This is a genomic window from Rhodococcus daqingensis (assembly GCF_042665615.1).
Taxonomy (GTDB): Bacteria; Actinomycetota; Actinomycetes; order Mycobacteriales; family Mycobacteriaceae; genus Rhodococcus_G; species Rhodococcus_G daqingensis.
This window is the reverse complement of sequence record NZ_JBHTCS010000011.1, coordinates 57672-171300: the sequence shown is the minus strand read 5'-3', so window position 1 is coordinate 171300 and position 113629 is coordinate 57672. Positions and strand designations below refer to the sequence as shown.

111 protein-coding genes, 1 pseudogene and 1 riboswitch (2 of these 113 only partly in view) are annotated in these 113629 nt (G+C 69.6%); of the genes and pseudogenes, 43 read left to right on the top strand and 69 right to left on the bottom strand.

What is annotated here, in order from left to right; genetic code table 11:
• From ACFQS9_RS09825 to ACFQS9_RS09745, 17 genes are all read right to left on the bottom strand, one after another.
• Positions 1–500, bottom strand: the 5' end (the start) of a protein-coding gene (locus tag ACFQS9_RS09825; protein ID WP_378403988.1) for an RNA-guided endonuclease TnpB family protein. The gene continues 949 nt to the left of window position 1, outside the view; 500 of the gene's 1449 nt are visible here — the first part of the coding sequence; it begins with the start codon at positions 498–500; its stop codon lies off the left edge, out of view.
• 116 nt (positions 501–616) lie between these two features.
• The gene (locus tag ACFQS9_RS09820) at positions 617–1048 is read right to left on the bottom strand and encodes a type II toxin-antitoxin system Rv0910 family toxin (RefSeq protein ID WP_378403986.1); all 432 of its coding nucleotides are present in this window, start codon (positions 1046–1048) and stop codon (positions 617–619) included.
• A gap of 82 nt (positions 1049–1130) precedes the next feature.
• Positions 1131–2765: a solute symporter family protein gene (locus ACFQS9_RS09815; RefSeq protein ID WP_378403984.1), complete on the bottom strand. Its 1635-nt coding sequence runs from the start codon at positions 2763–2765 to the stop codon at positions 1131–1133.
• A complete protein-coding gene (locus tag ACFQS9_RS09810; RefSeq protein ID WP_378403982.1) occupies positions 2762–3124 on the bottom strand; it encodes a DUF485 domain-containing protein in 363 nt (120 codons plus the stop codon). Before ACFQS9_RS09810 ends, ACFQS9_RS09815 begins: the two co-directional genes overlap by 4 nt.
• A gap of 209 nt (positions 3125–3333) precedes the next feature.
• Positions 3334–5076 (bottom strand): sodium/solute symporter, encoded by a 1743-nt coding sequence (locus tag ACFQS9_RS09805; protein WP_378403981.1) that lies wholly within the window; start codon positions 5074–5076, stop codon positions 3334–3336.
• Between the two features lie 18 nt (positions 5077–5094).
• Positions 5095–5469, bottom strand: a complete 375-nt coding sequence (locus ACFQS9_RS09800; protein WP_378403979.1) for a hypothetical protein — start codon at positions 5467–5469, stop codon at positions 5095–5097.
• Complete coding sequence (locus ACFQS9_RS09795; RefSeq protein ID WP_378403977.1) at positions 5466–6284, bottom strand: LytR/AlgR family response regulator transcription factor; 819 nt, start codon at positions 6282–6284, stop codon at positions 5466–5468. Before ACFQS9_RS09795 ends, ACFQS9_RS09800 begins: the two co-directional genes overlap by 4 nt.
• 43 nt (positions 6285–6327) lie before the next feature.
• Positions 6328–7530, bottom strand: coding sequence for a sensor histidine kinase (locus tag ACFQS9_RS09790; RefSeq protein WP_378403975.1), 1203 nt, complete (start codon positions 7528–7530; stop codon positions 6328–6330).
• A complete protein-coding gene (locus ACFQS9_RS09785) occupies positions 7527–7901 on the bottom strand; it encodes an MmcQ/YjbR family DNA-binding protein (RefSeq protein WP_378403973.1) in 375 nt (124 codons plus the stop codon). The genes ACFQS9_RS09790 and ACFQS9_RS09785 overlap by 4 nt, the downstream gene beginning before the upstream one ends.
• Positions 7902–7945: 44 nt before the next feature.
• Positions 7946–9172, bottom strand: a complete 1227-nt coding sequence (locus tag ACFQS9_RS09780; RefSeq protein WP_378403971.1) for a lipase family protein — start codon at positions 9170–9172, stop codon at positions 7946–7948.
• 32 nt (positions 9173–9204) lie between these two features.
• Entirely contained in the window at positions 9205–10794 is a 1590-nt protein-coding gene (locus ACFQS9_RS09775) for a Na+/H+ antiporter (RefSeq protein ID WP_378403969.1), read from the bottom strand.
• A 7-nt stretch (positions 10795–10801) separates the two neighbouring features.
• Positions 10802–14275: a protein kinase domain-containing protein gene (locus tag ACFQS9_RS09770; RefSeq protein ID WP_378403967.1), complete on the bottom strand. Its 3474-nt coding sequence runs from the start codon at positions 14273–14275 to the stop codon at positions 10802–10804.
• Positions 14276–14359: 84 nt separating this feature from the next.
• Positions 14360–14743, bottom strand: coding sequence for a thiol-disulfide oxidoreductase DCC family protein (locus tag ACFQS9_RS09765; protein ID WP_378403965.1), 384 nt, complete (start codon positions 14741–14743; stop codon positions 14360–14362).
• A gap of 23 nt (positions 14744–14766) precedes the next feature.
• The gene (locus tag ACFQS9_RS09760; protein WP_378403963.1) at positions 14767–14955 is read right to left on the bottom strand and encodes an antitoxin; all 189 of its coding nucleotides are present in this window, start codon (positions 14953–14955) and stop codon (positions 14767–14769) included.
• Between the two features lie 88 nt (positions 14956–15043).
• On the bottom strand, positions 15044–17536 hold the full coding sequence (locus ACFQS9_RS09755; RefSeq protein WP_378403961.1) for an HAD-IC family P-type ATPase: 2493 nt from the start codon (positions 17534–17536) through the stop codon (positions 15044–15046).
• A gap of 43 nt (positions 17537–17579) precedes the next feature.
• The gene (locus ACFQS9_RS09750) at positions 17580–18698 is read right to left on the bottom strand and encodes an MBL fold metallo-hydrolase (protein ID WP_378403959.1); all 1119 of its coding nucleotides are present in this window, start codon (positions 18696–18698) and stop codon (positions 17580–17582) included.
• Positions 18695–19426: an enoyl-CoA hydratase gene (locus ACFQS9_RS09745; protein WP_378403957.1), complete on the bottom strand. Its 732-nt coding sequence runs from the start codon at positions 19424–19426 to the stop codon at positions 18695–18697. The genes ACFQS9_RS09750 and ACFQS9_RS09745 overlap by 4 nt, the downstream gene beginning before the upstream one ends.
• A gap of 39 nt (positions 19427–19465) precedes the next feature.
• On the opposite strand from ACFQS9_RS09745, the gene ACFQS9_RS09740 reads away from it, so the two are divergent.
• Positions 19466–20548, top strand: a complete 1083-nt coding sequence (locus tag ACFQS9_RS09740; protein ID WP_378403955.1) for an NAD(P)-binding domain-containing protein — start codon at positions 19466–19468, stop codon at positions 20546–20548.
• 22 nt (positions 20549–20570) lie between these two features.
• Here the strand turns inward: ACFQS9_RS09740 and ACFQS9_RS09735 are convergent, their stop codons facing one another.
• The 3 genes from ACFQS9_RS09735 to ACFQS9_RS09725 form a co-directional block, all read right to left on the bottom strand.
• On the bottom strand, positions 20571–21479 hold the full coding sequence (locus tag ACFQS9_RS09735) for an AraC-like ligand-binding domain-containing protein (RefSeq protein WP_378403953.1): 909 nt from the start codon (positions 21477–21479) through the stop codon (positions 20571–20573).
• A 151-nt stretch (positions 21480–21630) separates the two neighbouring features.
• Positions 21631–22266, bottom strand: coding sequence for a relaxase domain-containing protein (locus ACFQS9_RS09730; protein WP_378403951.1), 636 nt, complete (start codon positions 22264–22266; stop codon positions 21631–21633).
• Positions 22267–22371: 105 nt separating this feature from the next.
• Complete coding sequence (locus ACFQS9_RS09725) at positions 22372–24225, bottom strand: hypothetical protein (RefSeq protein ID WP_378403949.1); 1854 nt, start codon at positions 24223–24225, stop codon at positions 22372–22374.
• Positions 24226–24325: 100 nt separating this feature from the next.
• On the opposite strand from ACFQS9_RS09725, the gene ACFQS9_RS09720 reads away from it, so the two are divergent.
• Positions 24326–24688 carry a hypothetical protein gene (locus tag ACFQS9_RS09720; protein WP_378403947.1) on the top strand — a complete coding sequence of 121 codons (363 nt, stop codon included), beginning with the start codon at positions 24326–24328 and terminating at the stop codon, positions 24686–24688.
• A gap of 37 nt (positions 24689–24725) precedes the next feature.
• On the opposite strand, the gene ACFQS9_RS09715 is transcribed toward ACFQS9_RS09720, so the two are convergent.
• Positions 24726–25577: an aldo/keto reductase gene (locus ACFQS9_RS09715; protein WP_378403946.1), complete on the bottom strand. Its 852-nt coding sequence runs from the start codon at positions 25575–25577 to the stop codon at positions 24726–24728.
• Between the two features lie 60 nt (positions 25578–25637).
• Between ACFQS9_RS09715 and ACFQS9_RS09710 the strand changes: the two genes are divergently transcribed.
• Positions 25638–27278, top strand: a complete 1641-nt coding sequence (locus ACFQS9_RS09710) for an ABC-F family ATP-binding cassette domain-containing protein (protein WP_378403944.1) — start codon at positions 25638–25640, stop codon at positions 27276–27278.
• Here ACFQS9_RS09710 and ACFQS9_RS09705 read toward each other — a convergent pair whose 3' ends face one another.
• The 4 genes from ACFQS9_RS09705 to ACFQS9_RS09690 all read right to left on the bottom strand — a co-directional run bounded on the left by ACFQS9_RS09705 (position 27279) and on the right by ACFQS9_RS09690 (position 31106).
• Positions 27279–28469, bottom strand: coding sequence for a Dyp-type peroxidase (locus ACFQS9_RS09705; protein WP_378403942.1), 1191 nt, complete (start codon positions 28467–28469; stop codon positions 27279–27281).
• Positions 28462–28980 carry a copper chaperone PCu(A)C gene (locus tag ACFQS9_RS09700; RefSeq protein WP_378403940.1) on the bottom strand — a complete coding sequence of 173 codons (519 nt, stop codon included), beginning with the start codon at positions 28978–28980 and terminating at the stop codon, positions 28462–28464. Before ACFQS9_RS09700 ends, ACFQS9_RS09705 begins: the two co-directional genes overlap by 8 nt.
• On the bottom strand, positions 28977–30431 hold the full coding sequence (locus tag ACFQS9_RS09695; RefSeq protein WP_378403938.1) for a PepSY-associated TM helix domain-containing protein: 1455 nt from the start codon (positions 30429–30431) through the stop codon (positions 28977–28979). Before ACFQS9_RS09695 ends, ACFQS9_RS09700 begins: the two co-directional genes overlap by 4 nt.
• Positions 30432–30554: 123 nt before the next feature.
• Positions 30555–31106 (bottom strand): hypothetical protein, encoded by a 552-nt coding sequence (locus ACFQS9_RS09690; protein ID WP_378403936.1) that lies wholly within the window; start codon positions 31104–31106, stop codon positions 30555–30557.
• Positions 31107–31194: 88 nt separating this feature from the next.
• Here ACFQS9_RS09690 and ACFQS9_RS09685 point away from each other — a divergent pair, with 88 nt between their 5' ends.
• From ACFQS9_RS09685 to ACFQS9_RS09665, 5 genes are read left to right on the top strand one after another with little or no spacing between them, the layout of a single operon-like run.
• Positions 31195–31482: a helix-turn-helix transcriptional regulator gene (locus ACFQS9_RS09685; RefSeq protein WP_378403935.1), complete on the top strand. Its 288-nt coding sequence runs from the start codon at positions 31195–31197 to the stop codon at positions 31480–31482.
• On the top strand, positions 31475–32035 hold the full coding sequence (locus ACFQS9_RS09680; RefSeq protein ID WP_378403933.1) for a hypothetical protein: 561 nt from the start codon (positions 31475–31477) through the stop codon (positions 32033–32035). The genes ACFQS9_RS09685 and ACFQS9_RS09680 overlap by 8 nt, the downstream gene beginning before the upstream one ends.
• Positions 32032–32934: an ABC transporter ATP-binding protein gene (locus tag ACFQS9_RS09675; RefSeq protein ID WP_378403931.1), complete on the top strand. Its 903-nt coding sequence runs from the start codon at positions 32032–32034 to the stop codon at positions 32932–32934. Before ACFQS9_RS09680 ends, ACFQS9_RS09675 begins: the two co-directional genes overlap by 4 nt.
• The gene (locus tag ACFQS9_RS09670; protein ID WP_378403929.1) at positions 32931–34115 is read left to right on the top strand and encodes an ABC transporter permease; all 1185 of its coding nucleotides are present in this window, start codon (positions 32931–32933) and stop codon (positions 34113–34115) included. Before ACFQS9_RS09675 ends, ACFQS9_RS09670 begins: the two co-directional genes overlap by 4 nt.
• Positions 34116–34124: 9 nt before the next feature.
• Complete coding sequence (locus ACFQS9_RS09665) at positions 34125–35618, top strand: carboxyl transferase domain-containing protein (RefSeq protein ID WP_378403927.1); 1494 nt, start codon at positions 34125–34127, stop codon at positions 35616–35618.
• Positions 35619–35637: 19 nt separating this feature from the next.
• On the opposite strand, the gene ACFQS9_RS09660 is transcribed toward ACFQS9_RS09665, so the two are convergent.
• Entirely contained in the window at positions 35638–36315 is a 678-nt protein-coding gene (locus tag ACFQS9_RS09660) for a GOLPH3/VPS74 family protein (RefSeq protein ID WP_378403925.1), read from the bottom strand.
• A gap of 36 nt (positions 36316–36351) precedes the next feature.
• On the opposite strand from ACFQS9_RS09660, the gene ACFQS9_RS09655 reads away from it, so the two are divergent.
• Together ACFQS9_RS09655 and ACFQS9_RS09650 are read left to right on the top strand one after the other, a co-directional pair.
• Positions 36352–38250 carry a propionyl-CoA synthetase gene (locus ACFQS9_RS09655; RefSeq protein WP_378403923.1) on the top strand — a complete coding sequence of 633 codons (1899 nt, stop codon included), beginning with the start codon at positions 36352–36354 and terminating at the stop codon, positions 38248–38250.
• 57 nt (positions 38251–38307) lie between these two features.
• Entirely contained in the window at positions 38308–38898 is a 591-nt protein-coding gene (locus ACFQS9_RS09650) for a lipocalin family protein (protein ID WP_378404165.1), read from the top strand.
• Positions 38899–38900: 2 nt separating this feature from the next.
• Here the strand turns inward: ACFQS9_RS09650 and ACFQS9_RS09645 are convergent, their stop codons facing one another.
• From ACFQS9_RS09645 to ACFQS9_RS09635, 3 genes are read right to left on the bottom strand one after another with little or no spacing between them, the layout of a single operon-like run.
• The gene (locus tag ACFQS9_RS09645) at positions 38901–40259 is read right to left on the bottom strand and encodes a TIGR01777 family oxidoreductase (RefSeq protein ID WP_378403921.1); all 1359 of its coding nucleotides are present in this window, start codon (positions 40257–40259) and stop codon (positions 38901–38903) included.
• 9 nt (positions 40260–40268) lie between these two features.
• Positions 40269–41606 carry a cryptochrome/photolyase family protein gene (locus ACFQS9_RS09640; RefSeq protein ID WP_378403919.1) on the bottom strand — a complete coding sequence of 446 codons (1338 nt, stop codon included), beginning with the start codon at positions 41604–41606 and terminating at the stop codon, positions 40269–40271.
• Positions 41607–41655: 49 nt separating this feature from the next.
• Positions 41656–43545 carry an HNH endonuclease signature motif containing protein gene (locus tag ACFQS9_RS09635; protein WP_378403917.1) on the bottom strand — a complete coding sequence of 630 codons (1890 nt, stop codon included), beginning with the start codon at positions 43543–43545 and terminating at the stop codon, positions 41656–41658.
• Positions 43546–43736: 191 nt separating this feature from the next.
• Between ACFQS9_RS09635 and ACFQS9_RS09630 the strand changes: the two genes are divergently transcribed.
• The 3 genes from ACFQS9_RS09630 to ACFQS9_RS09620 all read left to right on the top strand — a co-directional run bounded on the left by ACFQS9_RS09630 (position 43737) and on the right by ACFQS9_RS09620 (position 46291).
• The gene (locus ACFQS9_RS09630) at positions 43737–44444 is read left to right on the top strand and encodes a response regulator transcription factor (RefSeq protein WP_378403916.1); all 708 of its coding nucleotides are present in this window, start codon (positions 43737–43739) and stop codon (positions 44442–44444) included.
• Entirely contained in the window at positions 44441–45763 is a 1323-nt protein-coding gene (locus ACFQS9_RS09625) for a sensor histidine kinase (RefSeq protein WP_378403915.1), read from the top strand. Before ACFQS9_RS09630 ends, ACFQS9_RS09625 begins: the two co-directional genes overlap by 4 nt.
• Positions 45764–45868: 105 nt before the next feature.
• Positions 45869–46291, top strand: coding sequence for a hypothetical protein (locus ACFQS9_RS09620; protein ID WP_378403913.1), 423 nt, complete (start codon positions 45869–45871; stop codon positions 46289–46291).
• A gap of 52 nt (positions 46292–46343) precedes the next feature.
• On the opposite strand, the gene ACFQS9_RS09615 is transcribed toward ACFQS9_RS09620, so the two are convergent.
• From ACFQS9_RS09615 to pdxH, 6 genes and pseudogenes are all read right to left on the bottom strand, one after another.
• Positions 46344–46712 (bottom strand): FKBP-type peptidyl-prolyl cis-trans isomerase, encoded by a 369-nt coding sequence (locus ACFQS9_RS09615; protein ID WP_378404163.1) that lies wholly within the window; start codon positions 46710–46712, stop codon positions 46344–46346.
• A gap of 6 nt (positions 46713–46718) precedes the next feature.
• Positions 46719–47069, bottom strand: a pseudogene (locus tag ACFQS9_RS09610) (FKBP-type peptidyl-prolyl cis-trans isomerase); the annotation flags it as partial.
• Positions 47070–47074: 5 nt separating this feature from the next.
• Complete coding sequence (locus tag ACFQS9_RS09605; protein ID WP_378403911.1) at positions 47075–48373, bottom strand: citrate synthase; 1299 nt, start codon at positions 48371–48373, stop codon at positions 47075–47077.
• Between the two features lie 112 nt (positions 48374–48485).
• Complete coding sequence (locus ACFQS9_RS09600) at positions 48486–49433, bottom strand: aldose 1-epimerase family protein (RefSeq protein ID WP_378403909.1); 948 nt, start codon at positions 49431–49433, stop codon at positions 48486–48488.
• A gap of 82 nt (positions 49434–49515) precedes the next feature.
• Positions 49516–50793 (bottom strand): MFS transporter, encoded by a 1278-nt coding sequence (locus ACFQS9_RS09595; protein WP_378403907.1) that lies wholly within the window; start codon positions 50791–50793, stop codon positions 49516–49518.
• Positions 50790–51440 (bottom strand): pyridoxamine 5'-phosphate oxidase, encoded by a 651-nt coding sequence (pdxH, locus tag ACFQS9_RS09590; protein WP_378404161.1) that lies wholly within the window; start codon positions 51438–51440, stop codon positions 50790–50792. The genes ACFQS9_RS09595 and pdxH overlap by 4 nt, the downstream gene beginning before the upstream one ends.
• A gap of 289 nt (positions 51441–51729) precedes the next feature.
• Here pdxH and ACFQS9_RS09585 point away from each other — a divergent pair, with 289 nt between their 5' ends.
• From ACFQS9_RS09585 to ACFQS9_RS09575, 3 genes are all read left to right on the top strand, one after another.
• Positions 51730–52854, top strand: coding sequence for a citrate synthase 2 (locus tag ACFQS9_RS09585; RefSeq protein WP_378403905.1), 1125 nt, complete (start codon positions 51730–51732; stop codon positions 52852–52854).
• Positions 52855–52903: 49 nt separating this feature from the next.
• Positions 52904–54019, top strand: coding sequence for a phosphoserine transaminase (gene serC, locus ACFQS9_RS09580; RefSeq protein WP_378403903.1), 1116 nt, complete (start codon positions 52904–52906; stop codon positions 54017–54019).
• 151 nt (positions 54020–54170) lie between these two features.
• The gene (locus ACFQS9_RS09575) at positions 54171–54704 is read left to right on the top strand and encodes a hypothetical protein (RefSeq protein ID WP_378403901.1); all 534 of its coding nucleotides are present in this window, start codon (positions 54171–54173) and stop codon (positions 54702–54704) included.
• 6 nt (positions 54705–54710) lie between these two features.
• Here the strand turns inward: ACFQS9_RS09575 and ACFQS9_RS09570 are convergent, their stop codons facing one another.
• Positions 54711–54899, bottom strand: coding sequence for a hypothetical protein (locus ACFQS9_RS09570; RefSeq protein ID WP_378403899.1), 189 nt, complete (start codon positions 54897–54899; stop codon positions 54711–54713).
• 86 nt (positions 54900–54985) lie between these two features.
• Positions 54986–55492, bottom strand: a complete 507-nt coding sequence (locus ACFQS9_RS09565) for a hypothetical protein (RefSeq protein WP_378403897.1) — start codon at positions 55490–55492, stop codon at positions 54986–54988.
• 219 nt (positions 55493–55711) lie between these two features.
• Here ACFQS9_RS09565 and ACFQS9_RS09560 point away from each other — a divergent pair, with 219 nt between their 5' ends.
• Positions 55712–57184, top strand: coding sequence for a flavin-containing monooxygenase (locus ACFQS9_RS09560; protein ID WP_378403895.1), 1473 nt, complete (start codon positions 55712–55714; stop codon positions 57182–57184).
• Here ACFQS9_RS09560 and ACFQS9_RS09555 read toward each other — a convergent pair.
• The 5 genes from ACFQS9_RS09555 to ACFQS9_RS09535 form a co-directional block, all read right to left on the bottom strand.
• The gene (locus ACFQS9_RS09555) at positions 57174–58070 is read right to left on the bottom strand and encodes an RNA polymerase sigma-70 factor (protein ID WP_378403893.1); all 897 of its coding nucleotides are present in this window, start codon (positions 58068–58070) and stop codon (positions 57174–57176) included. The genes ACFQS9_RS09560 and ACFQS9_RS09555 overlap by 11 nt on opposite strands.
• A 92-nt stretch (positions 58071–58162) precedes the next feature.
• Complete coding sequence (locus ACFQS9_RS09550) at positions 58163–59350, bottom strand: NAD(P)/FAD-dependent oxidoreductase (protein ID WP_378403891.1); 1188 nt, start codon at positions 59348–59350, stop codon at positions 58163–58165.
• Between the two features lie 170 nt (positions 59351–59520).
• Positions 59521–59910, bottom strand: a complete 390-nt coding sequence (locus ACFQS9_RS09545) for a RidA family protein (protein ID WP_378403889.1) — start codon at positions 59908–59910, stop codon at positions 59521–59523.
• A gap of 40 nt (positions 59911–59950) precedes the next feature.
• The gene (locus tag ACFQS9_RS09540; RefSeq protein WP_378403887.1) at positions 59951–60436 is read right to left on the bottom strand and encodes a nucleoside deaminase; all 486 of its coding nucleotides are present in this window, start codon (positions 60434–60436) and stop codon (positions 59951–59953) included.
• Entirely contained in the window at positions 60433–61212 is a 780-nt protein-coding gene (locus tag ACFQS9_RS09535) for a hypothetical protein (protein ID WP_378403885.1), read from the bottom strand. Before ACFQS9_RS09535 ends, ACFQS9_RS09540 begins: the two co-directional genes overlap by 4 nt.
• Before the next feature lie 207 nt (positions 61213–61419).
• Between ACFQS9_RS09535 and sepH the strand changes: the two genes are divergently transcribed.
• Entirely contained in the window at positions 61420–62292 is an 873-nt protein-coding gene (gene sepH, locus ACFQS9_RS09530) for a septation protein SepH (protein ID WP_378403882.1), read from the top strand.
• A gap of 88 nt (positions 62293–62380) precedes the next feature.
• Complete coding sequence (locus ACFQS9_RS09525; RefSeq protein ID WP_378404160.1) at positions 62381–63442, top strand: alpha/beta hydrolase; 1062 nt, start codon at positions 62381–62383, stop codon at positions 63440–63442.
• 3 nt (positions 63443–63445) lie between these two features.
• Here ACFQS9_RS09525 and ACFQS9_RS09520 read toward each other — a convergent pair whose 3' ends face one another.
• Entirely contained in the window at positions 63446–64015 is a 570-nt protein-coding gene (locus tag ACFQS9_RS09520) for a TetR/AcrR family transcriptional regulator (RefSeq protein WP_378403880.1), read from the bottom strand.
• A 92-nt stretch (positions 64016–64107) separates the two neighbouring features.
• On the opposite strand from ACFQS9_RS09520, the gene ACFQS9_RS09515 reads away from it, so the two are divergent.
• Entirely contained in the window at positions 64108–64821 is a 714-nt protein-coding gene (locus tag ACFQS9_RS09515) for a lysophospholipid acyltransferase family protein (protein ID WP_378403878.1), read from the top strand.
• Positions 64822–64844: 23 nt separating this feature from the next.
• Positions 64845–65579 carry a DUF6928 family protein gene (locus tag ACFQS9_RS09510; protein WP_378403876.1) on the top strand — a complete coding sequence of 245 codons (735 nt, stop codon included), beginning with the start codon at positions 64845–64847 and terminating at the stop codon, positions 65577–65579.
• Between the two features lie 7 nt (positions 65580–65586).
• On the opposite strand, the gene ACFQS9_RS09505 is transcribed toward ACFQS9_RS09510, so the two are convergent.
• Together ACFQS9_RS09505 and ACFQS9_RS09500 are read right to left on the bottom strand one after the other, a co-directional pair.
• On the bottom strand, positions 65587–65865 hold the full coding sequence (locus ACFQS9_RS09505) for a DUF2537 domain-containing protein (RefSeq protein WP_378403874.1): 279 nt from the start codon (positions 65863–65865) through the stop codon (positions 65587–65589).
• Positions 65862–66668: a TrmH family RNA methyltransferase gene (locus ACFQS9_RS09500; protein ID WP_378403872.1), complete on the bottom strand. Its 807-nt coding sequence runs from the start codon at positions 66666–66668 to the stop codon at positions 65862–65864. The genes ACFQS9_RS09505 and ACFQS9_RS09500 overlap by 4 nt, the downstream gene beginning before the upstream one ends.
• A 79-nt stretch (positions 66669–66747) precedes the next feature.
• On the opposite strand from ACFQS9_RS09500, the gene ACFQS9_RS09495 reads away from it, so the two are divergent.
• Complete coding sequence (locus ACFQS9_RS09495) at positions 66748–67950, top strand: GNAT family N-acetyltransferase (RefSeq protein ID WP_378403870.1); 1203 nt, start codon at positions 66748–66750, stop codon at positions 67948–67950.
• Between the two features lie 66 nt (positions 67951–68016).
• Here ACFQS9_RS09495 and ACFQS9_RS09490 read toward each other — a convergent pair whose 3' ends face one another.
• On the bottom strand, positions 68017–68448 hold the full coding sequence (locus tag ACFQS9_RS09490) for an Rv0880 family HTH-type transcriptional regulator (protein ID WP_378403868.1): 432 nt from the start codon (positions 68446–68448) through the stop codon (positions 68017–68019).
• A gap of 34 nt (positions 68449–68482) precedes the next feature.
• Positions 68483–69937, bottom strand: a complete 1455-nt coding sequence (locus ACFQS9_RS09485; protein ID WP_378403866.1) for an NCS2 family permease — start codon at positions 69935–69937, stop codon at positions 68483–68485.
• 80 nt (positions 69938–70017) lie between these two features.
• Between ACFQS9_RS09485 and ACFQS9_RS09480 the strand changes: the two genes are divergently transcribed.
• Positions 70018–70266: a DUF2530 domain-containing protein gene (locus tag ACFQS9_RS09480; RefSeq protein ID WP_378403864.1), complete on the top strand. Its 249-nt coding sequence runs from the start codon at positions 70018–70020 to the stop codon at positions 70264–70266.
• Between the two features lie 22 nt (positions 70267–70288).
• Here the strand turns inward: ACFQS9_RS09480 and ACFQS9_RS09475 are convergent, their stop codons facing one another.
• From ACFQS9_RS09475 to ACFQS9_RS09460, 4 genes are read right to left on the bottom strand one after another with little or no spacing between them, the layout of a single operon-like run.
• Positions 70289–72211, bottom strand: a complete 1923-nt coding sequence (locus ACFQS9_RS09475) for a YhgE/Pip family protein (protein ID WP_378403862.1) — start codon at positions 72209–72211, stop codon at positions 70289–70291.
• Positions 72212–72265: 54 nt separating this feature from the next.
• The gene (locus ACFQS9_RS09470; protein ID WP_378403860.1) at positions 72266–72853 is read right to left on the bottom strand and encodes a phosphatase PAP2 family protein; all 588 of its coding nucleotides are present in this window, start codon (positions 72851–72853) and stop codon (positions 72266–72268) included.
• Complete coding sequence (locus tag ACFQS9_RS09465; RefSeq protein WP_378404158.1) at positions 72843–75635, bottom strand: sacsin N-terminal ATP-binding-like domain-containing protein; 2793 nt, start codon at positions 75633–75635, stop codon at positions 72843–72845. The genes ACFQS9_RS09470 and ACFQS9_RS09465 overlap by 11 nt, the downstream gene beginning before the upstream one ends.
• On the bottom strand, positions 75632–76636 hold the full coding sequence (locus ACFQS9_RS09460; protein ID WP_378404156.1) for a DUF3027 domain-containing protein: 1005 nt from the start codon (positions 76634–76636) through the stop codon (positions 75632–75634). The genes ACFQS9_RS09465 and ACFQS9_RS09460 overlap by 4 nt, the downstream gene beginning before the upstream one ends.
• A gap of 41 nt (positions 76637–76677) precedes the next feature.
• Between ACFQS9_RS09460 and ACFQS9_RS09455 the strand changes: the two genes are divergently transcribed.
• The 3 genes from ACFQS9_RS09455 to ACFQS9_RS09445 are packed head-to-tail and all read left to right on the top strand — an operon-like array spanning position 76678 to position 79680.
• A complete protein-coding gene (locus ACFQS9_RS09455; RefSeq protein WP_378403858.1) occupies positions 76678–77472 on the top strand; it encodes a glutaminyl-peptide cyclotransferase in 795 nt (264 codons plus the stop codon).
• A gap of 58 nt (positions 77473–77530) precedes the next feature.
• On the top strand, positions 77531–79201 hold the full coding sequence (locus tag ACFQS9_RS09450) for an MFS transporter (RefSeq protein WP_378403856.1): 1671 nt from the start codon (positions 77531–77533) through the stop codon (positions 79199–79201).
• Positions 79198–79680: a DUF2771 domain-containing protein gene (locus tag ACFQS9_RS09445; protein WP_378403854.1), complete on the top strand. Its 483-nt coding sequence runs from the start codon at positions 79198–79200 to the stop codon at positions 79678–79680. Before ACFQS9_RS09450 ends, ACFQS9_RS09445 begins: the two co-directional genes overlap by 4 nt.
• A gap of 68 nt (positions 79681–79748) precedes the next feature.
• On the opposite strand, the gene ACFQS9_RS09440 is transcribed toward ACFQS9_RS09445, so the two are convergent.
• Positions 79749–80162, bottom strand: coding sequence for a cold-shock protein (locus ACFQS9_RS09440; RefSeq protein WP_378404154.1), 414 nt, complete (start codon positions 80160–80162; stop codon positions 79749–79751).
• Positions 80163–80284: 122 nt separating this feature from the next.
• On the opposite strand from ACFQS9_RS09440, the gene ACFQS9_RS09435 reads away from it, so the two are divergent.
• The 4 genes from ACFQS9_RS09435 (at position 80285) to ACFQS9_RS09420 (ending at position 83201) form a co-directional block, all read left to right on the top strand.
• Positions 80285–80512, top strand: coding sequence for a hypothetical protein (locus ACFQS9_RS09435; RefSeq protein WP_378403852.1), 228 nt, complete (start codon positions 80285–80287; stop codon positions 80510–80512).
• Positions 80509–80916, top strand: a complete 408-nt coding sequence (locus ACFQS9_RS09430) for a YccF domain-containing protein (protein ID WP_378403850.1) — start codon at positions 80509–80511, stop codon at positions 80914–80916. The genes ACFQS9_RS09435 and ACFQS9_RS09430 overlap by 4 nt, the downstream gene beginning before the upstream one ends.
• A complete protein-coding gene (locus tag ACFQS9_RS09425) occupies positions 80913–82205 on the top strand; it encodes a glycosyltransferase 87 family protein (RefSeq protein WP_378403848.1) in 1293 nt (430 codons plus the stop codon). Before ACFQS9_RS09430 ends, ACFQS9_RS09425 begins: the two co-directional genes overlap by 4 nt.
• A 168-nt stretch (positions 82206–82373) precedes the next feature.
• Positions 82374–82578, top strand: a riboswitch (cyclic di-AMP (ydaO/yuaA leader).
• A gap of 5 nt (positions 82579–82583) precedes the next feature.
• Positions 82584–83201, top strand: coding sequence for a transglycosylase family protein (locus ACFQS9_RS09420; RefSeq protein ID WP_378403846.1), 618 nt, complete (start codon positions 82584–82586; stop codon positions 83199–83201).
• Between the two features lie 68 nt (positions 83202–83269).
• On the opposite strand, the gene ACFQS9_RS09415 is transcribed toward ACFQS9_RS09420, so the two are convergent.
• Positions 83270–83464, bottom strand: coding sequence for a hypothetical protein (locus ACFQS9_RS09415; RefSeq protein ID WP_378403844.1), 195 nt, complete (start codon positions 83462–83464; stop codon positions 83270–83272).
• A 60-nt stretch (positions 83465–83524) separates the two neighbouring features.
• Here ACFQS9_RS09415 and ACFQS9_RS09410 point away from each other — a divergent pair, with 60 nt between their 5' ends.
• The 3 genes from ACFQS9_RS09410 to ACFQS9_RS09400 all read left to right on the top strand — a co-directional run bounded on the left by ACFQS9_RS09410 (position 83525) and on the right by ACFQS9_RS09400 (position 88944).
• Positions 83525–85840 (top strand): helicase-associated domain-containing protein, encoded by a 2316-nt coding sequence (locus ACFQS9_RS09410; protein WP_378403842.1) that lies wholly within the window; start codon positions 83525–83527, stop codon positions 85838–85840.
• Positions 85841–86598: 758 nt separating this feature from the next.
• Complete coding sequence (locus ACFQS9_RS09405; RefSeq protein WP_378403840.1) at positions 86599–88257, top strand: DNA repair helicase XPB; 1659 nt, start codon at positions 86599–86601, stop codon at positions 88255–88257.
• Positions 88258–88284: 27 nt separating this feature from the next.
• Positions 88285–88944: a DUF3239 domain-containing protein gene (locus ACFQS9_RS09400; protein ID WP_378403838.1), complete on the top strand. Its 660-nt coding sequence runs from the start codon at positions 88285–88287 to the stop codon at positions 88942–88944.
• Here the strand turns inward: ACFQS9_RS09400 and ACFQS9_RS09395 are convergent.
• Both ACFQS9_RS09395 and ACFQS9_RS09390 read right to left on the bottom strand, forming a co-directional pair.
• Complete coding sequence (locus ACFQS9_RS09395) at positions 88941–89510, bottom strand: GNAT family N-acetyltransferase (RefSeq protein WP_378403836.1); 570 nt, start codon at positions 89508–89510, stop codon at positions 88941–88943. The genes ACFQS9_RS09400 and ACFQS9_RS09395 overlap by 4 nt on opposite strands.
• Position 89511: 1 nt before the next feature.
• The gene (locus ACFQS9_RS09390; protein ID WP_378403834.1) at positions 89512–90519 is read right to left on the bottom strand and encodes an LLM class F420-dependent oxidoreductase; all 1008 of its coding nucleotides are present in this window, start codon (positions 90517–90519) and stop codon (positions 89512–89514) included.
• Positions 90520–90574: 55 nt separating this feature from the next.
• On the opposite strand from ACFQS9_RS09390, the gene ACFQS9_RS09385 reads away from it, so the two are divergent.
• Positions 90575–91498, top strand: a complete 924-nt coding sequence (locus tag ACFQS9_RS09385; RefSeq protein ID WP_378403832.1) for a sigma-70 family RNA polymerase sigma factor — start codon at positions 90575–90577, stop codon at positions 91496–91498.
• On the opposite strand, the gene ACFQS9_RS09380 is transcribed toward ACFQS9_RS09385, so the two are convergent.
• From ACFQS9_RS09380 to ACFQS9_RS09370, 3 genes are all read right to left on the bottom strand, one after another.
• A complete protein-coding gene (locus ACFQS9_RS09380; protein WP_378403830.1) occupies positions 91470–92072 on the bottom strand; it encodes a carboxymuconolactone decarboxylase family protein in 603 nt (200 codons plus the stop codon). The genes ACFQS9_RS09385 and ACFQS9_RS09380 overlap by 29 nt on opposite strands.
• Before the next feature lie 102 nt (positions 92073–92174).
• The gene (locus tag ACFQS9_RS09375; protein ID WP_378403828.1) at positions 92175–93758 is read right to left on the bottom strand and encodes an ABC transporter permease; all 1584 of its coding nucleotides are present in this window, start codon (positions 93756–93758) and stop codon (positions 92175–92177) included.
• Positions 93755–94666: an ABC transporter ATP-binding protein gene (locus tag ACFQS9_RS09370; protein ID WP_378403826.1), complete on the bottom strand. Its 912-nt coding sequence runs from the start codon at positions 94664–94666 to the stop codon at positions 93755–93757. Before ACFQS9_RS09370 ends, ACFQS9_RS09375 begins: the two co-directional genes overlap by 4 nt.
• A gap of 114 nt (positions 94667–94780) precedes the next feature.
• Between ACFQS9_RS09370 and ACFQS9_RS09365 the strand changes: the two genes are divergently transcribed.
• Entirely contained in the window at positions 94781–95965 is a 1185-nt protein-coding gene (locus ACFQS9_RS09365; protein ID WP_378403824.1) for a pyridoxal phosphate-dependent aminotransferase, read from the top strand.
• A gap of 7 nt (positions 95966–95972) precedes the next feature.
• On the top strand, positions 95973–96992 hold the full coding sequence (locus ACFQS9_RS09360; RefSeq protein ID WP_378403822.1) for an AraC family transcriptional regulator: 1020 nt from the start codon (positions 95973–95975) through the stop codon (positions 96990–96992).
• Positions 96993–96996: 4 nt separating this feature from the next.
• On the opposite strand, the gene ACFQS9_RS09355 is transcribed toward ACFQS9_RS09360, so the two are convergent.
• The 3 genes from ACFQS9_RS09355 to ACFQS9_RS09345 all read right to left on the bottom strand — a co-directional run bounded on the left by ACFQS9_RS09355 (position 96997) and on the right by ACFQS9_RS09345 (position 98660).
• Positions 96997–97422 carry a VOC family protein gene (locus tag ACFQS9_RS09355; protein WP_378403820.1) on the bottom strand — a complete coding sequence of 142 codons (426 nt, stop codon included), beginning with the start codon at positions 97420–97422 and terminating at the stop codon, positions 96997–96999.
• Positions 97423–97477: 55 nt separating this feature from the next.
• A complete protein-coding gene (locus tag ACFQS9_RS09350) occupies positions 97478–97906 on the bottom strand; it encodes a CBS domain-containing protein (RefSeq protein WP_378403818.1) in 429 nt (142 codons plus the stop codon).
• A 109-nt stretch (positions 97907–98015) separates the two neighbouring features.
• Entirely contained in the window at positions 98016–98660 is a 645-nt protein-coding gene (locus ACFQS9_RS09345; protein WP_378403816.1) for a LysE family translocator, read from the bottom strand.
• Positions 98661–98778: 118 nt separating this feature from the next.
• Between ACFQS9_RS09345 and ACFQS9_RS09340 the strand changes: the two genes are divergently transcribed.
• Genes ACFQS9_RS09340 through ACFQS9_RS09330 form a run of 3 tightly spaced genes read left to right on the top strand, consistent with a single transcriptional unit; the run spans position 98779 to position 100339 of the window.
• Positions 98779–99276 carry a GbsR/MarR family transcriptional regulator gene (locus ACFQS9_RS09340; protein ID WP_378403814.1) on the top strand — a complete coding sequence of 166 codons (498 nt, stop codon included), beginning with the start codon at positions 98779–98781 and terminating at the stop codon, positions 99274–99276.
• Between the two features lie 13 nt (positions 99277–99289).
• Positions 99290–99634 carry a hypothetical protein gene (locus ACFQS9_RS09335; RefSeq protein WP_378403812.1) on the top strand — a complete coding sequence of 115 codons (345 nt, stop codon included), beginning with the start codon at positions 99290–99292 and terminating at the stop codon, positions 99632–99634.
• Positions 99635–99682: 48 nt separating this feature from the next.
• Positions 99683–100339, top strand: coding sequence for an alpha-ketoglutarate-dependent dioxygenase AlkB (locus tag ACFQS9_RS09330; RefSeq protein ID WP_378403810.1), 657 nt, complete (start codon positions 99683–99685; stop codon positions 100337–100339).
• On the opposite strand, the gene ACFQS9_RS09325 is transcribed toward ACFQS9_RS09330, so the two are convergent.
• The 3 genes from ACFQS9_RS09325 to ACFQS9_RS09315 all read right to left on the bottom strand — a co-directional run bounded on the left by ACFQS9_RS09325 (position 100305) and on the right by ACFQS9_RS09315 (position 102625).
• Complete coding sequence (locus ACFQS9_RS09325; protein ID WP_378403808.1) at positions 100305–101402, bottom strand: 3-deoxy-7-phosphoheptulonate synthase; 1098 nt, start codon at positions 101400–101402, stop codon at positions 100305–100307. The genes ACFQS9_RS09330 and ACFQS9_RS09325 overlap by 35 nt on opposite strands.
• Positions 101403–101900: 498 nt before the next feature.
• Positions 101901–102035, bottom strand: a complete 135-nt coding sequence (locus ACFQS9_RS09320; RefSeq protein ID WP_378403806.1) for a hypothetical protein — start codon at positions 102033–102035, stop codon at positions 101901–101903.
• A 185-nt stretch (positions 102036–102220) separates the two neighbouring features.
• Positions 102221–102625, bottom strand: a complete 405-nt coding sequence (locus ACFQS9_RS09315) for a carboxymuconolactone decarboxylase family protein (protein ID WP_378403804.1) — start codon at positions 102623–102625, stop codon at positions 102221–102223.
• A 546-nt stretch (positions 102626–103171) separates the two neighbouring features.
• On the opposite strand from ACFQS9_RS09315, the gene ACFQS9_RS09310 reads away from it, so the two are divergent.
• Positions 103172–103882 carry a histidine phosphatase family protein gene (locus ACFQS9_RS09310; RefSeq protein ID WP_378403802.1) on the top strand — a complete coding sequence of 237 codons (711 nt, stop codon included), beginning with the start codon at positions 103172–103174 and terminating at the stop codon, positions 103880–103882.
• 251 nt (positions 103883–104133) lie between these two features.
• On the opposite strand, the gene ACFQS9_RS09305 is transcribed toward ACFQS9_RS09310, so the two are convergent.
• Complete coding sequence (locus tag ACFQS9_RS09305) at positions 104134–104493, bottom strand: cupin domain-containing protein (RefSeq protein ID WP_378403800.1); 360 nt, start codon at positions 104491–104493, stop codon at positions 104134–104136.
• On the opposite strand from ACFQS9_RS09305, the gene ACFQS9_RS09300 reads away from it, so the two are divergent.
• Positions 104483–104752: a helix-turn-helix domain-containing protein gene (locus ACFQS9_RS09300; protein WP_378404152.1), complete on the top strand. Its 270-nt coding sequence runs from the start codon at positions 104483–104485 to the stop codon at positions 104750–104752. The two genes, ACFQS9_RS09305 and ACFQS9_RS09300, sit on opposite strands and share 11 nt — an antisense overlap.
• A 134-nt stretch (positions 104753–104886) precedes the next feature.
• On the opposite strand, the gene ACFQS9_RS09295 is transcribed toward ACFQS9_RS09300, so the two are convergent.
• Positions 104887–105465: a dihydrofolate reductase family protein gene (locus ACFQS9_RS09295; RefSeq protein WP_378403798.1), complete on the bottom strand. Its 579-nt coding sequence runs from the start codon at positions 105463–105465 to the stop codon at positions 104887–104889.
• A gap of 501 nt (positions 105466–105966) precedes the next feature.
• Between ACFQS9_RS09295 and ACFQS9_RS09290 the strand changes: the two genes are divergently transcribed.
• Complete coding sequence (locus ACFQS9_RS09290) at positions 105967–107469, top strand: endoglycoceramidase I (RefSeq protein WP_378403796.1); 1503 nt, start codon at positions 105967–105969, stop codon at positions 107467–107469.
• Between the two features lie 167 nt (positions 107470–107636).
• On the opposite strand, the gene ACFQS9_RS09285 is transcribed toward ACFQS9_RS09290, so the two are convergent.
• Both ACFQS9_RS09285 and ACFQS9_RS09280 read right to left on the bottom strand, forming a co-directional pair.
• Positions 107637–108515, bottom strand: a complete 879-nt coding sequence (locus tag ACFQS9_RS09285) for a trypsin-like serine peptidase (RefSeq protein ID WP_378403794.1) — start codon at positions 108513–108515, stop codon at positions 107637–107639.
• Positions 108516–108863: 348 nt separating this feature from the next.
• Positions 108864–109226 (bottom strand): CAP domain-containing protein, encoded by a 363-nt coding sequence (locus ACFQS9_RS09280; RefSeq protein WP_378403792.1) that lies wholly within the window; start codon positions 109224–109226, stop codon positions 108864–108866.
• A gap of 1321 nt (positions 109227–110547) precedes the next feature.
• Here ACFQS9_RS09280 and ACFQS9_RS09275 point away from each other — a divergent pair.
• Entirely contained in the window at positions 110548–111027 is a 480-nt protein-coding gene (locus ACFQS9_RS09275; protein ID WP_378403790.1) for a hypothetical protein, read from the top strand.
• A 151-nt stretch (positions 111028–111178) separates the two neighbouring features.
• Here ACFQS9_RS09275 and ACFQS9_RS09270 read toward each other — a convergent pair whose 3' ends face one another.
• Positions 111179–113629, bottom strand: the 3' portion of a protein-coding gene (locus ACFQS9_RS09270) for a protein kinase domain-containing protein (protein ID WP_378403788.1). 840 nt of this gene lie beyond the right edge of the window; 2451 of the gene's 3291 nt are visible here — the last part of the coding sequence; its start codon lies off the right edge, out of view; it ends in the stop codon at positions 111179–111181.

The window sequence follows — 113629 nt, the reverse complement described above, 5'->3', positions numbered from 1 at the left end:
GGCCGTGCGTCGCCAACCCGGATCGCGGGCCTGCCTCCCGTCCGGTGCTTGTTGCGCAGCCGGAACGACGGCGGTCCACCATTCTTCTTCTTGAATCGGGGGAATCCGACCTTCCGGCCCTTCCGTGCCCCGGTCCGGGAGGTCGACCAGGCGGCGAGGGCGCGGCCGCAGTCGACGGCGGCTTCCTCGAACACCTGCTGACATACCTCGGTCCGCCACGCCAGCCCGGTCACCGCGACCTCCGCGACCCCGTCGGCATCGACGACGAATACGCGGCCCGCGTCCGCGGTCTTCTTCCAGGTGTTGAACGCGTTGATCAGGTCGAACCCCGACCACGGCACCGCCACATCGGGATCGGTGCGGCGGCGGGTGAGCGCGGTCTTGACCGCGCGTAGGGATTGGTTGAACGCGAACCGCGCCGCTCCCGCGTGCCGAGCCAGCATCGTCTGCTGCTCGGCCGTCGGGTCGAGGCAGTATCGGAACGTCGTGTGCCGCACCACACCCCGCAGTGTGCCAACGACCACCGACACGATGACGCCACCAAGGCTTGGACAACTACAACTCGATGCCCGAAACCATCACGAGCATGATCCGTGCCGCGAGGGGACGCCGGCGCTCAGGCGTACAGCGTGACGAACGTGCGCAGCGAGCCCTCGATGTCGCCCTTGAGGGCGCGGGCCACGCCCGACCCGATCGGACCGAACAGCGGCGCTCCACCGAGGTCGATGCTCAGGCCGACCTCGGAGCCGTCGCCCTTGGGCGCCACCGAGAGCGTGAGGTTCACCTTGACGCCGCCCTTGCCGTCCCCCTTGAGGAGCAGGGAGGTGGGCGGGTTGTACTCCTTGATGACCCACTTGATCCGGTTCCGCATCCCCTTGACGGAGACGACCGACTCGGCGGTGGTCCCGGCCGTCAGCTGGGCCGGGATCTCGGAACGCCAGCCGTCGTGGATCGAGAGCCACTTCTCGAATTCATCCAGAGCGCTTGCCTTCTCCCACGCGTCCTGCGGGGACAGCGGCACATCGATCGACACCTTCAGCTTCGCCATTGACGAATCGTAGCGAACAGTCAACGCGAGGCGTCCCGCACCTGGGTCGGACACCAGGTGCGGGACGCGTCGTGAGCACGACTCAGTGCGCGACGGCCTTCTCGACACCGACACCGGTCAGGGAACGAACCTCCATCTCGGCCTGCTTCGCGGCGTTCTCCGTCGTGGCCCGGCCGACATGGGTGCCGATGATGCCGAGCAGGAAGGCGAGCGGGATGGAGACGATGCCGGGGTTCGCCAGCGGGAAGTAGTCGAAGTCGGCGTTCGGGAACATCGACGACGCCTTGCCGGAGACCGCGGGCGAGAACACGATCAGCACGAGGCAACTGATCAGGCCGCCGTAGATGCTCCACAGCGCACCGGTGGTGTTGAACTTCTTCCAGAACAGCGAGTAGAGCAGCGTGGGCAGGTTCGCCGAGGCCGCGACGGCGAAGGCGAGCGCGACCAGGAAGGCGATGTTCTGCCCCATGGCGAGGATGCCCAGGACGATCGAGACCAGTCCGATCACCACCACGGTGATCCTCGAGACGCGGACCTGCTGCTCCTCGGATGCCGTGCCGCGCTTGATGACGCTGGCGTAGATGTCGTGGGCGAAGGAGGCCGAGGCGGTGATCGCGAGGCCCGCCACGACGGCAAGGATGGTCGCGAACGCCACCGCGGAGATGACGGCGAGGAAGATCGTGCCACCGAGCTCGAACGCGAGCAGCGGTGCCGCCGAGTTCTCCTTGCCCGGCGCGGCGAGGATCTTGTCCGGCCCGACCATGCGGGCGGCGCCGTAGCCGAGCACCAGGGTGAACAGGTAGAACGCCCCGATCAGTCCGATCGCCCAGGTCACCGACCGACGCGCCTCCTTGGAGGTGGGCACCGTGTAGAAGCGCATCAGGACGTGCGGCAGACCCGCCGTACCGAGCACCAGGGCGACACCGAGGGAGATGAAGTCCAGCCGCGACATGGAGCTGATGCCGTACTTGGCACCGGGCGCGAGGATGTCACGTCCCGCGACCGCCTCGTTGGCCGAGCCGTTGACCATCGCCTGGGCGTCGGCGAGCAGCTGCGAGAAGTTGCCCTTCACCGCAAAGAGCACCAGCACGAACATGATTCCGGCACCGAGGATGAGCAGCACGGCCTTGACCATCTGCACGTAGGTGGTGCCCTTCATGCCGCCGATCAGCACGTAGACGATCATCAGCACACCCACCACGGCGACGACGATGCCCTGACCCACCTTGCCGTTGATGTTCAACAGCAGCGCGACGAGTCCACCCGCGCCCGCCATCTGGGCGAGCAGATAGAACAGCGAGACCACCAGCGTGGACAGCGCGGCGGCCATCCGGACCGGACGCTCGCGCAGCCGGAAGCTGAGCACGTCCGCCATGGTGAACCTGCCGGTGTTGCGCAGCAGTTCGGCGACCAGCAGCAGAGCGACCAGCCAGGCGACCAGGAAGCCGACCGAGTAGAGGAACCCGTCGTAGCCGTAGACCGCGATGGCGCCTGCGATGCCGAGGAACGACGCGGCGGACAGGTAGTCGCCGGCGATGGCGAAGCCGTTCTGCGGGCCGGAGAACTGGGCGCCGCCGGTGTAGAAGTCGGATGCCTTCTTGGTGGTGCGGCTCGCACGGATCACGATGGTCATGGTGATCACGACGAATGCCACGAAGATGGCGATGTTGAGAGCCGGGTTGCCGACCGAGGCCGCACCCGCTGCGAGGACGTTCACTTGGCCGGCCCTTCCAGCTCTTCGCGGATCGCGGCGGCGCGGGGATCGAGCTCACGGTTCGCGAACTTCACGTAGAGCGCGGTGATGACGAAGGTCGAGACGAACTGACCGAGCCCGAGGACGACACCGAGGTTGACGTTGCCGATCACCTTGGTCGCCATGAAGTCGGTGGCGTACGTGGCCAACAGCACGTAGGCGGCGTACCAGGCCAGGAAGAACGCCGTCATCGGGAACACGAAGCGCCGCAGCCGGCTGCGCAGCTCCTGGAATTCGGGACTGGCCTGCATGTCGATGAAGGCCTGCGCATCCGGGGTCGGCCGCTCGGGCGACCTCTCCGGGATCAGGTCGGCTGTGGTCACTGCGGACTCCTCGGTCGGTGGGGGCCGGGTTCCGTGAGGACCGGCAGGCCACCGACGCTAATGAGACGCAGGTCACAGCGACAGGCTGTGTCGGTGGTCACACGCCGAACCGTCGAATTCCGCGCCGGACGGTCGACGCGACGCGACGAGCGGCGTAGGCGGCTGCGCCGCCTGTGAGTACTTATGGGGTCCACAGGGGCCAGAAGTACTCACAGGGACCGCAGGTCCCCTTCCCGGTCCCGGCCGACATCGAGCCGCTCCGGCGCGTGCATGCGGGTGAAGGTCCGCGCGATGTCCTTGGGCACCCGACCTCGGGTGGCGCGGCTGACGAGAACCATGACCAGGAACGCCAGCGGCACGCTCACCGCTGCCGGATAGCCGACCACCGCACCGGGCCAACCGGTCAGCATGCCGCCGGCCGCGGTGAGCAGCGCCGCCGCACCGGACACGACGCCTCCGGTCACCATCCCGGCCGCCGCCCCGACCGCGGTCAACCCACGCCACCAGATACCCAGGACCAGCAACGGGCACAGCGTGGACGCCGCGACGGCGAACACCAGCCCGACGGTCCGGGACAGATCGACCGACACCACGCCGAGCGCGAGCACCAGCGGCACCACGCCCGCCGCGACCGACGCCACCCGGAAGTCGCGGACCCGGCCACGCAGGACGTCGGTGCTCAGCACGCCCGCGACACTGACCAGCAGCCCCGAGGAGGTGGACAGGAACGCGGCGATGGCCCCGGCCGCGACCAGCGCGGCGAGCAGCTGGCCGCCGAGGCCGGACAGCACCGAACCCGGCAGCAACAGCACCGCCGCATCCGAGGCGCCGGTGATGAGCAGCTGCGGCACCCACATCCGGGCGAAGGCGCCGAGCAGGGTCGGGAACAGGTAGAAGACCCCGAGCAACCCGATCACCGCCAGCGACGTCATCCGGGCCGTCCGGCCGTCCGGATTGGTGTAGAAGCGGACCAGCACGTGCGGCAGACCCATCGTGCCGAGGAAGATCCCGACCATCAGCGAATAGACCTGGTAGGTCGGGTGGTCGCCGCCGAACCCCCAACCGGGCTCGAGCCACTCGGCATCCGTGGCGGGCGCACCCGCGACCACCGGCACCGGCGAGCCCGCCTCGAGCACCAGCGCCGTGCCCGAGCCGAGCAGGTGCTCGCCCGGCCCCAGCGTGACCGGGCCGTTCACCTCCGCACCGTCGAGGGTTCCGGCGAGGCCCACACCGACCGGCTCGGACACCTGGACGACGACGTCGGTGGTCACGTCCACCGTGGTGCGCTCCCCCACGACCGGCGGAGCGGGTGAACCGAGGTCGCGCTCCTCGCCGAGGAAATGCACCCCGAGCACCAGTGCGGGCACCGCGACCGCGGTCAGCTTGAGCCAGTACTGGAAGGCCTGCACGAAGGTGATCGAGCGCATGCCACCGCCGACCACGTTCACGATGACGATCACGGCCACCGCGACCGCGCCGACCCAGACGGGTACGCCGAGCAGGATACCGAGCGTCAGGCCCGCGCCCTGGAACTGCGGAACCATGTACAGGACGCAGATCACCGCCACGACCACCATGGCGAGTTTGCGCAATCGCCGCGAGCCCAAACGGAATTCGGCGAAGTCCGGGACGGTGTACGCGCCGGACCGCCGCAGCGGGGCGGCGACGAACAGCAACAGCCCCAGGTAGCCGGCGGTGAAACCCACCGGGTACCAGAGGGCATCGGCACCGTACTTGGCGATCAACCCGGCGACACCGAGAAACGATGCGGCCGAAAGATATTCACCGGAGATCGCGGCGGCGTTCCAGTGCGGCCCGACACTGCGCGAGGCCACCAAGAAGTCGGAGGTCGTGCGCGCCAGGCGGACCCCGTAGACGCCGATGGCCACCGTCAGCACCGCTGCGGCGACCAGGCCGAGCACCGTGGCCACCGGGATGGGCTGTCCGGACATCGTGGCTACCAACCGCGCTCAGTCGTCGGCCAGGTCGACGAACTCTTGCTCGTTGCGTTCCGCACGCCGGATGTAGAGCCTGCCCACGACCAGCAGCACCGGGTACACCAGCACCCCGAGCACCAGCCAGGGCAGCCGGACACCGAGCACCGCCACCTCGGAGAGGCCAGGGAACGCGATCATCAGCAGCGGCACCGCGCACAGCAGCCCGGTGGCGAGCAGGGCGAGCCGCAGGGCCAGCCCCAGCTGGGTGCGGACCAGCCCTCGGATCATCGCGTCACCGACCTCGGTCTGTTCCTGGACCTCCACCCGGGTGCGCACGATCCGGGCGCCGTGCCGCTGGGCCAGCACCACCCGTTCCCTGGGCCGCGGCCCTCCCCCCGGCGCGGTCACCGACCGGTCCAGCTCTGTCGGGGCGCGCGCACCAACCGATCCTTGAGTTCCCTGGTGTGACGCCTGCTCACCGGAAGTTCCACGGCCGGCCCGTCGCCGACCGCGCGCAGGCACACCACCGTGCCGGTGCCGACGGTGCGGATTCCGGTGACCAACTGCAGCGACACCAGATACGAGCGGTGCACCCGGAGGAAGCCCGCCTGTTCCCAGCGGGACTCCAGTGCCGAGATCGGGATCCGGACCAGGTGAGACCCGGTCGCCGTGTGCAGCCTGGCGTAGTCGCCGTCGGCCTCAACCCAGGCGACCGCGGACCGGGGCACCAGTGTCGTGACGCCACCGAGTTCGACCGGGATCACCTCGTCCGCGTCCGGCTCGGGCCGTCCGCCCGCACGGGCCCCGTGCTGCTGTTTGAGCGCGACGATCCGCCGCACCGACTCCGCCAACCGCTCCTCACGCAGCGGCTTGAGCAGGTAGTCGACGGCGCCGAGGTCGAAGGCCGCGACCGCACGATCGTCGTGTGCGGTCACGAACACCACCGCGGGCGGATCCGCGAACGCGGCGAGCACTTCGGCCAGCTCCAGCCCGTCGAGGCCGGGCATGTTGATGTCGAGGAACACCGCATCGATGGCGGCTGACCTGCCGAGACGATCCTTGATCACCCGCAGCGCGGTGGTGGCGTCGCTCGCGGTGAGGATGTCGCCGACCGCCTCCTGGGCGCGCAGCAAATAGGCCAGCTCGTCGAGGGCGGGTCGCTCATCGTCGACGGCCAGTACTGTCAGCGGGGCCGCGGTCGGCCCCTCGGAGTTCTGCGTCACAACGGAACCATCGTGCCATGTGCGCTCCTCCCCGCCGCCACGCTCAGGCCCGGATTCCCGGACGGAACTTCGGCACCCGCATGCTCACCTTGGTCCCCGCGCCCGGTGCGGTCTCGACCACCAGCCCGTAATCGTTCCCGAACGCAGCTCGGAGCCGGTCGTCCACGTTCGCGAGCCCGACATGGGCGGATTCCCTTGCGCTCGGCCGGTCGCCGCCGGACTCGACAGCGTCCAGCGAGCCCGAGCGCAGCAGTTCGGGATCCATCCCGACGCCGTCGTCCTCGACGCTGATGACGCAGTCGGTGCCCTCGTCCGCGGCGACGATGCTCACGGTGCCCCCCTCCGGCTTGGTCGAGATCCCGTGCCGCACGGCATTTTCCACGAGAGGCTGCAGAGCCAGGAACGGCAGCACGACGTTGAGCACCTCGGGGGCGACCTGCAATCGCACCTCCAGGGACTTGCCGAACCGGGCCCGCTCGAGCGTCAGGTACCGGTCGATGTTGCGCAGCTCGTCCGCCAACAGGGTGTATTCACCCGCGGACCGGAAGGAGTACCGCGTGAAGTCGGCGAACTCGAGGATCAGCTCCCTCGCCCGGTCCGGATCGGTCCGGACGAACGACGCCACGGTGTTGAGCGCGTTGTAGATGAAGTGCGGGCTGATCTGGGCCCGCAGTGCGCGGACCTCGGCCCGGTCCAGGCGCGCCCGGGAGGCGTCGAGCTCGGCCAGCTCGATCTGGCTGCACGCGTACCGAGCGACCTCGGTGATGGCGCCGAGCAGGCCGGGCCCGGGTTCCCCGGTGGTCAGCACGCCCATCACCCCGACGACGCCGGAATCCTCGATGAGCAACGGTTGCGCGATCAACGCCCCGACCTCGGGCTCACCGAGCTCGGCGGATTCGACCAGGACCCGACGCTCGCCGGCGACCGCGCGGAGCCCGGCCTCACGGAACCGTTCGGCCAATTCCTGGTGCGGACCGTTCCAGGCGAGCAGCGTCCCGTCCGCGGAGGCCAGTGCCACCGCGTCGGCGCCGATCAGCGACTGCAGGTGGGGAGCGGCCTCGGCCGCGGAGGCGGTGTGGAGACCGCGCCGCAGCGGTCTCGCCGCGAGCGAGGCGGTGTGCAGGGTGGCGTGCACGGCACGCTCCGCCGGGGTGGTGAGCGTCCTGCGGGTGCGCAGCCACCACGCGCCGAGCGCGAGGGCCGCGGCGACGATGACCAGCAGGACCGCGGCGGCGGTGCCGGTCACCGGCCCTCGCTCTCGTCGAGCAGGGCGAGCAGCTTCCGCGGGGCGACCGTGCGGTACGCGTCCTCGACGATGTCCGCGATGTCGTCCCACTCCTGCGGACGGTCGAGATACACGCCGATCCACCCGCGGCCGCCGACGTAGGGGGGCACGAAGAACCGCTCCGGATCCCGCGCCACCCAGTCCGACTGCGCTCCGGCCGGCGCCGCCGCCCAGAAGGCCAGCCGGTCGTCGTGATGGTGGTCGGCCAGGGTCGCGAACTGCGGGGCCTTGCGGACGAACCAGGCCGGCTCGCCGTGGCTGACGCGCTCCGTCGCCTCGGGCAGCCGCAGGCACAGCTCACGGAGCCGGTCGAGCGGGCTGGTCGCGGTCATGGGTAGACGCTACGACAGTCGGGCGGTCACCGACCACGAGACGCTCACGGCGTGCCCGCGCAGGTGTTCGGTGCGGGCACCCCCGCGAACCGGTCCGCGATCCAGGCCACCGCCCCCGGGGTGGCCCGCGCGTCGGCGTGCCCCTCGCCCGGCCGCGACTCCAGCGTGACCACGTCGCCGAGCGCACAGGCCTTCGTCACCGCCACCCTGGTCCAGTCCGCGGGGATCAGATCGTCGGTCTCCCCGACCACCACCAGCATCGGCGCCTCGGCGCGTCGCTGCGGCAACGCGATCCGCTCCAGCCATGCCCGCATCCGATCGGTGTCGGCGCTGGTCAGCGGAAGACTGTCGGCCCTGGTGATCCGCACCGCCGCATCCCATTTCCGCGCCGCGGCCTGCTCGGTGCACGACATCAAGACCTCGCGGCTGTCCGCCAGCGCGCCCCGGATGTAGTTCGCCGGATCGAGGCCCGCGTGCTGCGCCTCGCTGCCCGCGAGCAACGTCGGCAGGAAGATCTGTTGCGGCAGAGTCAGTCCGATGCCGCCCAGGTCGTCGGCGATGTGTGAGAGGTCCGCGGCCGGGGACAGGTTCGCCGCGCCGACGAAGTCGAGCCCGTCTCCGTACTCGGCCGCATGCTCAGCGGCCGACCACGATGCCTGACCGCCCTGGGACAGGCCCAGCGCCGCCCAGCGGTTCGACGCGTTCGGTACCGCGGCCCGCGCAGCCCGGACCCCGTCGATCAGGTTGTAGGCGGCGGACTTCGGCTCCAGGTACGGGTGTGGACCGGATGTGCCGAGACCCTGGTAGTCGGAGGCGATGACGACGTAGCCCCGCTCCAGCAGCGCGGTGACCATGCCGACCGCACCGAGCAGGTCGGGATAGCGCGACGGCGCGCACTCGTCGGTGACGCCGGTGGTGCCGTGTCCGACGCTGACGATCGGCCACCCGCCGTCCGGCGCTTCGCCGGGCGGGACGAAAACCGTGCCGGACACCGCGGTTCCGCTGCCGTCGAGGCCAGAGGTGGATCGGTAGACCAGCGTGCGGGCGGTGACCTGCCCGTGTGGGCTCGTCGCCGCCGTCGCGGTGACCGGCCGATCGTCGAGCAGTGCCCCGCGTTCGTCCCCCACGGGCGCGGCCGCGGACGTCGTGGCCTCGGCCGTCGCCGCCGGGGAGGTCACGGCCGGCCGCGCGGACTCGGCGGGGGCATCGGAGCAGCCGGCCGCGAGCGCCGCACAGGTCATCGCCGCGAGCAGCATCGTGGTCCGGTTCACGAATCGATTGTGCCCGAACAGCCCCCGAGCGCTCACCACCGCGCTCGCCGCACCCTCGACTCCGCCGCCACCTCTTCGATGTCGAGTCCGTCGAGCACCTGCCGCAGCACCTCGTCGTCGAGTTCGCCCGCATCCCTGGCCGCGATCAGCGCCGCCCTCTGGTCCCTGAGGACCCCCCGCCGCAACCGGTTGAACACCGCGCTCGCCCGCAGCGCCCTGGCCTCGTGTTCGCTGACCTCCTCGATGCGATCCATGTCCGCCCTGGCCTCGGACACCCGCTGGACCCGCCGCACCAGCGCCGACAGCTCCGCCGTCGGCACCCCCGTCGGCGGATCCCGCAGCACCTCCGAGAGGGACCGCGCGGCCGCATCGTGGGAGATCCTCCGCGCGAGCGCCATCTGCTCGCCGAGCCGCTCCTCCTCGTCGGGATCGGCCACGTCGAGCCGCCGGATCAGCAGCGGCAGCGTCAGCCCCTGGATCAGCAGCGTTCCCACCGCCACCGTGAAGGCGACCGCCACGATGACGCCCCGGCCGGGAAACGGATCGCCCGCCAGGGTCGTCAGCGGCACGCCGGACGCGGCGGCGAGGGTGACGACACCGCGCATCCCCGCCCAGGAGATCACCAGGTTCTGGCGCCAGCCCTCACTCCTGGCCTGGGTGGCGAAGATCCACACGGGGCGAACCACGATCACCAGGGCGAGGATCGCCAACCCGTAGGCGAAGATGTGATGGACGGGGAGCCCCTCGTCGCGCACGTCCTCGATCACGAACCGCAACTGCAATCCCATGTAGGCGAAGACGAAGGTCTCCAGCACCAGGTCGATCGTGGGCCACACCGCGCTCTCCTGCAGCCGCGTCGAGACGGACTCGTCCCCGACGTCGCGGCCGAGGACGAATCCCGCCGTCACGACGGCGAGCACCCCGGAGGCGTGGACCTCCTCGGCCGCGAAGTAGGCGGCGAAGGGCAGCAACAGTCCCAGCACGGTCTCCATCGGTGAGTCCTCGATCCGTGCGCGGACGAACCGGACCGCATACGAAAGGGCAAGCCCGACAAGAACTCCGCCCACGACCTCGTAGAGGAAGTACAACATCGGCGAGCCGATCGCGATCTTCCTCCCGGTGACCGCCGCGGTCGTCAGCGCGAACAGGGTCAGCGCCGCGGCGTCGTTGACCAGGGACTCGCCCTTGAGAATCGCCATCATGCGGTGCGGCAGACCGAGCTTCCGGCCCACCGCGACCGCGGCCACGGCATCCGGCGGCGCCACCACGGCGCCGAGGACCAGCGCCACTCCCAGGGTGAGCTCCGGCACCAGCCAGTTGGCGAACCATCCGACGGCGAAGGTGGTGACGACCACCATGCCGATGCCGAGCCGCAGGATCGGCGCGAGGTTGCGCCGAAAGGTGCTGAACGAGAAGTCGAGTGCCGCCGAGTACAGCAGCGGCGGCAGGACGACACCGAGCATGAGCTCCGGCGAGAGCTCGAGGCGCGGGAGGCCGGGGATGAAGGAGGCGGCGCCTCCGATGGCGACCAGCACGAGCGGGACCTGAAGGCCGTACCGCTTGGCGAACCCCGTCACGGCGATGGCCACGATCACGACGAGGAACAGCCCGGTGACGGTCATCGCCCCATCACACCGTATCGACGCAGTCCTGCGACAGCACCTCGACGAGGAACGCGCTCGGGACGGACGGCCACTCGGGCCGCCAGCGCCCGCCGATCTGGTCTTCCCGCAGGGCGGCGAGGAGCGCGAACAGCTGCGGTCCACCGTCGGGGAGGTAACGGACCATCCCGAGCTCGGCACAGGTCGCCGCGACAGCGGCGAGCGTGGCCTTTGCCTCGTCGGTCCGGCCGGCCGCGGCGAGGCAGCCCGCGAGCAGCCGGGTCGCCTGCAGTGAGGCCCGCCGCCGTCGACGTCCCCGAAGCCGGTCCACCCATTCCTCCGCCCAGACGCGGGCGAGCTCGGTCTGCTCCGGCGACCGCGGCGCGAGCAGCAGCCGGATGGCGGTGGCCTCCTCGACCTGCGCGGTGATCTCGTCAATGCCGTCCACCGGCCGTCGCCGCGCGGGATACTCGACGGGCACGAAGCCGGGCGGTGTCGGGAACCCGAGCCGGACACGCTCGTTCTCGATCCTCGACCGCAACCGCGGCAGCGAGAGGTCCCGTGCGGCTCTCGCACCCGCGTCGAGCCGACGCCTGCTCTCCGCGAGATCGCCACGCAGGGCCTTGACGCGCGCCCCCGTGGCATACCGGGCGAGCTTGAAGTCGACGCCGCCGCTCTCGACACCGAGCTCGAATCCCCTGTCCAGCAGCCTTTCGGCCTCCGCCAACTCCCCTCGCTCGTACAAGAGCTCGCCGAGGAGCGAGCCGGCCAGTCGGGCACCGTGCGACTGGAGCCCGCCTGAGCGCTTGGCCGCCGCCAGGGCGGCCCGGAAGCGATTCTCGGCCTCGGCCAGGTCGAGCTGTTCGTACGCCGCGATGCCGCGGTAACTGTGCCCGAGCATCACATTGAGTGGGCCGCTGTTCCGCCGATGGTAGGTCGCCGCCCAGTCCTGCAGGCGGCGGACCTCGTCGAAGTCGAAACGGTAGAGCGCGCCGAAGGTGGCCACGTTCGCGGCCGCCGACGTCACCCACGGCCGGAGCGCGTCGGGACGCGCCAAGCACTGCGCGACGAGGTCCTCCACCCGGTCGATCCGGTCCGAGCGCAACTCCATGACGCTGCGGACGACATCGGCCTCGATCCTCAGGTCGGCGACCTCGCCCTCGGTGAGCGCGGATCGCTCGAGCGCGGTATCGAGGCCGGTAAGCGCCTGCTGCGCCGGATCGATGCGGTGCAGCAGGATGTTGGCCCATGCCACGATGAGCTGCAGGCGGGGGCTCGACGCGACGATCGCCGGGGGCAGCTTGTCGACGGACCCGAGCAAGGTTGTGGTCTGCGTGAATTCGAGCAGTCGTACGCCGTCCCGCTCGACCAGCTCGACCGCGCGCTGGTCGTCGCCCGCGGCCAGGGCGTGGTCGACGGCCTCGCTGAGGAACTGGTGGTCGGCGAACCACTCGGAGGCCGTACGGTGCAGGCCCTCGACCGCGTCCGGACGGTCGCGCTCGAGCCGCCTGCGGAGGAACTCCGCGAACAGCGGGGCGTAACGGAACCAATGCCGGTCGTCGTCCATCCGGTCCAGGAACAGGTCGCGTTCCTCGATCGCCTCCAGCAGTGCCTGTCCCCTGCTCACGCCGGCCAATACCGATGCCAGGCTGCCGCATATCCGGTCGGTGACGGAGGTGGCGAGCAGGAAGTCGAGGATCTCCGGATCCACCGTGTCGAGCACATTCTCGGCGAGGAACTCTCCGATGGCGTGGTGGCGCCCCGAGATGTTCTCGATCAGCTCCGCGGGGTTCTCGGACTCACGCAGCGACAGCGACGCCAATTGCATCGCCGCGACCCAGCCGCCGGTCGACTCGGTCAGGTTCCGGACGTCGTCGTCGTCCAGTTCGAGGCCGCCGAGGTCCACCAGGAATACCCGCGATTCCTGGGTATCGAAACGTAATGCACCAGAGCCGATTTCGACGAGTTCGTCGCGCACCCGCATCCGGCTCATCGGGATTCCCGCCTGCGTCCGGCTCACCACGACCAGCTGCAGGTGCTGGCAACCGTTGTCGAGCAGGAATGCCAGCGCAGCAACCGTTTCCGCGCTCGTCACCCGATGCCAGTCGTCGATGACCACGGCCACCCGCTCGCCGTTCTCGTGGATCTCGTCGACCAGGGTGGTGAGCACGTAGCGCTCGGCCTCGTCGCCGTGCTCCTCGAGCGCGTCCCCCAGGTCCCGCGCCAGGGTGGGCCGGACCCGTCGGATCGCCTCGATCAGGTGCGCCAGGAACCACACGACGTTGTCGTCGTCGTGGTCGACGGTGAGCCATGCGACGGCCACCCCCTCCTCGTCGAGCGCGCCGCACCACTGGGCGGCGAGTGTGCTCTTCCCGAACCCCGCCGGAGCGTGGATCACGGTCAACTGCCTGTGCCTGCCCGCCTGCAGGAGGTCGATCAGCCGGCCGCGGGTGACCAGTGGCCGGTTCGGCGTCGGCGGGCGGAACCTCGTCGCGGGCGCGGGCGGAGTCGTGATCCGGCCCGAGGATCCGCGCCTGACCGTGTGCCGACCCGAGGTCCGGTCGTGATGCGGGCCGCCGTGCCCGGCGACCGGCAGTTCGTCCTCCGCTACCGGGAGCTCGTCGACGATGAGTCCGTGCCGATCCTGGACCGCACGCAGTTCGTCCCCGAGCTCCGCGGCCGTGGCGGGGCGATCGGCCGCCTCCCTGGCCATCGCCCGCTCCAGCACGGCACACACGTCCTCCGGTATGCCCTCGCCGCGTAGGTCGGGGATCGGCCGGGTGGTGATGCGCAGGAACTGCGCGACCACCTGTTCGCCGCTGCGGCGCTCGAACGCGGCGTGGCCGGTGATGGCGCAGAAGAGGGTGGCGCCGAGGCTGTAGACGTCCGACGCCGGCGTCGGGGGATGCCCCTCGAGGACCTCGGGGGCGGTGAAGGCGGGCGACCCGGTGACGGCACCGGTGGTGGTCTCGAAACCCCCGGCCACCCTGGCGATGCCGAAATCCGTCAGCTGCGGTTCGCCGTAGTCCGTGACCAGTATGTTTGCGGGTTTGACGTCGCGGTGCAGGGTGCCGAGCCGGTGCGCGGTCTCGAGTGCGCCCGCGATCTTGACGCCGAGCGCGATCGCCTCCGGCCATTCGAGCGGCCCCGAGTGGCGGATCCGGGCGTCCAGCGAATCGCGCGCGTGATACTGCATCACGATGAACGGTCGCCCCGAGCCCGTTGCCCCGACCTGGAAGATCTTGACGATGTTCGGGTGGCCCGACAGCCGGCCCATCGCGCGCTGCTCGCGGAGGAAGCGTTCGAGATTCTCCGAGTCGAGATCGCTGGTCAGCACCTTCACCGCGACGATTCGGTCCAGGTCACGCTGTAGGCAGCGATAGACGACGCCGAACCCCCCACGGCCGATCTCGTGCGCGTCTTCATACCCCGCCGCGGCGAGTTCCGCCGCGAACCCCGATGTCATCTCGCGTTGCGTCGCCTGTGGATCGATGTCTGCCATCTGCACCCTCGACCCGGGCTCGGTTGCCGTGCTCTTCCGCCCGGGTGATCCGAGCATAGCTCGGACGCGACCAGCGGAATCGGGTCACTCGAGCGCGCAGCTGCCGCCCTTGCCCGGGAGTCGGTGCCTGTTGGCCGCCACCCAGCGATACGCGCGGTCCTGGAGTTGGCGAACACCCCAGATCCTGTAGACGAACAACGGGATTCGGGTGCCGAGCACCCCGGAGAGGGCGGCGTTGATGGCTCCGGCACCCGCGTACCGGTCGCCGCGCGAGTCGACCGCCCAGGCCTGCTCGAGCGCGGCCTCGGTATCCACCCCGAATCGCTCCGGCGCACCGCTCTGCTGCAGCGCGACCGCACTGACCCGACCGCGGCGGTCGATGCGGCGAAGGAATTCCGCGCTACGTACGCAGAAGCCGCAGTCCCGATCGAACAGAAGTTCCACCGTGTACGGGGAAGGATCGGGCATCTGCGGCTCCTGGTCGGGATCGGCTACTCGTTCGGGATGATCTTCTTGGCCGCGTCCTGCGCCTTGTCGACGTGCTGGGCGTACTTGCCGCCGGTCTTCTCGTCGATGAAGTCGCCCGCCTTGTCGACGGCGCCCTCGATCTTGTCGGCGTGCTGTGCGGCGGCCTGCTTCCCCTTGCCGAACAGGCCCTTGAGGGTCTCCATGAAGCTCATAGCGTCTCCTCTTCCGGTGCCGACCCGGCACCATGGGTCGCCGGGGCGTTACCCCCGCTACGGCCCCAGTCTCACAGAGATCCCTTGGTCACGCCACCGATTCCGGGGTGGTCGGGCCGGTCACGCCGCCGACATCCGGCTGCGCGAACAGCCGCCGCTTCTCGCCGTGGATGGCGCCCGAGATCCACCACGACACCTCCACCAGCACGATGCCCACCGCGCCGCAGACCAGCGCGGTGGTGGTGCCCCCCACATTCGACGGGTCGAGCTTGAAGAACTCACGGGTGAACGGCAGCGCGAACAGCACCAGGTACCCGGCCACCGACCCGGCGATGAGCAGCACCTTCCACCAGGTGTACGGCCGCGCCACGATGGCCAGCACCCACACCGCGATCATGATCAGGGTGATCAGTGCGGTGGTTCCGGCCTGCACCCTTTGCGTCTCGGTTGCCTCCGGGCCCGCGTACACCAGGGTGTAGGCGACGAAGGTGGCCACGCCGATGACGAGGCCCGACGGCACCGCGAAGCGCATCACCCGCGGGACGAATCCACTGCGCGCGCGCTCGTTGTTCGGTGCCAGCGACAGGATGAACGCGGGGACCCCGATCGTGAACCAGGCCGCGATCGTGACGTGCCGCGGCAGGAACGGGTAGGGCATCGGCTCGAAGTGGAAGAACTGGGAGAGCACCCCCGAGAGCCCGACGAGCAGCGCCAGCAGCACCGAGTACACGGTCTTGGTGAGAAACAGGTTCGAGACCCGCTCGATGTTGCCGATCACCCGGCGCCCCTCACCGACCACGTACGGCAGGGTGGCGAACTTGTTGTCCAGCAGCACGATCTGGGCCACCGCCCTCGTCGCCGGGCTGCCCGAGCCCATCGACACGCCGATGTCCGCGTCCTTGAGGGCGAGCACGTCGTTGACGCCGTCACCGGTCATCGCCACCGTGTGGCCGCGCGACTGCAGCGCCCCCACCATCTCGCGCTTCTGATCCGGCCGCACCCGGCCGAAGGTGGTGGCGCGGTCCAGGGTGTCGGCCAGCGCCTCCCGATCGGCCGGGAGCTCCCTCGCGTCGATCGGACTGTCACCGCCGGGCAACCCGAGCGAACCGGCAACCGCGCCAACGGAAACCGCGTTGTCCCCGGAGATCACCTTGACCGAGACGTGCTGATCGGCAAAGTACTCCAAGGTCTCACGGGCGTCGGGCCGTACCCGCTGCTCGAGCACCACCAGTGCCCGCGGGGTCACCCGGCCCGGTGCCGCCGAGTCGTCGACCGGCAGATCGCTGCTGCCGAGCATGAGCACGCGCAGGCCCTTCGAACCGATCTCCTCGGCCTCGCGGGCGACGTCCGTCTCCGCGTCGAGCAAGACGTCGGGGGCACCGAGCACCCAGTTGCCGTTGTCGCCGTAGGAGTTACCGCTCCACTTCTTGGCGGAGGTGAACGGCGCGACGGCGGTGCTGGTCCACCCGGGATCGCCGTCACAGGATTCGGCGATCGCCAGCATGCTCGCGTTGGGACGAGGGTCGCCGCCCGCCATCGCCGCGAGCGCGTCGCGGGCGGATGCCTCGTCTCCGTCGAGAGAACGCAACTCCGACAGCCGCATACCGTTCTCGGTGAGCGTGCCGGTCTTGTCGGCGCACACGACGTCGACGCGGGCGAGCCCCTCGATGGCGGGGAGTTCCTGCACCAGGCACTGCCTGCGGCCGAGCCGGACCACGCCCACCGCGAAGGCGAGCGAGGTCATCAGTACCAGGCCCTCCGGCACCATCGGGACCAGCGCCGCGACCATGCCGTTCAGCGCCGCGGGCAGGTCCTGCTCGCTGACGAACAGCTGGTTGTAGATGATCATCAGCCCCGCCGGGATCATCAGGTAGGTGATGAACGTGAGGATCTTGTCGACACCGCTGCGCAGTTCGGAGTGCACCAGGGTGAACTTGCTCGCCTCGGCCGCGAGCTTCGCGGCGTAGGCATCCCTGCCGACCTTCGTGGCCTGGTAGGCACCGCTGCCGGACACCACGAAACTCCCGGACAGGACCTGTTGACCCGGCTGTTTGTGGACGGGATCGGCCTCTCCGGTCAGCAGCGATTCGTCGACCTCGAGGACTTCCCCCTCGACCACGGAGCCGTCGACCACGATCTGGTCGCCCGCGCCGAGCTCGATGATGTCGTCGAGGACCACCTCGTTCGGCGCCACCGACACCGACACCCCGTCGCGCCGGACCTGGGGTTTGGCCGCACTGACGATCGCCAGCTTGTCGAGGGTCTGCTTCGCCCTGATCTCCTGGATCATGCCGATCCCGCTGTTCGCGATGATCAGCAGACCGAACATGCCGTCGATCACCGAGCCCGTGGACAGCACGATGATCAGCAGCACGCCGAGGATCGCATTGATCCGGGTGAACACGTTGGCCCGGACGATCTCCTTGACCGACCGGCTCGCGCGGCCGGGCACGTCGTTGGTCTGCCCGTCCGCCACCCGGCGCGCCACCTGCGCCGTGGTCAGCCCGGTCGAGGTGTCGACCTCGCCCGCACTGAGTGTCGCGACCGTCACACCGTCGCCGGATATCTCGTCGGAGGCCATGCCAGCCAGGCTATGTCAGATCCCGGGGCGTGCGCCGCTTCCGTCAGGCGAGCCGCAACCACCACTGGCGCTGCGAGGCCGGGCGCAGCACGTCGATCCGCTGTCCCGGCATCGGCACGCTCACCCTCGTACCGGCCTCCCCCGCCGCCGTCAGCAGCCGTGTCACCGGCTCAGCCCACGGATGGAAGGCCAGATTGAAGGTGGCCCAGTGCACGGGCACGAGCACGCCGGATCCGGGCTCACCGAGGTTGAGATCGGCGTGCATACGGACCGCCTCCTCGGGGTTCATGTGGATGTCCGGCCAGTGTTCGTCGTAGGCGCCGACCGGGAGCAGCGTCAGGTCGAACGGACCGTGCCGCGTGCCGATCTCCGCGAACCTGGGCGTGTAGCCGGTGTCGCCGCCGAAGAACACGGTGCGCTGCGGTCCGGCGATCACCCAGGACGACCAGAGCGTCGGATTGCGCACCAGCCCCCGACCCGAGAAGTGCCTGGCCTCGGTGCAGGTGACTGTCAGGGCGCCGATCCTCGCCTGCTCGTCCCAGTCGAGCTCGACGATCCGGTCTTCCGGCACACCCCAGTGCCGCAGGTGTGCGCCGATGCCCTTCGGCACCACGAACGGGGCCCGCTGGGTGCGGACCAGCGCGACGACCGTGGGCTTGTCGAGGTGGTCGTAGTGGTCGTGCGAGACCACGACCGCATCGATCTGGGGCAGCGCCTCGATCCCGACCGGCGTCGGATGCAGCCGAGCAGGCCCGACCAGCCGGGAGGGCGAGACCCGGTGGCTCCAGACGGGGTCCGTGAGCACCCGGTGCCCGTCGATCTCGATCAGCGCGCTCGAGTGCCCGTACCAGGTGACGGCCAGTTCGGCGGGCTGCGCGGGTGCGAGCGGGGTGGCCAGCGGGATCGGCCGACGGGGACGTCCCAGGCGGCCACGGGTGAGAATCGAGGTCACGATGTTCGAACGCGTGGCCACGAACTGGCTGCTGGGTTCGGAGTTGTGGAACCGCTTGCCGCGATACCGGGCGGAACCCGTCGCGTGCGGCACGATCGCCGTGGTGGAGGCGCCCATGGCCGACGAGAGTTCCACGCCGACTCGGGCGATCGCCGCGATCCCCGCCAGTCCGGCCGCGGCGGCGAGGACGCCCTTGATCCCGATACTCATCGCCCCTTGAACTCCGGCTTCCGCTTCTCCCACCGCGCCTGACGGGCCTCGTCCATGTCCTCGCTGCGCCACGCCGCCTGCAGGGCGCTGAGCTGTTCGGGCGTCGGATCGTCCTGGGTGCCGTCGTCGTTGAACACCAACTTGAGGTGTCGCAGCGACAGCGGGGCCAGGGCCGCGATGCGCTTGGCCCAGTCCTGCGCGGACGCGAGGTCGCCGATCTTGTTCGCCAGCCCCGCGGTCAACGCGTCCTCGGCGGACAACGACTCGGCTCCGAGCAGCATCGTCCGGGCCGGCCCGCCGCCGGCGAGGGACACCAGCCGCTTGACCGTCCAGGTGTCGACGGAGATGCCGAGCTTGGCGGCGGGGATCGCGAAATGGGCGTCCGGGGCGACCACCCGCAGGTCCGAGGCCAACGCGAGCTGGGTGCCCGCCCCGATCGCCGGGCCGTTCACCGCCGCGATCACCGGGATCGGCGCCCCGTCGATGGTGTGCAGCATCTCGAGCAGGGTGTCGGTGAATCCGTCGGCGTAGACGTCACCGGACAGGTCGGCACCCGCGCAGAACGCGGAGCCCTGTCCGGTCAGCACGATCGCCCGGGCCCCGAGCGCCACGGCCTCGTCGACGGCGTCGCGCAGGAGCACGCATTGCTCCGTGTTCAGAGCGTTCCGCCGGTCCTCCCTCTGCAGCTCGATGGTCACCACGTCACCGTCACGGCTGGTCCCGATCATGTGGTTGACCGTACCGTTCACACCCGGGAGGTTGCCACCATGCAGACACGGACCGAAGTCGTGGTCATCGGCGCCGGACAGGCCGGTCTGTCCGCGGGCTACTACCTGCGCCGGTTCGGGCTCGATCCCGAGGCGGGATTCGTGATCCTCGATCACTCCCCCGGCCCGGGCGGCGCGTGGCAGTTCCGTTGGCCCTCACTGACATTGAGCACCGTCAATCGGGTTCACGACCTGCCGGGGATGCCGTTCACCGACGTGCTCGACGGCACCGCGCCCGCGGAGGTGCACGCCGCCGACGCCGTACCGCGGTACTTCGCGGAGTACGAGCGGCGCTTCGAGCTGCCCGTCCACCGGCCGGTGCACACCAGGGTGGTGTGCGATCAGGCCGGTGACGGACTGCTCACCCTGGAAACCGACGCCGGCGCCGTGACCGCCCGCGGGATCATCAACGCCACCGGCACCTGGGAGCGCCCGTTCGTCCCGCGCTACCCGGGAGCCGACCTGTTCCGGGGCCGTCAGCTCCACACCAGGGACTATCAGAACGCCGCGGAGTTCGAGGGCAGTCACGTGGTCGTCGTGGGCGGCGGAATTTCCGCCGTGCAGCTGCTGGACGAGATCTCCCAGGTCACCTCCACCACCTGGGTGACCCGCAGCGAACCGCAGTTCCGGGACGAGCCGTTCACCCCGGAAGAGGGCAGGGCCGCGGTTGCTGTGGTGGAGGATCGGGTCCGTCGCGGGCTGCCACCCGGCTCGGTGGTGTCGGTGACCGGGCTGCCCATGTCCCCGGCGATCCGGGCCGCCCGCGCCCGCGGCGCGCTCACACGCCTGCCGATGTTCAGCGAGATCACCGCCGACGGGGTGCGGTGGGCGGACGGCACGCACCGGCGCGCCGACGTGATCCTGTGGTGCACCGGCTTCCGCAGCTCGCTCGACCACCTGGCCCCGCTCCGGCTGCGCGGACCCGGCGGCGGGATCACCATGACCGGGCGGCTGGCCACACAGGTCTCATCCGACCAGCGTGTCCACCTGCTCGGGTACGGGCCGTCCGCGAGCACCATCGGGGCCAATCGCGGCGGACGGGCGGCCGCCGCGGAACTGATCGAGTACCTGGGCCGTTCGTGAGCGTGGTCGGTCGCGCCGAACCTCAGGCTGCGGCAGCGGCCGCGGCCCGTTGCCGGATCTCCCGCGGCGACTCACCGGCGAGGTCCCGCACTGCGCGGCCGAACTGGCTCAGCCCGGTGAACCCGCTCCGTCGCGCGATCTGGCCGACGGACAGGTGCGCGAGGCCCGGGTCGGAGAGCAGGTCGATGCCGTGCCTGACCCGTCGCCTCCGGATCATGCCGTAGACCGAAATGCCGTCGCCCTCCAGGAGTTTGTGGAGGTACCGGGGGCTGACGTTGATCCCCGCGGCGACTCGATCGACGTTCAGCGTCGGATCGGCGAAGTTACGCTCGATGAAGTCGTACACCCGCGCCCGGTTGCCGACTGCCATCTCTTCCGGCGCGGGCGCCTCGGCCGCCGGCTGCTGGATCACGGCGAGCGCGAGGTCCACGATCGCATGCTCGATCAGTGACTGCTCCGCGAGAGTGCTCGGGTGATGACGGCTGAGCGGCTCCAGCATTCCCGCCAGCGCTGCCCCGACGGGCGATTCCGGAATGACGGCGCCGGTGAGCCTTCGAGTGTCGATCGCCCTCTCCGCGAGCAGCCGGCGAGGGAGATAGACGAAGACGACTTCGCTGCCGGCGGCGACGTCGAGCTCGAACTCGCGCCCGAAGTCGACGAACGTGATGTCTCCCGCGGTGCCCCGACCCGAGGTCCGATCCTGTTCCACGCCAACGGTGCCCGCCCGGATGGTCGCCACCGAGACGTAGTCACCCATCTCGTCGCCCAGCATGGTGCGCGTGCGGACCGCCGTGACCGCGGTCGACGTCATCCGATTCACGCGGATCGTCCCGAAGTCCGTGGACCCCATCGTCGCACTGAACTCCGACGGCTGCTCGGACCGGAATCGGCAGATCCCGGAGAGCGTGTCGATCCCGTCGGCCCCGTGCATGTGAAGACCGCCCCGAAACCGCTGCGTCAGACCCGCGGTATGCAGTGTTGCCGTGCCAGCGTTCAATTCTTCCCCCGTGTCGCCCGTGCCCCCCGACATGAGTTCCACTTGGCACCCTAACGCAACGACACGGATTCTGTCGGACGATCGATCAGCTCGCGTCGGCGACCACCTTGCGTGCCTGCGTCAGCGACGGGAACTCGAATCCCCAACCGAGCGAACGCCGCACGCCCATCGCGAGCAATCGCTGGTACTGGGACCATGCCTGCGACTGCCAGTCGAGGAACCGCTCGACCACGAGCGTCCGCCACTGGTCGTCGTCCAGGGTCAGCGCCACGGTGGACACGTGTATCCGGGTGCAGATCATCTGCGGCTCGGGCGAGATCTCCGTCTCCGACAGCCCGGCCAGGCCGACGGCGGGGCACCACTCGACTCCCGCACAGGTGTCGAACCGGACCGCCGTTGCGTGGCGCTCCCAGGTGGCCAGCGTCTCCTCGACCGCATACTCGTGCGCCGCCAGCACCGCATCCATGCGGTCGGGCAACCTCCCCCCGAAGGCCGCACGCAGAACCGATCGCGGCGGGGTGAAGGCAACCTCGAGCACCGACACCGAGTCGTTCTCACGCCGGACGCCGCATCCGTCCCCGAACAGCCACTCCGCGACGCTCATCTCGGGTGGGTGCGCGAACTCCGGCCCGGAGGTGGACGCCCCGACCCAACGCAGTCGGGTGAAGTCGGTCGACTGGAGCAGCGGAACCGAATCCGCGTGTGCGATAACCCACGTCATAGCGGCATGATTACATCCGGACAAGCGTTCAGACTCCCCGGCTTGACCGAATCGATACCTGATGCGCGAATCGTCGAAACCCTGTGCGCAGATCACCCAGTCCGATCACGGAACCGGCACGACGACACCGACGGGCCCCGACCCCACGCAGAGCGCCAGGTCAGGCCCCATCGCGCGGAGCTCGAGTAGGTCGCCACCGCCCGTCAAGCGCACGAAGACACTGTTCGGGCCGTTCCGAACCGGGACCACGACCGGCTCCCCCTGTTCGAGCGACACCACGATCTCGCCGTCCGCCGAGGACAGGTAGTTCAGCCGAACGGTCCACTCCCAGCGGGCCAGCGGACCGTCGAGCGGCAGCTCGACCAGATCGGACCCGATCCGGTGCCCGCAGCCCTGCGCCGGGCCCGGATCGATCGCCCGGACCCAGGTCACCTCGGCGTCGACCGCTCTGCCGTCATCGTCGAGCATGCGCAGCTCCGGTGTCGCCGGGGCGAACTCGGGGCGATCGGGCAGCGGACCGAGAACACGACTGACGAGGTTGTGCGGGTGGGCGACGGGCAACAGCACCCAGATCGACACCGGCTGCTCGAGCAGCGGCACATCGGGATGCGCCGCGAGCGCCGACCGCGCATTGGCCAGGTAGTCGCGCGTGGTGTTGTCCTGCCAGCTGTCGGCGAAGGTCGCAGTCGAGACGAGGCTGCCGGCGACGAACGCGGACATCGCGGCCACCGCCGACGCCACCGTCGGTCCTCGCCCCGGAGCCGTCCGGCCGGCGCGCACGGGAGCGCGCAGAACGAGGGCCAGGGCGATGGCGATGATCACGGCGCTGTCGGTCAGGTAGCGCAGCGTCTGCCCGAGCTCGAAGGTCGTATCCGCCCCCGATCGGGTCACGACCATCGCTGTCACCGAGACGAACACATAGGCCCCCACCGCGATCCACACCCAGGCGACCCGGCGCTTCCAGACGATCGACGCGACGACAAGGGCGGCAGCGAGGACCCAACTCGCGGCGATGAGCCCCTCCGGCGGGTCCGCCCACGGCGGACTCGGCGGCCAGCGGTCCCAGGTCCACGGTCCGCCGAAGAGGGTCGGCAGCAGCCCGTTCGATGTCGCGTGCCGGACCATCTCGATCGCGGACGCCCCGTCGAAGGGCGCGAAGTCCGTGGTCACGGTCAGTCGGTAGATCAGCGACCACACGGCCGCCAGGAGCAATGCCGGCGCCCAGAACAGCGCCCCCCGGGAGAGCGCCGTGCGTATCGGTCGCACCCTTCCGTCGACCCGGTAGATCAGCGCGACCGCGACGAAGGCGACGAGCGGGACCAGCACCGCCTTCTCGAAGAACTGCAGCGACACCGCGAACACCAGGAACCCGGAGATCGCATGGCGCGCACTGCCTGTGCGGCACAACCGGATCGCGTCGCCGGTGACCCACGCGAGCCCGATCTGCAGAGGCAGCGCGTTGAGGCCCGCGGCCCACCAGGCAAACGCGGGCAGGGTCAGCGGAGAGAAGAGGTAGAACACCAGCGGGATCAGGATGACCGGGCGGCGACCGAGGATCAGCCGGAGCAGTCGTAGCAGGGCCAACGAGGCGAGCGCCTGGAGTACCAGCAGCATCAGCGCCGGCACCAGCCAGTCGTACGGCGCCAACCGGGTCGCCAGCCCCGCCGCGAGGAACGCCGCGGGCATGAAATGACCGTCGTGGTCGTAGAACAGGAACTCCGACGACAGCAGCGACAGGGATCCGGACCGGCCGGTCAGGATCAGGTCGTCCCAGTAGAAGTAACCCCGGCTCAGAACCACCGCGCGCACGACCAGCTGCAGGGCGATCAGCGCCAGCGCGATCTGCAGGACCCGAGTGCCGGACAGTTGCCACCGGCGAGGCGCCCGACGTCGCCGATTGCCGGCGGCCGGCCCCTCGACCGCCGCCGGGTCCGCGGGGACGGCCATTTCTGCGCGCATGGTCGTGAAGAGTGCCACCATTGAGCCCGCATTCGCGCGGACGGTGGCTAGTATCAGTGCTTGGTGTTGCCGAGAGTCCCGTGCGACCGAGAGGACCCCGATGCGTTTCCTCAAGCTTGCCGCCACTGCCGCCGCCCTCGTCGCTGTGCCCGCCGTCCTCGCGGCACCAGCCGCACAGGCCCTGACCCCGCGGACCGTCTTCGGGACGGTGACCTGCAAACAGGGTCCGCGGAGTGCACCACCGGTGGCGGTGTGGGTGGTCGCCGAGAAGGGCGAATCCGGGTGGGCGGAACTCGACGACCCGATCGGCCCCGGATCGGTGCGCGAGTACAGGTACACGACCTATGACGCCGAGCGATTCCGGCTCGTCGTCGGGTGCGGGGGAACAGACAAGCAGGCGGAGCAGGCCGTCGCCACCGGCTGGATGAAATCCGGTCGACACAACCTGACCCTGAACTACTGACCGTCCGGCACCCGTTGCCGCCGGGCCGCCGTGGGGATCACCCCATATCGAACTCGTCCGGATCGGGCCCCAGCCGGTTGCCCGCGTCCAGGTCGGCGATCGCGGCGAGGTCCTCGGAGTCGAGCTCGAAGTCGAAGACCTCGATGTTCTGCCGAATCCGGTACGGCGTCACGGACTTCGGAATGATGACATTTCCGAGCTGCAGATGCCACCGCAGCGCCACCTGCGCGGTGGAGCGCTGATGCTTCTCGGCGATCCGCGCCAGCACCGGGTCGTCGAGCAGCGCACCGCCCTGTCCGAGCGGTGACCACGCCTCGGTGACGATGCCGTGGTCGGCATGGAACGCCCGCAACTGCGGCTGGGCGAAATCCGGGTGCACCTCGATCTGGTTGATCGCCGGCACCACCGACGTCTCGTCGATCACGCGGCTCAGCTGTGCGGGCTGGAAGTTGGAGACACCGATGGACCGCACCCGGCCCTCGGCCCTCAACTCGGTGAAGGCGCGCCAGATCGCGACGTAGTCCTCGCGCATCGCGCGCGGCCAGTGGATCAGGTACAGGTCGAGGTAGTCGAGGCCGAGCCGATCGAGGGAGGCGTCGAACTCGCGGCGAACCGTGTCCGCCGTCCAGGTCTCCCCCGAGCCGTTCCACAGCTTGGTCGTGACGAACAACTCGTCGCGCGCAATCCCGGAATCCGCGATGGCCCGTCCGGTGCCCACCTCGTTGCCGTAGATCGCCGCGGTGTCGATGCTCCGGTAGCCGATGCTCAACGCGCTGGTGACGGCCGTGTAGCTCTCGTCGTCGGGCACCTGCCACACCCCGAAACCGAGCTGCGGGATGGTGTTGCCGTCGTTCAACGTCACGTCGGGGACAGGGCTCACAGAGGTCATGCAACGGAACAACCGCCGCCGCGGAATCCTTGTTCCCGGGCTGCTGGGACAATCGTCGCCATGACCGCAACACTGCACGCCGACGGGCTGTCCGCGTCCCGCGGCGAGCGCACCCTCTTTTCCGGGCTCGACCTCGTGGTGGCTCCCGGCGACGTGATCGGACTGGTCGGCGCCAACGGCGCGGGCAAGTCCACCCTGCTCTCCATCCTGTCCGGGCACAGCTCGGCCGACATCGAGGGTGCGGTCTCGCTCAGCCCGCCGCACGCCACCGTGGGCTATCTCACCCAGGAGCCCGAACGCCTGCCCGGCGAGACTGTCGAGGGTTTCCTCGGCAGGCGGACGGGCGTCACCGCGGCCGAGGAGGAGATGAACGCGGCCGCGGAAGCACTCGCGGAGGACGGCGGCGACGACCGGTACTCGCACGCGCTCGAGCGGTGGCTCGGCCTCGGCGGCGCCGACCTGTCCGAGCGCGCCGAGAAGGTGCTGGGCGACCTCGGCCTCGACGTCGGGCTCGACGCGGAGATGACCGCGCTGTCCGGCGGGCAGGCCGCACGGGCGGGACTGGCGTCGCTGCTGCTCTCCCGATACGACGTGCTGCTGCTCGACGAGCCGACCAACGACCTGGACCTCGACGGCCTCGAGCGGCTCGAACGGTTCGTCGCGGAGGCCCGGACCGGCATCGTGGTGGTCAGCCACGATCGAGAGTTCCTGGCACGCACCGTGACCGGAATCGTCGAACTCGACCTCGCCCAGCAGCAGATCGCGGTCTACGACGGCGGCTACGAGGCCTACCTCGCGGAGCGGGCCATCGCCCGCCAGCATGCGCGGGAACGCTACGAGGAGTACGCGGACACCAAGGCCGGTCTCGAGGATCGCGCTCAGATGCAACGCAATTGGCTCGAGCACGGTGTCCGCAACGCACGGCGGAAGGCCAAGGGCGCCGACTCCGACAAGATGGGACGCAAGGCCCGCTCCGAGTCCACCGAGAAGCAGGCCGCGAAGGCGCGGCAGACGCAGCGCCGCATCGAGCGGCTCGAGGTCGTCGAGGAGCCCCGCAAGGAATGGGAACTGCGCATGCAGATCGCGGACGCCCCGCGAAGCGGCACCGTGGTGGCCACCCTCGGCGGCGCGGTGGTTCAGCGTGAAACATTTCGGCTCGGCCCGATCAGTGCCCAGATCGAATGGGGCGACAGGGTTCTCATCACGGGACCGAACGGTTCGGGCAAGACGACGCTGTTGCGTCTGCTGCTGGGCAAGCTGACTCCCGACGAGGGCACCGCCGCACTCGGTTCCGGCGTCGCGGTCGGCGAGGTCGATCAGGCCCGCGGATTGTTCGAGGGAGACGAGACGCTTGCGGCGGCGTTCGGAACCCAGGTCCCCGACTGGCCCGACGCCGACGTGCGCACCCTGCTCGCCAAGTTCGGCCTGCGCGGTGCGCACGTCCTGCGCCCGGCGAGCTCCCTCTCGCCGGGCGAACGCACCAGGGCCGCATTGGCACTGCTGCAGGCCCGCGGCGTGAACCTGCTCGTCCTCGACGAGCCGACCAACCACCTGGACCTGCCTGCGATCGAGCAGCTCGAGCGCGCGATGGACGAGTACGAGGGCACGCTGCTGCTGGTCACCCACGACCGGCGGATGCTGGACACGATGCGCAGCACCCGCCGGTGGCGGCTGGCGGACGGCCGACTGTCGGAGGCCTGATCAGGCCCCCAGCAGCGACTGCCCCAGGTACTCACCCTCCCGGCAGCCCGGCGGGATCGCGAACACCGCCGAGCCGATCGGTGTCGACCACCGGTTGAACATGTCGAGCTCGGCCAAACGTTGCTGGACGGGCAGGAACTGGGCGTCGACGTCGGCCTGGTACGCGACGAAGATCAGGCCGGAGTCGGACACGTCCGCGCCGGCCGGGGCCTCGTCGTAGTTGTAGGCGCGACGGTGGAACCGCTGCCGCGGATCGGCCGAGCGGGCCCGCGCGATGTGCGAGAACTCGGAGATCACCGTCAGCCCGCCTGGCCCGGTCGCGCCGAAGTCCGGCTCGTCGTGCTCGGCGTTCCCGGTCAGCGGTGCGCCGTCGGAAAGCCGTCGCCCCATCACGGTTTCACGGCCCGGACGGTCCAGCTCGTCCCACGCGTCGAGGTCGAGGTGGGTGCGCCGGATCACCACCGAGGTACCGCCCGCGAGCCACGGCTGCGCCGCGCCGTCGTTCCACACCAGCTGTCCGAAGTCCTCGGTGCCGGCGCGGGGGTTGACGGTGCCGTCCACCTGCCCCATCAGGTTCCGCATCGTGGTGCCCTCCGGTTCGGTGCCCCGTGCCCGCCGGAACCCGCGTTGGGTCCAGCGCACGGTGGCCGTCTCCCGGGCGCCCTTGAGCAGCACCCGCAGCGCGTGCGCGATGGTGACCGGATCGTCCGACCCGACCTGCAACAGCAGGTCGCCGTCGTTCCACCGCTGCTCGAGCCGGTCGATGACGAACGGCGGCAACGGCTTACACCAGGTCGGCCGCCGGTCCTCGAGACCGACCGCGCGGAAGACGCCGGGCCCGAACCCCACGGTGACGGTGAGCCGCGCCGGCGAGGTGGCCAGGTCCGGCTCGGTGTCCGCGAGCGCGCCGCGGCCCTGGGTGAGCCGGGCGGCATCCGCGGTCCACACCTTCATCAGCCGCACCAGTGTCGACCGGTCGACCTCGGGCTTGAGGTCCAGCGCGACGAACGTGGTGTGCGCCTGCGGGGTGGTCGCGATCCCGGCCTGGTGCTCGCCGTGGAACGGGACGACCGGCATGGCGGCCTGCGCCTCCCGACCCGTGAGCGCGGCCCCGGCCCCCCAGCCGAGTGCGGCGCCGCCGACGGCGACCGCACCCGTGCCGAGCAGGCGTCGGCGACTCAGCTCAGCCACCGTTGCTCTCCTGGTACTCCTCCTTCGCGCCCGCGAAAGCCCGGACCTGCGCGGTGAACTCGGCGGTGCCGGCCTCCCCGAACAGGAAGGTGAACGGAACCTCGGTACCTGCCTTGATCGGGGCGGGCAGATCGAACAGCATCACGTGGTCGGCGCCGGGTTCGAGCGTGTACGACCCGCCCGCGGGCACCGTGATGCCGCCCTGCTTGCGGCGCATCACCGTCGAGCCTGCCCCGCCGTCCGCCATCTCGTGCAGCTCGACGCGCAGCGAGGCGGGACTGCTCACCTCGGTGAGCAGCAGGTCGGCGTCCGAGTTGTTGCGCAGCGTGCCGAACATCGCCGTCATCCCCGAGTCGGCCGCCTTGACCCACTGCTCCTCGAGGGTGATCGATGTCGCGGCCAAATCCGTCCGGGCCGCCGACGATCCCGAGTCGCCGGAGCAGCCGGCGAGGGCCAGTCCGATCGCCGCCACGCCTGCGACCGTCATGCGGGTACGGGTGAAGGTGATCATGCCGGGGTTTCCTTCTTCTCGAGTGTCTTCGCCCGCGACCGCGAGACGAATCCGATTGCGACGTCGACGACCAGGAAGGCCGCCAGGGAGATGCCGAGCAGGGGGACGAACATGCCGACCGCGCCCGCGACCACCGCGATCGCCGCGATGGCGGGCCAGGGCAGCCGGCGCAGCGCACCGCGGCGCGGCACCGTGCCGAACTCGACGCCCTGGGCGCGGGCCGGCCGACGCTGCCACCACATCAGGTAGCCCCGCACGATCATGGTGAGCAGCGCGACCGCGAGTGCGGCGAGCACCACCTGATTGGCGAGGCCGAACATGGTGCCCATGTGCAGGGCGATGCCCCACGAGGTGAGCTTGGCGACGAGCGGGACGTCGGCGAAATCCACCCGATCGGTGACCCGCATCGTGTAACCGTCGACGGCGATCGCATCGCCGCCGGTCTTCGCCGTCTCCTTCACCGTCCACGCCTCGGCGACGGTGGCCGGGACACCCACCGACAGCTGACCCGTCAGGCCCTGGGCGCGCGCCACGTGCAGCACCCCGTCGATCGCGGTGACGTCCACCGCCTCCGCCGTGGACGCCGTTGCGCCACCGCCGCCCCCGTGGCCGTCGTGATCCCCGCCCGCCGGCGCCGGCGTGCCGTCGAGCGAGGCATTGAGCTTCGGGGCGTTCCAACTCATCTCGGCGCGCAGCGTCTTGATGTTCGCGCCCGCGTGATCGGACCACGACAGTCCGGTCGCCGACAGGAACAGCAGGCCCAGCGCGGCCCAGGCGCCGACGGCCCCGTGCCAGTTCAGCGTTCGGCGCCGCCCGGCGACCGAGCGGTCCACCGTCAGCAGCCGGGCACGCCCGCCGCGAGCCCGGTCCTTGCGGGACTTGTCCCACCACAGGTACAGGCCGCCGAGCACGATGACGAACAGCCAGGACGCGGCCATCTCGGAGTAGAGATTCCCCACGTCGCCGAGGTGCAGGTTCTTGTGCAACGCGGACAGCCAGGCGCGCAGCGGCAGGTCGCCGGAGTCGGTCTCCAGGGCGCCGAGCACGTCGCCGCTGCCCGGGTCCACGAACACGGTCGACTGCCCCGAGGCGGCATCGGGGTCGGTGAACACCACACGGGTGGTGCCGCCCGGGTCCGCGGTCTGCAGCGACTCCACGGCGGCCGGGTCGCGCCCGTCCAGCGCGGCCTGCAGTTGCTCGGAGGCGGGTAGCGGCTCGCCGGTGGAGCGCGCGTCGAGGTAGTTCCCGTAGACGAGCTTCTCCAGGGTCGGCGCGAACGCGTAGACGAAGCCCGTCAGGGCCGCGACCAGGAGGAATGGTCCGACGAACACACCCGCGTAGAAGTGCAGGCGCAGAAGGAGTTTGCGCAGCGCCGATCCGCCGGGCGCTACGGGGGGACGGGTGCCCGGCGGAGAGGTTTCGGGCACACCGGACTTGTCGGTGATGGTCATGACATCGCTTTCGTCGATCAGACTTGGGGTGCGCGGGACCCAGAGGAGCTGAAGAACATGGGAACCGCGAGAAACCGCGCCCCGGCCGAGACGGCCGTGGTCACGCGGTGAGAGGTGACGTGATCAGACGAAAAGCGGTGGCCCGCGCCGCGGGACCGATACGCGGCAGAGGGCGGACACGAGGGGGTGCACCTCGGCGACGGGTCGCCAGCTGCGGGGTCGTTCGAGGACCGGGATGGCGACGACGAGTGCGGCGACGACCGCCCGCAGCGCGGCCTCGGTGCGCGGGCCGATCCGTTCGGCCGCCGCGATGAGGGCGGCGCAGACGCCGATCGCGACGGCGTGTGCGGCGAGCATCTGGGGGCTCAGGCCGCCGATCGGGCCAGCAGCCATGTCCGCGTGGTGACCGCCGCCGAAGGCCAGCGTGGTGTGGGCGCCGAGCTGCCCGACCGCCAGGATCGGGACGAGCGCCGGCCCCCCGCGGCGAAGCACAGGGACGGCGGCCATCACGGTGACCAGCACCGCGGAGAAACCGACGAGGAGCATGAGGGTGGACCCGGCGGGCAGTCCGCCGCCGCCCGCGCCATGCGCGGCGACGGCCACAGCCCCGGTGGTCGCACCCACGGATGCCCAGCGCACACGGCGAGAGAGCTTCTCACCTGGGCCGACGCGCATGGGCGAACCGTACTACATCGGGTAGGACTCACTCGCGGGCCGTAGGGACTACTTGACAACCTGTTGTGTTTTTCCAACAATCTGATGCATGAGCCCGGTACGACGCGGCGAATCACGCCCCATCTTCAACCGCATCGCGGTGCTGCGGGCCGAGCGCACGCTGAGCCGGGTTCGGCTGGCGGAACTCATCGACGTGAACCCGCAGACCGTGGGCGCGCTCGAACGCGGCGACCACTACCCGAGCCTCGACCTGGCGATGCGGATCTGCGAGGTGTTCGGCCTGCCGATCGAGGCGGTGTTCTCGCGAACCGAATTCACGCCGCTGTCCACCGAGCTCTACCGATCACGCGAGACAGGAGTGAACCGAGATGCCTGAGATGAACCTCGTCGAGCGCTATCAGGCGCACCGAGCCAGAAGGTTCCTCGCGAACTCCGAGAAGTGGCGGCACATGCTTCCCGGCTGGCGAACCCAACGCCGCCGCCGGATCCTCGTGATCGCCCTCGCCGCGACCTTCGCCTTCATGTTCACGGTCGGGGTGCTCTGCCACTTCTACGAGCGCGGCCCGCTGCTGTGGCTGCCCGCCTGCCTGCTGTTCTTCCCGATCTGGACCTCGCTGCAGATCGTCTCCGGCCGCCTGGGCGACGCGCCGTCGGGGACACTCGACGAGTGGGAGGTGCAGCAGCAGAACGCCGCCCGCTCCACCGGGCTGAGCATCACCCAGTCGCTGGTGATGATCCCGGTGACCTACCTGATCTTCGGCAGCGTGGTCACCGAGGGAAGCCACACCACGATGGCCTACACCGGCGGGCTGCTCACCCTCACCACCCTCATGATCGGCGGCTGCTCGCCCGCCATGATCCTGGCCTGGAGCCGCCCCGATCCCGACCCTGAGTCCGAGTCCGACGAATTCCCCATGGAGGCAGCGTGACCGACAGCCACACCCTCACCATCGACCGGATCTCCAAGCGCTACGGCGACGTGGTCGCGCTCGACGACCTCAGTTTCGAGGTGCGCCCGGGCGAGATCTTCGGGTTCGTCGGCAGCAACGGCGCGGGCAAGACCACCACCATGCGGATCGCGCTCGGGGTGCTGTCCGCCGATTCCGGCGAGGTGCGGCTCGGCGGCCGACCCGTCGACCTGGATGTGCGCCGCACCATCGGGTACATGCCCGAGGAGCGTGGCCTGTACCCGAAGATGAAGGTCGGCGCCCAGCTCTCGTACCTGGCCGAACTGCACGGACTCTCGCGCGCAGAGGCCGGGGCCGCGGTGGCCCGGTGGACCGAGCGGCTCGGCATCGCCGCACGCGTCGGCGACACCGTCGACTCGCTGAGCCTGGGTAATCAGCAGCGGGTCCAGCTGGCCGCCGCGCTGGTGCACGACCCGGCGGTGCTGGTCCTCGACGAGCCGTTCTCCGGGCTCGACCCGGTTGCGGTGGACGTGATGAGCGAGGTGCTGATCGAGAAGGCGAACACCGGTGTGCCGGTCATCTTCTCCAGCCATCAGCTCGACCTGGTCCAGCGGCTGTGCGACCGCGTCGGCATCATCGCCCAGGGGACGATGCGCGCGATCGGCACCGTCGACGAGCTGCGCGGGAGCGAGAATGCCCAGCTCACCGTGCACGCCCCCGGCGCCACCGCCGGCTGGGCACAGCACCTGACCGGGGTGACCACGGTCAGCCACACCGATGGGCGCACAGTGCTGACGCTCGAGCCCGGCGCCGACGACCAGGCGATCCTCGCCGCCGCCCTGAAAACCGGACCGGTCCATGAGTTCTCGTTGCACCGGCCGTCCCTAACCGAACTGTTCCGAGAGGTGGTCGCGGCATGAATACTGCCCGCGCAGTACGCCTGGTCGCCAAGCGCGAGTTCCTCACCCAGGTTCGCAAGAAGAGTTTCCTGATCAGCAACCTGGTCATCTTGCTCGCCATCGTCGGCGGCATCGTCGGGTACTCGATCTTCTCCGGCGGCGACGACGCCGACCGTGCCGCCATCGGACTGGTCGGCGACCAATCGCTGTCCCCGGCCCTGGTGGCCGCCGGAGAGCAGGTGGGCACCCCCGTGGAGGTGTCCGAGATCCCCGACGAACAGACCGCCCGGGGCCGCGTCGGCAGCGGCGACCTGGACGTGGCGCTCGTCCCGCACCCGGACGGATCCGCCACCGCCGTCACCGAATCCGAGATCGACGCCGGGCTGCGTGCCGTCGTCGACATCGCGGTCGCGGGCCAGGCCCAGCAGCGGGCGCTGACGGCCCAGGGCGTCGACGTCACGCAGCTGAGCGCGGACCTCGGTGCGGCCGTGGTCACCGTGGAGCCGATCGATCCGCCCGACCCCGAGAAGGGCCAGCGCATCGCGATGTCCATCGCCGCGGTGATCCTGCTGTACATGCAGATCCTCGGCTTCGGCATGTACGTCGCGATGGGGGTCGTGGAGGAGAAATCCAGCCGGGTGGTCGAGCTGCTGCTGTCCACGCTGCGCCCGCTGCAACTGTTGTGGGGCAAGGTCATCGGCATCGGCGCGGTCGGGCTGGTGCAGCTGACGGCATATGGCGTCGCCGGGGTCGGCGCCGGACTCGCCACCGGCGCGCTGACCATCACCGGCACCGCGCTCGGCGTGTTCGCGAGCACCCTCGGCTGGTTCGTCCTCGGCTTCACGTTCTTCGCGGTGCTCTACGCCGCGGCCGGCTCGATGGTCTCGCGCCAGGAGGACGTGAACTCGACCACGATGCCCCTGATGCTGCTGATCATGGCGATGTTCTTCTCCGCCTTCTCCGCGGTCGGCAACCCGGACGGCACCCTGAGCAACGTGCTGAGCTGGATCCCGCCGTTCTCGGCGGTCCTGATGCCACTGCGGATCGCGGCCGGGGTGACCGGCCCCGCACAGGTGGTCGGCACCATCGCCCTGATGATCGCGGTCACCGTGGCGCTCTCGCTCGTCGCCGCGAAGATCTACCAGCGCTCGATCCTGCGGGTCGGCAAGACGGTGTCCTTGCGGGAGGCGTTCGGCCGATAAGGTCGGGCCATGACCGTGCGCCTGTCGGCCCAGCAGATCCTGGACCTGGTACTCGATTCCGGTAGCTACGAGTCCTGGGACCGGCCACCGGTGCCGGTCGAGACGAACGCCTCCTACCGCGCCGACCTCGACGCGGCGGCAGCCAAGACCGGCCTGGAGGAGTCCGTGATCACCGGCGTCGGCACGGTCCGGGGTCGCCGGGTCGCGGTGATCGCGTGCGAGTTCGGATTCCTCGCCGGGTCGATCGGCGTCGCCGCCGCCGAGCGGATCGTCACCGCGATCGAGCGGGCGACCGCCGAGGGTCTGCCGCTGCTGGCGTCCCCGACGTCGGGCGGCACCCGGATGCAGGAGGGCACCCTCGCCTTCGTGCAGATGGTGAAGATCGCGGCAGCGGTCACCGTGCACAAGGCCGCGCACCTGCCGTACCTGGTGTACCTGCGCAACCCGACGACCGGCGGGGTGTTCGCCTCCTGGGGCTCGCTCGGGCACGTCACGGTCGCCGAGCCCGGTGCGCTGATCGGTTTCCTCGGCCCGCGGGTCTACCAGGCGCTGTACGGCGAGAAGTTCCCCGAGGGTGTGCAGACCGCCGAGAACCTCTACAACAGCGGCGTCATCGACGGCGTCGTGCCGCCGAAGTGGTTGCGGCACCTGGTTCATCGCGCGCTGCGGGTGATGACCGGCGAAACCGGACGGTGGGTGGACCAGAACCCCGAGCCCGCCCACATCCCGGACGTGCCCGCATGGCAGTCGGTGATGCTCTCGCGCCGGGCCGACCGTCCCGGCATCCGGCAGTTGCTGAGGTACGCGGCCACCGAGCAGGTCCCGCTCAGCGGCACCGGGCAGGGCGAGGCGGACCAGACGGTGCTGGTGTCGCTGGCGCGGTTCCGGGGCGCGCCGTGCGTGCTGTTCGGCCAGGACCGCGCCGGTCAGTCGCCGGAACACACGATGGGACCGGCCGCGCTGCGCGAGGCGCGGCGGGCGATGAAGCTCGCCGAGGAACTGCGGATCCCGCTGGTGCTGGTCATCGACACGCTGGGCGCCTCGCTGTCGAAGGAGGCGGAGGAGAAGGGGCTGGCCCCGGAGATCGCGCGCTGCCTCGCGGACCTGGTCACCCTCGACACCGCGACCGTCTCGGTGCTGCTCGGGCAGGGCACCGGCGGTGGCGCCCTCGCGCTGCTGCCCGCGGACCGGGTGTTGTCCGCGCAGAACGGGTGGCTCGCACCGCTTCCCCCGGAGGGCGCGAGCGCCATCGTGCACCGCGACACCACGCACGCGCCGCAGATGGCCGCCGCTCAGGGCATCCGCTCGGTGGACCTGCTGCGCGACGGCATCATCGACGCGATCATCCCCGAATCACCCGACGCGGCCGACGAGCCGATCGGGTTCTCCAAGCGGGTCGGCGAGGCCATCGCCAGGGAGCTGGCCGGCCTGGTCGATCAGCCCGCCGCGAATCGATACGCGGCCCGGATCGCGCGCTACCGGAACCTGGGCCTGCCACGCTGACCGGACGGGCGGCCGTGCGTCAGGAGGCCCCGCCCGCCGTGGTCGCCGGGATGATCACCGCGACGATGATCGCGGCATTCACGGCCTCGACCGTCCGGCGGACAGCGGCCCCCGCCCACTCTCCCTCGGCTATCTCCTTGGCCCGCTTCTTGATTGCGCGACGGTCGCCGTCCGTGACGACCTTGGCCGCCGCGTCGACGGCGGAGAGCAGCGAGATCAGCGCCGCGGTCCGCTCGGACGGGGTGGCGCCGTCCACCAGGGCGGCGCGCAGCTCGTCACGGACCGCGCGTTCATGGCTCTCGTCGACCGCCGGCCACACCTTCGTCGGGAAGATCCCGAGCAGGCGGCTCCTCGCCTCGTGAACCCAGCCGCGCTCCACGATCCGTTGGAGGACGGCCTCGCGCAGCCGCTGGTCGATCTTCTCGATGGCGCGTTCCGGTTTGAGCGGCTTCGACTCCCGGATCCGGGCGACCGCGCGCGCGAGAATCGGGTCCTCGGGCGGCGCGGCATCGGTCAGCACGAGCCGGCCCTTCTTCACCTCCTCCCCGTCCCCGGCCGGGCGAACCACGCCGCCCAGCGCGAGTTCGAGGAGGACCGCGCCGGCCAGAGCCCTGGGCAACGCGGTGCCGTCGACCAGCGGCTTGCCGGATTCGTCGTCGAGCAGGAGCAGGAGCAGATCTTCGGCGAGAAGAGTCATGGGTCCACGGTACGTCCGATCAGTATGGTGAGGGCCATGAGCACCGCGGGCGCATACAGGTCAGCCATCGCCGAGAGCACCGCCGACCCGGAGGCCTTCTGGCTGCGGGCCGCGGAGGCCATCGACTGGGACACAGCGCCGGCGACGGCCCTCGACGACGCCGATGCGCCGATGTACCGCTGGTTTCCCGGGGCCACGCTGAACACCTGCTTCAACGCGCTCGACCGGCACGTCGCCGCCGGCCGCGGCGACCAGGCGGCACTGATCTACGACTCCGCCATGCTGGGCACGACCCGCACGTACAGCTACGCCGAGATGCTCGACGAGGTCTCACGTTTCGCGGGCGCGCTGGCCGCGGAGGGCGTCACCGCGGGCGACCGGGTGATCGTGTACATGCCGATGATCCCGGAGGCCGCGATCGCGATGCTCGCGTGCGCCCGCATCGGCGCGATCCACTCGGTGGTGTTCGGTGGGTTCGCCGCCGCGGAGCTCGCCGCCCGCATCGACGACGCCGAGCCTAAGGCGCTGATCACTGCGTCGGGCGGGCTCGAACCGGGCCGGACCATCGAGTATCTGCCGATCGTGGAGCGGGCACTGGGTCTGACCGCGAACGCCCCTCGCACCGTGATCGTCAAGGACCGCCCGCAGATCCCGGGTTCCGCGAGCGACGTCGCAGGCTGGCTGGACTGGGACGCGGCGCTCGCCGCCGCCGAGCCCGCCGGATGTGTGTCGGTGGCCGCCACCGATCCGCTCTACATCCTGTACACCTCCGGCACCACGGGGAAACCGAAGGGCGTGGTCCGCGACAACGGCGGCCACGCGGTGGCGCTGGCCTGGTCGATGCGCAACCTCTACGACATCGGCCCGGGCCAGGTGATGTGGACGGCCTCCGACGTCGGCTGGGTGGTCGGGCACTCGTACATCGTGTACGGCCCGCTGCTGGTCGGCGCGACGACGGTGCTCTACGAGGGAAAGCCGGTCGGGACCCCGGACGCGGGCGCGTTCTGGCGCGTGATCGGAGATCACGGGGTACGCGCGCTGTTCACCGCGCCGACCGCGATCCGTGCCATCCGAAAGGTCGATCCCGAGGCGAAAGAGATTGCGAAGTACGACATCTCCTCGCTCGAGACGCTGTTCGCGGCGGGCGAGCGCTTGGACCCCGACACCTATGAATGGGCCACCGAGAAGCTCGGTGTCCCGGTGATCGACCACTGGTGGCAGACCGAAACCGGCTGGGCCATCTGCGCCAACCTGCGCGGGCTCGAACCCATGCCCATCAAGGCCGGCTCCCCCACCGTTCCGGTGCCGGGCTATCACGTCGAGATCCTGGACGGGGAGGGCGCGCCCCTGCCCGCAGGCGCCGAGGGCAACATCGTCATCACGCTGCCGATGCCGCCCGGCACGCTGGCCGGGCTGTGGCGGGACCAGGACCGGTACGTCAAGTCGTACCTGGCGACCTTTCCCGGCTACTACCTGACCGGCGACTCCGGCTATATCGACTCCGACGGGTACGTGTACGTCCTCGGCCGCAGCGATGACGTCATCAACGTTGCGGGACACCGACTTTCGACCGGCAGCATGGAGGCCGTCGTCGCCGGGCACGCCGCGGTCGCCGAGTGCGCGGTGATCGGGATCAAGGACGAGCTCAAGGGCCAGCGGCCGAGCGGATACGTGGTGCTCAAGGCCGGCGCCGACATCGACCCGGAACAGCTCCGGGTGGAACTGGTCGCCATGGTGCGCGATCAGATCGGCGCGGTCGCAACCTTCCGCGATGTCACCGTCGTGCAGGCGCTGCCGAAGACCAGGTCCGGGAAGATCCTTCGCAAGACCATGCGCCAGATCGCCGACCACGACGAATACACCGTGCCCTCGACCATCGAGGACCCCGCGGTGCTCGACGCGCTGGCCCGGTTGCTGGGTGGTCGGGACGCCTAGGACGGTGGGAGGTTCGGACCAATCCGGCGGGCGGTCCGCTACGAACCACATCGCATGATGAACAAACCCATCGTCCAGGCCGCCGTGGGCCTGGTTGTGCTCGCGGGCACCGCGCTCGTCGCGGCGCCCGCCGCGGCCGCACCCCTGGCCCCGGTCCCGTCACTCGATGTGCAGCGCTACATGGGTCGGTGGCATCAGCTCGCCGCGGTGCCGCAGCCGTTCAGCGTGAACTGTGCCCGCGACACCCACGCCACGTACTCGCTGCTCGACGGACAGAACGTGCGCGTCGAGAACAGGTGCACCACGTGGACCGGGGGCAGCACAGGCGTCGTCGGTAATGCGCGGGTGAACGACCCCGCGACCATGGCGCAGCTGCATGTGAGCTTCCCAGGGGTGTCCACCCAGGACTCGCCGGACGGACCGACGAACTACGTCGTGAGCCACATCTCCGACGACTACTCGTGGGCCTTGGTCGGGGATCCGGGCCGGTTCTCGGGATTCGTCCTGTCGCGGTCCGCGTCCGCCTCCGCCGAACGCTGGCGGGAGATCCGCGCGGTCGTCGAATCCCGCGGGTACAACTCGTGCCTGCTGCTCACCTCTCCGACGACCGGAGGGCGCGAGGACATCCGTCCGCTGTGCACGGTGTGAGGTCAGCCGGCTGTCCGGCCGAGCTGATGGCGCAGCACCGACTCGACATCCGGATGCCGGAACCCGTGCCCCGCGAGCGCGAGCCGCGTCGGAACGACCCGCTGATCTGCCTCGGCCAGTTCCCGGGCACCCCGCTCGCCGAGCATCAGGCGCGGTCCGAACCCGGGGACCGGCAGAACCGCGGGACGGTGCAGTACCCGTGCGAGGGTGCGGGTGTAGTCGATGTTGCGGACCGGCGCGGGCGCGACCGCGTTGACCGGTCCGCGGAGCGTCTCGTCGAAGAGGGCCCGGTGATAGACGTCCACCAGGTCGTCGAGCCCGATCCACGACAACCACTGACCGCCGTCGCCGATCCGGCCGCCCAGGCCCGCCGCGAACAGCAGGCGGAGCAGCGCGAGGGTGCCGCCCCTGGCGGACTGCACCACGCCGGTGCGCACCCGGACGACCCGCAGCCCGGCCTCCTCCGCGGGCCCGGTGGCCGCCTCCCACTCGGCGACGACATCGGCGAGGAACCCGTCGCCGCGGGAGCTGTCCTCGGACAGGAGCTCCTCGCCGCGATCGAATCCGTAGTACCCGATGGCCGAGGCGGACGCGAACACCCGCGGGCCGCCGTCCGTGCGGCCCGCGAGCCCGGCCAGCAGGCGGGTCGGGCCCACGCGGCTGTCCCGGATCGCCCGCATGTGCGCGGCGGTGAATCGCCCGGCGATCGACGCGCCCGCCAGGTGCACCACGGCGTCGACGCCCGCCAGGAGGTCCGCCGCGGGGTCCTCGGGGTCCCACCGGCGTTCGTCGGGGGTCCGGGGCGCGCGGCGAACCAGGCGGATCACGCGGTGCCCGCCCGTGCTCAGGAACGCGGTCAGCGCCGAGCCGACGAGACCGGAGGCGCCGGTGACCGCGACCACCGCCGGCCGGACGCCCCGCCCGCTCGCCCAGCGGTGCGCGGCCAGGTCCCCGGCGAGTTGGCGATGCCGGTACGCGAACGTCGACCGCAGCAGGAACTCCGGCACCGGGGTCTCGACCCGGTCGATCACCCGGGTCGATCCCGCGGTGACCTCGGTGAAGTCGTGAATGTGCCTCCAGGACAGGGTGGCCCGGACCGGGAGCGATGCGGGCCCGTCGGCGGCGAGTTCGTCGACGAAGCGATGGGGTGGGTCGTACGCGGCGCCGTCGTGGCGGGCGACCCACCGCAGCCCGCCGGGCAGCGCGAGCACCGCCCGTCCGGTGGCGAGCGAGTCCGCCTCCGACACGATCCGCAGCGGCTGCCAGGGCGGCGACAGCCGGGCGAAGGCGCCCGGCCTGCCGTACCAGGCGAAGACCTCGGCTCGGGGCGTGTCCACCACGCTCGAGTACACGATGCCCATCGTTCGACCCTAACCCCGTTTCAGCTCGCCGTAACGGGCCAGCGCCTCCATACGCTCGACGCCGTGGTCCACGATCGGGTCCGGGTAGCCGAGCGGGCGACCGTCGTCCAGCGTGTGCACCCGGGCTCCGGCGATGGCGCGTAGTTCCGGCACCCAGCGGCGCACGTAGTCTCCGTCGGGGTCGAACTTCTGCCCCTGGCTGATCGGGTTGAACACCCGAAAGTACGGGGCCGCATCGGTTCCCGATCCGGCGGTCCACTGCCAGCCGTGCTGGTTCGAAGCCAGGTCACCATCGATCAGGTGCCGCATGAAGTACCGGGCGCCACGCCACCACGGCAGGTGCAGGTCCTTGACCAGGAAGGAGGCGACGATCATCCGGACCCGATTGTGCATCCATCCCTCCGCCAGCAGCTGACGCATCCCGGCGTCGACGATCGGATACCCCGTTCGGCCCGCGCACCACGCCGACCATGCCGTTTCCGCATCCGGTCCGCTGTCGTAGCGCATCGCGTCGAACCGCGGGTCGTAGTTGCGCCGCGCGCTGTCCGGGCGGTGATGCAGCACGTCGGCGTAGAAATCCCGCCAGGCCAGCTGCCGCCGGAACGCCGCCGGTCCCGCGTCTGGCCGTCCGGCGAGGTCCGCGAGCATGGTGCGCGGATGAATGCACCCGTACTTGAGATACACCGACATTCGACTCGTGGCGTCGAGATCAGGCCGGTCCCGGGTGGCGTCGTAGTGCGCCAGGTCGTTGTCGCGAAACTCGGTCCACCGGGCGAGCGCCGCCCGCTCCCCCGCCTCCCATCGGCTTGTCGAGCCGGCCCGCGGAATCGGCACCCGGATCGGTAGCGCCGGATCCAGCCAAGCGACGGTGCTTGCGGTGGTGTCCGCGGGGACACGCCAGCCGTGGTCGAGCCAGCGCCCGAAGTACGGCGTGAAGACCCGGTAGGACCCGCCGTCGGCTTTCGTCACGCGGCCCGGCGCCACCGCGTACGGCGATCCGGTTCGCACGAGGTCGACCTCGCGCGCCACCGCCTCGTCGCGGTCACGCCCATACGGCCCGAAGTCCGCACTCACGTGCACCGCGTCGGCACCGATCTCCTTCGCGACCTGCGGGACAACGACCCGCGGGTCGCCCCGGACGACGCACAGCCGGCCGCCGAGTTCCTCGTCGAGGGCCGCCAGGGTGGCGTAGAGGACCTCGCGCCGCGCAGGCCCGGACGGCCGCAGCAACGCCTCGTCGAGCACGAAGAGCCCGAGAACCGCGCCCCCGGCGGCAGCGGCAGCGGTCAGCGTCGGAAGGTCCCGGGTACGCAGATCTCGCCGGAACCACACGATCGCGGGACTCATGGCTGCCTTTCTACACCGCCGCTCGACCGGTTTCGCGGCGCTGCCCGGCTCAGAACGGCGGCGGGTCCGGTGGTGTCGGTGGTGGTGGGATGTGGCCGCGGCGGCCGGTGATGTGTGGGCTGGGGGTGGTGAGGGTGTGGCTGCCGTGGGCGCCGGCGGGGAGGGTGATGGCGGTGGTGCCGGTGTGGGAGGTCCAGAGCAGGGCGTGGCCGGGGAGGGCGGTCACGGTCCAGAGGCCGAGGGTTTTGAGTTGGTGATGGAACTGGCAAAGGCTTTGCAGGTTGGACACGATGGTCCAGCCGCCGGCGGCCGGGTCGTAGGCCCAGTATTCGACGATGTGATCGGTCTGGCATTGGGCGGCGGGGCGAGTGCAGCCGGGGAAGCGGCAGTGGCCGTCGCGGGCGCGGACGAGTGCGGTGGTGGCAGCGTCGGGGCGGTAGCTGAGGGCGCCGTCGGGTGGAGTCGCGAATCCACCGTGCCCGTCCGGATATTGCGGTCGGGCGAGGGTCGGGTCGGCATCGATGGCGGCGAGGATCGCCTCGGTGATGGTGCCGATGCTGGTCGGGGCCGGTGGTGTGGTTGTGCACGGTCGCGGTGGAGCGAGTGTCCCGAAGTCGGGGACGTATCCGGCTTTTCGGCGGTTGCCGCGGGCAAGGTAGGAGCGCAGGCAGAACCGCGGCGGTAGCGGGGGTGACGCGTCGGCGGTGGTTGGCACGGGGTCGGTATGGACCGAGGTGTCCGCCGTCGGTTCCGGTTCCGGTTCCGGTTCCGGTTGCGGCGCAGTGTCATTGATCGGGGCGGCGGCCTCGCGGGCAGCGGGATCGGCGCCGTCGGTTGTGCCGGTATCAGTCTTGGTCCCGTCTTCTGTCTCGGCCGCGGGAGTTGCGAATCCACCGCTCGACGTTTGACCGGTACCACCTTCGTCAGAGGCATCTCCGTCGTCATGGTGGATCAGGCCGAGTTCCTCGGCCAGATTGAGTGCCTCGGTGAGCAGCGCCTGCCAAGTCCCGTCCGCGGCCAACCTCCGCGCCAGTTCGGGGTCGATCGGTCCGTGTCCGTGCAGGTACGCCGGCTCGGACAACAACCCGAGCAGCGTTGCAACGTCGATGGTGATCTGGGTCAGCGACGCCCGACGGCCCGGCAGCGCGGTTCGTCCGGCCTGGGTGCAGTCATCGCGTCCGCAGCTGCACTGCAGGTACGGCTCGCCGTGCATGATCGCCATCACGGCATCGACCAGCCGGCATTGCTTGCCGCGCTTGTCATGCGGGCAGACGGTGGCGGCGAACTCGGCGACCAGCTGCATCACCTGTTCGGCCTCCTCGGGGGAGACGGTCACCTCGATGGTGGAGGTGGTGGTGCCGCGGCCGCGTTTGATGATCCGCCGCCCCAGCTGCTGGGCGGTTTCGCGTTGCGCGGCGGCCTCTTCCGCCGAGAACTCGGAGATGAGGCGGCTGATTTCCCCGGCCAGTGGGCCGGGCGTCAGGTGCCGTGCCGCGGCCACGATCTCCGGTTCCAGGACCGCGACGGTCTCGGGTGTCAGTCCCGTTGTCTCCCGCGCGATGGCCCGCACCCGCGGCAGGTCCAGCTCACCCGCCTCGAACGCCGCCCGGGCCAGGGGGAGCCGCAGCCGCAGGTCCATCCCCAACGACGCAAACGACTCCGCGACGGTCTTCGAGCAGCCCATCCGCACCGCCAACTCGGCGATCGCATTGTTGCCGCAGTCGACGATGTCACCCGACCCCAACCGGATATCGCGTTCGATCCACGATTCCCAGAACCGACCCGCCGCCAACACCTTCCGCGCCGCGCACCGATTCTCGATACGACAGGACCGCCCCACCTCGTCGAGGGCGGCGACATCGGCCAGCAGCGCCGAGGCCGCCGCCTCGGCGCCGGCGCTCACCTCGCCGACCTGGACTCCACCACCGAACTCGAACATACATTCGATAATACCCCCGGGGGCCGACAAGGAGGCGCACTTTCCGAATCCCGCGTGGGGTCACACGACGATCGCCGCCGACCCGCTGGCGCAGGGCGGTAACCCGAGGCGCGAGCGGAAGAGCGCCCGACGGGTGAACCCGTTCGCGATCGGGGCGGAAATTCCACCGCCGTTCCGGGCACAATGGCCGGGTGACCGAACCCGCCAACGCCACCGTCCTCGTCGTCGATGACGACGAGGATGTGCTCGTCTCCCTCCGACGCGGCCTGCGCCTGTCCGGCTTCACGATCCTCACCGCCGCAGACGGGGCCGAGGCGCTCGGCGTCGTCGCCGATCGCTCCCCCGATGCCATCGTCCTCGACATGAACATGCCTGTACTCGACGGCGCCAGCGTCGTCACGGCGCTGCGCGCGATGGGCAACGACATCCCCATCTGCGTTCTCAGCGCACGCGCCTCGGTCGACGACCGGGTGTCCGGGCTCGAGGCAGGCGCCGACGACTACCTGGTCAAGCCCTTCGTGCTCGCCGAACTGGTCGCGCGCATCCGGGCGATGCTGCGCAGGAGGACGACACCGCCCGCCGCGGTGACACCGCAGGGCGCGATCACCGTCGGCCCACTGACCGTCGACCTGCTCGGCCGCCGAGCACACGATGGCGACCGCGAAATCGAGCTCACCAAAAGAGAATTCGAGCTGCTCGCCGTGCTCGCCCGCAACAGCGGCGTCGTCCTGAGCCGGGAGCGCCTGCTCGAACTCGTGTGGGGATACGACTTCGTCGCCGACACCAACGTCGTCGACGTGTTCGTGGGCTACCTGCGGCGAAAGCTCGAATCGAACGGATCGCCCCGCCTCCTGCACACTGTCCGCGGAGTCGGGTTCGTGCTCCGGGAGGCCCCGTGAGGGTCAGGCATTCCTACTCGCTGCGGGCCCGGGTCGCGGCGGCCACCGCCCTCGGCGCCACCATCATCGTGGCGCTGCTCGGGGTGTTCGTCGCCCTCGCCATCTCGCGCAACAACATGAGCCAACTCGACCGCCGGCTGGAGACCGCCTCCCGGGTGCTGATCGTCAACATCGGCACCGCCTCGATGTTCCTGCCCAGGTTCGGCGACGCGGGTGCGTTCGCCGTCACGATCCGAAACGACGGCACGCTCGCCGCGAGCACCCCGACCCAGCTCCCCGAGCTGCCGGTCGGCGCCGCCACCGTGAACGTCGACCACACCGCGTATCGCGTGAACACCACGGCGGTGGCGGGCACCGACACGACGGTCTCGCTGGCGGTCCCCGCCGCCGAGGCCAAGGACGTGACCGCGGAGCAGCAGCAATGGGTACTGGTGGCCGGCCTGCTCGCGATCGCCGCCGCCGCCGGGCTCGGCTGGATCTTCGGCGGCCGGGCCGTCCGCCCGATCGTGCAGCTCACCCACCAGATCGGCGACGGACCGCCGCACGAGGGCCCGCCGCCGAAGGTCTCCGGGGTACGCGAGGCCGAAGAACTGGCCGACGCCGTCGAGCTCATGCTGGCGCGCATCGCAGAGGCCCAGGCCCAGACCACCGCCGCCCTCGACACCGCGCGCGACTTCGCGGCCGTGTCCGCGCACGAGCTGCGGACCCCGCTCACCGCGATGCGCACCGACATCGAGGTGCTCAGCACCCTCGAGCTCGACGAACCGCAGAAGGCCGAGATCCTCGCCGACCTGGCACGAACCCAGGGTCGCGTCGAGGCCACGCTGTCCGCACTCGAACGCCTCGCGTCGGGCGAGTTGTCGAGCGACAAGGACCACGTCCCCACCGACGTCGTCGAACTCTGTGACCTCGCCGCCCAGGACGCCCGGCGGCAACATCCGGACGTGCAGGTCCGGGTCGAATCGGAGCCCTCGCTGGTGATCCGCGGACTGCCCGCGGGCCTGCGACTGGCGCTGGACAACGCCATCGCCAACGCGATCCGCCACGGAGGCGCCACGACCGTGGTTCTCGCCGCCCGCCGCACCTCCCCGAACACCGTCACCATCACCGTCGACGACAACGGCGCCGGTGTGCCCGAGGCCGAACGCGAAGCGGTGTTCGCGCGGTTCTATCGCGGCGTGGGCGCCAGCAAGGGCGGCTCGGGTCTCGGGCTTGCGCTCGTCCAACAGCAGGCGCAACTCCACGGCGGCCGCACATACTTCCAGGTCAGCGGCCTCGGCGGGGCACGACTGGTGCTCGAGTTCCCGTTCCGGCCGTGAGCCGGGGGATGTGCGATCGCCCCTGAGCGAGTAACGATGGTGGTCGGCTCGCCCTCAAACCGGGCGGTCGCCATCATCCCTAGACGACTCGCGAAGGGAAGAACCATGTTGACCAGAAGAAATGTCCGTGCGTCCGCCGCGCTGCTGATCGCTGGAGCCGCCGCGAGCGCGCTGTTCGCCGCGCCGGTGGCCGGCGCCGCCACCCCATTCGGCGGTCAGACCGGGCCTGCCGCGGCGTGCGGCACCGTGGCCGCCGGAGGGCCAGGCCTGCTCACCATCACTGCCTCGAGTCCTGTCGATCCAGCCAGCCTTACCAGCCCGCTCGGTCCCCGGGTCGATCACTTCTTCCAGCTGCCTCCATCAGCGCCGCCGGCGCCGCCCGCCACCCTCGACGGCGCGATGAAGATCAAGGTGACGACCGCCACGACCCCACCCATGTTCGGACTCGGACGTGTCACCGGTAGCTACACCCTCGCCGGCGGGACTGTGAACTGCGTCCTCAACGTCCCGTTCTTCCTCGAACCCTGAGTACGCGAAAGGCCCCGTACCGCAACGCGATACGGGGCCCTTCGAGAAAAAACTACTTGGTGCCCAGCAGATCGATGACGAAGACCAGGGTCTTGCCCGAGAGCTGGTGCCCGCCACCCGCGGGCCCGTAGGCGAGCTCCGGCGGGACGGTGAGCTTGCGGCGGCCGCCCACCTTCATGCCGGGGATGCCCTCCTGCCAGCCGGGGATCAGCCGTGCAAGTGGGAACTTCACGGACTCGCCACGCTGGAACGAGGAGTCGAACACCTTGTTCGTGTCGAACTCGACACCGTGGTAGTGGACGTCGACGACCCCACCGGGCTGCGCCTCCGCGCCGTCGCCGACGGTGATGTCCTCGATGACCAGCTCAGCGGGGGCCGGGCCGGTCGCGGGCTCGATGACCGGGGCGGCAGGCGGGACCACCACGTCGAGCAGGTCGATGACGAAGACCAGGGTCTTGCCCGAGAGCTGATGGCCGGAACCGGCCGGACCGTAGGCGAGCTCCGGCGGGATGGTGAGCTGCCTGCGCCCACCGACCTTCATGCCGGGGATCCCCTCCTGCCAGCCGGCGATGAGGCCGGACAGCGGGAAGTTGATGGACTCGCCGCGGCTCCACGAGGAGTCGAACTCCTCGCCGGTCTCGAACTCGACCCCGAGGTAGTGGACCTCGACCTTGGCGCCGGGGGTGGCCTCCGCGCCGTCGCCGACGGTGATGTCCTTGATCACGAGCTCGGTCGGCGGGGGGCCGTCCTGGAACTCGATCACGGGCTCGTCACTCATTCGAGTCACCTGCTTCCCAGATCGATGTAGTTGCGCTCGGTGTAACCGGTGTAGATCTGACGCGGGCGGCCGATCTTGGTGGCCGGGTCCTCGTGCATCTCACGCCAGTGCGCGATCCAGCCGGGCAGACGGCCCATCGCGAACAGCACGGTGAACATGCGCGTCGGGAAGCCCATCGCCCGGTAGATCAGGCCGGTGTAGAAGTCGACGTTCGGGTACAGCTTGCGCTCGATGAAGTAGTCATCGGTCAGCGCCGTCTCCTCGAGGGACTTGGCGATGTCGAGCAGCTCGTCGTCGCCGCCCAGCTTGGACAGGATGGTGTCCGCGGCCTTCTTCACCAGCGCCGCGCGCGGGTCGTAGTTGCGGTAGACGCGGTGACCGAAGCCCATGAGCTTCACGCCGTCTTCCTTGTTCTTGACCTTGCGGACGAACTCCTTGGCGTCGCCGCCGGTCGCCTTGATCTCGTCGAGCATCTCGAGCACGGCCTGGTTGGCGCCGCCGTGCAGCGGGCCCCACAGCGCGTTGATGCCGGCGGAGACGGAGGTGAACAGGTTCGCGTCGGACGAGCCGACCATGCGGACCGTCGAGGTGGAACAGTTCTGCTCGTGATCCGCGTGCAGGATCAGCAGCATGTCGAGCGCCTTGGCGATCTCCGGGTCGACCTCGTACGGCTCGGCCGGGAAGCCGAACGTCATCCGCAGGAAGTTCTCCACGAGTGAGAGCGAGTTGTCCGGGTACAGGAACGGCTGTCCGACGGACTTCTTGTACGCGTAGGCCGCGATGGTCGGCATCTTCGCGAGCAGGCGGGTGGTGGACAGCTCCACCTGCTCCGGGTCGTCGGGGTCCAGCGAGTCCTGGTAGTACGCGGACAGCGCGTTGACCGCGGACGAGAGCACCGGCATCGGGTGCGCGTTGCGCGGGAAGCCGTCGAAGAACCGCTTGAGGTCCTCGTGCAGCAGCGTGTGGCGCTGGATGCGGGTGGTGAAGGCGGCCAGCTCGTCGACCGAGGGCAGCTCGCCGTAGATCAGCAGGTAGCTGACCTCGAGGAAGGTCGAACCCTCCGCGAGCTGCTCGATCGGGTAGCCGCGGTAACGCAGGATTCCCTTTTCGCCGTCGATGTAGGTGATCGCCGACTTGGTGGAGGCGGTGTTGACGAATCCGGGATCCAGGGTGGTGTACCCGGTCGCGGACAGGAGCTTGCCCAGCTCGATGCCGTCATTGCCCTCAGTTGCTCGGGCAATCGTCATCGCATGGTCGCCACCGGGGTAGCTGAGCGTCGGTGTGGTGTCATCGGCAGCGGGCACGAAGGATCCCTCTCAAACTCGGATCAGCGAGTAGCACTATCAGTCGGATAGAACCTAGTCGCTGTTACGCCCACTTGCCCAGGGAGGGTCCACGGCAAGTGGGATTTACCACTTAGAGAGCGCCGAGGCCCCACGTTCCCGTCCACGTCTCGCCGGGCCGCAGCACCACCTGGTCGATGCCCGAGTTGAACGCGTCCGGCGGGCAGGTCATCGGTTCGATCGCGAGCGCCCGACCACGGCCGGGATAGCCCTGGTCCCGCTTCGGGTCCGCCGTGAACACCTGGATCCAGCCGAACTGACGGTCGGTCCACAACACCGCCCCCGAACCGTCCGGGGCGCGCAACTCGTGGCGGGCGCGTCCGTCCGGGTCCGGGACGATCGAACTGAACGGAGTGTCCAGCCACACCCCGTCGAGCGAGCGCGGCGCGGTGAAGTCGAAGTCGGTGCCGTACACCGACTCGGAGTTGCCCGCCGGCAGCATTCGCTCCGGGTCCAGCGGTAGCCGGGTGCCCGCGGTCAGCCGCAGCGTGCACTCGTCCAGCGGCGCGTCACCCGCCCGGACGAAGGTGTGCACACCCATCCCGAACGGTGCAGGCATCGCGCCGATGTTGGCGGCCGTGTGTGTGACGGTCAGGCCCGCAGGGCCCAGCTCGTGCGTGGTCGTGAGCTGAAGCGGGTACGGCCAGCCCTTGTGCAGGCCCAGGCGGATGCTCTGCCGCACCCGGACCGGGGTGTGCTCCTCGAGCTCCCAGTCGTCGCGGCGCACCAGCCCGTGGATCGCGTTGTTCCTGGCTGGTTCGGTGATCGCCAGCTGGTGTTCGACGCCGTCGAAGATGAAGTAGCCGTCCCGAATCCGATTCGGCCACGGCGCGAGCACCAGCCCCGCGGACAGCGGCGGCTTCTCCCCTGCTGGCGATGTCTCCGTGAGCGGCCTGCCGCCGATCTCGAGCAGCCGGAGACCGGCCCCACGGGAGACGACCTCGGCGCGGTAGTCACCGTGCTCGATCTTGAAGCTGCGTACACCGGACGAGCGAACGGCGCCGTTGACGGACTCAGACATGACACGACTCGCACATGGCACACAGTGTCCACCAATCGGCGCGCGACGGCACCCATCCCGCCAAAGCCGCCGCCCCGGACGATCAGTCGCGCCGCACCCGGTACCGCAGGAACATCGGGAACGCGAGACAGGCCAGCCCGACACCGATCACCACCAGCACCCCGCCGCCCGCCGCGGCGACCGCCGTGCCGAAGGCGTAGGCCGCCGCGCCGTGCAGGACATCGCCGATCCGCGGCCCGCCCGCGACCACCACGATGAACACCCCCTGCAGGCGCCCGCGCATCTCGTCGGTGGCGACCTGTTGGAGCATCGTGCTGCGGAAGGCGGCCGAGACCATGTCCACCGCGCCGCCGAACGCGAGGAAGCCGAGGGCGACCCACAGCAGCACCGGGCCGCCGCCCGGGTCGGCGAACCCCACCGCGACTCCGAAGCCCACCATCGCCAGACCCCAGGCCACGATGCAGGCCACCACCGCCCGGCCCTGATACCTGACCCCCGGCAGCCAGCCCGAGAACACGCCGCCGATCACCGCGCCCGCGGACATTGCGGCGAACAGCAGGCCCAGCGCGACGCCGCCGGTCACCGGGTCACCGAAGCTCTCGTGCGCGATCGCCGGGAACAACGCCCTCGGCATGCCGAAGACCATCGCGATGATGTCGACGACGAACGACGCGAGCAGCACCTTCTGCGTGGACAGGTACGCGAAACCGTCGAGGACCGCCCGGAGCCCGGCCCTGGTGGCGGCGCCGGTCGGCGGCAACACCGGCAGCCGCAGCACGGCCCACAGCGTCGCCATCAGCGCGATCGCGTCGACCAGGTAGAGCACGGCGAGCCCGGTCAACGGGACGAGCACTCCCGCCAGCAACGGTCCCGCGATCGCGCCGAACTGGAAGACCGTCATGTTCAACGAGTTGGCGGCGGGCAGCTGGTGCGCGGGCAGCAGCCGCGGGATGATCGCGCCCCGGGTGGGCGAGTTCACCGCGAAGAACGCCTGCTGCACCGAGAACAACACCAGCACCAGCCACACGTTGTTCACCCCGGCCGCCGCCTGCGCCCAGAACAACACCGAGGTCACCGCGAGCCCGATGGTGGTGATCGTCATCAACCTGCGACGGTCCATCACGTCGGCGAGCGCCCCGCCCCAGAGCCCGAAGACGATGAGCGGGACCAGCCCGAACAGGCCGGTCAGCCCGACATAGGCCGAGCTCAGGGTGATCTGATAGATCTGCAGTGGCACCAGCACCACGCTGATCTGGGCGCCGATCACGGTGACGATGCCTGCGACCCACAGCCGACGGAAGTCCTGGTTCTGCAGCGGCGTGACGTCGGCGAGCAGCCGCCTGCGGGTGACCTCGGTCAAGGCTGCAATCGCTCCACGGTCCAGCGGCCGTCCACCAGCGTGGTCCTCACCCGGTTGTGCATCCGGTTCGCCCGGCCCTGCCAGAACTCGACGCTGTCGGGCCGGATCAGGAAGCCACCCCAGTTCGGCGGCACCGGAATGTCGTCGACGTCGGCGAACCTGGCCGTGACCTCGGTCAGCTGCGCCTCGAGCGCGGCGCGGGAGCCGATCGGGCTCGACTGGCGCGACGCCCAGGCCCCGAGCTGAGATCCGCGCGGCCTGGTGCGCCAGTACTCCTCGGTCACCCGCGGGTCCACCCGGGAGACCGATCCCCTGACGGTCACCTGGTGGGCGAACGCGATCCAGGAGAAGGTGGCCGCCGCGTAGGGGAAATCGGCGAGCTCGCGCGCCTTGTTCGACTCGTAGTTGGTGTAGAACACCAGCCCGTCCTCCGAGAGGCCCTTGCACAGCACCGTCCGCGAGGCGGGCCTGCCCGCCGAGTCGACGGTGGACAGCACCATCGCGTTGGGTTCGGCGATGCCGGACGAGCGGGCCTGGTCCAGCCACCGGCGCAGCAGCGGGTACCACCCTCCGCGCACCGATCCCACGCCGAGATTTCCCTCCGGCACAGCAGGATTCGGGTCCTGGTGGGCATAGCCGACCCGCATCGCGGCGAGGTCGGGGTTCGCGGCGGGCCCGGGCTCGGAATCGGGTGACACAGCCGCTGACGTTACTCCCGGGTATGTGCCGCTCACCCACGCCACGCAACGGGCTAGAGTTTCACCTGACCCACCCTGTCGACCGTGGATCGCACCCGCGATTCCCGCGACGCAGGGCTACCAGTCACGGCGGCACAGAGCCTGCACACCATGCCTGCGCCCCGCACGACGGCGATGACTTAGGCGGAGCAGCCCGGACCGGGCGATTACCGAAGACGACGAGGAGAGTCCACGAGCAATGGCAGCGAGCGCGGCAGTACCCGAGGATTTTGTCAGCGGTCTCGAGGGCGTCGTCGCCTTCACCACCGATATCGCCGAGCCCGACAAGGACGGTGGCGCGCTGCGCTACCGCGGTGTCGACATCGAGGACCTGGTCGCCCGCGGTGTCACCTTCGGTGACGTCTGGGCACTGCTCGTCGACGGCGAGTTCGGCCAGGGCCTGCCGCCCGCCGAGCCGTTCCCGCTGCCGATCCACACCGGCGACGTCCGCGTCGACGTGCAGGCCGGCCTGGCCATGCTCGCCCCGATCTGGGGATACCAGCCGCTGCTCGACATCGACGACGAGACCGCCCGCGAGCAGCTCGCCCGCGCCTCGGTGATGGCGCTGTCGTACGTGGCGCAGTCGGCCCGCGGCGTCTACCAGCCCGCCGTGCCGCAGAAGGTCATCGACGAATGCCCCACCGTCACCGCGCGTTTCATGACCCGCTGGAAGGGTGACCCGGACCCCGCTCACACCGAGGCCATCGACGCGTACTGGGTCTCCGCCGCCGAGCACGGCATGAACGCCTCCACCTTCACCGCCCGGGTGATCGCCTCCACCGGCGCCGACGTCGCGGCCTCGCTGTCCGGCGCCATCGGCGCGATGTCCGGCCCGCTGCACGGCGGCGCGCCGGCCCGCGTCCTCCCGATGATCGAGGAAACCGAGAAGAGCGGCGACGCCCGCGCTCTGGTCAAGGGCATCCTGGACCGCAAGGAGAAGCTGATGGGCTTCGGGCACCGCGTGTACCGCGCCGAGGACCCCCGCGCCCGCGTGCTCCGCGCCACCGCCAAGCGCCTGAACGCGCCCCGCTACGAGGCCGCGGCCGCGCTCGAGCAGGCCGCCCTCGCCGAGCTGCGCGAGCGTCGCCCGGACCGCGCCATCGAGACGAACGTCGAGTTCTGGGCCGCCGTCATCCTCGACTTCGCCGAGGTCCCGGCGCACATGATGCCCGCGATGTTCACCTGTGGCCGCACCGCGGGCTGGTGTGCACACATCATGGAGCAGAAGCGCCTCGGCAAGCTGGTCCGCCCGGCCGCCATCTACACCGGACCCGAGCCCCGCACCCCCGAGTCCGTCCAGGGCTGGGACCAGATCGCCGGCTGAATCGGGCCCGCTACCCGTTCGCACCACCAACGAGAAGGAACTCGAACCGATGACCACCCCGATCATCCCCGCCGACCTCAAGCCCGTCGATGGCCGATTCGGTTGCGGACCGTCCAAGGTCCGCCCCGAGCAGCTCCAGTCGCTCGTGGACGTGGGCGCCTCGGTGTTCGGCACCAGCCACCGTCAGAAGCCGGTCAAGGACGTCGTCGCCCGGGTTCGCTCGGGCCTGGCCGACCTCTTCTCGCTGCCCGAGGGCTACGAGGTGGTGCTCGGCAACGGCGGCACCACCGCGTTCTGGGACGCGGCCGCGTTCGGCCTGATCCGCGAGAAGTCGCTGCACCTGACGAACGGCGAGTTCAGCTCCAAGTTCGCGTCGGTGGCCAAGGCCAACCCGTTCATCGGTGACCCGATCGTCGTCTCGGCCGAGCCGGGCAGCGCGCCCGCGCCCGTGTCGGACCCGTCCGTGGACCTCATCGGCTGGGCCCACAACGAGACCTCCACCGGTGTCGCGATCCCCGTGTCGCGTCCGGCCGGTTCGGAGAACGCGCTCATCGCGATCGACGCCACCTCCGGTGCGGGCGGCCTGCCGGTGAACATCGCCGACTCGGACGTCTACTACTTCGCCCCGCAGAAGTGCTTCGCCTCCGACGGTGGACTGTGGATCGCGATCATGAGCCCGGCGGCGCTGGCCCGCGTCGAGGAGATCAAGTCCACGGGCCGCTGGACCCCCGACTTCCTGTCGCTGCCGATCGCGGTGGACAACAGCTCCAAGGACCAGACATACAACACGCCGGCGCTGGCCACCCTGCTGCTGTTCGCGAACCAGATCGAGTGGATGAACGGCAACGGCGGCCTCGACTGGGCCACCAAGCGCACCGCCGATTCGTCCTCGCGCCTGTACAACTGGGCCGAGGCCAGCGAGTTCGCCACCCCGTTCGTCACCGATCCCGCGCACCGCTCGCAGGTCGTCGGCACCATCGACTTCGACGAGAAGATCGACGCCGCCGCGGTGGCGAAGATCCTGCGCGCCAACGGAATCGTGGACACGGAGCCGTACCGCAAGCTCGGCCGCAACCAGCTGCGTGTCGGCATGTTCCCGGCGATCGACCCCGAGGACATCACCGCACTGACCAAGAGCATCGACTGGGTGGTCGGCCAGCTCTGAGTCAGACCCAGCACAGCAGTCAGCCCCCGGCATCGCTTGCCGGGGGCTGACTGCTTTGTGACGCGGACTGCGCCCGATCGGGTTGACGTATTTTCCGGCCCGAGGATGACAGGATCGGCAGCGACTGACATCGATTGGGAGGGAATCGTTCATGTTCAAACGCAGTTTCGTCGTCCTCGCCGCACTGACCCTGACCGCGTTCGCCGCGGGATGCGGGAACGATGCCTCGGACACGTCCACGACGACAACATCGGCGGCGACGTCGACCACGACCGCGCCGACCACCACGGCCGCGCCCGCGGCCCCGGCAGCACAGTCACCGGCAGTCGATCCGCTGTCGCCCGCGCCGGTCTCACCCGCGCCGGTGGTGGTACCCCCGGCGCCGGGACCCGTCGGCGCGGACGGGTCCACCGGCAACAACCTGAGCACCGAATACTGTGCGCGCAACCAGGATCCGGGGTGTCCCATCGGCAGCTACGTCGCGCCGGACGCCATCCCGCACCCCGACGGTAGCGGCAAGTACGTCCCGTGCGAGGGCACCATCTGCACCAACCCGGACCACGGCGCCGGGACCAACCCGCAGCAGAACGGTGGCGCGGTGATGCAGAACCCGAACGGCGACGGCACCGTCGTCCCGTGTGAGGGCACCATCTGCACCAACCCGAACAACGGCGCGGGCGGGTAGGCGGGACTACGGCGTGGTGATCGTGGTCAGGAAGCTCATCCTGGCGTCGTCGCGGCCGGCCGCGCGGAGCAACGCGGAGAATGCCATGGCCTCTTCCGCCGAGACGCGGCGGGCGGTGTCGGCGAGGAAGGCGGGGTTGTCGAACAGTTCGGCGACGGCGTCGGCGGCGCGGGCCAGGTTGAAGATGTCGTACATGGGAGATAGATCCTGACAACTGCGGCGAAAACTGACGATGTGAATGCTGTGGTCGGCGCCCACGGGCGCCGACCACAGCGGCGTTACTAGCTGCCGAACTGGCCGAGCAGGCCGCTCAGCAGGCCCTCCAGGCCGCTGGAGCCTCCCGGGGTGGCGGTGGCGCCGGTGACGGTGACGCGGACCGGGGCGATCGGATCCTGGTAGTCGACGTCGCCCTCCTCCTTGCACTTGGTCCGGACCTGGTACTCACCGTCGGCGAAGGTCGCCGACGTGCCGGTGCCCGATGCGCCGGTCAGGACCTGACCGGCGACCATCGACGCTCCCACGATGAGGTAGCTCTCGCCGACCTTGGTGGTCTTGTCCAGGACCGTGGCGTCGCCGCGGTAGACGGTGCCCTCGCACTTGACGAACGCCTTCGTGGTGTTCAGCCCGGTGATCGTGGTCGTGATGGTGCCCTTGCCCGCGTTCGCGGCCACGGTCGCACCGCCGGTGATGGCCGCCGAGCCCATGGCGGGGTTCGCGATCAGGGCGAGAGCCGAGAGTCCTGCGATGGCGCCGACGCCGGCCAGACGCCGCTTGATTGAGGTAGCCACGGATGTGTCCTTTTCGATAAGTGCCGCGCCCCGACGCACAGACAGGATTAGCTTAGCTTGCCCTTCATTAGGGCTGCCTTAGTAAAGGTGCGCGCGGCGTTCAAAGTCAACAGATGTGGGATCAATCACAGGCGCATACCTGCTGGTAGGCGCCTGTTCGAACGTCCAGTCTCGAACCATCACCGGGAGGCGGCCTATACGGTACCGTCGATCACAGATATGTTGCCTTCTGTGAGGAGGTCCGTCGTGACCGAACACATCGACGTGCTGATCGTCGGTGCCGGACTGTCCGGGATCGGCGCCGCCCATCAGATCCAGGCCAGGTTCCCCGGCCGAAGCTTCGCGATATTCGAGTCCCGCGATGCCATCGGCGGCACCTGGGACCTGTTCCGCTACCCCGGGATCCGGTCGGACTCCGACATGCAGACCCTCGGCTACCGATTCCGGCCGTGGACGGACGAGAAGTCGATCGCGGACGGCCCGGCCATCCTGAAGTACGTCCGCGACACCGCCCGCGAGACGGGCATCGACGAGCGCATCCGCTTCGGCCATCGCGTGAACCGCGCCGAGTGGTCGAGCGAGGACGCCCAGTGGACCGTCGAGGCCGCGCACGGCGACGACACCGTCACCGTCACCTGCGGCTTCCTGTACATCTGTAGCGGCTACTACCGCTACGACGAGGGATTCACGCCGAACTTCGAAGGCACCGAACGCTTTCGGGGGCAGATCGTGCACCCGCAGCACTGGCCCGAGGACCTCGACTACACCGGCAAGAAGGTGGTCGTCATCGGCAGCGGCGCCACCGCCGTCACCCTGGTGCCGTCGATGTCCGACCGGGCCGATCACGTGACGATGCTGCAGCGCTCGCCCACCTACATCGCCGCCCTGCCCGCCAAGGACCCGATCACCAACGGGCTGCGGCGACTGCTCGGCGACAGGCTCTCCTACCCGATCGCGCGATGGAAGAACGTCGCGTTCTCCACCGTCACCTACCAACTCAGCCAGCGACAACCGCGCCTGGTCAAGATGTTCCTCCGGAAGGCCCAGCAGCGCGCGCTGCCCGCCGGGTACGACATCGACACCCATTTCACACCGAACTACAACCCGTGGGACCAGCGGATGTGCCTGGTGCCGGACGGCGACCTGTTCCGGGCGATCCGGCACGGCAAGGCCTCGGTGGTCACCGACCGGATCACCACCTTCACCGAGGACGGCCTCGAACTCGAATCCGGCTCGCAGCTCGAGGCCGACGTGATCGTGACCGCGACCGGGCTGAATCTGCTCGCGTTCGGCGGGATCGCACTGACCGTCGACGGCCGCGAGGTCTCGCTGCCGAACACCCTGGCCTACAAAGGCATGATGCTCAGCGACGTCCCGAACTTCGCGTTCACGGTGGGCTACACCAACGCGTCGTGGACGCTCAAGGCCGACCTGGTCGCCGACTACGTGTGCCGGTTGCTCGCGCACATGGACGAGCAGGGTCACACGGTGTGCGTCCCGACCAACGACGACCCGACGATCACCACCCGACCGCTGCTCGATTTCGCCGCCGGCTACGTCCAGCGCTCGATCGACGAGTTCCCCAGGACCGGCACGAGGGCACCCTGGCAGCTCGGGATGAGCTACGCGCATGACCTGGTGACGCTGCGGCACGGCCGTCTCGAGGACGACGTGCTGCAGTTCAGTTCCTGACCAGCGAGGTCTCGGATGCGATGCGGGACAACTTCTCCGGATTGCGGACGTAGTAGAGGCCGATGACGCGTGCGTCCTCGACTCGGATCGACAGGATGCCGTCGATCTCGCCGTCAAGACGCAAGACGAGTGCAGGGTTGCCGTTGACCACGGTGGGGTCGACGGTGAGCGTGGCTCCGGACTTCCGGAGACCACCGAAGACGAAGCGGACCAGCTTCTCGGCGCCGGTGATCGGCCGCAGCGCGGCTTGCTTGACGCCGCCGCCGTCGCTGACAAGGACCACCTGTGGGGCGAGCACGTCGAGCAGGCCCTGCGGATCCCCGGTTTCGAGCGCGCGCTGAAATGACTCCACCACCGCCCTGGTCTCGCTCGGAGAGACCACCTCACGGGGGCGGCGAGCATCGACGTGCAGGCGGGCGCGGTGCGCGATCTGGCGGACCGTCGCCGGGCTCTTGTCGACGGCGGCCGCGATCTCGTCATAGCTGACATCGAAGACCTCGCGCAGCACGAAGACGGCGCGCTCGGTCGGCGACAGCGTCTCGAGCACGAGCATCAGTGCCATCGACACGCTCTCCGCGAGCTCGACGTCCTCGGCCACATCCGGCGCGGTGAGCAGTGGCTCGGGCAGCCATTGGCCGACGTACGACTCCTTGCGGCGCGTCAGGGTGCGCAGCCGGTTGAGCGACTGCCTGGTCGTGATCCGGACCAGGTAGGCGCGCTGGTCACGCACGTGCTCCAGGTCGACCTCGACCCACCGCAGCCAGGTTTCCTGGAGGACGTCCTCGGCGTCGGCCGCCGACCCGAGCATCTCGTATGCGACGGTGAAGAGCAGGTTGCGGTGGGCGACGAAGGTCGCGGTCGCCTCGTCGGTGGCATGGTCGCTCATCTCTCGACTCCTTTCCTCGAACGTCTGCGTGCGGCCCAGAACTGTTGACAGTCAACCGGACCGGCCGCCGGTGTGCGGCCGGGCCGCCCTGTTCAGTGGCGGGCAGGCGCCTCGACGCGCCGGTCCTGCAGCAGCTGCCGGCGCTTGTCGTCCTTGAGCCACACGTTGCGCGAACCGGGATTGCGTGCCTCGTTCGCGAGCTGCCGAACGGTGCTCTTGCAGACGAACTCCTTGAGCTTCGCGCCCGGGCGGCCGCCGAGGTGGTACCTGTTCGCGGTGTCGTCCTTGGAGGCGAACTGGAAGATGCCGACCCGACGCCCGAGGCTGATGCACTGGCCGGCGAACCCCGCGTCGATGGGCGCGGGCTGCTCACCCTTGAGCCGGCTGAGCACTGTCTCGGCGGCCTGCGGGCCCAGCTGGACCGCGGCCTGGCAGCTCATCCGGAACGGCAGGTCCGAGGGTGCCGCCGAATCCCCGGCCGCGACGATGCGCTCGTCGTCCACGCTGGTCAACGTCTCGTCCGTGAGCAGGCGGCCCACGGTGTCGGTGCTCAGCCCGCTGTTCGCGGCCAGGTCCGGCACGCCGAATCCGGCGGTCCAGATGGTCACCGCGCTCGACAACGTGTGGCCGCCACTGAGCCGCACGGTGTCTCGGGTCACCGCCGTCACCTTCGCGTCGGCGCCTTCGAGCACGGTCACACCGAGCTTGGCCAGCCGCTTGGCCACCGAACGTCGAACCCGTGGATGCAGATACGGTCCGAGCGGCCCGCCGCACGCCAGGGTCACCCTGCGGCCCTGCTCCGCGAGTTCGGCGGCGGTCTCGATGCCGGTCGGACCGGCACCGACCACCGTCACCGCGGCCGTGGCGGACGCGGCCTCGAGGACCCGCCGCAGCCGCTCCGCCGCCTCCAGATCGGCGATCGAATAGGCGAGCTCGGCGGCTCCGGGCACGCGCGGGTCGGCGCTGCCGCTGCCCACCGCATAGATCAGGTAGTCGTAGCCGACCGTGCCGCCGGTCGCCATCGTCACGCTGCGCGCTGCCGCGTCGATCCGTGTCGCGCTGTCGACCACCAGCCGGACACCCTCACCCAGGACTTCGCGGTAGTCGACGACCGCGTCGTCGGATCCGCCCACCAGTTGGTGCAGGCGGATCCGCTCCACGAAGTTCGGCCGCGGATTGATCAGCGTCACCGTCACGTCGTCGCGCTTCGTCAGACGATTGGCCGCCATGACACCGGCGTATCCGCCGCCGATCACGACCACATCGGTGTTCTCCGTCATGATGTCTCCTTCGCTCGAGGGGGTTCGGCCACAAGACACCGCGGGATCGATCGTTGTGACATCGCTGTGAGGCGGATCACTCCGCGCCGCCACCCTCGGGACACCTGGCACGAGAAACAGGTCAGCCCCCGACAACACGTCGGGGGCTGACCTCGTGCAGCTGAAGTGCCCTACTCCGCGATGATCGCGTCGGCCTCGATCTCGACCAGCAGCGCGGGATCGATGAGCGCGCTCACCTCGAGGATCGTGGTGGCGGGCCGGATCTCTCCGAAGACCTCGCCGTGCGCGAGTCCGGCCTCTTCCCAGCGGCTCATGTCGGTGAGGTAGATCCGGGTGCGGATCACGTCCTCGGGCTTCGCGCCCGCCTCGGCGAGCGCGGCGACGATCCGGCGCACCGCCTCACGGGTCTGCTCGGCGAGGCTGTCGCCGCCGACCGGGCCTTCGGGGCCCGACGCGGTGGTGCCGGACACCGACACCTGCTGGCCGATGCGGACCGCCCGCGAGTATCCGATCTTCGACTCCCAGTCGGAGCCGGACGAGATGTTGTTTCGATTCGACATGGCGCTGATTCTGTCAGGGCGCCGAGTCGCCTTCCGCAGGCTAGTCCGGGTTCGCCGCCACGAAGCGCCGGAACGGGTCGAGTGCCTCGTCACCGAGGTGGGGTCCGCTCACCTCGATGCCGGCATCGGCCGAGGCGATCACCTCGGCGCAGCCGAGGCCGAAGCGCGGTCCCCCGCTCAGGATCTCTCCGAACCGGGCCGCCGACGCCGCGAACACGACCCGGCTCACGCCCGCCCACACCATCGCGGCGCTGCACATCGGGCAGGGCTCCCCGCTCGCGTACACGGTGCTGCCGACCAGGTCGTCCGTGCGACCCTCCGCGCACGCGGTGGTGATGGCGTCGAGTTCCGCGTGCTCCGTCACGTCCCCGGAAGTGGCCACCGAATTGGCACCCTCGCTGATCACCGCGCCGTCCGCGCCGACCGCGACCGCGCCGAACGGCCGGTTGCCCACCGCCCCGGTCTCGTTCGCGAGTTCGATCGCCCGTCGCAGATGTGCGAGGCCATCGGCATCGAGACCCGTCATCGACTCTCCCTTCGCAGGAACGCTTGAGCGACGACCCCCGCCGCGATGAAGGCATAGCCCAACCAGTCGGGGCCACCGTCCATTGTCACGATCAGGATGCCGACCGGGATCAGCCACACCGCCAGCGGGGCGACCAGCGCACTCAACGGAGGCCGGGGATCCTCTGGGTACCAGGCCGAGAACTGCAACGCGAACAGCATCGCCGCGGTCTGGATGACCCACCCGGTCCACAGGTTGTCGCTGTCGCGCAGCACGGCGTCCCCATAGAACCCCGCGATCGCCGCCACCAGGAACGCCGCCGCCCAGACACCGGTGATCACGTAGTTGATCCTCAGGAACTCCGGCGTCCGCCAGTACTGCTCGTCCACCTCTTCGCGCGCGTACTGAATGGTGAACGGCATCCGGGCGAGCATCGAACCGACCGCGATGACGACCAGCGTGATGTTCGCGATCTCGCCGACCCAGATCTCCATCCAGTCCTGCCCGGCCTGGTCGAGCACGAAGTGGACCGCCAACAGCGCGGCGAAGAACACGACGTCGAGCACGCCCAGCAGCTTGAGAGAACGCCCGCGCAGCAGGTCGACCACGACGAACAGCACCGAGATGGCCAACGCGATCCCGGCCGCCCAGGCAACCCGTCCCGGTCCCTCCACGACCGCGAGCACGATCCACGGAGCCAGCCCTGTCAGCGGACCGTCGAGCACTGCCCCGAGCGCATCCCACGCCCGACGCACGGGTGAGGGAGCCGCCTGCGTTTCCGGTGCCTTCTCGATCATCGCTGTGCCCTCGCCGGTCCGACCAAGTCCGATTTCTGAGAGTAGCGCCGGATTGCCCCGAATCGCCCCGAATTTCGGCCAGAGACAATAGCGCGCCCTGCATCAAACCGGTCGACAGGGCGAGGCGTGTCCTGACCTCACCCCCATCACGGGTCCATTACAGTCGGAAAGGGCGATATCGCGAGCTACGCGATGAGGGAGGTCACGGTGCGAGAACTTCGAGTGATCGGACTTGAGCCCGACGGCACGCACGTCGTGTGCGCCGACAGCGAGAGCGGCGAACGCTTTCGCGTGCCCGCCGACGACAAGCTTCGCGCCGCCTCCCGGGGCGACGTCGCCCGGTTCGGGCAGATCGAGATCGAGACCGAGAGCCGAATCCGACCCCGCGACATCCAGGCCCGCATTCGATCCGGCGCCACCGTCGAGCAGGTGGCGGCCGAGGCCGGGGTGTCGATCAAGAAGGTCGAGAGCTTCGCGCACCCGGTACTGCTCGAACGCGCACGCGCCGCCGAGATGGCCCAGGCCGGTCACCCGGTGCGCGAGAACGGCCCCACCGTCCTCACCCTCGCCGAGATCGTCGGCCTTGCCTTCCGCGCCCGTGGCCACAACCTCGACGAGGCCGAGTGGGACGCGTGGCGCGACGACGAGGGTCATTGGGTCGCTCAACTCGAATGGCAGGCCGGACGCACCCGCAATGCGGCGCACTGGCGTTTCCAGCCGGACTCGCACGGCGGCACCATCGCCCCCCTCGATTCGACCGCGACCGACCTGATCGACCCGGACTTCGGACGCCCACTGCGCGGGCTCGCCCCGATCACCACCCCGGAGGACCCATACTCCCCCGCCCTCGAAGCCGTGATCGAGGCCGAGGTCGAGGAGGAGGCGGACGAGCCGGATTCGCCCGAGGCCGGCGTCATGGACTCCCTGTTCGAGGAGGAGGACATCGTCCACCCCGAGGACGCCGAGCACAGGCCGAAGCCGGCGCCGCAGCACCAGGGCGCCAAGGACAAGCGCGGCAAGCCCTCGCTCCCCTCCTGGGATGACGTCCTCCTCGGAGTGCGGAGCAGCGGCCGAGGCTGACCGCCACCCGACCCCACGGCCCCCGCCGGGATCACTTAGAGTTACGCCGAGTAACACTAAGTACCTGAAAGTGAGCAGGGGGAAGACTGTGCTGGATCTCGACTGGCGTCCGCGACTGAACACGCTGACCCGAAACGCCTGGGGGCTGACGTTCGGCGGCGGAGTCCAGGCGGCGGAACCGACCCCCTCGGAGCAGATCGCCCAGGGCCTGCACCGCGACCTGTACCGATTCGGCGCCCTGGCCGGCGACAATCCGGTCCTGATGGTGCCCCCGCTCGCCGCGCCCGCGCACTGCTACGACCTGCGCCCCGGACAGAGCCTCGCCGCCCACCTGCTCGGCAGCGGTCGCACGCCCTACCTCGTCGACTACGGCACCATGACCTCCGCCGACCGGGATCTCGGTTTCGAGGCCTGGGTCGACGACATCGTCCCCGAGGCCGTGCGGCGCGTGTCCGAGCTGCACGACGGCGCACCCGTTGACCTGATCGGCTGGAGCCTGGGCGGGACGCTCTCGCTGCTGACCGCGTCCGCGAACGCCGACCTCCCGATCCGCTCGGTGACCGCGATCGGCACCCCGGTCGACTACGAGGAGATCGGGGCCATCGCGCCGTTGCGCGCCATCGGCAGGATCACCGGGGACCGGCCGCTCACCGCGGCCACCTGGGCACTCGGCGGCCTGCCCGCCCCCGTGGTGCAGGCCAGCTACCGGTTCACCGCGCTGCAGCGCGAGTTGACCAAGCCGTGGTTCATCGCGCGTAACCTCCACAACACCGAGACGCTGGCCCGAATGGAGTCCATCGACAAGTTCATGGCCGCCATGCCCGGCTACCCGGCCCGCTTCTTCCACCAGGTGTGCACTCAACTGATCCTGGGAAATACGCTGGCCTCCGGGGAGTTCCGCCTCGGATCCCGCACGGTTCCGCTGTCCGCACTGTCGGTGCCGGTGCTCGCGATCGGCGGCACCGAGGACGTCATCGCCCCGGTCGCGTCCGTCGCACGCATCACCGACGTGCTCACCGGCGTGCCGTCGGTCCGGTTCGAGACCGCGCCGGGCAGCCATCTCGGCATGCTCGCGGGCCCGGGCGCGAGGGCGACCACCTGGGCGCACATCGACGATTTCCTGACCGAGTCCGCCCTGCAGCTGGTGTGACGCTCAACCCCGGGCGAGGTGCGCATCCACCGTCCGGCCGACCAGCGCGGCCGCGCCCTGCGGGTCCCCGATGACCTGCAGGGCGCGGTCGGCCGCCAGCACCGCCATCCCGTGTAGCCCCGTCCAGATGGCGAGCGCCCGGTCCCGCGAATCCTCGCTGCCCGCCGTCGCCTCGTCCACCAGCTCGACGAGCGACTCGAACAACGGCAGACTCGTGCGCCGCAGTTCCGCCCCCGAACCCTCGAGCAGATCGTGGCGGAACATCAGCTCGAACATCGCCCGCCGACGATCGGCGAATCGGACGTAGACCCAGCCGAGGGCCACGAGCCGGTCTCGCGCCGACCCATCCCCGTCTGCCAGCGTCGACCGGACCTCAGACGTGAGGTCGGCCAGGCCTTCCCCGGCGATCGCGGCGAGCAGCGCCCGGTGCGTGCGGAAGTACCGGCGCGGGGCGCCGTGCGACACCTCCGCCTCCCTGGTGATCGCGCGCAGGCTCACCCCCGCGACCCCCTCCCGTTCGAGCAGCTCGACGCCACACCTGACCAGCCTGTCCCGAAGCGGTTCGCCCTCCACGTAGACATTGTCTAACACCCAGTGTCAGAATCGGAGACTCAATGGGTAGACAGTGTCTACCACCTCGTTCGAATCGCCTCGGGGGTGTCCACGTGTGGTACTGGTTGTTCAAGAACGTCCTGATCGGGCCCGTTCTGCGCCTGTTCGGCCGACCGACGATCGAGGGCGAGGATCACATACCGCCGACCGGGCCGGTGATCCTGGCGAGCAACCACCTGACCGTCGCCGACTCGTTCTTCCTCGTCCTCATGGTGCGCAGGCGCATCACCTTCGTGGCCAAGAACGAGTACTTCACCGGGACCGGGCTCAAGGGCCACCTGACCCGCTGGTTCTTCACCCGCACCGGCCAGGTCCCCATCGACCGCAGCGGCGCGGACGCCGCTCGCGGCGCCCTGGCGACGGCCAGGGGGATCCTCGAGGCGGGGGGCGTCTGGGGCATCTACCCCGAGGGCAGCCGATCGCCCGACGGCAGGCTGCACAGGGGCAAGACGGGCGTCATGCGGGTCGCGCTGCCGACCGGAGCCCCGGTCCTGCCCGTGGTGATGCGTGGCACGCCCGCCGTCAATCCCATCGGTTCCCGGATGTGGCGGTTCGGCAAGGTCCACATCACCGTGTGCCCACCACTCGATCTGGCTCGCCACCACGCGCCCACCCCGAGCGAACAGACCGTTCGCGCGGCGACCGACGAGCTGATGCGAACCCTCCTCGCCAACTCCGACCAGGAGTACGTGGACGCGTATGCCGCCCAACGGGTCCGGGTTTCGCTCCCACACGAACAGGCACCCAGGTCGTACCCTTTCAGGTAAGCAACGAAAGGGAGGTGCCGGCTGTGGGGGCCAAAGCATCAACGATCTGGTACGTCGACGCCCCCGATCCCATGGCCGTCCTGCGCGAACACCCCGAGCCCGACGCCGACGCGGCCCAGGCACTGGTCGGCAAGCTCTACCCCGAAATGATCGTCACCCCACTCGAACCCGGCCCGCTCGCCACCTCGGCCGGGGTCGAGCCCGGCGTGGTCTACGTGGGCAGCTACCCCGGACTCACCGTTGTGTGCGGGTCCAACCTCACGGTGCACGAACCGTCGAAGTTGGACGAATCCTGGACTCGCCCACTGGCTTCCGAGCGCACGTACCTGATGTGCACGGAACCGGAGACCGCATGGGCCTCCTTCGCATACTGGGAGCGTGGGGCGCTGCGCCGCTCGTTCAGCGCGACGCCGGTCGACATCTACGAGGACTTCGGGTTGCCACTGGTCTGGGAGAGGGAGTTCTGGGCCGGCGAACACCCCCTGGCCTACCCGGCGGACGTGCTGCCCGATCCGCAGTCGCTGCCGTTCCACCCCGGAGAGTTCGCCGAGGCCGCCAACGCCGAGTGGCTCGGGTTCCGCTACACCGGGCCCGTTCGCGACGGCGAGATCGACGCCACCACCGTCGGTGTCTGCGGGTTCGCCGTCTACAAGGAGGGCGAGGAGCCGCCCGCGGTCCTCGCGGCGAAGCCCGATCGCCCGCCCCGGGTCGGGCTGATCCGCGGGATTCGCCAGTGGTTCGGGTTCGGCTTCGACTGACCAGGAGTCAGCCGGCCGCCCCGGCCAGCAGCGCGATCCACCCCGCGCCGACACCGATGACGGCACCGAGCACTGCCCACCGCCACACCGGCACCAACCGCCACTGCCACAGCGTCGGGGCCACCCCGACCGCCACCAGCAGGTTGACCACCAGCGCCAGCAGCGGGTGGACCGCCGCCATCGCCGCCCCACAGGCGGCGACCCCGACCCCGGTGAGCGCGGCCGCAAAACCCGACACCAGCAGACCGGTGGCCCACGGAGTGTGGGCGTCGACCGGACCGCTCACCCGGCCGTCCTGACCCGTTCATAGAACGCCATCGCGGCCGCGGTCGCCACGTTCAGCGAATCGGTGCCCGGTGCCATGGGGATCCGGGCACGCACATCGGTGTTGCGCATCGCGTACTCCGACAGTCCGGGACCCTCGGCCCCGAGCAGCAGCGCGACCTTGTCCCCCGTCATCGCCTCGGCCAGCGTCACAGCCGACGGATTCGGCGTCAGCGAGATGAGCTGAAAACCGTTGTCCCTGAGCACATGCAATCCGCGCGGCCACTCCGGCACCCGCGCGAACGGCACGCGGAGAACGTGGCCCATCGACACCCGCACGGCCCGACGGTAGAGCGGATCCGCGGTGCTGCCCCCGAAGAGCACCGCGTCCACGCCAAGGCCCGCGGCGTTGCGGAACATCGAGCCGATGTTCTCGTGATCGTTCACGCCCTCGAGCACCGCGACGGTGCGCGCGCCGCGCAGCACCTGCTCCAACTCCAGCGGGGGTGGGCGGTGTGCGGCGGCCAGCACGCCGCGGTTGAGATGGAAGCCGACCACGTCGGCCATCACGTCGGCGGAGGTCCGGTAGAACGGCACGTCGACGCCCGCGAGATCGTCCGCCAGCTCGCCCAGACGCCGATCGACGCCGAGCAGGCTGATCGGCTCGAACCGGGATGCGAGCAACCGCTGCACCACCAGCACACCCTCGGCGATCACCAGCCCCTTGCCCTCCGGAAGATCGGGACGCCGATCCGAGGAGTTCAGGTCGCGGAAGTCGTCCAGGCGGGTGTCGGCCGGATCGTCGATGTCGATTACGTGAACCACAGGTTCATCCTGCCGTACCGACCACGGCGAACCGGAAATTCCCAGGCGCCGACCGCCACGGCTGTGCCACCCTCGGAGGATGGGCGACAGGGCGATCGCGATCAGGACCGCGACGGAGACGGACTGGGACGCGGTTGCGTTGCTCGACGCGCACGCGTTCGGTTTCCACCCCACCGACGAGGACATGGCCTTCACCCGGCGGTTCGCCCGGACGGAGGACGTCATCCTGGCCACCGACGACGACCGGCCCGTCGCGGTGGTGATGCATTTCCCGATGCGGATCACCGTCCCCGGCGGCACCCAACTGGACCTGCCGGGCGTTTCCTGGGTCTCGGTCGCCCCGACCCACCGCAGGCGCGGAATCCTGCGCGCACTGTTCACCGAGCAGCACCGGCGGTTCGTCGCGGCGGGGGCGCCGCTGTCGATCCTCACCGCGACCGAGGCCACCATCTACGGCCGCTTCGGCTACGGCCCCGCCACCAGCGAGCTCGCGGTGTCCGTCGACCGGCGCTCGGCCCGGATCCGGGACACCGCAGCGGATCCGGGTGGGGTGGCCCTGGTGCCACCCGCCGCCGCCCGCCCGGCACTACCGGGCATCTACGACCGCTGGCAGGCGCGCACCCCGGGGGCACTGGCCCGGCCGCCGGTCTACTGGGACCGGATGTTCGCCGACCTCGAGCACCGCCGCGACGACGCCTCCGCCCTGTTCTACCTGGTGCACGCGGACGGCTACGCGGCCTACCGGCGCAAGCACACCCCGGACGGGATGGTCGCGGTGGTCGATGACCTCGTCGCCGCGACCGACGAGTCGTATGCGGCGCTGTGGCGGGTCCTCGCGGGCATGGACCTGATGCGCGAGATCCGGGTCGATCAGGCCGCGGACGACCCGCTGCCGTGGCTGCTCACCGACGCCCGGCTGCCGCGGGTGACCTCGCGGGACGACGCCGTCTGGGTGCGGATCATGGACGTGCCCGCCGCGCTGACCGCGCGCAGTTTCGCCGTCGACCTGGACGTGGTCCTCGAGGTGCACGACCCCTTCCTCGACGCGGGCGGCAACTTCTCGCTGCGCGTGGTGGACGGCCGGGCCGCGGTCACCCGAACCGATGCTCCCCCGCAGGCCCGTCTCGATCTCGACGTGCTCGGCAGCCTGTATCTCGGTGGCCACCGTGCGCGTTCGTTCGCGCGGGCCGGGCGGCTGTGGACCCGCGACGAGGCGGTCCTGGACCGGCTCGATCTCGCCTTCGGCACCGACCGGGAACCGTTCGCCGGCTGGCACTTCTGAGGCAGGAGCGGAGCGCGCGGAGCGACCACGGACGGGAGCGGAGCTCGCGGGGCGACCGCGGACGGACTATTCGGAGTCGTTCACCATCGAGCTGATGATCTCCACTGACTCGCGCAGCACAGCGATCTGCGCATCGTCGAGCGCCGCCAACCGCTCGTTCATCCACTTCTCCCTCGCGCTGGTCTCGTCCGACACCAACGCCTGACCGGAGTCCGACAGGGACACGATGATCTGACGACCGTCGGTGGGGTGCGGGGTCCGCACGACGAGGCCCAGATCCGCGAGCGAGGCGATGACGCGGGTCATCGACGGCGGCTGCACCCTCTCCTTGGCGGCCAGCGCACCCGGCGTCATCGGCCCGTCCGCGGAGAGACTGGCGAGCGCGGACAGCTGCGTCAACGACACCTGAGAGTCCGTGCGCCGCCCGCGGAGATGCCGCGTGAGGCGCACGACGGCCAACGACAGATCACTGGCCAGAGTGCGAGTATCCAAGGTCACCCTCCGGAGGATACGGCACTATCTGACAAGCGGTTCAGGTAATCGCGTCCGTGATCGGTCCGACCGCGAAGTAGGCCACGAACAGGCCCGCGACCACCCACAACAGCGGATGGATCTGCTTGATCTTGCCGCTGGCCGCGCCGATCACCACCCACGCGATGAAGCCGACGCCGATGCCGTTCGCGATCGAGTACGTGAAGGGCATCACGACGATCGTCAGGAAGGCGGGCAGCGCGATGTCGAACTTGGTGAAATCGATGTCTCGGACCTGCCCGATCATCAGCGCACCGACCACCACGAGGGCGGGCGCGGCGGCCTCGATCGGCACCACCGAATACAGCGGCGTCAGGAACATCGCGGCGAGGAACAGCAGCCCGGTCACCACGTTCGCCAGCCCGGTGCGGGCCCCCTCTGCGATACCCGAGGCGGACTCGACGAAGACGGTGTTGGAGGACGCGGATGCCCCGCCGCCGACGATCGCGCCCGCTCCCTCCACGACAAAGGCCTTCCCGATCCCCGGCAGGTTGCCGTGCTCATCGGTGAGGCCGGCCTCCTTGCCGAGGCCGGCCATGGTGCCCATCGCGTCGAAGAAGTTGGCCAGCACCAGGGTGAAGACCAGCAGGCTCGCGGCGAGCACGCCGATACGGGTGAAGGCCCCGAACAGGTTGACGTCGCCGACGAGGCTCAGATCCGGCATCTGCGCGATCACGTCCGGCAGCGCGGGGACACTGAGGTTCCAGCCCGTGGGGTCGACCCCCTTGGACGGGCCGATGTCGAAGACAGCCTCCAGGATCGCGGCGAGCACGGTCGTGACCACGATGCCGATGAGCAGGCCGCCGCGGACCTTGCGCGCCACCAGGATTCCCATCAGGAGGACGCCGAACACGAAGATGACCGTGGGCCACGAGGAGATGGAACCACCGATCCCCAACCCGACGGGCACGGTGGTGCCTGCCACATCCGGGATGCGCCGGACGAAGCCGGCGTCGACGAATCCGATGAACGCGATGAACATGCCGATGCCCGCGACGATGGCCGACTTGAGCGCGTCGGGAACCGCGTTGAACACCGCGGTCCGGAAGCCCGAGATCGCGAGGACCACGATGATGATGCCGTCGATCACGACCAGGCCCATCGCCTCCGGCCAGGTGACCTGGGGCGCGATGGTCACCGCGAGCAGCGCGTTGATGCCCAGGCCCGCCGCGATGCCGAACGGATAGTTCGCGATGATGCCGAAGGCGATGCTCATCACACCCGCGACCAGCGCGGTCACCGCCGCCACCTGGGTGACCGGCAGGATGTTGCCGAGCACGTCGGTCTTCGCCGCCGCGTCATCGGCGGAGAAGCTGCCGAGGATCAACGGGTTGAGCACCACGATGTACGCCATCGCCACGAAGGTGACCAGGCCGCCGCGGACCTCGTTGCTGACCGTGGAACCACGTTCCGTGATCTTGAAGTAGTTGTCCAGGAGCCTCGAGGTTCCAGCCATAGCGTTCCAATGTCCCAATCGCCGAAGGTGCGCGTCGCACCTGGCAGGTTAGGGCAAAAGGGTACGGGTAGCTTAATTATGTGACCCAGACCCGCCACGACCCGTTGATCCCGCTCAGGCTCACCGACCCCCGTCCCGTGGTGACGATCGGCACACTCGCCTGGCTGGTGATCACCGCCGTGGTGTTCGCCGCGGGCGACCGCTGGCAGACCGCTCTGCCCATCTGCTTCGCCGGATTGGCCGTCGGGGCACTCGGATTCGCCCTGTTCCTCGTTCAACGTGCCGCCGCCCGGCGCGGCAGCAAGGGCGCCCAGCGCGGGCTGAGCTGACCGGGTCCTCGGGAGGCGCGCGCTAGACCCGGCTCGGCTCCAGCGTCGGGTCCTCGCCCGCCTCGAGATCGTCCAGCTCGTCGAGTCCGTCCTCGTCCGTCACGGCGACGGCGTCCTCGGTTCGCCGCCGCCACCAGATCGTCACCGCCACGGAGGCGGCCACCAAGGCCAGCAGCACCAGGACGGCGAACCAGAACCTCGGACCGTAGTAGCCGCTGAGCGTCATCCGGAGGGCGTTCCTCGCATAGGTGAGCGGCATCAGTGCCTGCAGCCACCGGAACGGCTGCGGCATCTGCTCGATCGGGAACACGCCACCGAACGAGAACAGCTGGACCATCAGCAGACCCAGGGCGATGAAGGTTCCGTTGACGGCGCCGAAGACGGCGGTGAACATCCGGCCGAGTGCGAGGGCCGCCGCGCCGATCAACAGCATCGCCGCGACCATCATCACCACGCTCGGCGGCTCCGCGCCCGCCAGTGTGATCGCGGCGATCGAGGCCAGCACGGCGCCACCGGCCATGATCGCGGCGGGCAACCGGTAGCGCCGGAGCCCGTCGCGCCTGGTCGGCCTGATCACGAACCAGATGAGGATCCCGAGCAGGAACAACGCCACGGACATGACCACCGGCACGGCACCGGGACCGAAACCGGCCGCCACGTTGAGATTCTGCGGGCTCAGGTTCACCGGTGACGCGAGCATCGCGGCCGTGGCCTTGCGCTCGTCCGGCGTGAATGCCGGCACCTGTGCCGCGCCATCCGCGAGACCCTTGGCGAGCTCCGCGCTGCCGTCGTCGAGCTGTCCGACGCCGACCTCGAGCTCACCGAGTCCGTCTCGCAACTGCACGCCGCCCGCGTCGAGCTGTCCCAGTCCGGAGTTCAGCTCCGCCGCGCCCGCGTCGAGCTGGTGCGCACCATCGGCCAGTTGACCCAGCCCGCCCGACAACTCGCCCGCGCCCGCGGCCGCGGACTGCAGGCCGCCCCGGTAGTCCGCCGACGGGTCGGAGAGCTGGAAGGCGAGCTCCCGCGCGCCCTCCCGCAGCTGCTTGAGCTGGCCGGCCACGTCCTCGTCCCCGACCGGGAGCCCGGCGGCGACCATCGTGTCGACGAGCGGACCGACCACCGTGTCGATCACCTCGCTGATCTGCTTGGCGCCCGCGCCCAGCTCATCGGTTCCCGAGACCAGCTGCGCGAGGCCGTCCTTCAGTTCGGTCGCCCCCGCCGCGGCCTCGTCGCTGCCCGCGGCCAGCTCCGAGGTGCCCGCCGCGAGCTCCCCGCTGCCGGCGTACGCCTCGCTCAGACCCGCGGAGAGCTCGACGCTGCCGTCGGCGAGCTGGGTGGTGCCCGACAGCGCCTCCCCGGTACCGGCCGAGAGCTGGCGAGCGCCCGACGCGGCCTCCTCGAGCCCCTTGCCGACGTCGCCCAGCCCGACGAGCACCTGGTCCACGGACTGCTCGCCGATCGACTCGGAGACCGCGGAGCGCACCTGCGCCATCAGGCCCTCGCCGACCGGCGTCGCGACCAGGCTGTTGTGATCGTTGTAGACGACCTCGAGCCGCGCCTTCTGCGCGTCGGCCGATCCGGCGCTGGCGATGTCCGCGCTGAAGTCCTGCGGGATCACCAGCGAGAAGTAGTACTCCCCATCCTCGACGCCCGCGGTGGCCCGCTCCAGGTCGACCTCCTGCCAGGCGACGTCGCCGCTCTCGACCAGCGAGGCGGCCACCTCCTTGCCCGCCTCGAGCCGGGTGCCGTCCAGGTCCGCGCCCGCGTCGTTGTTGACGATCGCCACGGGCAGCCGGTCGAGGGTGTCGCCGGGGTTCCACAGCGCCCACATGTAGAAGCCGATGAGCGCCAGTGGCGCGATCACGATGGCAGCGAGCACCGCACGGTTGAGGTGCACCCGACGCGTGGGCTGGTCGGGAACGCCAGGGGTGGCTGCTGCCGCCATGGTGTGACCTCTTCTCGTGACCGCAAAGCTGGACGATCGTCCAAAGCGGTCACCTTAGGGAAGACGGCCCTCCGTTGCAGGGTTTCGCGAAGATTTGTCGATTGCCCATATCCACAGACCCGCCCATGCGGCGCCGAAGAGCCAGCCCGCGATCACGTCGGTGAGCCAGTGCGCGCCGAGGTACACCCGGGAGAGCCCGATCGCCAGCGTCCACAGGGCCAGGCCCGCGAACAGCATGGGGGTACGCCAGCGATCCGGCGCGCTCCGCCGGCTCCACGCCGGCGACCCCGCGAGCCGCACGATCACCGCCCCCACGACGCACACCAGGATCGACGACATCATCGCGTGCCCGGACGGGAACGAATGGGTGACCTCGACCACCAACCGTTCAGGCTCCGGCGGCCGAGCCCGGCCGAACGCGAGCTTGAGCAGGGACATCACCAGCTGGCCGGTGAACATCGCACCGCCGACCAGGAGCGCCTCCGCCCGATGCCGCCGCGCCAGCAGCGCGAGCACGATCACCGAGGTGATCACCCAGGAGGCCACGGTCCCACCGAGATTCGTGATCACCGTGACGACGTCGGTGAGCCAAGGGGTGCGGATGTCCAGCACGGAATCGAGAACGGACTGGTCAATCTGCATGGCGCTCCGCGTCCGTTCCGGCAAACAACCCGCGCTCCGTGCAGTGCGTGCGCCCGTCCTCGTCCACCCACCACGGCAACTCGACATCGCGCCGCACCGCTCCCGTCAGCCGAACGGTCAAGCGGTCGTGCACCACCAGGGTGCCCTCGGGCAGCGCCAGCCCGAGCGCGACGTGGGCGAGCACCGCCGCGGGCTCACGGTCCCAGGCACTGACGCGCCTGCCGGCGCCGAGCACCTCGCCGCGGACCGCCTCCGATGCGGGCGGCAGGTCGAGCAACTCCGCCAGCCCGGCCGCGCTCGGCAGGTCACCGATCACGAGCAGCTCCGGCGGCACCGCCGCGGCGAGCCACGCCCGGTCCAGCACCACCGCGTCGGCCGGGTCGGCCAGTGTCCCGGACAGCGTCCGCACCGCCGCTGGCGGCGAGAGCTCGTCCAGGTCGAGGACACCCGCCGCCGTCGCCTCCGCCAGCAATCGGTGCGTCCGCGCCACCACCGCCGGGCTCGGGTCCCGATCCCGGTCGGCGAGCCGATCCAGCAGCAGTTCGGCCATCTCCACACCGTCGACGCGGTCGGCGGCCAGCACACCCGACAGCGCCACGGCGTCACGGTGCTCGAACACGTCGAGCAGTCCCTCGAATGTGCGATCGTCCGCCTGGCGCATCGCGCCCAGCCGGACCCCGTTGACGCGCGCATGCCTGCGCAGCCACCACGCGGTGTACCCGAGCCGATCCGTGAGCAGCGCCGACGTCGCCGGCTCCGAAGCCAAGAGGCCGAGCGCCTCCGGCCAGGCATCGGCGTCCACCAGATCGAGATCCCGGACGGCGAGCAGCACGTCCGGATCATCGGCGAGCGTCGACCACCAGGCGTCCTCGTCGTCGAGGTCCTGCTCGGGTCCGGTGGGCAGCTCCGCCCGCAGCACCGTGAAACCCCAGCCGACCCCGACACCGCGCAGCGCTGCCTCGCCGAACTGCTCGACCAACGCCGACGACACGGTTCCGAAAGGTGAGTCCTCGACGAGCACACCTGCCAGCGGTGCGCCCGGCAACAGCAACTCGTCGGCCGCGCGCAACAACCCGTCCGCATCGGGCAGCGGTAGCCGACCGAGCCAGCCGGGCAGGTCCCCCGCCCCACTCGCGGCCCCGGCCAGCTGCAGCACCGAGTCCGCGAGTTCGCTTGTGGCGGTGTGGTCGTCGAGATCGACGTCCTCGATCGCAGTCAACAGCGCGGGGTCGGAGAGGACATCGAGTGCGGTCGCGGTGCCCGCCCCGAGCCGGCCGAGCAGCCGGTGCGCGGCATCGGGATGCACCAGCCGCATCCAATGGACTCCATGCATGTCAATGCCATGCCGGGGCGAACCGAGGTCGTGGCCGAGCACGACGGTCCGCGGGCCCGTCACCGTGCGGCCGTCCGTCAACGGCACCGGGATCGCGGCCAACTCCTCCGCGGCGACCGAATCCACGACCAACGGCTCCAGCGCCGCGTAAAGCCTTCCCCACCAGTCCGGTTCGCGATGGATCCCGGCGAGCAGTTCGGTCAGGTGCGCCAGACCGATGCGGTGCGCCCCGACCGCCGACAACGGCTGGGCATCGCGCTCGGTGGACAGCCCGGGACCGACCAGCCCGGGGATCACGTCCCCCAACAGGTCGGCGAGCTCCGCCGTCAGCCCCGGCAACACGACGGCGGATCCCGGCACCAGCGCCCGCCCGTCGGCACCCGGCAGCCAGGGATTGCCGGTCAGTTCCCACAGCACCGCCTCCCGTAGCACCGCGTCCACCTCACCGCGGGCGAACCCGGGCACCGGCACCAGCCGCAGTCGTTGCGACTCCGGGAGCGCGGCAACGAAATCGGCATATCCGTCGGCCAGATGGGCGAGGGCGGCGCCTGGCATCAGGCGCCTACGGTCGGGCTGCAGCGCCGCGTCGGCGATCAGGATCGCGGGCAGCGACAGCTCCTCGTCCGACCGGGTCGGCGCGCGCAGCACGTCGGCGGCGACCGGGCGGACCCGTCCATCGACGACCGGCACCAGCCAGCGGGCGGACGGACCGGCCGAATACTGCCACCACGTGCGCGAGCCGATTTCGAGCTCGGTCAGCCCGTCGGCGAGCGGCCGCTCGGATCGGGTGACGGTCTCGCCGGCGAGCTCGATCGAGACCAGCGCCGGCAGCTCCAGCAGCAGGTCTGCTGCGTCGTCGGCCAGTTGTCGCAACAGCCGGTCCCCGTCGACGCCCGGCCGCAGCGCCAGCACCACCTCAGAGTCGAAGCCCGGCGGGGGCTCGGTGTCGATGGGCCACACCAGTCGTAGCACCGGCAGTCCCCGCTCGGGTTCTTCCAGCCCGGCGGCGCGGAGCTCGTCGCGGGTCCGAGCGGCGGAGAAGGCGATCGAGCCCGTGGTCGACCTCAGCTCGATTTCGTCGCTCACCGACAGCACGGCGGTGAAGCCGACGCCGAACCTGCCTACCGCGGGCCCGCCGACGGCGTCCTTACCCGAGACCCGCAGCGCGGACAGGGCCTGCACCCCCGCCCGATCGAGCGGCGCACCGGTGTTCGCGACGTGCAGGCGGGTGCCGTCGAGACGGATCCGCATCGTGCCGGGCACCCCGGCACGGGCGGCGGCATCCGCGGCGTTCTGGGCGAGCTCGGTCAGCAACCGGTCGCGGTACCCCGCGACCGCGAGATCGGACTCGGTGGCGGCGTCCTCCCGGAGCCTGGTCGGCGAGGACCGCCATGCGAGCAGCGTGGATTCCCTCAGCGCATCGGCGCCGAAGGGGTCGGCGGGGGTCAGTCCGTCGATGCCGGATCCGCGGCGGTGTCGGAGGTCGGCTCCTCATCAGCGGGGGCCTCGACCGCGGGGGCCTCGACCGCGGGGGCCTCGACCGCGGGGGCCTCGTCTGTGGGTTCGTCTGCGGGCTCTTCGACCGCGGGTGCCTCCGCCGGGGGTGCCTCGGCCGCGGACGCCTCGACCTCTGTGGCTTCGGCCGTGGGCGCCTCGACCGCGGGAGCTTCCGCCTTCGGTTCGGGCAGCGCGACCACTTCCACCGCGCCGTCGTCGTAGGCGTCGAACTGCGGGCTACCCGCGCCGGTGGGCAACGTGGTGTCCGAGTGCGCGCCGCAGCCGTACTCGGCGTAGACGACGTGACCGTCGGCGGCCATCTCGTTGCCGCACACCCCGAACGCCGCCCGCAGCGAACCCGCGAGCGGCAGGTAGAACCCGCACAGTTCACAGGTGGACGGCGCGGACTTCGCCATCTCGGAGTCGGGTCCGTAGTCGCCCTCACGCCACCGCTCGGCGGCATCCAGCCTGCCCTCGAGGCTCATCACCTGCTTGCGGCCGAGTCCGAGCTCGCGCGCCACGTCGTCGACCGCGGGGTCACCGGTGGCCACGTACCCGGGCACCAGCCGCGGGTCCCCCGGCGGTGGGGCCAGCAGGTCACCGGGCGACAGGTCACCCGGGCGGATCCGCTCGTCCCACGGAAGCCAGTCCGGCGCGGTCAGCGCGTCGGGTCCGGGCAGCAGGGCGAGTTCGCTGACGGTGGCCCGGTCGGCGTCCGGTTCGGCCGCGAGAACCACCGCCCACTGCCAGCCGCGATAGCCGGGCAGCTGCGCGGCAAACCGGTGAGTGGCAGCACATTCGCCCTCGGAGGTCACTCCGAGATGCGCACCGACCTCCCCCTCGCCGAGGTCGATCAACGCCTGACGGGCCAGGTCCACGGCATCGGCCAGGACGGGGCGCACGGGGGCAAGCTCGGGGACAACGTGGGCACTCACACCCCCATTTTGCCGTATCGCAGCAAATCATCGGCGCAACGGGCTGCCATGCTGGTCCGATGACCGGGCGACGGCTACCCCAGATCGCGGCCGCGATGGCCGCCTTGATGCTTGCCGGCTGCGCTAATGCAGCCACGAACACCGACCCCGATCCGGACCCTGTCGAGCGGCTTCGCGTCGAGGTCGTCGGTGAGCGACCACACGACCGCGCGGCGTTCACCCAGGGGCTCGAGGTCGCCGACGGCGAACTGCTCGAGGGCACCGGTCTCGCCGGACGGTCCGATCTGCGCGCCGCATCTCTCGAGACCGGCGCCGAGCGGCTCCGAGTACCCCTGCCCGAGCAGATGTTCGGCGAGGGCATCACCGTCGCCGGGGACACCGTCTGGCAGATCACCTGGCGTGACGGCGTGGCGATCGCCCGCGACCGCGACACCCTGGCCGAGCGCTCCCGCACCCGCTACGAGGGCGAGGGCTGGGGCCTGTGCGCGCAGTCGGACCGGCTGGTGATGAGCGACGGCACCGACACCCTCACCTTCCGCGACCCGGTCACCTTCGAGTCGCGCGGGACGGTCGCGGTCACCCTGGACGGGCAGCCGCAGGACCGGCTGAACGAGCTCGAATGTGTCGGGGACACAGCGGTTTACGCGAACGTGTGGCAGACCCAGCAGATCGTCCGGATCGACCCGGACACCGGTCGCATCACCGCCGTGATCGACGCCTCCGGCCTGCTCACCGACGAGGAGAGCCGTTCGGTGGACGTGCTCAACGGGATCGCGGAAGTGCCCGGCACCGATCGATTCCTCATCACGGGCAAGTACTACCCACGCCTGTTCGAGGTCCGCTTCGTCCCGTGACAGCTGCGACGGGCGAGGCGTGTGGTCGTTTGCCGGCGATCTAGGACAGAATTGACCCGTGACCGGACCACGCGTGCCCAACGACCCCGACGGGAGTCGGACGTCCGGCGACCTCGGATCGGGCCGGAATCATCCGGGGTTCGAGAACTACCCGCCGACGCGCCGGACCTCGGCCCGCCGTACACCGCTGCCCCCGCTGCATCCGGTCGGCGACGCCCGACAGGGTTCCTCGGGTGAGGCCCGGCAGGGCCCCTCGGGTGAAACCCGGCAGGGTTCCTCGCCGAAGCCGCCGCCGATCCCCCGCAAGCTCACCGTCACCCGGGTGGCGGCGATGCGCAGCCGCGAGCTGACGAACCGGGGGATCGCCACCTTTCACCGGGCGGCCAAGGCCGACGGCGCGGAGAAGTCGGGACTGACCGCGCTCACCTACGCGGTGATGGCCAACTTCGCCACCGACGCGGCCATCGCGGTCGCGCTGGCGAACACCCTGTTCTTTTCGGCCGCCACCGGCGAGGACAAGACGAAGGTCGCGCTATACCTGTTGATCACCATCGCCCCGTTCGCGGTCATCGCCCCGCTGATCGGCCCGATGCTCGACCGGCTGCAGCACGGACGCCGCATCGCCCTGGCGTCCTCCTTCGCGCTGCGCACCGTGCTGGCGGTGGTGCTGGTCTTCAACTTCGACAGTTGGGGCCTGTATCCGGCGGCGCTCGCGATGATGGTGCTGAGCAAGTCCTTCTCGGTGCTCAAGAGCGCCGTCACCCCGCGCGTACTACCGCCGGAGATCGACCTGGTCCGGGTGAACTCGCGGCTGACGGTCTTCGGTCTGATCGGCGGCACCATCGGCGCCGGTGCGGTGGCAGGCGCGCTCGCGCTCATCGTCGGGTCGTCGTCCGGTCCGCTGTGGTTCGCCGCCGCGATCGCCGCGCTCGGTGCGTACCTGAGCATGCGGATCCCGGCCTGGGTGGAGGTCACCGAGGGCGAGGTGCCCGCGACCCTGACCTATCACGGCGACGACACACTCACCGTCCCGATCAGCAGGGAGGCAGGCGAGACGGTGAAGGCGAGCAAGCGCCGCCAGCCGCTCGGCCGCGCCGTCATCACCGGGCTCTGGGGTAACAGCACCATCCGGGTGCTCACCGGGTTCCTCACCCTCTACATCGCGTTCGTCGCGAAGTCCCGCACCGAGCACGAACCGATGGCGCAGGCGGCCATGCTGGCGCTGGTCGGCGCGGCGGCCGCGATCGGCAACTTCGCGGGCAATGCCACCGGCGCGCGACTCAAGCTCGGCAGACCGTCCGTGATCGTGCTGCGCTGCACGGCCGCGGTGACCGCGGTCGCGATCATCGCCGCCTTCACGGGCAGCCTGCTCACCGCGGCGCTCGCCACCCTGGTGGCATCGGGCGCGAGCGCACTGGCCAAGGTGTCGCTGGACGCCTCGCTGCAACACGACCTGCCCGAGGAGTCCATCGCGTCCGGCTTCGGACGCTCCGAGACGGTGCTGCAGCTGAGCTGGGTCATCGGTGGCGCGCTCGGTGTGCTGCTGCCGACCGAGTACTGGATCGGGTTCTCGGTGGTGTCGGTGCTGCTCGTGATCGGCCTGGCCCAGACCTTCCTCACCTACCGGGGTTCGACGCTGCTCCCCGGCCTCGGTGGCAAACGCCCGAATGTGGCCAACCAGGAGATCACTCGACCGATCTCCGCGAACGCAGGGAACCGAACGTCGTGACCAAGACAAAGAAGATAGCCCTCGGAGTGACTCTGGGGCTGCTGATCGCGCTGGCCGGGTTCGCGGCCGTCATCACCGCACTGGTGCGTGGCGCCGACGAGAAGCCCCCACAGATCACCGCGTTCGCCGGCGGCAAGTCCCTCGAGGTGGGCCCGACCCAGTACTGCAACCTCTATCTCGAGGACTGCGTCGAAGGCCCGGTCGCCGAACTCCGGGTCCCCCGCGGCAACCCCCTGCAGATCTCGCTGCCCGGTGACATCTCCGACGGACTGTGGCGAGTGGTGATGGTCTACCAACTCGATGACGGCACGGTGGGGATCGACGAGCGCTACCACTCGCCGGGCGAAGCCCTCGCGATCACCGTCGAGACCCCCGACGGCATGCAGCTCAACGGGATCGAGATCCAGCAACCCTCCGCGGTCGTCAACGAGCAGGGCCTGCCGCTCGTCCACGCGACCTGGGCCATCAAAACCGCCTGAGCCGTAGGCACCAACGCCGAGGGGCACCGTCGCGAGACGGTGCCCCTCGGCGTTGTGGGTCCGGTGCGCTAGCTGTCGAGCTCGCGGGCGACGGCGCGCACCACCTCGGAGATGCGCTGCGCGGTCTTGCGGTCCGGGTACTTGCCCTTGCGCAGGTCGGGCTGCACCTTGGCCTCGAGCAGGGTGATCATGTCCTCGACCATGCCGTGCAGCTCGTCGGGCGTGTGCTTGCGCGCCATGTCGTCCTTGCGGGCGCCGCCGCCCTGCCGGATCGACGGCGCGGGATCGAGCACCTTCAGGCTCAGGGCCTGCGGACCGCGACGTCCCGCGGCCATCCCGAACTCGACGCGCTGGCCCGCCTTGAGCCCCTCGACACCGTCGGGCAACGCAGACGAACGAACGTAGACGTCCTCTCCGTCTTCCTGGGAGAGGAAGCCGAAGCCCTTTTCAACGTCGTACCACTTGACCTTGCCGGTAGGCACTGCGTTCACCTGCTCATCTACATAAATGAACGCGCCCCACCGTTTGCGGGACGCGATAGACCGAAGTCTACCCCCGCGCGCCCCTCCCGGGCACCGGGGTTTACGGGGGATACGGTTGGTGGGTGGTCAGCCAATCCTCTCCCCGCGGCAACGGTCTCCTGCGTGCCGCACTCGTGTTCTTCTTCGTCGGTGTGCTCGCCATCGTCGCGATCTTCGTGGTGGCCGCGACCGGCCACGAGCCGGGACTGGCGCTGTACCTGATCGCCCTCGCCTGCCCGGTCGGGTTCCTGCTCGGCATCATCTTCGCGCTGCGGTCCGGGCGCCGCGTCCGACGAGAGGGAACGCATTGAGAATCCTGCTCAACATCATCTGGCTGATCTTCGGCGGCCTCTGGCTGGCGCTGGGTTACTTCGTCGCGGGCATCATCTGCTGCATCCTCATCATCACCATCCCGTTCGGGATCGCGTCGTTCCGGATCGGCGTCTACGCACTGTGGCCGTTCGGCAAGACCGTCGTCGACAAGCCGACGTCGGGAATCGGCTCGCTGATCGGCAACGTGATCTGGCTGATCGTGGCCGGCATCTGGCTCGCCATCGGCCACGTGGTCAGCGCGATCGCGATGGCGATCACGATCATCGGGATCCCGCTGGCCGTCGCGAACCTGAAGATGATCCCGATCTCGCTGATGCCGCTCGGCAAGGAGATCGTGGACGTCGGCTCCACGCCCACGGCGTCGACGAGCTACCCGGCATGACATCACCGCCCCGCGCCACCCCGGCCGCGGGGCGAGCACTCCCCTCTCACCCGCTGTTCACCGGTTCCCTCGCCGCCCTGGCCCTTGCCGTGGTCGTGGCGCACGACCGGGTGGTGCCGATGGGCTATCCGTTGTGGGGACTGTTCCAGAACGGCCTCGACCTGCTCGTCTACCGCAGCGGCGGCGCCACCGTGCTGCAGCCCGTCGGGCTCTACGACCACGCCCTGCACGGCGGCATGTGGTTCACCTACCCGCCGTTCTCGGCCGTGCTCTTCGCCCCGCTCAACGCCGTGTCCGCGGAGCTCGCCACCCTCATCGGATACCTCGCGAACTTCGCGATCCTGTACCTCGTGGTCCTGCTGTGCTGGCGACAACTCGGATACCGGTCGGACCGACGTCTGTACCTGGTCACCGGGCTGCTGACGGTGATCGTCACCTGGCTCGAGCCGGTCCGCACCACGATCTGGCTGGGGCAGATCAACCTGCTCCTGATGCTGCTGATCGTCTGGGACCTCGGGCGTCCCGAGGGCAGCAGGCTGCGCGGCATCGGTGTCGGGATCGCGACCGGGATCAAGCTGACGCCGGGGCTGTTCATCGTCGAGCTGCTGGTCACCCGGCAGTGGCGCGCCGCGGCGACCGCGATCGCCGGCGTCCTCGCGACGGTCGTCGTCGGGTTCGTGGTGATCTTCTCCGACTCGTGGTCCTACTGGACCGCGGTGATCCGGCACTCGACACGGATAGGCGAGACCGCGTGGCCCGCCAACCAGTCCGCCGCGGGCGTGCTGGCCCGCTGGCTGGACGTCGCGGACCCGCCGCTGCTGCTGTGGGCGCTCTGCGCGGCGGTACTGGCCGCGCTCGGGCTCGCCGCCTCCTGGCTGGCCCACAAGCGCGGACAGGCACTGCTGGCCACCACCCTCTGCGGGTTGACCTCCGCGGCGGTCTCACCGTTCTCCTGGGGCCACCACTGGGTGTGGTTCGTACCGCTGTTGGTCCTGGCGATGCACCGCGCGCTGGGCGCCGGACGCGCGACCGCCTGGCTCCTGCCTGCGGCACTCGCGCTGCCGCTGCTCTGCTGGACCCACGAGTTCCCGGACGGCGTGCAGGCGATCGGCCTGTTCATGATCCCCACCTCCGATGCCCTGGCTCCGTTCTTCGCCGCGGTGTACCCGCTGATGTTCGTCGTGATCGCGGTGGCCACGCTGATCGCATTGCGCCCGCGCCGTCGCCGGGCGGAACCCGAGGTCGGCTCGGATCGAAACTGTGATCTACCTCACATCACGGTAACATAACAGGACGGTCTCGGGCCAGGACAACCACATCTGACCTGCAAATTTCTACTGAATTTCGAGCGAAACGCCGAGAGAATCGAAATTCAGGTAACAGATGACTACACGCCGTCGGCCACGTACGGTCATCAGCGGCCGGAGAAGTCCGGCCAGATCCGATCCGCCGCGCCAAACCTCGTCCCGCGGAACCGGATTCCCACGAGTTACCCAGGGACGAGGACGGGGGACCCACGTCCCCGGTGGACACCGAGGAAAGCGCAGAAGCGCCTTCTTCTTGGGGTGAAGCCAGACCCGCACCATCCAGGAGCGGCGAGGCCGGGCGACCTCTCAGCCCGAACCCGACAGCTGACCTCGCAGGCGCGTGAGGAGAGGAAAACCCGCATGAGCACTGGACGCCATCGCAAGCCCACGAACACCCGCCGCAACGCAGCCAAGGTCGTCGTGACCGGCGCAGTGTTGGGCGCAGCCGGCGCGGCCTTCGCGGCCCCGGCCAACGCAGCCCCCGATTCCGACTGGGACCGCCTCGCGCAGTGCGAAGCAGGCGGCAACTGGGCGATCAACACCGGCAACGGCTACCAGGGTGGACTGCAGTTCTCCCCCAGCACCTGGAACGCCCACGGTGGTGGCGAGTACGCCGCGACCGCCAACCAGGCCACCCGTGAGCAGCAGATCGCGGTCGCCGAGAAGGTCCTCGCCTCGCAGGGCTGGGGCGCCTGGCCGTCCTGCTCCTCGAGCCTCGGCCTGACCAGTGGCTCCACCCCGCGCACCGCGCCCGCCGCCGAGGCCCCCGCGCCCGCGGCCGAGCTGCCCGCCGTGACCAGCCTCCCGACCACCGACGGCGCGGCCGACGTGCTCGACAGCCTCGACAGCGCCCTCGAGGCGGTTCAGGCCAAGGGCATCGCGCTCGATCCGCAGATCGAGGCGCTCTACGAGCAGGCCAAGCTGAACCCCCAGGTCATCGAGTTCCTGAAGGCCAACTCGGGCCTGCTGCCCCGCTGAGGCTCCCCATCCACGTGAAAGGCCCCGCACCTTCGAGGTGCGGGGCCTTTCGCGTTCGGTATCCGAGGTCAGCGATTGATGACCGTGTGCGGATGGGTGTAAGGCAGTTCCGACGCGGGGAGAGGAAACTCGGTGTCCTCGCCGAACGGGGACAGCCCACCGGAGCGGCTCGACGAGAGCTCCGTGACGGCATGGTCGCCGTCCTGGAGTTCGGGCGCCGGCCAGCCTGGATCTACGTATCGCTTGCTCGAATTGTTAGCCACGAACCCATTTTGACAGCAGGCCGCGCCGTGGTACACCCCAGGTCTCTAATCTGATAGTTGATGACCGATACCGAAGGCAGCGCCCCCGTCAGCCCCGAATCACCTCACGGCACCGCCGTGCCCGAAAGCCTGCTCACCTGGCTGACCGCGCGGAGCGATGCGGAGCTGGCGGAGCTGCTCAGGCTGCGCCCGGATCTCGCGGTGCCACCGCCCGCGAACCTGGCGGTGTTGGCTGCCCGCGCCGAACAGCGGGCCTCGGTGCTGCGTGTGGCCGACGAGCTGAACGTCCTGGAGCTCACGGTGATCGGGGTGCTCTCCCTCGAACGCGGCGCGGAGGTGGGCGTCCGCCGTGAGGTCCTCGCGGAGGCGCTGGCGGGGCGGGCACCGGTCAAGGCGGTCGACAAGGCCCTGCAGGCGTTGCGCGCCCGGGCGCTGATCTGGGGTTCGCGGGTGTTGCGGGTCGTCCCGACCGGGAAGGACGCCGTCAATTGGCGAGTCGACAGGCCACAGGAACCGATGACGGCCGCACAGGTCATCGCCGGCCTCGCGACCGTCGGCGATGCCGAGCGGCGGCTGCTCGAGACCCTGGCCACCAGCTCGCCGATCGGCCGCACCCGCGACGCGGCGCCGGGCACCCCACCGGACCGGCCGGTGCAACGGCTGCTCTCGCTCGGGTTGCTCACCTGGGTGGACGATCAGACCGTCGAGCTGCCGCATCAGGTCGGGCAGGCGCTGCGCGGCGAGACGATCACCGATCCGACCGCACTGACCCCACCGCCGATCCGCACCCACAAGCAGAAGGTCGGCGACGTGAACGCCGTCGCGGCGGGCGAGGCGCTCGAACTGATCCGGCACTGCGAGGATCTGATCGCGGCCCTCGGCGACCAACCGGCGCCGACCCTGAAGGCGGGCGGGCTCGGGGTACGCGAGACCAGGCGGCTGGCAAAGGTGGCGGGCGTCGAGGAAAGCCGGGTGAGCCTGCTCGTGGAGCTGCTCGCCGCCGCGGGGTTGATAGCGAGCGGCGCCCCCGAACCGCCTCCCGCCGCCGACACCGGCGACGACTACTGGGCACCGACGGTGGCCGCGGACGCCTGGCTCAACACCACCACCGCACAGCGGTGGTACACCCTCGCCCGCGGCTGGCTGGAGATGCCACGCAGGCCCTGGGTGATCGGGCTGCGTGACCCCAACGACAAGGCGATCGCCGCGCTGTCCGAGGAGGTGCGCGCGTCGGGCGCACCCCGCGACCGCAGGTTCGTCCTCGAACTGCTCGGCGAGCTCGCCGCGGGGCAGGGCGCGACGACCTCCGAGCTCGCCGCGCTGGTGGCGTGGCGTCGCCCACGCTGGTCCGGCCGCTTCGGCGCGAGCGCCGTCGAGCACACGCTCGCCGAGGCGGCGGCGGTCGGTCTGATCGGCCGCGGCGCGCTGGCCTCGCCGGGCCGCGGGCTGCTGCACGGGGCCACCCCGGAGGCGGTGGTCGCGGAGATGACCGCGAGCCTGCCCGAACCCCTCGACTACGTCCTGGTGCAGGCGGACCTGACGGTGATGGCCCCCGGCCCGCTCGTCCCGGAGCTGCAGGAGCAGATCACCCTCGTCGCGGACATCGAATCGGCGGGCGCGGCCACCATGTACCGGATCCGCGAGGACAGCGTGCGACGGGCGCTCGACGCCGGGAAGAGCGCGTCGGAGCTGCACGCGCTGTTCGACAAGCGCTCGAAGACGCCGGTGCCGCAGGCCCTGACGTACCTCATCGACGATGTCGCGCGCAGGCACGGCCAATTGCGGGCGGGGGTGGCGTCCGCGTTCATCCGCTGCGAGGACCCGGCGCTGCTCGCCGAGGTGCTGGCCTCCGCGGTGGCCGAGCAGCTGGCGCTGCGCGCCCTCGCCCCGACCGTCGCGATCTCGCAGGCGCCGCTGAGCGAGGTTCTCGAGCAGCTCCGGTCGGCCGGGTTCGCACCGGCGGGCGAGGACTCCTCCGGCGCGATCGTGGACCTGCGACCGCGCGGCGGCCGGGTGCCGCGACGGCGGACGCGCCCCGCACTCCGGATGCCCGCCGTCCCCACCGACGACCAGCTCGGGTCCCTCGTCGGCCAGCTGCGCGCCGGCCAGCGGGCCGCGACCGCCCCGCGCGGTCAGGGTGTGCGGTCGGACGGCAGCCGGGCGGGCGGCGCCGCGACGATGGCCCTGCTGCAGCTGGCGGCGAAGGTCCGGCGCAGCGTGGCGATCGGCTATGTGGACGCGCAAGGGGTGGCAACGGAGCGCGTCGTCGACCCGATCAGTGTCGGCGGTGGGCAGCTCGACGCGCTGGACCCGGACACCGGGGCGGTCCGCCGGTTCACCCTGCACCGGATCACCTCGGTGAATCTCCTCGACTGATTCCGGGCCGCTCGGGCAGAAAAAGCACGCCCGCCTGCGCGGCTGGCTTTTTCCTGGAAATGACGTATGGTCGGCCCAAGTGATTGCCACTTCGAATTCAGGAGCGACAATGGCAGACAAGAAACCCGGTAAGAGCCTGAAGAAACCGGCACAGTCCCTCAAGGAACGACGTGCCGAAAAAAGGGATCGCGCCGCCGATTCCGGAGACCTGATCAGAAGACGGAAACGCCACTGATGCACACCGATGCGATCGCACCACCCGTCCCCCGGATCCTCGACACCCTGCACAGCCGGATCGGCGAACTGACCGGGGAGGCGACGTTCTCGAATGCGCGGTCCAGTGGGTATCACGCCGCACTGCGGTCCGCCAGACTGTTCGTGCTCGACGAACGAGCACGGCAGTGCGAACTTCCGGAACGCCGCCCAACCACAAAAAACCAGAAGGACCATCCGTGAAAAGAACACTTCTCGCCCTGGACCGAATTCAGGCCAGGCTGGAAAATGAACTCGACGCCACGGAGGTCCGCACCGAACGAGACGCCGGATACCGTTCCGGAATTTCCGAGGCGCTCGTGCACGTAATGGAGACGAAGAAAAGTGTGACCGCACAACGGTGACGCACTAAAAGTGAAGGATTCTCCGGATCGCGGGAGAATCCTTCACTTTTTTCGGCCACGGACCGGGACCGCCGGCGCCTGCGACGACCACCCCACCGCGAAGCGTGGACAATGGAGTGGTTGTCTACGTAGGAGGCGCACGTGACCGACGGCCCCTTGATCGTCCAGTCCGACAAGACCCTGCTCCTGGAGGTCGACCACGAGCTCGCCGGCCAGGCCCGGCAGGCCATCGCCCCGTTCGCCGAACTCGAGCGCGCACCCGAGCACGTGCACACCTACCGGGTGACCCCGCTGGCGTTGTGGAATGCGCGCGCGGCGGGCCACGACGCCGAGCAGGTGGTGGACGCGCTGGTCACGTTCTCGCGGTACGCGGTCCCGCAGCCGCTGCTGGTCGACATCGTCGACACGATGGCCCGGTACGGCCGGCTGCAGCTGGTGAAGAACCCGGCGCACGGCCTCACACTGGTCAGCCTGGACCGCGCCGTCCTCACCGAGGTGATGCGGCACAAGAAGATCTCACCGATGCTCGGCGCGCAGGTCGACGAGGACACCGTCGTCGTGCACCCGAGCGAGCGCGGCCACCTCAAGCAGATGCTGCTCAAGATCGGCTGGCCCGCCGAGGACCTGGCCGGCTACGTCGACGGCGAGGCACACCCGATCGACCTCGCCTTCGACGAGGGCCACTGGCAGCTGCGGGACTACCAGGAGATGGCGGCGGACTCGTTCTGGGCCGGCGGCTCGGGCGTCGTCGTGCTGCCGTGTGGCGCGGGCAAGACGATGGTCGGCGCGGCGGCGATGGCCAAGGCCAAGGCCACCACGCTGATCCTGGTCACCAACACCGTCGCGGGCAGGCAGTGGAAGCGCGAGCTGATCGCGCGGACCTCGCTCACCGAGGAGGAGATCGGCGAGTACTCGGGCGAACGCAAGGAGATCCGGCCGGTCACCATCGCGACCTACCAGGTGATCACCCGCCGGACCAAGGGCGAGTACAAGCACCTGGAGCTGTTCGACTCCCGCGACTGGGGCCTGGTGATCTACGACGAGGTGCACCTGCTGCCTGCCCCGGTCTTCCGGATGACGGCGGACCTGCAGTCGAGGCGCCGCCTCGGCCTCACCGCGACCCTGGTCCGTGAGGACGGACGCGAGGGCGACGTGTTCTCGCTGATCGGCCCCAAGCGGTACGACGCGCCGTGGAAGGACATCGAGGCGCAGGGGTGGATCGCACCGGCCGACTGCATCGAGGTGCGGGTCACCCTGACCGATGCCGAGCGGATGGCCTACGCGACCGCCGAGCCGGAGGAACGGTACAAGCTGTGCTCGACGGCGCACACCAAGATCGCGGTGGTGAAGTCGATCCTCGACCGGCACCCGGATTCGCCGACACTGGTCATCGGCGCCTATCTCGACCAGCTCGAGGAGCTCGGCGAGGCCCTGGACGCACCCGTCATCCAGGGCTCGACGAAGAACAAGGAACGCGAGGCCCTGTTCGACGCCTTCCGGCGCGGGGAGATCCAGACGCTGGTGGTGAGCAAGGTCGCGAACTTCTCCATCGACCTGCCCGAGGCCTCCGTCGCCGTTCAGGTCTCGGGAACCTTCGGCTCCCGCCAGGAGGAGGCCCAGCGCCTGGGCCGTCTGCTGCGGCCGAAGCAGGACGGCGGCCAGGCGCACTTCTACTCGGTCGTCGCCCGCGACACGCTGGACGCCGAGTACGCCGCGCACCGCCAGCGTTTCCTCGCCGAGCAGGGCTATGCCTACCGGATCACCGACGCTGACGACCTGCTCGGCCCGACCATCGGGTAGGCCCTGTCATCGGGTAGAAAGGGGACCGTGCGCAGCTTCGAGTTCCCCGTCGACCACTCCCACGCCAACTCCGTCAACGAGACGGTCGGCGACGTCCGGCGACTCCGGGTCTCGGCGATCGTCACGGCCCTGTTGCTGGCCGGGCTCGCGGCCTGGCTGATCTACCTGGCCCATCCGTGGTCGTACATCGTCGGTGCGGTCGTCGCCCTGCTGGCCGTCACGTCGGTGTGGGTGGCGTTCTGGGCCCCGAAGAAGGTCGGTTCGATCGAGAAGCTCTACGCCGACGGCCCGTTGGTGCCCGCCGTGGTCGCGGTGGCCCGGCCCCGCGGGGCCACGCTGCTGGCGCTGGTGGACGTGGCCAAGCCGTCCGCGGATCGACCGCACTACGCGCTGGTCACCCGCAACATCCGGACGCTGCCGGGGCATTCCCTGACCAACGTCGGCGAGCGGGTGCCCTCGGTCGCGGTGCTGTCCGACCGCAGCACCAAGTCCAACTCGGACACCTGGCAGATGGTCAGCCCGATGCCGATCGCCTGGGGTACCAAGGACCAGAAGGTGATCCGGCGGGCGGCGGACTCGATCAGCGGCGCGGAGTGGAAGCTGTTGGCGAAGTCGATCCCGCTGGCCGAGCAGGTCCCGCGCGCCGAGAACCAGCAGATCCCGGTCGACCAGGCCGACCTGCGCTAGCCGAGGTCGGGCCAGCCCTCGGCCTGCTCACGCGGATCCGCGTAGAGCAGGCCCGCGACCCATTCGTCACGCCTGCGCCCGCGCTGGAGACCGCCCGCGCGCAGCGTGCCCTCGAATCGGAAGCCCACCCGCCGCGCCACGGACGCGGACTGCTTGTTGCCGACGTACGCGCGCCACTCGATCCGTTCCAGGGCCATCCCGTCCGGGCGGAAACCGAAGTCACACACCAGGTTCACCGCCCTGGCCATCAACCCTCGGCCGCGGACCGCCTGATTGAGCCAGAAGCCCAGGTCCGCGGCCGAGTCGTCGCGGCCGGCGAGACCGATCATCCCGACCACCGCACCCGCGGGGTTGTGCCGCAACGCCCAGGTGGGGCTGCGGTCCGCCCATCCGACGGGTACGACCCGTTCGACGAACCGGCGCGCATCGTCGTGGGTGTACGGCACCGGCAGGGTGGTCCACTCCCCCACCGCCTCGTCCTGACAGCACCTGGTGATGGACTCGATGTCGCCGGGGCCCGGCGGCGTCAGCCACAGACCCTCGTCGTTGAGCGATTCCACGAACATGTCAGCTCCTGCCTCCGTGCCGGTCGGCCAGCGCGGGGATCACCTCGCGTTCGAACATCTCGATGCCCGATGTGTCGTATGCGGCCTCGGGGAAATAGCAGATCCCGTAGCTCAGGCCCTGATTCCGCAGCGCGGTCAGGTTCTCGATGATCTGCTCGGGCGTCCCGACACCTGGCATCCCACGGAACGCCGCCATCGATGCCTCCGCCAGGTCCTCGCCCACGTACTTCGCCATCCTGGCCTTGGTCGCGGCCAGGCGGCCCTCCACCTCCGCCTCGGTCGCACCGATCGCGATGTTGTAGTTGGCCGAGCGGACGATCGCGTCGAAGTCGGTCCCCACGGCCGCGCAGTGCCCCTTGAGCACGGCCGACTTCTGGGTGAAGCCCTCGAGGGTTCCGTCGAAGTTGGTGTACTGGGCGTATTTCGCCGCGATCTTGAGGGTGACCTTCTCGCCGCCGCCCGCGATCCACAGCGGGATGCCACCCTCCTGGAGCGGCAACGGGCGGACGATGGCGCCATCGACCCGGTAGTGCTTGCCATCCAGGGTCGCGGACCCGGTGGTCCAGGCCTGCCTCATGATCTGCACACCCTCGTCGAGCCGGGCCAGGCGCTCGCCTGCGGACGGGAACCCGTAACCGTAGGCGCGCCATTCGTGTTCGTACCAGCCCGCACCGATGCCCATCTCGATGCGGCCACCCGAGATGACGTCCGCGGTGGCGGCGATCTTCGCCAGGTAGGCGGGGTTGCGGTAACTGATCGCGGTGCACATCTGCCCGAGCCGGATGGTGGAGGTCACCGCGCCGAGCGCGGACATCAGCGACCAGGCCTCGTGGGTGGCCTCGTCGGTGGGCGCGGGCACGGTGTGGAAGTGGTCGTACACCCACGCCGACTCCCACGGTCCGGACTCCGCCCGCAGCGTGACCGACTTCATCGCGTCCCACTGCTCGGCCGGGTCGATGCCCACCAGGTCCAGACGCCAGCCCTGCGGTACGAACATCCCGAAACGCATGGGGGTGATCCTACTCAGCGTGACCCCGGCCGGCGGTTGTAGAAGTATTGGGGCCATGGGCACCGTCGCACTCGCCGAGACCTTCGAGACCCACCGCCGTCACCTGCTGTCGGTCGGGTACCGGATGACGGGCAGCGTGTCCGACGCCGAGGACGCCGTCCAGGAGGCCTGGCTCCGGCTGAGCGAGACCGACCTCGATTCCGTGCGCGACCTCCGTGCCTGGTTGACCACCGTGGTCGGGCGGATCTGCCTCGACCACCTGCGCAGCGCGGCCGTCCGACGCGAAAGCTATGTCGGGCAATGGCTTCCGGAGCCGATCGTGATGCCACTCGAATCGTCGGGTTCGGTCGACCCGCTGGAAGCGGTTGTCCGCGAGGAGGACGCGCGGTTGGCGGCCATGGTGGTGCTCGACACCCTCGGCCCGGATCAGCGCACCGCGTTCGTGCTGCACGATGGGTTCGGTGTCCCGTTCGACGAGATCGCCGGGATCCTCGGCACCTCGACCGCCGCGACCCGGCAACTGGCCTCGCGTGGGCGGCGCGCCGTGGCAGGCGCCGAGAATCCGAGCCCGGACGACGAGCACGCCGAGGCGGTGGGCCGCCTGATGGCCGCGATGGCGGCCGGCGACCTGCAGGCCGTCCTCGACGCGCTGCACCCGGACGCCCTGGTGATCGGCGACGCCAACGGCACGACCCGCACCGCGGTCAACGTCATCCACGGATCCGACAAGTTCGCCCGCTTCTACCTCGGCCTGATCAAACGCTATGGGCCGCAGACATTCCTGGCGATCGAACCGGCCCTCGTCAACGGGCAGCTCGGCTTCTTCACGCACGGGTCGCCCGGGGACGAGACGCACCCGGGCTTCCCGGCGAGGGTCGGCGGCTTCACCGTTCGCGACGGCAAGGTGTGCGCCGCCTACGACATCGCGAATCCGGAGAAGTTCACCGGCATCAGGCTCCCGGACCGGCCTGCTCGATGACCGACTGATCGGCCCACGGAACCCGGCACGCGTCACCCGAGTTGAAGCCCTGATCGGTGATCCCGAGAGCGGAGTTCATCCGGGACCGCTGATTCTCCAGCGCGATCTGATAGGTCAGCTCGACCACACCGTCCCGGCCGAACCGGCGCTCCAGGTCCGCCACCTGCTCATCGGTGACCTCCGTCGGGGTCGCGGTCATCGCATCCGCGTACGCGATCGCCGCACGCTCGTCCTCGCTGTAGAGCGGGGAGTCCTCGTAGTCGCCGATCTGCTGGAGTCGTTCGATGTCGAGGCCGTCGAGTCGCATGAGCATGGAACCGAAGTCCACGCACCAGGAACACCCGACGGTCCACGCCGTCCGGTAGACCGCCAGCTCACGGATGTTCGCGGGCAGCACCTTCGACCCCTTCTGCACGGCCATCTCGTGCCGCGCGGAGGCCACGAACAGCTTCGGATGGTTCGCGAGGACCGCGAAGGGCTCGGGCACCTCACCGAATCTGCGCCCGGCGAACTTGTAGCCCACCTTGATCAGCAGCCCCGCGTCCTTCGGTGCCACCGGCTTGATTCGAGTCATGACGCCCTCCTGTTTCCCGTGTGGGCGGCCCGTTCGCGCCGCCTATCCCTTGGACGAGGCAGCCCCACAAAACGTGACAGCCCCGCAAACATCATGGCCCCGTCAGTTGGTCTCGATGTCGCGCCGCCGGAAGGCGGCCGCCCCCACCAGGCACAGCGCGGCGGCAACCAGCGTGGTGGCCAGGACCGGCGCCACCCGGAAGTCCACCGCGGGGACCAGCGGCAGGTTGTCGAACGGCGAGACGCTCATCAGCCAGTCCGGGAACTTCAGCGTCGCGCCGAACATCAGGACGAAGAAGCAGAAGGCCAGCCCGATCCAGGCGGCGGAGGCGAACCGCGGCAGGAGGCCGAAGAGGAGCAGGGTGAGCCCGCCGAGGACCCAGACGGCCGGGAGGTAGGCGAGGGTCGCGCCGAGCATCCGGGGCACCTCCGCCATGTCGTCGGCGATGGCCCCGTACATCACGCCCATGCCGAGCCCGGCGAGCACGAGCACCAGGGCCGAACCGGCCAGCATGATCACCGCGTGGCCCGCGACCCAGCGAATCCGGGTCAGCGCGGTGGACAGCAGCGGTTCGAGCCGGCCCGCCGCCTCCTCCGAGCGCAGCCGGAGCCCGGAGGAGATCGTGTACGCGGACCCGATCATGGCCAGCATCGCGGCGGCCATCGCGTAGAACGCATCGACCATGCTCGCGCCCTCCTGCCCCAGCAACTCACCGATGTCGATGTCGCCCAACAGGTCGCCGACGTCGTTGCCGATCGTGCCGAACGCGAGCCCGCCGAGGAACAACCCGCCCGACCAGCCCGCCAGCGTGCCCCGCTGCAGCCGCCAGGCGAGCCCGAACTCGCCCAGCAACCCCTGTGCGGCCCGGGCAGGGCCGGGCCGCGGCGGGAACACCCCGGCCCCGACGTCACGATGGTCCAGCACCCGCAGCGCGGCGAGGCCGACGGCCACCGCGACGACCAGCGACAACAGCGCCGGCCACCAGATCTCACCGTCGTACGGCCGCATCGCCTGCCCCCAGCCCAGCGGGGACAGCCAGGACAGCGCACCGCCGCCGACATCGCCCACCGCGCGGAGCACGTAGGCCGCGCCGATGGCGGCACCGGTGATGCCATAGACCGTCCTGATGCTCTCGGTGACCTGCGCGGCCAGCAGTGCGATCGCCGCGAACACCAGGCCCGCGCACGTGGCGCCGACGCCGAGGGCGATCGATCCGGCCGCGGCGAGACCGTAGGCGATCAGGCTCAGCGCGACCGCCGCGCCGTAGAGGACGCTCGCGACCGCGGCGACGATCGCCGCGGCGGCGACGGGTGCGTGCCTGCCGACGACGGCGGACCGGATCAGCTCGTCGCGACCCGTTTCCTCGTTGGAGCGGGTGTGCCGTCCGATCAGGAACATGCTCATCAGGCCGGCGACGATCATGCCGAAGGCACTCGCCTGGAAGGCCACCTGTCCACCGATCGTGTCGAGTGCGCGCGGCGGTCCCGCCATCGCCACCATCGCCGCGTTGGTCTCCATGCTGGCCGCGACCGCGTCGAGCTCCGGTTGGGTCGGGTACGCGAGGTCGACGCCGACGGCCTGCGAGTAGTAGACGAAGACACCGCCGAGGACCCACCAGACCAGCGCGAACCGTTCGCGCCGGAAGCAGAACCGGGTGAGCGTCGCGGTGCCCGTCAGCGTGGTCACGATTCGTCCACCCCCGCCGCCGCGAGCTCGTCGCCGTAGTGCCGCAGGAACAACTCCTCCAGGGTCGGCGGCTGACTGGTGAGTGTGCGGATACCGAAACGCGTGAGATGGGTGATCGCCGCGTCCAGATCGGCCGTGTCGACCTGGAACCGGGCCCGGTCCCCCTCCACCACCAGATCGTGCACGCCGGCCAGCTCCGCCAGCCCGGTCGGCGGGCTCGTGGTCTCGCACGCGATGGAGGTGCGGGTGAGATGCCGCAGGTCGGCCAGGCTGCCGGTTTCGATCGCCCGACCGAGCCGGATGATCGTGACCCGGTCGCACAGGGCCTCGACCTGGGCGAGGATGTGGCTGGACAGCAGGACGGTGCGTCCCTGGCGCATGGCCTCGGCGATGCACTCCTGGAACACCGCCTCCATGAGCGGGTCCAGCCCCGAGGTGGGTTCGTCGAGGACCAGCAGCTCCACGTCGGAGGACAGCGCCGCCACGAGCGCCACCTTCTGCCGATTGCCCTTGGAGTAGGTCCGGCCCTTCTTCGTCGGGTCCAGGTCGAACCGCTCGAGCAGCTCGGCGCGCCGCCGCTCGTCGAGGCCGCCCCGCAATCGTCCGAGCAGATCGATCACCTCGCCACCGGACAGGTTGGGCCAGAGGTTCACGTCCCCCGGGACGTAGGCGAGACGTCGGTGGAGCGCGGCCGTCTCGCGCCAGGGGTCGCCGCCGAGCAGTCGCACGTCGCCGCTGTCGGCGCGGAGCAGGCCGAGCAACACCCGGAGGGTGGTCGACTTCCCGGCCCCGTTCGGGCCGAGGAAGCCGTGCACCTCCCCCGTGCGCACCTGGAGGTCGAGACCGTCGAGTGCCCGTGTCCGACCGAAGGTTTTGACCAGGTTCGAGATGTCGACCGCGGCGCTCATACCTCGACGGTAGAACGGACTCGCCGCGCAGTTCCGCGGTTTGCCGATGCTAAGCATCGGTTGTTCGTCGACCACGCGGCCGGAATCGGTCCGGACGGCGAATAGGCTGTGACAATGCCCGCAGCACGCCACTCGCAAACGGTCAGTCGCCTGCAACCGTTCAGCTCCACCATTTTCGCCGAGATGACGGCGCTGGCAGTACGGACGGGCGCGATCAATCTGGGCCAGGGGTTCCCCGACACCGACGGGCCGCGCGCGATGCTCGAGGTCGCGCGGTCCGCGATCGCCGACGGCCTCAACCAGTACCCGCCCGGACCCGGGATGCCGGTGCTGCGCGAGGCCATTGCCGCCGACCGCGCGGCCCGGTACGGGTTGCAGTACGACCCGGACACCGAGGTTCTGGTGACCGTCGGCGCCACCGAGGCGATCAGCGCCGCCCTGCTCGGGCTGGTCGAACCGGGCCAGGAGGTCGTGCTCATCGAGCCGTATTACGACTCGTACGCGGCGGCGGTCGCCCTGGCCGGAGGCGTGCGCCGGACGGTGTCCCTGATCCCGGACGGCGACGGCTACGCCCTCGATCTCGACGCGCTGCGCGCCGCGGTCGGCCCGAACACCCGGATACTGGTGCTCAACAGCCCGCACAACCCGACCGGCACGGTGTTCACCGACGCCGAACTGCGAGCGGTCGCGGAGCTCGCCACCTCGCGAGACCTGCTGGTGCTCAGCGACGAGGTGTACGAGCACCTGGTCTTCGACGGTCGCGTGCACACCCCCGTGGCGGCACTGCCCGGGATGGCGGAGCGAACGGTCACCGTGTCCAGCGCGGGCAAGTCCTTCAGCGTGACCGGCTGGAAGACCGGCTGGGTGTGCGGACCCGCCGAACTCGTCGACGCGGTCCGCTCGGCCAAGCAGTTCCTGACCTTCGTCGCGGGCGGGCCGTTCCAGCCCGCCGTCGCGCACGCCCTGACCCACGAGCAGGCATGGGTGGCCGGCCTGCGGGAGGACCTGCAGCGCAAGCGGGACGTGCTCAGCGGGGCGCTGCGCGAGGCCGGGTTCGGGGTCCGCTCGAGCGGCGGCACCTACTTCGTGTGCGCGGACATCACTCCGTTCGGCACCACCGACGGCGAGTCCTTCTGCCGCGCGCTGCCGGAGCGGATCGGCGTGGCCGCCGTCCCGGTGAGCGTCTTCGCGGACCACAAGACCCCGTGGAACCACGTGGTCCGCTTCGCCTTCTGCAAGCGAGACGAGGTGCTCGCCGAGGCCGCCGAGCGTCTCCTGGGGCTGGCACGGCGGTGGTGAGGCACCGATGAATCAGCGGACCGTACCCGCGGATTTCGTGCGCCGGGCGGCCGCCCTGGCGGCGAGCGGCGGATTCGACATGGCGATCCCCCTGGAGGCGGCGGGCATCACCCTCCCCATGCTTCGGGACGAGAAGGCGCTGCTCACCGCCAAGCAGCTGACGCTGTTCACGCAGGCGGCCTGGCAGCTGACCAGCGACGAGCTGTTCGGTCTCGGCGCGGCACCGGTGCCGCGCGGCACCTTCAAACTGGTGTGCCTGTCGCTGATCCACAGCCCCGACCTCGGGCGCGCGATCGAACGGATGGCGGACGTGATCCGGGCACTGCCGGGGCTGCCGCCGCTGCGGATCCGGACCGGCGAATCGACCACCCGGCTCCAGGTCGTGATCCCGCGGCGGGACGACACGCTGCCCGTCGCGACGGCGGAGGCCGCGGACCGGCTGCTCACCGATTTCGAACTGATCCTCCTGCATCGGTTCGCGGCCTGGCTGGTCGGCAAGCGCGTCAAGCTGATCGCGGTGGAGCTGCCCTATCCGGCCCCGGATCCGTTGCTGGCCAAGAACTATGACGTCATCTTCGGTGTCCGGGTCACCTTCGGCGCCGACATGGCCGCCCTCGAGTTCGACAACGCCGTGCTGCGCGCCCCGATCATCCAGACCGAGGAGACATTGGAGGACTACCTGCGGGAGTCACCGAATCTGCTCTTCTCCGAACGCGACTACGACAGCACCGCCTCGGCGCAGGTCCGCAAGGTCCTCGAGTCCGGGGTCAAGGGCCGCACCTCCACCGCCGACGACATCGCGGAGATGCTCTCGATCAGCGTCCCGCATCTGCGCCGGCTGCTGCGGCAGGAGGGCACCTCGCTCAATCAGCTCCGCGAGGAGGTGCTCCGAGACGCGGCCATCTCCGGGCTCGGTCGCGGCGAGTCCGTCGACGACCTGTCGGCGAGGCTGGGGTTCTCCGAGCCCAGCGCGTTCCGGCGGGCCTTCAAGCGGTGGACCGGCGAGACCCCGGGCGCATATCGCTAGCCGCTCAGCTGACGCAGAACTCGTTGCCCTCGGGGTCCGCCATGGTGATCCACCAGAACGGGCCCTGCTCCCCGCGGTGCAGGACCGTCGCGCCGCGAGCGACGAGTGCGTCCGCCACGGCCTGCTTGTCCTCGCCGACCCGCACGTCCAGGTGCAGCCGGTTCTTCACCGACTTCGACTCGGGGACAAGCTGAAAGAGCACGCGCGGGCGGTCTGGGTGGTCGGGATCACCGATCGCGGCACCAACCCTCCAGACCAGGACCCCGTCGTAGATCTCGGTGTCCTCCTCGCGGGCGTGCCCGGCCGCGACGACGCCGCGGATGAAGTCCTCGTCGCTGGGCTCGACCCGCCAGCCAAGGGTCTGCGCCCACCACTTGGCCTGGTCGTGCGGTCGCGCGGAGTCGACGGTCACCTGAAATTCGTATCCCATGTGGCGACACTACGACCGGGCACCGACAGTGTCCCCGTGTCGGGGCCGGCGCCCGTCAACCGTGTTCGATGTAGGCCTCGAGCTGGTCACGTTCACCCTGCAGCTCGCCGATCCGGCTCTTCACCACGTCGCCGATGCTGACGATGCCGACCAGCTGCCCGTCCACGACCACCGGCAGGTGCCGGATCCGGCGCTCGGTCATGGTCTCGGCGAGGCTGTCGACGCTGTCGGTCGGCAGGCAGGTGAACACCGCCGTGGTCATGATGTCCCCGACGCGGGCGTTCAGCAGCTCGGCGCCTCGCTCGTGGATGCGGCGCACCACGTCGCGCTCGGTCACGATGCCGACCACCTCGTCGTTCTCGACCACGACGAGGGCGCCCACGTTGTGCCTGGCGAGTTCGCCGATCAGCACGCTGACGGTGATCCCCGGTCCGACCGTCGCCACCGCCGGGCCCTTGTTCCGCAACACGTCCGCAATCTGCATCTGGGCACCCCGATCCATCCGCGCTCGGCTACCGCTGTGTCGATCATAGGCAGCCGGGAGGCCCGCCGACCATCAACGGACAAAGGAAACCGGGGCGCATCACCGCCGGTCAGGCGGCCGCGGGGCGGGACCGGTCGAGGGCGAGTGTCAGCGCCAACCCACCGAGCACCGATCCCATCGCGTAGCGCTGCACCCTCAGCCAGCCGGGCCTGGCCGCGAGGAGACTCGAAAGGGTGCCCGCGACAAGGACTATCGCGGCATTCACCGTCAACGCGACCACGATCTGCACGCCGCCGAGACCGAGACTCTGGGCCCAGACCCGCCCCGCCGCCGGATCGATGAACTGCGGGATCAGCGCCAGATACATGATGGCGATCTTCGGGTTGAGCAGGTTCGTGACCAGACCCATCGTGAACAGGCGGGCGGCGGAATCGACGGGCAGCCCCCGCGGCGCGAACACCGAGGCCCCACCCGGCCGGAGCGCCTGCCAGGCCAACCACCCGAGATAGCCCGCGCCCGCGAGCTTCACGGCGAGGTAGAGCTGCGGCACCGCGACGAAGACCGCCGAGATCCCCGCGGTCGCGGCCGCCAGGTAGCAGGCGAAGCCGAGCGCGACGCCGCCGAGTGAGATCAATCCCGCGCGTCTGCCCTGGGTGACGCTGCGCGAGACGAGATACATCATGTTCGGCCCGGGGGTGAGCACCATGCCGAGTGCGACCGCCGAGACCCCGAGGACTGCCGCGCCGGTGATCATGGCGATGAGGCTCGCACGGTTCTCGCACCGCTGTCGCGGGCCAGTTCAGCACCACTGGACACCCGTCTCAAATGACACATATCTGTGTCATCTCAGTCATAACCGCTACCGTCGAGGGGTGCCACACGACGCGCAGCGGACCTTCGCCGACCACGTCGGCCGCTTCTACGCACGCCAGTACGGGTTCCCGCCGATGGCGGGGCGACTGCTGGGTTACCTGTTCGTCTGCGATCCGCCGCAGCAGACGATCGACGAGCTGGGCGACGCCTTGCTGGCCAGCCGGAGCGCGGTGACCGGCGCGGTCAAGCTCTTGGAGAGCTATCGGATGGCGCGGCGGACCCGCGTCGCAGGCGAGCGGGTGGACCGGGTGAGCCTGGATCCCGTGAGTCAGCAACCCCAGAACTTCGATTCCGCCGTCCACCGCGAGCACGCGGCGCTGTTCCGCGAGGGACTGGCGCTGCTCGCCGACGCCCCACCGGACCGCCGCGCCCCGCTCGAGGAGATGGTCGCGCTGGCCGAGTTCCTCAGCGAGCGGCTCCCGGCACTACTGGACGAATGGCACACGCATCGCGACGAACTCCGCCGAACGGGAGCACTTCCCGCGCCCCACAACTGAGAGGTTGCCGATCATGACCGACAACGACCTGTCCGCGCTGCGCGATCGTGCCGAACGCGGCGACGCGATCGCCCTCGACGAACTGATCCAGCTCGCCGTCGAACGGGGCGACATGGGCGAGCTCCGACGTCTCGCCGACGGCGGAAACTCCGACGCGGTCGACGAGCTGATCCAGCTCGCCGGCGAACTCGGCGACATGGACGAGCTCCGGCGCCTGGCCGACGGTGGGAGCACCGATGCGGCCGACCAGCTCATCGAACTCGCCACCGAGCGCGACGACCTGGACGAACTGCGGCGCCTCGCCGACCTCGGCAACACCACCGCTGCCGAGCAGCTCACGGAGCTCACCGCCGAGTAGCGGCCAGAACGCTAGAACAATTGTTCGACTCGGGGTAGGGTTCCGTTCGTGGACATCGCGGTGCAGGCGTCGCTGTTCGACGACCCGACCGAGGGCGCTCGGCTCGAGCCTCTCGGCACGAGCGTGCGCAGGCGGACCCTGTCCGAGGGCGCCTGGGTCGACGTGCGCCCCGGCTGGCTGCAGGGATCCGAGCGGCTGTTCGCCGATCTCGTCGACAGGGTCCCCTGGCGGGCCGAACGCAGGCGGATGTACGACCGGGTCGTCGACGTGCCGAGGCTGGTGAGCTTCTACGCCGAGGACGCCACCCTCCCCGACCCGCTGCTCACCGAGGCCAGGGCCGCCCTCGACGCGCACTACCGACACGAGCTCGGCGAGGCCTTCGCCACCGCGGGGCTCTGCTATTACCGCGACGGCGCCGACAGCGTCGCCTGGCACGGCGACACCATCGGGCGCGGCGCCGTCGAGGACACGATGGTCGCGATCGTCTCCCTCGGCGCCGCCAGGACCCTGGCCCTACGGCCCCGTGCTGATGAGCGACACCGCCGCACCGGTGGCGGCGCCTCCCTTCGGTACTCGCTCGGCCACGGCGACCTGTTGGTCATGGGCGGGTCCTGCCAGCGGACCTGGGAGCACGCCGTCCCCAAGACCACCCGCCCCACCGGACCGCGGATCAGCGTGCAGTTCCGGACCCGCGGCGTGCGCTGACCGCGCCCGCGAGCCGGTCCAGCTGGGCGGCGGTGGTGGCCCAGTCCAGGCACGCGTCGGTGATCGACTGCCCGTAGGTGAGCTCGTCCGCGCGGCCCAGGGTCAGGTCCTGACGGCCGGCGACGAGGAAGCTCTCCAGCATGAGCCCCACGACGCCCGCCTCCCCCGCCTCGATCCGCGCGGCGACGTCGGTGACCACGTCCACCTGCTTGTTGTGATCCTTGCGGCTGTTGCCGTGGCTGGCGTCGATGACGACCCGCTCGGGCAGGCCGGCCTTGGCCAGCCGCGCCTTGGTGTCGGCGACGGTCGCGGCGTCGTAGTTCGGGCCGTCGGTGCCGCCGCGCAGGATCACGTGGCAGTCCGGGTTGCCCGCGGTGCGGATCAGCGCGGACAGCCCGTTGAGGTCCGTCCCGGGGAACACGTGGCTCGCCGCCGCCGCCCTGGTCCCGTCGACCGCCACCTGCACGTCGCCCTCGGTCGAGTTCTTGATCCCGACCGGCATGGACAGCGCGCTGCAGAGCTGGCGGTGCACCTGACTGGCGGCGGTCCTGGCACCGATCGCGCCGTAGCTGACCAGATCCGCGATGTACTGCGGGGTGATCGGGTCGAGGAACTCGCAGCCGACCGGCAGACCGAGCGACGAGATGTCCAGCAGCAGTTTGCGTCCCATCCGCAGACCGGTGTTGATGTCGAAGCTGCCGTCGAGGTGCGGGTCGTTGACCAGCCCCTTCCATCCGAGCGTCGTGCGCGGCTTCTCGAAGTACACCCGCATCACGATGTGCAGGTTGTCCCGGTGCTGCTCGGCCTTCTCCGCGAGTCGGCGCGCGTAGTCCATAGCGGCGTTCGTGTCGTGCACCGAGCACGGACCGACCACCACGATCAGGCGGTCGTCGCGGCCGTCGAGGATGTTCACGGTCGCGTCCCTGCCGCCGCGCACCGTCGCGGCGACGGCGGCGTCGACGGCGTATTCGCGCCGCAGCTCGGCCGGCGCGGCCAACGGACTGATCGAGACGGTGCGCTGGTCGTCGAGGCCGAGCACATCGGTGTCGAGAGTGAGGGTCATGGTGGTCCTGTTCGTTCAGGCCGACCCAGGAGAATGCGTGCACACCCGCGAGCCGGTCGTTAGCGGCTCGGGGTGGAGGAAGTCAGCGCGTGGTTACGCCGACCGACCCACCCGGGGCCGGCCTGCTAAACCAGAAATATGCGCGCTGCATGGCCGCCACTGTAGCAGCGCCCCGCGACCCCGGTGTGAACGGTCACCGCATTTGGCAAATTGTCAGGTAGTTGGCGCGACTGTCGCCGTAGTTGGCAATTCTTCACGTAGTTGGCACAGCACCCCGGCGCGGCGAGACTGGGCTGGGGCCGCCCAAACACTCCACGTAACTCCGCGCGGCATTTGACTGCACCCCGACAACCGTTGCAGGGCGCGACGAGGTCCCGCCGTCTTCCGGCTCAGTAGAACCGAGGGCGCGAGTACAAACAACGATGGCCCGCCTTTCGGCGGGCCATCGTTGTTTGTCGCCGTGCTGAGAACCGCACGGCCCGAGGCTCTCCCCGTAGATCAGAAAAGGGGGCGCCCGATGATCAGGCCGCCCAGCCCGACGATGAAGAACGCCGCCGTGAAGAGCGCCCCTCTGATCGGATCCCCCGCAAGCACGCCCTCATGAAGCCATTCCATGATCTCAAGCGAACCCATGTTTCCCCCTATTGTCATGCTGAACCGATATCCAATGACGATGTCGCAATCGCACGGGCCGACGTTACCGCGGTGGACCGGGGCGGAGGGCGACGCTCGGTGAACGGCGGGGAAACACGGAACAGGTCGTGGCTACGCACCCACCACAGGAGTGACGCAAAGAGTCCGGCCATCGCCGCTTTGACCTACCACTCCGTGCGCCGGTGAGCGACCACAAGAACGAAGATCGGCCAGGCGATAGCGTGTGCGGCGGGTTGGGGCTTGCCGATCAGGGCCAGGGCGATGAAGAAGTTGATCTGGCCGATCGCGATGGTGAGGGTGGCCAGCGCCTTCTCGTCGTAGTGCCGGGCCGCCTCCGCGTACAGCTCGTCGCTGACGCGCTCGTTGCCGTGCGGGGCGGGCTGGAGGACGGCTTCGATCAGGGCGAGCGCTGCTTGTTCGGCGTCGGTGAAGTAGGGGGCGTCCTGCCAGGACGACACGGCCGTGATGCGCTCCTCGGACTCCCCGGCCTTGCGGAGGAAACCGGTGTTGAGGATGGTCAGGTAGGTGTTGCCGACGATCTGCCCGGCGCGCAGGTGGACCAGGCTCATCTGGCCCGGGGGACCGACTGGTTGCCGGTGGCGCGGAACAGGGCGGCGCTGATGTCCTTCAGCTCCGGCACGAACTCGCCGGGTTGGGCATCCGCGAGATGGAGGTGGAGTTCGTGATGGTTGCTTCTCTCTTTCGGTTGGCGTCTACACAACGCCCCGTGGCCGGATCGGTGACGACCGCCGGCCGACCGAGCACGCTGACTTGCTGACCTCCAGATTCACGCGGTAGGTCTGCGAACAATTGCCAACTATCTTGACCACGATCGCGACAGCATGTCGCCACGGTAGTTGTCACACCGCTGGTCAGCGCGCCGGCGCATGGCAATTACGATGGCGATTCACACCCCCCGGGTGAGAATCGCCACCGTAGTTGGCGCGAGGGCTCCCGATGGATGGGACACCCCGGGGTCGGTTCTGGCGAATAGCTGCTTGTGTGAGATGCGACACTCCAAATTTCGATTCTTCGGCATACCTGAAGTGGTGTCCCCACGATGAAAGGCGTTCCCACCCATGCGAATCCGATCTCTTCGACTATCCATTGCGGTGATGGCGGCCGCGGTCGCGGCCACAACCGCTAGCGCCGGCGTCGCGTCCGCCGATATCGACTTCGGAAGCTCCGGGGGCAGCTCCGGCAGCAGCGACGGCGAAATGGTCATCACCCTGGTGCGCCATGCCGAGTCGGCCGGTAACACCTCCGGCCTGATCGACACCAAGGTGCCCGGACCCGACCTGACCCCACGCGGCCGGACACAGGCAGACAATCTGGCCATCCAGTTGGCCGACCAGGATTACGACTGCGCCTTCGCGTCCAACATGGTGCGTACCGAGCAGACTGCGGCACCGACCCTCGCCAAGCACGACCTGAGCCTCAACATTCAGCCCGGTTTCCGGGAGATCGAGGCAGGCCAGTACGAGGGCACCCCGGAGGCTGCGGCGCTGTCCGGGTACCTACAGGCGCCGATCAAGTGGCTCTCCGGCGACCTGAACGCACGGATTCCGGGCTCCATCGACGGCAACGAGTTCGACGGACGCGTCGATGAGGCACTGCTCAATGTGCAGCGCCGCGGCTGCGACAACCCGGTGATCTTCTCGCACGGCGGCACCATCATGTTCTGGTCCATGATGAACGCCAGCAACGCCGACAAGAGCAAGCTCGGCACCGATCCGATGCGTAACGGCGGCCACGTCACCCTCAAGGGCAGCCCGCAGAAGGGCTGGACGATTGTCGGGTGGGTCGGCCACCCGGACCTTGGCTGATTCACCCTTCCGCGCCCCGGATGTCACCGACACAATCGGTGGCACCGGGGCGCAGTTGTATCTCCGCCCAGGGTCCCCATGGCGACGTCGGCAACAGCCTTCATCGTGATGCGACTGACCTGAACGGCCCCTCGGGTATGGCCTCACCGACTGACCAGCTCAACTGCTGACCGATACAGCCGATACGACATCCGCCCTAGTTGGCGGATGGTCACTCCCAACGCCCGACGCACCCGCATTGCTCGCCGTTGTCACATCGTGGCTTCACCCAGCCAGCGGCGCTCGTAACCGAGGCGGCGGGCGAGCCGGGCCAAGCCACCCAGCAGCAGGCGCTGGAGCCCCGCGGGGATCCCGCCGAGGTAGCCGTCCTGATGGTCCCACAGCAGTGCGAGGGCGAGCGGATCGCGCGGCAGGCCACCCTTAGTCGTCTTTCCGGCGGTGTCCAGTGCCTGCCAGAGCCGGAACATTTCCCAGTGCCGCAGCGGCGGCCGGATCTCGTGATCGAACCGTGTATCCGGTGCCTCACTCCAGAATTCGTGCACCGCCCCGGCCGGAGCTGCAGCCGAATCGCCCTGACCCACCACCACTTCCGTACCATCGATATCGGCCACGCGCGTCGAGGCATGCAGCCTGTCGCGGCGATTCCGAGCCCACACCGGTACGACGCCGACGCGATGGCTGCTCGACCGCCGCCTCCACCGGTCACGGGAACTACTCGAAACGACTGCCCTCTCGATCGAGATCATCGCCAGAACAGCAGGATTCGGATCGATCGAAGCCTTCCGATACCACTTCGTCCGGCACGTCGGCACCACTCCCGCGGCATACCGGTCGGCATTCCAGCCGGATCCGCATGTGGGGTCCAGCTGAATGAGAACTGGAGTTGCGAGAGCATCTCGAAGAACAGCTTCCCGGTCGGGTCTGTTGCGTCGTGGATGTACCGATGGTGCTCAGCGACCTGGGGTTTGATGGGCCGCCGTCGAGTTCACCCGCCCCCAGGATGGTTAAGAATGCAGGGTGGGCCGGTAGATGAGCTCTTGGATGTTGTCGTCGAGCGTCCGGCTCTCGATCAGCTCGAGGTCGAAGTCGGCCGCACCCTGGAAGATCGGGTCCAGTCCAGTCTTACCGGTGATCACAGGGAAGAGCGTCACCTGGACGCGGTCGACCAGACCGGCGGCCATCAGCGCCCGGTTCATCGACAGGCTGCCGTGCGAGCGCAACGGCACATCGGACTCCTCCTTGAGCCGGGCGACGACGTCGACGGCGTCACCGCTCACGACGGTCGCGTCCGGCCAGTCGAGGGGTCCTTCCAGTGTGGACGACACCACCGTTGCCGCCAAGCTCCTCATCCGGGTGACCCAGGGATCACGCACGTCGGACCCCTCGGTGCTCGAGGCCAGCATCTGCGCGAACGCCCGATACGTGTTGGCCCCGAAGACCATCCGCTGCTCCTCGCCATACAAGGCGAGGCGGTGGTCGAGCAGCTCGGGACCTTGCTTGCCCCAATAGCCGGTCCAGTTCCCGCTGGCGGCGCCAAAGCCGTCGAGGCTGGAAAAGACGTCGAAGGTGTAGGTAGCGGTCATGGTTGTCTCCCTAAGTTTGTAGGTGCGGTTGATCGGATCTGTCGGTATAGACGGGAGCCGACCAAGAAACTCATCGCCGTCGGACCATTAATGCGGAGCGAGCACTGACACCAGGTGGGAAACCCACTGACATCTGGTGGGAAAACCCCAGCTCAACGCACTGACATCCTGGTAGGAACTCTCACCCCACTGACGCTGCGTGCCCATCGTGCCCGGAAAGACAGATTCCACGATGTCAGAGGTAGCCGTGTGCCATTCGCGGTGAACCGCACCCGAGGTGCCGGGGCAATCTCCCGCCGGGGTGCCGGTCGGTTCTCCGGTTTTATCAGGGTCCACGGAGAAGTCGTGGAACGGGACGGGGAAGGATCGCGTACGCACCCGCGCGTCCCGCCCAGTGCGCCGCGGGGTTTGGCGAAAGCACCGACGCCCCAACACTTCTCCCGCTAGAGTCTCGCGCACCCGGACGATTGTCCAGATAACTGACTCGCGAGATGGAGGAAAATGCGCACACTGAAGTCGATCGTCGTCATCGCCGCGATCGCCGGATGCGTCGTCGCCACAGCGCCCGCGATCGCCGGCGCCGACGAAGTGGCGCCTCACGCGGCCGGTCGCCTGCACGCCGAGGGGCCGAGGCTGGTCGACGAGTTCGGGCGGACCGTCTTGCTGCACGGGGTGAACAACGTTGACAAGGACGCCCCGTACATCAACCCGGGCGACGGTCTCACGGTCACCGACCGGGATGCAGACCTGCTCGCCCAACACGGGTTCAACACTGTTCGGCTCGGGACCTCGTTCGACGCACTGATGCCCGAACGCGGCCAGATCGACAACACCTATCTCGACCGACTCTCCGCCGTCGTCGACACCCTCACCGCACGCGGCATCCACGTCCTACTCGACAACCACCAAGACGGACTCTCGAAGGTATGGCGCAGCAACGGCTTCCCTCCCTGGTCCATCAAGGCGCGGCCCAGTCCCGGCGAGCCGAACCCGGGCTTCCCGCTCTACTACCTGATGCCGAGCATGAACGTCGGCTGGGACGAGGTGTGGAACAACACCCACGGCGCGCTCGACTACCTCGGCACCGCACTGGCCGCGCTCGCCGCGAAGGTGGACGGCAAGCCGGGCGTCCTGGGCATCGAGTTGATGAACGAGCCGTGGCCCGGATCGCCGTTCCTGACCTGTTTCCCGAACGGCTGCCCGGACTTCGACCGGAAATACCAGGGCGCGATGCAGAAACTCACCAACGCCATCCGAGCGGCGAGCCCGACGGTTCCGGTGTTCTGGGAACCGAACGTCACCTGGAACCAACTGATGCCCTCGAACCTCGCCAATCCGCCGAAGACGCCGGCCCTCACCGACCCGAACATCGTCTTCGCCCCGCACGACTACTGCATCCCCAGCCAGGCCGCGATCTACCTCCACCTGCCGGAGGCCCTGCGCGCCGGCTGCGACCTGCAGCAGGGAAATACCTGGCGCAACATCGACGCGATCACCGAACGCGCCAACATCCCGACCGTGGTAACCGAGTTCGGCGACGGCGATCCCACCGTGCTCTCCAATACCCTCGCCCGGGCCGATGAACGCTTCATCGGGTGGCAGTATTGGATCTACAACAGCATCTTCGGGCCGACCGGGGGCACCGACCCGTTCCTCGGCGACGTGGGCCGTCAACTGGTGCGCACCTACCCGCAGGCAACCGCGGGGAACCCGGGCAACCTTCGGTTCAACTCGACCAACGGCGACTTCCAATACTCCTACACGCCGAAGGCCTCGAGCCGACCGACCGAGATCTACGTCTCCGACCTGCACTACCCCGCGGGCTACGTCGCGGAGGTGACCGGCGGCCACACGACCTCCGCCGCAGGCGCCCGCACCGTCACCGTCGAGGCCGACGAATCCGGTCCGGTGACCGTCAAGATCCACCGCCCCGACTCCGACGGCAACGACCTGCCCGGCGCGGCCGGTTCCGCCTCTGGCTCGACCGGCAGCTCGGGTTCCTGACCGTTCGAACAAGAACGCCCCGGAGAGCCGTCGCTACGAACAGCTGTCTGATCGTCGGGGACCCCTGCAGGGGATGACTGTCCGCTATACCGCCACCGTCCGGGTCGCTGCGCTCCGCCGGGAGAAGACACATGTCGGCACCGCGGGCACGTCACCTCATTCTCGGATCAGCTGCCGAACGACAGCGCGGAGCTGCCGTCAGAGCCTGTAGAGGGCAGACCGTCTCCTGGTTTGCGGACCAGGTCCGGATACTTGTTGTAGACCCAGCTCTCAGCGTCGGTGATCAGGGCGGCGCTGACGTTCGAGATGGCTGAGCCGCCGTTGCTGTTGAGCACGGTGATGATCTGCGGTCCAGCGGATGTGCCGGTGACGTACGGCCCGCCACTGGACCCGCCACCGACCCAGCACTCGTCCTGCGTCGTGATCCGGTGCACGGCCTTCCGGCCCTTTCCTGGGAAATAGGTGTAGTCACCTACGCAGGCCGACATACGCACGAGGTCGTACGGGGCAGGCCCGGGGTAGCCGAGCAGCGTCGCCTGGACGGTTTGTGTGCTCGACAGGGCCGGGTGAACCTTCAACCCTCCACCGGTGGCTGCCGACACGACCCGCCGGGAGCCGGCGTCACCGGTGGGGCGGATCGCGAGAACGGCGACATCGGGGACGCTCCCGTCGACCGGGGCATCGGAAGTGAAAACTCGGTCGACTACCCAATCACCGTAGGGGCGCTGGCCCTCGTGCCAGCCCGGGGTGAAGGTCGCTCTGCCCGCATCGATTCGGTCTTCGGCGCCGTCGGTGCAATGCCTGGCGGTTATCGCCAGGGTGCCGCTCGGGGTGTCGAGGACCGACGCGGTGCATAGGCCATCGGTCTTGAGGCGGCCGACCTTTCTCGTGATGTCGTTGTCGGTGTATGGCGTGACGACGTGATAGCCGCCCGTCCCGTTCGTCTTCAACGATCCATCGGCGTTCTTCACCAGCCGACTGAACAGCAGAGAGCCTGTCGGATCCGGCTGAATTGCACTGTCGGCTGCCGCATGGGGCGCACCCAACGTTGTTGATATCGCGATCGCGACGGAGACCGCCGCAACGCAACGGCCTGTCCGACGAAGTCTTGTCAAAATTCCTCCTGCTTACTACGGCGTCGCCGCCGATGATGCTGTGGCGGCGACGGAAAATGCCTGGTCGATCGGCCGTGTGGGCGTCGCAAACACACACGGTTGCGCTCGTCCGGGGCGGAACAGTAGCGGTGCGGTGGCTGCAGCATCAGATAATTGCTGCTGACGCCGTCGCACTCCGGTGTCGCGACAGTGGAGATGCTCGAGACCGAACTGGTGCGCGGTCACACCGCGCCCCGCCGACCACCTTTGACGAGGCGGCGGCGGACCCGTGGCGTCGAGTCAGTAGCGGGCGAAGTTCTGGGTGGCCCAGGCCCGACCGTCCGGTCCGACGTGGTAACCCACGCCCATGTCGGTGATGTCGGGGTTCAGCATGTTCTTGTTGTGGCCAGGTGAATCGATCCACTGCTGGACGAGTTCCTCGGCGGAAGCCTGCTTCCAGTTCTGGAGGACGTTCTCCGACGCGACCTCCCAGCCCCGCGGGATCTCCTCGCTGTACGCCGGGTTGTGCGACAGGTCTCCGGCCTGCCCGAGCCGGGCACTCCAGGCCTGGGCCACCTTCGAGATGTCCGCATTCACCTTCAGCATCGGTAGGCCGTTCCGCTTGCGGTGGTCGTTGGTCAGCCTCGCGATGTCCGCCGCCATCTGATCAGTTGCCCGGACGGCCGGCGGCTTCTGCTCGGCTGGCCGGTCTGCCGGCGCCTTCCGATCGGATGCCCGGTCTTCCGACGACGGACCCGGGGAGGTTTCGCAGTCCGAGGACCCGAACAGTGAGACGAGCTGTTGGACGAGGCTGCACGACGATGAACTCGAGCCGAGGTCCTCGGTGGAACCCTGGGCCGAGGCTGTCACGGGCCCGGCCAAAGTGACTCCGGCGACGGCCGCCGAGATCAGCGCGGCACGAAGGACTTTATGTAATGAACGAATAGCTCTGCGCTCCTGAGATTTTGGGGTAGCGCTCGTCGCGCCGCGCGAAGGGTATAACACTATGCGGTTGCCCGTGGCCGCATCCGAGGGCCAAACCTCAAGGCCACCAACGCAATCAAAGACCTTGTCAGCATTGACCCTTGACAACCACAACCCACGCCGTTAGTGCCTTGCTGCTAACTACAAAACCGATCCGCGCGGTCGAACGAGTGATCTCCAGTTCGTTGCCAGTAGTCGGGCGGGCATCGGATAGTCAAGGACGCGTTCACCGATGACGCCGACAAGGTCAACCCGGACAAACTGGCCGGGTTGCGACCGAACTAGGCGCTCCCGGCCGTACTCCAACGACCCTCCCAGTGAGCCCAGCGGTCCCGCGCCAGCATGCAGCAGGCAGCCTGATGCACCCTCGCAGTCGACTTCATCGATGGCGGCCCTTCCGTAGTTGGGGCCATTCGTCAAGATAGTTGGCCACTTCAGACCGAGTGAGCCGCACAAGACGATGCGGCTCCTGACCTGCGCCGGAAGACGGCTTGCTGTCAATTTAAATATGCTGCGCGACAATACCTTTGGTTCGCTGCTCGTCACGCATCGCCTGCAACGTGCGGAGATCCTAAGTTCTCCCTAGGCGAAGTAGACAGTCACCCAGGTACCGGAAAACTCCTAGGAACATTTGCTGGCTCGTCGGCGCGCGTTACTTTCCGCTCCAGCGGGGCGCACGTTTCTCGGAGAAGGCGGTCGGCCCTTCCGTTGCGTTGTCGCTGGCAAGGATCGAGTCGAACTCGGCCGTGTTGATCTTCCGCATCGGGGAGCGGGCACTCAGTGGCTCGCTCGAGATTGAGGACCAATGTCGCGAAGCTGCTTGCGACGGCATGAGCGCACCCCAGGAGGAAGACTCGCCGGATCGCCGCAGCGGGGGCCGTATCGACCCGACCCACAACTTCCTAACCAACCCCTAAGACTTCACTAACCGCCGCCGAATACTTGGTCCATACATTCGTCGGTGTCGGGCCATCGAGGCCCCGAACCGAAGGAGAACGACATGCGCCAGAACCTCACCAACCGCACCACCCGCCGCCGGCTCGGCATGACCGCCGCCGGGATCGTGGCTGTCGGAGCACTGGCCGTGCCGGGCGTCGCCTGGGCCGCCGACGTCATCCCCCAGGGCGCCGCCCTCCAGCAGGCCACCGTGGAGTCGACCCCCGCGGCGGCGACCACACCGGCCGAAGGCATCGCATGCTCCGACGGCGTCGTGGTCACCGGAGAGGCACTGCAGAAGCTGATCGACGAGGGCCTTTCCCCGCACGCCACCGCCGAGCAGCAGGAGGCACTCGTCAAGACCATCAAGACCATCGTTCCCGCGGGCGCCGCCGACACCGTCTCGATCGAGTCGCTGAAGGAAGCGGTCGCCACCGGGTCCCAGGCGGCGACCGGCAACGCCCCGGCCGCGACCGGCGGAGCCCAGGCGGCACTCGTCGAGGCCCAGCCCGCGCCCGGCAACATCGCGCCGCAGGCCTGCTAGCGGTACGCAGGCAACACCGAGCCAGGCGACGGCAGCTCGAATTCTCGTCGTCGACGATGACGCGAAGATCCTGACCTCGCTCGAGCGGAGGCCCCGGCTGTCCGATTTCCACGTGGAGACCACGACGGCGGGGCCTCCGCGCTGTGAGCGATCATTGTTTTCCCTGCTCCACGACCCAAGCGGCGATCTGTGCCCGGGAGGTGAAGCCCAGCTTCGCCAGGACATGCTCCACGTGTCCTTCTGTGGTGCGTTGCGCAATGACCAGGCGGGCGGCGATCGCCTTGTTCGTCAGCCCCTCGGCGACGAGGTCTGCCACCTGACGCTCCCGCCTGGTCAGCTCCGTTGATGGGCCTCTTGTCGACGGAGCGGCCTCGGGTTTCTCACCGAGTGCGAAGGCTATGGCGGCGTCAAGGTCCATTGAAGTGCCGTCGCGGTGAGCGACCTCGAATGCCCGCGCGCCGAGGGCCCGGCGTGCGTTCCGCTCACATTCCTCGTGAAAGACGAGCAGGTTGGGGAACACCACGGTGGAGCTCCCCGTGACCTGCCCCAGGGCCTGCGCCGCACCGATCAGCACTGCGATGCGCCGTGCGCTGCCTTCGGCCGAAGAGATCCAAGCCAGTGCTTCCAGGCACGTCGCGGTCGTGAGTGGGTCTCGTCGCCGACGGGTCAATCGAAGCCCCTGCTGCAGCAGTCGGAGCGCGCGGTCGTGATCTCCTCGACGCCAGACGGCAACTGCGGTAGCCCACAGTGCTTGTGAGCGACACACCGATTCTCCGTGTGATTCGGTGATCGCTAGGGCTCGCTCATGGCAGACGAGTGCCCCTGCGGTGTCCTGCTGCAGTTCGCACGCCCATCCGAGGTGGAGGAGCACCAAGACCTGCGAATAGAGGTGGCCCTGCGCTACGAATACGTCATAGGCCCGTTCCAGGCGTGCGCGCGCTTGGGTGAGGTCGCCGGAGAAGACGTCGTGGACTCCCTGGGCGAAATCCACGAACGCATGCGCGAGCGGGTCTGTGGTCTGATCGGCAAGTGACCGGGCTTCCGCGGCCATCCTGGTCGCGGCGGCGAGGTCTCCCTGGCGCTCAGCCAGCGGGCAACTCCGGGCCAACGCCTTGGCGCGCACGGCGGACGCCGTCCCTGGCCGGACTGCGAGGGCGCGATCAAACCAACGGCGTCCCTCGCTGAGCTGGCCGCGCGAGAACCAGAACGGTTGAAGGGCCGCGGCGAAGGCCAGTACGGAGTCGGAGTCCGCGTCCTCGGTGAGGGAGAATTCGAGCGCCTCCCGGAGGTTCGGTTGTTCGCGGTCGAGGCGGGCGATCCAGTCGAGCTGCCGGGCACTGATCCACGCGGCCTCCGCGTCGAGCGCCAGCTGCCGGTACCAGTCCCGGTGCCGCCGCCGCAGGTCCGCAAACTCGCCGGACTCCTGCACCTTCTCGCGTCCGTATTCACGCAGCGTCTCGAGCATCCGGAATCGCACCGCGGTGCCCGAGTCCTCCCGGATGAGGATGGACTTGTCGACCAGCGAGGCCAGCACGTCGAACAGGCCATCCGGCTGCGCATCGAGCCGGCACACCTGTTCGGCGGCATCGAGTTCGACGGTGCCCGCGAACACGGACAGCTGTGCCCAGACCTGTTGTTCGGCCGGTGTGCACAACCCGTAGCTCCAGTCGATGCACAGGCGCAGGGTCTGCTGACGGGTCGGCGCGCCCCGACTGCCGCGCGTGAGCAGGGAATAGCGGTCGGTCAGCCGCCGCAGAACCTGGTCTGGTGAGAGGGCCCGCAACCGCGCCGCCGCCAGCTCGATCGGCAACGGCAATCCGTCCAGTCGTCGGCAAATACTTGCCACAGTGGTCGTGTTGTCCTCGGTCAGCTCGAATCCCGGTAGCGCGGCGTCGGCGCGTTCGAGGAACAAGGTGACGGCGTCGTAGCTGGGTATTCCTCGCAGCGACGATTCCTCCGGATCGGGGACGGTGAGCGGAGGCACTCGCAGCACCGTTTCCCCTCCGGTAGCCAGGGCCTCACGGCTGGTGGTGAGAATCCGTAGTTTCGGGCAGGCGCGCAGAAGCGTCTCTGACAGCTGCGCCGCCGCATCCACCACCTGTTCACAGTTGTCGAGGACCAACAGCAACTCTCGCGGTGCCAGGAAGTCCACCAGAACCTCCTGCGTTGGCCGCGTCGACTGGGGCCGCAGACCCAACACGGCTGCCGTCACGTCCGCCAGCAACGCCCCATCGCGCAACTCACCCAGTTCGACCAGCCACACCCCGTCCCCGAAGTCCCGTTGGGCCTTCGTGGCGACTCGCAAGGCCAGCCGTGTCTTGCCCACCCCACCGATCCCGGTCAACGTCACCAGGCGAGACGAAGCCAGCAGACGCCTAGCCTCGGTCAGCTCGGTGCGGCGTCCGACGAAGGTGGACAGCTCCACAGGGAGGTTTCCCTTCCCGCCCGCCGAGGCCCCAGTGGATGAGCGCTGACCGATGGACGAGTGACCGGCGACCAGGGGCACAGGTGGCACCGCACCGCCCACGTGTTGCTCGGTGTCCTGTTCGGGACGCAGCGCCATCTCGTCGACCAGAAACCCGCTGCGGGCCTGTAGCTGTTG

Coding starts and splice junctions, on each gene's coding strand:
- ACFQS9_RS09820 (WP_378403986.1), bottom strand. CDS start 1,048: ATGGCGAAGCTGAAGGTGTCGATCGATGTGCCGCTGTCCCCGCAGGAC.
- ACFQS9_RS09805 (WP_378403981.1), bottom strand. CDS start 5,076: ATGTCCGGACAGCCCATCCCGGTGGCCACGGTGCTCGGCCTGGTCGCC.
- ACFQS9_RS09785 (WP_378403973.1), bottom strand. CDS start 7,901: ATGACCGCGACCAGCCCGCTCGACCGGCTCCGTGAGCTGTGCCTGCGG.
- ACFQS9_RS09775 (WP_378403969.1), bottom strand. CDS start 10,794: ATGACCGTCACCGGGCTGTTCCTCGTCGTGATCGTGGCCATCGCCGTG.
- ACFQS9_RS09770 (WP_378403967.1), bottom strand. CDS start 14,275: ATGGCAGACATCGATCCACAGGCGACGCAACGCGAGATGACATCGGGG.
- ACFQS9_RS09765 (WP_378403965.1), bottom strand. CDS start 14,743: ATGCCCGATCCTTCCCCGTACACGGTGGAACTTCTGTTCGATCGGGAC.
- ACFQS9_RS09760 (WP_378403963.1), bottom strand. CDS start 14,955: ATGAGCTTCATGGAGACCCTCAAGGGCCTGTTCGGCAAGGGGAAGCAG.
- ACFQS9_RS09755 (WP_378403961.1), bottom strand. CDS start 17,536: ATGGCCTCCGACGAGATATCCGGCGACGGTGTGACGGTCGCGACACTC.
- ACFQS9_RS09750 (WP_378403959.1), bottom strand. CDS start 18,698: ATGAGTATCGGGATCAAGGGCGTCCTCGCCGCCGCGGCCGGACTGGCG.
- ACFQS9_RS09745 (WP_378403957.1), bottom strand. CDS start 19,426: ATGATCGGGACCAGCCGTGACGGTGACGTGGTGACCATCGAGCTGCAG.
- ACFQS9_RS09740 (WP_378403955.1), top strand. CDS start 19,466: ATGCAGACACGGACCGAAGTCGTGGTCATCGGCGCCGGACAGGCCGGT.
- ACFQS9_RS09735 (WP_378403953.1), bottom strand. CDS start 21,479: ATGCACGGGGCCGACGGGATCGACACGCTCTCCGGGATCTGCCGATTC.
- ACFQS9_RS09730 (WP_378403951.1), bottom strand. CDS start 22,266: ATGACGTGGGTTATCGCACACGCGGATTCGGTTCCGCTGCTCCAGTCG.
- ACFQS9_RS09725 (WP_378403949.1), bottom strand. CDS start 24,225: ATGCGCGCAGAAATGGCCGTCCCCGCGGACCCGGCGGCGGTCGAGGGG.
- ACFQS9_RS09720 (WP_378403947.1), top strand. CDS start 24,326: ATGCGTTTCCTCAAGCTTGCCGCCACTGCCGCCGCCCTCGTCGCTGTG.
- ACFQS9_RS09715 (WP_378403946.1), bottom strand. CDS start 25,577: ATGACCTCTGTGAGCCCTGTCCCCGACGTGACGTTGAACGACGGCAAC.
- ACFQS9_RS09710 (WP_378403944.1), top strand. CDS start 25,638: ATGACCGCAACACTGCACGCCGACGGGCTGTCCGCGTCCCGCGGCGAG.
- ACFQS9_RS09700 (WP_378403940.1), bottom strand. CDS start 28,980: ATGATCACCTTCACCCGTACCCGCATGACGGTCGCAGGCGTGGCGGCG.
- ACFQS9_RS09695 (WP_378403938.1), bottom strand. CDS start 30,431: ATGACCATCACCGACAAGTCCGGTGTGCCCGAAACCTCTCCGCCGGGC.
- ACFQS9_RS09690 (WP_378403936.1), bottom strand. CDS start 31,106: ATGCGCGTCGGCCCAGGTGAGAAGCTCTCTCGCCGTGTGCGCTGGGCA.
- ACFQS9_RS09685 (WP_378403935.1), top strand. CDS start 31,195: ATGAGCCCGGTACGACGCGGCGAATCACGCCCCATCTTCAACCGCATC.
- ACFQS9_RS09680 (WP_378403933.1), top strand. CDS start 31,475: ATGCCTGAGATGAACCTCGTCGAGCGCTATCAGGCGCACCGAGCCAGA.
- ACFQS9_RS09670 (WP_378403929.1), top strand. CDS start 32,931: ATGAATACTGCCCGCGCAGTACGCCTGGTCGCCAAGCGCGAGTTCCTC.
- ACFQS9_RS09665 (WP_378403927.1), top strand. CDS start 34,125: ATGACCGTGCGCCTGTCGGCCCAGCAGATCCTGGACCTGGTACTCGAT.
- ACFQS9_RS09660 (WP_378403925.1), bottom strand. CDS start 36,315: ATGACTCTTCTCGCCGAAGATCTGCTCCTGCTCCTGCTCGACGACGAA.
- ACFQS9_RS09655 (WP_378403923.1), top strand. CDS start 36,352: ATGAGCACCGCGGGCGCATACAGGTCAGCCATCGCCGAGAGCACCGCC.
- ACFQS9_RS09650 (WP_378404165.1), top strand. CDS start 38,308: ATGAACAAACCCATCGTCCAGGCCGCCGTGGGCCTGGTTGTGCTCGCG.
- ACFQS9_RS09645 (WP_378403921.1), bottom strand. CDS start 40,259: ATGGGCATCGTGTACTCGAGCGTGGTGGACACGCCCCGAGCCGAGGTC.
- ACFQS9_RS09640 (WP_378403919.1), bottom strand. CDS start 41,606: ATGAGTCCCGCGATCGTGTGGTTCCGGCGAGATCTGCGTACCCGGGAC.
- ACFQS9_RS09635 (WP_378403917.1), bottom strand. CDS start 43,545: ATGTTCGAGTTCGGTGGTGGAGTCCAGGTCGGCGAGGTGAGCGCCGGC.
- ACFQS9_RS09620 (WP_378403913.1), top strand. CDS start 45,869: ATGTTGACCAGAAGAAATGTCCGTGCGTCCGCCGCGCTGCTGATCGCT.
- ACFQS9_RS09600 (WP_378403909.1), bottom strand. CDS start 49,433: ATGTCTGAGTCCGTCAACGGCGCCGTTCGCTCGTCCGGTGTACGCAGC.
- pdxH (WP_378404161.1), bottom strand. CDS start 51,440: ATGCGGGTCGGCTATGCCCACCAGGACCCGAATCCTGCTGTGCCGGAG.
- ACFQS9_RS09585 (WP_378403905.1), top strand. CDS start 51,730: ATGGCAGCGAGCGCGGCAGTACCCGAGGATTTTGTCAGCGGTCTCGAG.
- serC (WP_378403903.1), top strand. CDS start 52,904: ATGACCACCCCGATCATCCCCGCCGACCTCAAGCCCGTCGATGGCCGA.
- ACFQS9_RS09575 (WP_378403901.1), top strand. CDS start 54,171: ATGTTCAAACGCAGTTTCGTCGTCCTCGCCGCACTGACCCTGACCGCG.
- ACFQS9_RS09570 (WP_378403899.1), bottom strand. CDS start 54,899: ATGTACGACATCTTCAACCTGGCCCGCGCCGCCGACGCCGTCGCCGAA.
- ACFQS9_RS09560 (WP_378403895.1), top strand. CDS start 55,712: ATGTTGCCTTCTGTGAGGAGGTCCGTCGTGACCGAACACATCGACGTG.
- ACFQS9_RS09555 (WP_378403893.1), bottom strand. CDS start 58,070: ATGAGCGACCATGCCACCGACGAGGCGACCGCGACCTTCGTCGCCCAC.
- ACFQS9_RS09550 (WP_378403891.1), bottom strand. CDS start 59,350: ATGACGGAGAACACCGATGTGGTCGTGATCGGCGGCGGATACGCCGGT.
- ACFQS9_RS09545 (WP_378403889.1), bottom strand. CDS start 59,910: ATGTCGAATCGAAACAACATCTCGTCCGGCTCCGACTGGGAGTCGAAG.
- ACFQS9_RS09540 (WP_378403887.1), bottom strand. CDS start 60,436: ATGACGGGTCTCGATGCCGATGGCCTCGCACATCTGCGACGGGCGATC.
- ACFQS9_RS09535 (WP_378403885.1), bottom strand. CDS start 61,212: ATGATCGAGAAGGCACCGGAAACGCAGGCGGCTCCCTCACCCGTGCGT.
- ACFQS9_RS09495 (WP_378403870.1), top strand. CDS start 66,748: ATGGGCGACAGGGCGATCGCGATCAGGACCGCGACGGAGACGGACTGG.
- ACFQS9_RS09485 (WP_378403866.1), bottom strand. CDS start 69,937: ATGGCTGGAACCTCGAGGCTCCTGGACAACTACTTCAAGATCACGGAA.
- ACFQS9_RS09475 (WP_378403862.1), bottom strand. CDS start 72,211: ATGGCGGCAGCAGCCACCCCTGGCGTTCCCGACCAGCCCACGCGTCGG.
- ACFQS9_RS09470 (WP_378403860.1), bottom strand. CDS start 72,853: ATGCAGATTGACCAGTCCGTTCTCGATTCCGTGCTGGACATCCGCACC.
- ACFQS9_RS09455 (WP_378403858.1), top strand. CDS start 76,678: ATGACCGGGCGACGGCTACCCCAGATCGCGGCCGCGATGGCCGCCTTG.
- ACFQS9_RS09425 (WP_378403848.1), top strand. CDS start 80,913: ATGACATCACCGCCCCGCGCCACCCCGGCCGCGGGGCGAGCACTCCCC.
- ACFQS9_RS09420 (WP_378403846.1), top strand. CDS start 82,584: ATGAGCACTGGACGCCATCGCAAGCCCACGAACACCCGCCGCAACGCA.
- ACFQS9_RS09410 (WP_378403842.1), top strand. CDS start 83,525: ATGACCGATACCGAAGGCAGCGCCCCCGTCAGCCCCGAATCACCTCAC.
- ACFQS9_RS09395 (WP_378403836.1), bottom strand. CDS start 89,510: ATGTTCGTGGAATCGCTCAACGACGAGGGTCTGTGGCTGACGCCGCCG.
- ACFQS9_RS09390 (WP_378403834.1), bottom strand. CDS start 90,519: ATGCGTTTCGGGATGTTCGTACCGCAGGGCTGGCGTCTGGACCTGGTG.
- ACFQS9_RS09385 (WP_378403832.1), top strand. CDS start 90,575: ATGGGCACCGTCGCACTCGCCGAGACCTTCGAGACCCACCGCCGTCAC.
- ACFQS9_RS09380 (WP_378403830.1), bottom strand. CDS start 92,072: ATGACTCGAATCAAGCCGGTGGCACCGAAGGACGCGGGGCTGCTGATC.
- ACFQS9_RS09370 (WP_378403826.1), bottom strand. CDS start 94,666: ATGAGCGCCGCGGTCGACATCTCGAACCTGGTCAAAACCTTCGGTCGG.
- ACFQS9_RS09365 (WP_378403824.1), top strand. CDS start 94,781: ATGCCCGCAGCACGCCACTCGCAAACGGTCAGTCGCCTGCAACCGTTC.
- ACFQS9_RS09360 (WP_378403822.1), top strand. CDS start 95,973: ATGAATCAGCGGACCGTACCCGCGGATTTCGTGCGCCGGGCGGCCGCC.
- ACFQS9_RS09355 (WP_378403820.1), bottom strand. CDS start 97,422: ATGGGATACGAATTTCAGGTGACCGTCGACTCCGCGCGACCGCACGAC.
- ACFQS9_RS09350 (WP_378403818.1), bottom strand. CDS start 97,906: ATGCAGATTGCGGACGTGTTGCGGAACAAGGGCCCGGCGGTGGCGACG.
- ACFQS9_RS09345 (WP_378403816.1), bottom strand. CDS start 98,660: ATGATCACCGGCGCGGCAGTCCTCGGGGTCTCGGCGGTCGCACTCGGC.
- ACFQS9_RS09335 (WP_378403812.1), top strand. CDS start 99,290: ATGACCGACAACGACCTGTCCGCGCTGCGCGATCGTGCCGAACGCGGC.
- ACFQS9_RS09325 (WP_378403808.1), bottom strand. CDS start 101,402: ATGACCCTCACTCTCGACACCGATGTGCTCGGCCTCGACGACCAGCGC.
- ACFQS9_RS09320 (WP_378403806.1), bottom strand. CDS start 102,035: ATGGGTTCGCTTGAGATCATGGAATGGCTTCATGAGGGCGTGCTTGCG.
- ACFQS9_RS09315 (WP_378403804.1), bottom strand. CDS start 102,625: ATGAGCCTGGTCCACCTGCGCGCCGGGCAGATCGTCGGCAACACCTAC.
- ACFQS9_RS09310 (WP_378403802.1), top strand. CDS start 103,172: ATGGCGGCCGCGGTCGCGGCCACAACCGCTAGCGCCGGCGTCGCGTCC.
- ACFQS9_RS09295 (WP_378403798.1), bottom strand. CDS start 105,465: ATGACCGCTACCTACACCTTCGACGTCTTTTCCAGCCTCGACGGCTTT.
- ACFQS9_RS09290 (WP_378403796.1), top strand. CDS start 105,967: ATGCGCACACTGAAGTCGATCGTCGTCATCGCCGCGATCGCCGGATGC.
- ACFQS9_RS09280 (WP_378403792.1), bottom strand. CDS start 109,226: ATGGCGGCGGACATCGCGAGGCTGACCAACGACCACCGCAAGCGGAAC.
- ACFQS9_RS09275 (WP_378403790.1), top strand. CDS start 110,548: ATGCGCCAGAACCTCACCAACCGCACCACCCGCCGCCGGCTCGGCATG.